Source organism: Ruegeria sp. HKCCD7303 (assembly GCF_013111185.1).
Classification (GTDB): Bacteria; Pseudomonadota; Alphaproteobacteria; order Rhodobacterales; family Rhodobacteraceae; genus Ruegeria.
The window spans coordinates 403,444-518,786 of the sequence record NZ_WVRE01000001.1; the positions used below are offsets into that span (position 1 = coordinate 403,444).

A 115,343-nucleotide genomic window follows, 5' to 3' on the forward strand; every position below is an offset into this window, starting at 1 on the left:
CGGTGGGTTCCGAGATTGTGATCACCGTCGTTCGCGAAGGTGAGCCGGATCCTTTCGACGTCACGATCATCCGGGACACGATCAAACTGACGGCTGTTCGTGCGCGCACCGAAGGCACCAGCGTTGTTCTGCGAGTTACCACGTTCAACGACCAGACCTTCCCGAACCTTAAAGAAGGTTTGCAGGAACAGATCGAGGAAGCCGGTGGCATCGATAAGGTCAATGGATTTGTCTTGGACCTGCGCAACAATCCGGGCGGCTTGCTGACGCAGGCGATCAAAGTCTCGGATGCGTTCCTGAACGAAGGCGAAATCGTTTCGACCCGCGGCCGTGATCCGGAAGAGGGAGAGCGCTTTAATGCTTCGCCCGGCGATCTGGCTGAAGGCAAACCAATCGTTGTTCTGATCAATGGTGGTTCGGCATCGGCGTCCGAAATTGTGGCCGGTGCATTGCAGGATCACCGCCGTGCGATTGTGGTCGGCACGAAAAGCTTCGGGAAGGGCTCCGTGCAAACGGTTATGCCTCTGCGAGGTGACGGGGCCATGCGTCTGACCACGTCACGCTATTACACACCGTCGGGTCGTTCTATTCAGGCCCTTGGTGTCAGCCCTGATATTATCGTGGAACAGCCAAGGCCGCAGCCCGAGACTGAAGAGGAAGAGGATAGCCGCTTTACCCGATCAGAGGCCGAGCTGCGTGGCAGCCTGGACAATGACAGCCTCAGCGAAGATGAAATTCGCCAGATTGAAGAAGACCGTGCCAAAGCCGAAGCCACGGCTGAACTGCGGGAAGAGGATTATCAGTTGGCATATGCCATCGACATCCTCAAAGGCCTTTCGGCGTTTAACCCCGACGGGCCGTCTCAATAACAAAACGGGGCCGCGGCGAACACGGCCCATTTTCTTTGTGCAAACGTCACTGATAGAATTCGGGTTCAGAGGTCGCTGGCGGGGCGCGTTTCAACTGTATGTGAAATCGGGCTAACCTTCGATCTTGTGTAGCTTTTTTTCATCCAGCAGAAGCGCCAGGACGATACCCACCGATACGGACACGGTCGAAAAGACAAACGCCATGCTCATACCGCTGTTGAAAGCAGCGGACAGGGCGAAATGAACCTTTTCCAGGTCAGCTTCGCTCAGATGGCCGATCACCGCCTGGGCCGAAGGTGTATCCAGTGTACCGCCATTGATCGCCTTCAGGTCCGACCCGTTCAACTTGATCCCTGCCGCGGTCAAACCTTCACGCAATTTGGATAGGCTTACGACATACATGATGGCGGTGGCGCAAGCGACGGAAATGGCACCATACACCAGATGCGTCATGAAACTCAGCCCACCGACAAGGCCAGCGCGTTCGGGTTTGACTGCGCAGACGGCGGCCGTTCCGGATGGCCCGACCGTCAGTGTCGCGCCCAGCCCGATCATTGCCATACCGGGCAAAATGCGAAAATACCCTAAATCGCTTGGCATTACGACAATTGTCGCGGCCCCGATTGTGGCGATAATATAACCCCAGAACAAAAGTCGCTTGGGTCCGAAATCATTATACAACGTGCCCGAGACAATCGATCCCACAGCCAGAAGCACCGTGAGCGGCGCCAGTCCCAGAGCGGACTCAAAGGCCGACCAGCCCAGAACCTTTTGCATGTATTGAGGGAAGTAGAGCAGCCCGACGAACGCGGCAGAGACGTTAAACATATTCAGGCCAAGCGTGATCCTGAATTGGCGGTTCTGCATCATTTGAGGCAAAAGCAGCGGTTCTGTGACACGTTTTTCTATCCTTGGGAACAAAATGAACAGCACCGCGCTGATGAAAAACAGCATTAACAGCGGAACTGATGTCCATCCCCAATCCGCACCAACATCCAGCGCGTAAAGCAAAAACAGAACGGCAAACGCCAAGAGACCCATGCCAGCGAGATCGAGATGTTCGTCCTTTTTGTGCTGCGTCTCGCGTTCCATCAGGATTAGGGCGGTGGCCATCGAAATACATGAGAAAACGACATTGGCTAGGAAGAAATATCTCCATTCTCCCAGATTTACGGCCAGTCCGCTGATCATAGGCCCAAACACATTGCCGGTGGTCACACCCGCCAGGATCAGGCCCATAACAAGGGCCCGGTGTTCTGGTCTGGACACTTTGGTCGCGCCAAAGGCCAGTGTACAGGGCCAAACACATCCTGCGCCAATTCCCTGCAGGGCACGGGCAAGAACCAGAAAATCAAGGCTAGGCGCGACAAAGCACATGATTGAAGCGAAGAGAAAAATGCACAGTCCGATGATCATCATCTTACGATGGCCATACATGTCACCCAGTCGCCCGCCCGCAACCATAGTCATGGCAAAAAACAGGGCGTAAATGTTCAGAACCCATTGAGTGCTGGTGATGTCTGCATCAAAACTGTTTTCGATTGCAGGCACCAGCATCAGAGCACCGGTAAAATCGATGCCGATCCCAAATCCTGTCACCATTAATGCGATGACTTTAACAATGCTGCTGCGGTCCATGTCGGGCGCGATCCACTTTGAATGCGACCATGATGCACGGAAAATAGCTGAAAAGATAGTTTGGGAGCCTTAACGCCTCAGTCGTCGTCGTGGTGCACCCGACGGAACGCTCTTTTCAGCATGTCCAGTTCCGCGCGAAGCAACGCAACCTCGGCGCGAAGGTCATCCGCAGCAGGGGTACCGGCGATAATAGTAAAGTCACCTAGTTTTTCAGTCGTTGCAGCATCCGAGATGACAAAGCTATGAACCCCTTCGGACAGGGCTGACCGGGGTACCTCGATACTGAGATCCCAGCCATTTTCCGCCGGCGAAAGACTGGCAGAGTTCAGCGGTTCACCAAGGTATTGAACCTCAATTGCCGGTTCCTGGTCGATCCCCATATGGGCTTGCCAAACCCCGTTTTCGAACCGGATGAAAGTCAGTTTTGATTGCGTCATGTCCGGTCGTCTCACAAATCGGCACGATGGAAGCGGCAGAACGTCAGGTCCCGCACAACCATCCGGTTCATTTTTGGGGTCTCAAAGATCAAATCAACCCAGATCTTTTCGATCCGACGCTCGTTCAGGGGCAGATGAGCCAGGTCGAAATCTACGGCTTTTTGGGACTCTGAAGGGCATAATTCCCGTAGCACCTGCTCAGAATTGGGGCCGTGCTGAATATTGAGGCGGGCGAACATGCCAGAGGGTTTTTCGCAATTGATCACACTCTCCATTCGTATCAGATGCTCGCGAGAAAGGTCCTGTATTGCGTCCTCTGGCAGATCGACGGACACCGAAAGGAACGAGCCTTCAAAACTGAAGACTTCAACAGCCAGACTAAACGGGGCTAAATCGCGTGCATCGCGATTTCGAATTTGCCGTACGGCAATCTCGGATAGAGGGCAGTCATGAAACAGGCTGACCTGCGCATCAAGGGATGATTTGCGTGGGGCTGAGGCTATGCCGGTTTGCGCCAAAGGGCCACGCCACAAATCCGGCCTGCAGCTCCAGTCGGTGCCGACAGGCTTTGGAAACTGCCTGGATCCGATCTTGGGACGGATCAGACGGGAATCGGCCACTTGAATCAACTGATCGAGTTGGCCGCGCAGTACACGCGCCTGATCACGTTGTATTTTCAAGTCTGCTTGACCGACATCCTGCGCGTTTTGCACCGCCCGCCGCCAACGGTCCAGTGCCTTGCGATGAAAATAACGATCCAGAATTCTGCCCATGGCCTCGTCGTCCGATACACAGCCTCTTTAGTCAAGATGGTGCAAGCAACAAACCGCAATAACGAAATCGCGATCTTCATGCCGTGTTTTTCAGTTGGGTCAGGCGCAAATTTGGGTTAGGCGCCAACGAATGGCGCGCGCCCGTCTTGCCTTGCAATGGGCATAGTCACGGCGTACCGTCAGGCCCTGCAACATGGGTCACCCAGTTTTAGCCACACATCCGTTTAGCTATCTATAAGGCCGTGAAATGGAGCCCACATTATTTTCTTTCATTTGGAAGTACTCGAAGAAGCAGCAGTTGGTCTTGCTGTTGCTGACAGTGCTGTCATTTCCCTTCCTTTACGCCTCGTTGGAACTGCCCAAGCAGATTATCAACGATGCCATCGGCGCTCCGGCTGATACGGTCACCATCTGGGGCATCACCGTAACGCAAGTTCATTACCTGTTGATATTGTGTGTTGCGTTTCTTGGGACTGTTATTGCCAGCGGCCTGATGAAAATGCGCATCAACACGATGAAGGGTGTCCTGGCAGAACGCATGCTGCGTCGGTTGCGGTTCACGCTGATTGAACGTTCGATGCGCTTTCCAAAGTCTTATTTTGCCACCACCAGTCAGGGCGAGCTGGTTTCGATGATTACATCCGAAGCAGAACCGATGGGTGGCCTTATGGGTGACGCGATCGCTCAGCCCGTGTTCCAGTTCGGTCAGATGATGACGATCGTAACATTCCTGTTCATGCAAAGCGTGTGGTTCGGACTGGCCAGCATTGCTTTGATCCCCTTGCAGGCATGGCTGATCCCCAAATTGCAGCGACAGATCAACCTGCTGAACAAAGACCGTATTCAGGAAGTCCGGCGCCTAAGCTCGGAAATCGGTGAAAGCGCTGCGGGGATCAGTGACCTGCGCACCAATGGCGGCTGGCGCTATCGTCTGGCCCAGTTCAGCGACAGATTAGGAAAATTGTTCGAGATCCGCTTTAAGATCTACAACAAGAAATTCTTCATGAAGTTCCTCAACAATCTGATCACTCAGATGACGCCCTTTCTGTTTTATTCCGTGGGTGGTTATCTGGCGATTACGGGTGAGGTGACGGTGGGCGCTCTGGTCGCTGCTTTGGGGGCTTACAAGGATCTGAGTGGCCCCTGGAAGGACTTGCTGACCTATTACAACCAGGTTCAGGACATGTCTTTGCGGTGGGAAATTGTGACCGAACGGTTCGCCCCTGACCACATGATCCCCAAAGAGCTGTTTTCCGGAGAACCCGAGTCAATCCCGCGCCTGGACGGCGCGATTGAGCTGCGCAATGTGACAGTCCGCGACAGCGACGGCAAAACCATTTTGGAAGATCTGGATCTAACCATCCCCCACGGCGCCCGCGTTGCGATCCAGTCAACTCACGCCTCGGAACGCAGTGCGCTAGGTCAGCTTTTAACCCGAGAAATCCTGCCTGTTCAGGGGGAAGTGATCGTTTCCGGCCACAACCTGAACGACTTGCACCAGGCTGTGATTGCAGCCCGGATTGGCTATGCGTATTCGCGCCCCTATCTGTTTGATGGAACTCTGGGTGATAACCTGATGATGCCGTTACGCACGCATCCCCAGCACGATGCCGAAGCGCAGAAAGCTCCGACTCGCAAGCAGATTGAAGCTGCCCGGTCCGGTAATCCGGTCGACTCTTTGAACGATGAATGGATCGACCCTGGTTTGGCGGGTTTGGACGATATCGAAGATATCCGCGATTGGTGGTTCCAATTGGTCGAAGCCATGGGGATTGACGAGTTCATGTTCCGTCGCACGCTGCGCACGCAGTTTGACCCCGGAATTCATCCCGTTTTGGCCCGCGAAGTGGTCAATCTGCGGGAAACAATTGCCGAGCGTCTGAAAGACAAAGGTCTGGACCGCTATGTCTATCGCTTTGATCCGGATCGGTTTAATCCGGCGGTTCCTTTGGGCGGCAACCTGCTGTTCGCGGCACCGTCGCGGGAAATCTCACCCGACTATCTGGTCGAGGATGCCCGTTTCCTGAAAATGCTCACTGTGCATGATCTGGCAGAAGAAGCCCTGAGCATTTCCAATGCGGTTCTGGACACACTCAGTAAAACCTTCGGGCGGGACGGCGCGGACCACCCCTTGTTCCTTCGGCTCGGAATGTCGAAAGACATGTTCCACAGGTTGCTCGACATCGAGGATCAGCGCAAAGCCAAAGGTGATATGGCACTCAGCCCGGAAGACCGTGCTTTGCTGTTGACGGTGCCTTTCCTTTTGACCGCCGAGCAGATCGGACCGGACTTCCCCGAGGAATATAAGGACAAAATCCTGACGATCCGAAAAAGCCACGCCGAGCGGTTACGGGGTGCAATGGACGGATTGTTCATGCCAGTCACGCCCGATCTCTACGTGCCCCGACTGACCGTGATGGAGAACGCGATCTATGGTCGGGTTTCTCTGATGGCGGGTGCACATGCGGACGAAATCGAGGATGTGGTCGCCGAAGCCCTTAACGAAGCGGGGCTTCGTCGCAGAGCCGCTGCGATCATCTATGATCTGCCATCCGGTCTGGGCGGTAACAATCTGCCAACCGTTTTTCAGGAACGCGCCGCGTTTTCGCGCGCTGGGATCAAACGCCCAGATGTCCTGATTCTGGACAAGGCATTGGCCAGTCACGATTCAGAAAGCCGGTTGCGCACACGTTTGAAACTGCGCGAGCTTTTGCCCGACTCGATTATGATATTCATGGAAGATCACTTTGCTCATCCCGAAGCCTATGATTTGTTTATTGAAATCAAGGAGGGCCGAATTGACGGCGTTTCCCGAAGCAAATCTGAACATACGGGCAGCACCTCGGATGATCTGAGCCGGAAGCTTGAAATCCTTTCGGCCACGGAGTTGTTTTCAAGTCTGGATGGGCGCAACCAGCGGCTCCTTGCATTTTCAGCCCAATGGTACGAGGTCAAAGCTGGACAAGTCATATTTTCGCGCGGGCAGGCCCCGGATGCCGCATATCTGTGCATTTCGGGCCAGGCTCGGTTGGATTGGTTCAACGATGATGGAACTAAGCGTCCGATTTCGATCATCGAGCCAGGGCGCCTCATCGGAGATTTGTCGATCATTACAGGTGAAGACCGCCAATTGGATCTGGTCGCCACAGAAGACTGTCTGTTCCTGCGCATCGGGGCCGAGGAGCTGCGTGCCGTGGTTGAAAGCGATGCAACCGTTGCTACGCAGTTGCTCAGAACCGTTGCCGGTTATCTGACAACGCTTTCCACGAGGATCTCGGCTGCCCAAAACGCCGAGGACGTGTTGCCCTCGGTGTCCCAAGACACAGAGCCAGAGAGTTCAAACAACCATGCCTGAGGCATACACCCCACACGCCTATCTGACGGAAACCGCGCGCAAGCGGCCCGAGGTTTGGCGTCTGCTTCTGGGCCTATTGTTGATCGGTATATTGGTCAGCCTCCTGAACATGGTGTTCTTTGCCGTGCTCGTAGAGATGGGCCCAGACGAATGGGCACAGGAACTTTTGGTGGGGAGCTCGCCGCTTGCATTAATTCTGCTGCTGATGAGTTTCGGGTTCATAACCTTAGCTGTGGCCATCGCCGCCCGTAAGATTCAACAAAGAACACTTTGGTCCATAATTGGAGACCGCAGCATTGCCATAGCGCAGTTTTTCAAAGTTCTAAAAGCCTTGATTATCCTCGGCGTGATCGGGTTTCTGCTGCCGCCTTACGGGATGGGTGGAGAGCTGACGCAAAAGCTGCCGCTGACAACATGGGCACTGTTGCTTCCGATTGCGGCCTGCGCCGTCCTGATTCAAATCAGTGCCGAAGAAATCCTGTTTCGCGGGTATATCCAGCAAACTCTTGCAGCGCGGTTCAGTTCACCGATCATTTGGATGGGCCTGCCATCCATTTTGTTTGCAGCAGGCCATTATTCACCAGACGCGGCGGGGGGCAATGCGCTCTTGATCGCGCTTTGGGCCTTTGTTTTTGGGCTGCTGGCGTCCGATCTGACGGCCAGAGCAGGCACTTTGGGACCTGCCATCGCCCTTCATTTTTTCAACAATTTCATCGCTTTGCTGTTCATTTCATTGCCCGACAGTCTCAGCGGGTTGGCACTTTTTGTGCTGCCCTTTGACACGTCTGACCCGGAACAGCTGCGCCCTTGGCTGTTGGTGGACTTGGCGGTTATGTTCGTTTGCTGGTTGGCCGCGCGGCTTGCGCTCAGGCGTTGATTGCATTTCCTTCCGTTGCGCCTTATTTGACGACAACACCGCAAAAGCCAAGGTTCCCACATGAACTGGATCACAAACTACGTCCGCCCCCGGATCAACTCGATCTTTTCGCGCCGCGAGGTTCCCGAAAACCTCTGGCATAAGTGCGACGAGTGCGGAACGATGCTGTTCCACCGCGAACTGGCCGAGAACCAGAATGTCTGCACCCAGTGCGGCCACCACATGGCAATTACCCCGCGTGACCGGTTCAAGCACCTGTTCGACGGCGGCGTTTTCACAGAAGTTGAGGTCCCGGCCCCCAAGGACGACCCACTACAATTCCGTGATCAGAAAAAATACCCGGACCGCATGAAAGCGGCGCAGAAAAAGACCGGTGAAAAAGAGGCTATGCTGGTGGCCGTGGGCGAAATTGGACGCACTCCGATTGTTGCTGCCGCGCAGGATTTCTCTTTCATGGGCGGCTCGATGGGCATGTATGTGGGCAACGCGATCATCGCTGCCGCCCAAGAGGCGGTAAAGCTCAAACGCCCGCTGATCCTGTTTTCGGCCGCCGGTGGAGCCCGGATGCAGGAAGGTATCCTAAGCCTGATGCAAATGCCGCGTACCACTGTTGCGGTTGAGATGCTGAAAGAAGCGAACCTGCCCTATATCGTCGTTCTGACCCATCCCACTACTGGGGGTGTAACTGCTTCTTACGCGATGCTGGGCGATGTGCATATCTCGGAACCCAACGCGTTGATCTGCTTTGCCGGCCCCCGTGTGATTGAACAAACGATTCGGGAAAAGCTGCCTGAAGGGTTCCAGCGCGCCGAATATCTGCTGGATCACGGTATGCTGGACCGAGTCACCAAGCGTACCGAAATGCGTGATGAGCTGATTACCATTACCCGGATGCTTACGAACCAGCCTCCGGCAATTGTTGGCGAACTGCCCGCACCAGAACCGGAAGAAGCAGCTGAGGCACCGGCCGAAGAGACCAGCCAGAAATGACCGCACAAACATCTGACGCAATTCTTGATCGGATGATGGCGCTACATCCCAAGATCATTGATCTGACCTTGGACCGCGTTTGGCGTTTGCTGGCTGCGCTGGATCATCCACAGCTCAAGCTGCCCCCGGTTGTCCATATTGCCGGAACCAATGGCAAAGGCTCGACCCAAGCCATGATCCGCGCGGGGCTTGAGGGGGCAGGGCACTCGGCACATGCCTATACCTCGCCCCATTTGGCGCGGTTTCACGAACGCATCCGGCTGGCTGGAGAATTGATCTCGGAATCCGATCTGACGGCGGTTTTGGACGAGTGCTATGCCGCCAACAAAGGTGAAGACATCACCTATTTCGAAATCACCACCTGCGCGGCTCTGTTGGCCTTTGCCCGTACAAAAGCAGACTATACTCTTCTTGAGGTTGGTCTGGGCGGACGACTGGACGCCACTAACGTAATCGATAATCCTGTAGTAACAGTGATTACGCCGGTATCGATCGATCATGAGCAGTTTTTGGGCAACACATTTGGCGAGATCGCAGCTGAAAAGGCCGGGATCATCAAACCCGGCGTGCCCTGCATCGTTGGGCCCCAACAGGACGAAGCCCTTGAGGTCATAGAATATACAGCCGCTCGACTGGGTGCTCCGTTGTTGGTTCATGGGCAACACTGGAATGTGCATGAAGAAAACGGACGCTTGATCTATCAGGACGAAACCGGTTTGCGGGATCTTCCACTGCCCAACCTGCTGGGTGCGCACCAAATTCAGAACGCGGGTGCGGCCGTGGCCGTTTTGCGCCATCTGGACATGGGCGATGACGCCTATGAGGCTGCCGTGACCAAAGCCGAATGGCCCGCCCGTATGCAGCGCCTGAAAACCGGCCCGTTGATCGAACAGGCACCACAGGCCGAGCTTTGGCTGGATGGCGGTCACAACGCGGCAGCAGGAATTGCTCTGGCTGATGTACTGGCCAAACTACCGCAGAAACCGACGCACATGATCTGCGGTATGCTCAACACAAAAGATGTAACCGGGTATCTCTCACCTTTGGCCGGGCAGGCCACAAGCCTAACCGCCGTTTCAATTCCGGGTGAAGCCGCGACACTCAGTGCAGAAGAAACTGCAGCTGCAGCGACCAAAGTCGACTTGCCTGCGTCTACGGCAAACAATGTATCGGAAGCGTTGGCGGCGATCACAGCCGACGACCCCCAAGCCCGTGTGTTGATCTGCGGCTCGCTTTACCTTGCGGGCAATATCCTGCGCGAAAACGGCTAGGCACGCCCCGCGCCCTTCACCTGGCTCGAAATACTTTGGGGAGGCGCGCGCAGCGCCCCCTAGGCACCCCAGTCTTTGTCCTGCATCTCCCTTAGGCGTGAGGCTGTGCGTTCAAACTCAAAGGTCCCTTCGCCTTCCACATAAAGCATTTCGGGCTCAGCTGCGGCGGAACAGATCAAGCGGACCCTGGCCTCATATAGGGAATCGATAAGGGTTACGAACCGCTTGGCTTCGTTAAAGTTGTTGCGCGACAAGCGTGGGATGTCTTCCAGCACCAGCACCTTCACAGCATCGGCAATTGCCAGGTAATCAGCAGGCCCCAACATCCGTCCACACAGGTCGTAGAATGATGCCCGCGCGACCCCGTTGCGAAAGGCAGGCAGCTCAACCGCGCGGCTATTGACTTGCAAAACAAGCGGTTCGGCGGGGCCGCCTGCAAGATCCTTCCAAACCTCTCGTATGTTCTGCCGGGCTTCTGGGCCGATTGGCGAAAAATAGACCGGCGCACCTTCCAGCCGGTTTTGGCGGTAGTCGGTGGGCGAAACCAGTTCCCAAACCCGTAGCTGTTCCTTGATATGCGCAATGAACGGCAGAAACAGCTGCCTGTTCAGCCCATCCTTGTACAGATCATCTGGATGCCGGTTCGAGGTCGTCACAACCACCACGCCACCCTCATTCAACAGATCGAACAGACGTCCAACAATCATCGCATCGGTGATGTCCGTGATCTGCATCTCATCAAAAGCCAGCAGCCGGACGGATTTGACCACGTCCTTCGCCACCGGAGCCAGTGCATCTTCGACGTTCTCTTTCCGAGCCTTATGCATCCCAGCGTGGATTTCCTGCATGAAAGCGTGAAAATGGACACGTCGCGCCGGTATGTCGCCGAGCGTTTCGACAAACATATCCATCAGCATCGATTTTCCTCGCCCGACTCCTCCCCAAAGATACAATCCTTTTGGGGGTGGAGGCACTTTGCGGAAAAAACCGCGTTTAACTGGCTCTGACAGCGCGGCACGGACACGTTCGAATTGCGGAAGAACGGCCTCTTGTGCGTCGTCGCGGGTCAGGGTTCCATCCGCGACGCGGGCCTCGTATAGCGATATTAGATCCGTCATAATTCCGAGCCTTACCCGCCCGACCGCCCGTTGAAAAGAAACCATTTTTTTTGGCACATCAAATTTGCTTATCCGTGACTGCAAATCTGCTGAATTGACGTCGCCCGCAAAAGCGATACGGTCCTTTGGACGAAACGCCCGAGATATCAATGCCACAATCCGCCCGCTTGCTGAATCCGATCCTGATCGTCGGATGTATTATCATCACGGTCAGTTTTGCCGTGCGTGCATCGTTCGGCGTGTTCCAGATTCCAATCGCGGATGAGTTCGGTTGGCTGCGCACTGACTTTTCAATGGCGATTGCAATTCAAAACCTGGCGTGGGGCATCGGACAGCCCATCTTTGGTGCAATTGCCGAGAAGATTGGCGACCGCAAGGCGATCATTCTGGGTGCTTTGACCTATGCTGCCGGTATGGTGCTTTCTGCATGGTCCGTCACTCCATTTGAGCATCAGATGTATGCGTGGTTGGTAGGCTTCGGCATCGCAGGTACTGGGTTTGGTGTGGTTCTTGCTGTGGTCGGTCGCGCGTCTTCAGACGAAAACCGCTCGATGTCGCTTGCTATCGTCACAGCCGCAGGAAGTTTCGGGCAGGTGCTGGGTGCCCCCACCGCCGAGTGGCTGCTGACCTTCCTGCCTTGGCAGCAGGTTTTTATCGTGTTTGCGGTCGCGATCCTGGCGCTTGTGCTTGCTCTGCCATTCATGCGCGCGCCGCAAAGTGCCAGCAAGACGGAACTGCAAGAAAGCATGAGCGAGATTTTGGGCAAGGCGTTCCGCGATCCTTCTTATGCTTTGATTTTTATGGGGTTCTTTAGCTGCGGGTATCAGTTGGGATTCATCACCGCCCATTTCCCGGCATTTGTGACCGAAATGTGTGGCCCGATTCAGCCCGGTGGTGTTTTGCATTCCGTCGGTATCACCTCGACGTCAGCGCTTGGGGCCGTGTCGATTTCGCTGATCGGTCTGGCCAATATCGGTGGTACATTGCTGGCGGGATGGGCAGGGAACCACTTCCCCAAGAAATACCTTTTGGCTGGGGTCTACACGGGGCGCACATTGGCAGCGGCTTTGTTTATCCTGTTCCCGATCACTCCTCTATCAGTCATCGTATTCTCGCTGGTGATGGGATCGCTTTGGTTGGCCACTGTGCCACTCACGTCGGGTCTTGTGGCGCATCTTTACGGCTTGCGGTACATGGGAACGCTTTATGGCATCATCTTCTTCAGCCACCAGCTTGGCAGCTTTCTGGGTGTGTGGTTGGGTGGTCGCTTGTATGATCAATTCGGCGATTACAGCATGGTTTGGTGGATCGGCGTCGCGATCGGAGCATTCAGCGCAATCGTGCATCTGCCCATCCGCGAAAATCGTTCTGCCCTTCCGGCCTAAAATCTTCCTAATCAACAAACCAAAAACGGCAAGCACCTGGTGCGACCCAATTTTTCAACGCGATGCCAGACCTATGTGCTAACCAGCCCTGTCTGGGAATAAGCCAGCCAATCCAGCGGCTGAGGCTTCGCAAACACCACGTTCGGTAATCAGCCCGGTGACAAGCCGGTTTGGGGTGACGTCAAAGGCCGGATTGCCCCCCTCCGTTCCAACTGGGGTCACGCGCACATCCGAAATCGCGGAGTGCTCATCAACACCGAGGACATGAGTCACTTCGCGTGTATCGCGTTCTTCGATTGGAATTTCAGCTACGCCATCGCGCACGGTCCAATCTATTGTCGGAGAAGGCAGGGCAACATAAAATGGAATATTGTTGTCATGCGCTGCCAACGCCTTGAGGTAGGTGCCTATCTTATTGCAGACGTCACCCTGTGCCGTGGTGCGGTCGGTGCCAGTGATAACCATGTCAACCAACCCATGCTGCATCAGGTGCCCTCCGGCATTGTCCACAATGTAGCGATGGGGGATGCCGTGCTCGCCCAGTTCCCATGAGGTCAGCGCACCTTGATTGCGGGGCCGGGTTTCATCCACCCAAACATGCAGGGGGATGCCCTCGTTATGCGCATGATACATCGGGCTCGTGGCCGTGCCCCAATCCACCGTCGCCAGCCACCCCGCGTTGCAATGGGTCAACAGCCGCACCGGTTCGCCCGCGGGTTTGCGTGCGGCAATCTCTTTGATCAACTCCAGCCCGTGGCGACCAATCGCGGCGTTGATTTCGACGTCTTCGTCAGCGATTTCCTGCGCCAAGACCCATGCGCGTTCGGCACGATCGGACGCAGCCAGCGGCATCAGGGCCTCTCGGCATCGGTCCAAAGCCCAACGCAGGTTGATTGCGGTGGGCCGCGTTGCGTGCAAAACATCATATGCCGCATCAAACGACGCTTCGGAGCTATCACGGGACATCTGTTCAGCTATGCCAAAAGCGGCTGTCGCGCCAATCAAAGGTGCGCCCCTGACCCACATATCCCGAATTGCAGCTGCAAACTCATCCAACGTTTTCAAGGTTACGACCCGGAAATCATGCGGCAACCAGCGTTGATCGATAATCCGAACCTCGCCCTGTGACTTGTCCCACCAAATCGATCTGTAGTGAGTGCCCTGTACTTGCATAATGCAGTCTCCGTGTTCGAATGGTCTGATCAGAATTCAAACACAGGGTGCGTTCTTGCGAGGGCCTTGTAAACGGTCGTTTCTGATTTCGTATCAGTATTTTGGATCGGCTTCTGTTATAGTCAGCCACGCGTAACTGCGCGTATTTCCCGTTCCAATGCATCCAGAAACCGCGACCGATCTGCTTTGCCGAAGGGTCGTCCACCACCACCCGCTCCAAGTGGGTTGGCGGCGCGCAGGTCCGCCATCAAGTCGCGCATCGCGAGTTGTTGACCAATATTGGCTGCGGTGAAGGTCTCGCCGTTGGGGCGCAAGACGCGTGCGCCTGCTTCAACGCATTTGGCAGCCAGAGGGATGTCGGACGTAACAACCACATCCCCTTTACCACACCGCTCGGCGATCCACTTGTCGGCCTCATCAGCGCCTTCTGAGACGATGACAACCTGCACAAGCGGATTGGCCGATGGGCGAAGCCCCCCATTGGACACCAGCGCCACGGGCACTTTGTGCCGTGTTGCCACCCGTTCAGCTTCGGCCTTCACAGGGCAGGCGTCGCCGTCAACAAAAAGCGTGGTCACGCCTTCTTAGCCTCTTTCTTGGCGGGTTCAGCTGGTTTTTTACGCACTTTGAATTCTTCAGGAATAGGCATCCGATTGAACGCATCCAGACCTGCAATCTTGTATGCTTCGGCCAGGGTTGGATAGTTGAACGTGTTCTGAACGAAATAATCCACGGTACCCTTAAGGTTCAACACGGCCTGAGCAATGTGAATCAGTTCGGTCGCGCCTTCGCCAACAATCTGCACACCCAAGACCCGGCGGGTTTTGAGCGAGAACAGCATTTTCAGCATCCCGTGCTCCAACCCCATGATATGCCCGCGCGATGTTTCGCGGAACCGGGCGACGCCGACCTCATAGGGTATACCGCGTTCCTGCAGTTCTTCTTCGGACATGCCGCAGGTTGAAATCTCGGGAACCGAGTAGATGCCGTAGGGATACCACGGGCTTTCCGGCAGTGTGGGTGTTTCAAGTGCGTGACAGGCGGCCACGCGCCCTTGTTGCAGAGACGTCGAGGCCAGAGATGGGTGCCCGATCACGTCGCCGGTCGCATAGATATGCGGCACTGCTGTCTGGTATGTCTTACGATCCACCTTGATCCGGTTGCGGTGATCTGTTTCCAGCCCAACGGCATCGAGATTGAGTTTTGATGTCGCGCCCATGCGTCCGGCAGCAAACAAAAGCATTTCTGCCCGAACATGGCGGCCGTTATCCAAAGTCACTTCCACATGTTCACCGGCATCTTCGATCTTTTCAACAGCCGAACCCAATCGCAGGTCAACGCCATTTTCTCGGATCTGATGCGTGAATTCATGGATCAAACGGCTGTCGATGAAATCCAGAAACGTGTCGCGCGGTTCGATCAATGTCACCCTTACGTCCAGGGCCGAAAACATCGTGGCGTATTCGACCCCAATGACGCCCGCACCAATGACGACCAAGGATCGTGGAATTTCCGCCATTTCCAGAAATTCGTCACCATCGACCACGGTCTTGCCGTTGAAAGGCACATATTCCGGGCGATAGGTTTTGGTGCCAGTTGCGATCAGGAACTTGGCAGCCGTCACCCGCGTAGTCTCGCCAGCGTCGGTCGCAACTTCGACCTCATGAGGTCCAACGAACTTGGCCAGGCCATCCAGCGTATCGACATGGTTGCGGTTGAACTGGTGTTCCAACACATCGACCTCATGATCGAGCGTCATATGCAGGCGGGCCTTAAGATCTTCGGCGCGAATCTGGTCTTTGACCCGATAGGAACGGCCGTAAAAGCTGCGTTCACGCCAGCCCGAGAGGTTCAGAACCGTTTCACGCAGGGTCTTGGACGGGATGGTGCCGGTATGAACCGAAACACCGCCGAAGCGATCCTTGCGGTCGATCACAAGAACGCGACGCTTCAGTTTACCGGCTTGAATGGCTGCTGACCGCCCCGAAGGGCCGGACCCGATGATAATCAGGTCATAGTCATATTCGCTCATGCCTCAGTCTCCGTACAGCGCTTCCGCATGGAATGTGATGTGGTCTTCCATAAATGTGGAAACGAAGAAGTACGAATGGTCATAACCGGGCTGGAAGCGATAGGTTGCCTGCTGACGGCGCTCGGCGATGGCTTGGGCCAGCGCTTCGGGGCGCAGCAGATCCATGAACTGGTCATTGGCACCGGTATCGATCAGGATCGGGCCGTCGAACCCTTTTTCCTTCATCAGTAAAGATGCATCATGCTTGGCCCACTGGGTTTCATCACTGCCCAGATAGGCGCTTAACTGTTTGCGGCCCCAATCTGCACCCGTAGGGTTCGAAATCGGTGCAAAGGCGGAAACCGAGCGGAACCGTCCGGGCAGATTCATCGCCAAAGTCAGGGCTCCGTGACCGCCCATGGAATGCCCGGTGATGGCCTGGCGTTCGCTGTCGATTGCAAAGTTCTCAACCAGCAAGGCGGGCAGTTCTTCGGCGATGTAATCCCACATCTGGAAATGTGGGGCCCAGGGATCTTGCGTCGCGTTTACATAAAACCCTGCGCCCTGTCCCAGATCATAGTCTTCATGATCAGCGACCCCCTCGCCACGCGGCGAGGTATCGGGGAATACAACGGCGATCCCTTGTTCTGCCGCCCAAGCCTGCGCACCGGCTTTGGTCATCGCGTTTTCATGCGTGCAGGTCAGCCCGGAAAGGTACCACAAGATCGGAACCGGTCCGTCCTTTGCCTCGGCGGGAAGAAAAAGGCCAAAGGTCATGTCGCATTGGCAAGCCGAAGAGGCATGGCGGTATACGCGCTGCACTCCGCCAAAACAGGCGTTTTCCGAGAGGGTTTCCATCAGGCATAGTCCTTACATTCGAGTCGCGACATGGCTAACGATCCAAAGACGCCGCGTAAAGTCCGACCACCTTCGGCAAGAGTATTTTTCGAAATGCTGAAGGTCAAAGACCGCTCAGCCAGGTGATGACCAGCGGCACGGTCAGGATGCTGGCAACCGTCGAAAGAAGAATGGCGGCCGAAGCCCTGTGTGGGGCTACCCCGTAATGTGCCGCCAACATGTAAACATTACCTGCTACCGGCAAAGCGGCGGCCGCGATTGCAACCGTGGCCGAAAAGGTATCAATCGGCACCAGCCAGATCAGTGCAACCGCAACACAGGCTGGGTGAATCACCAGTTTACAAAAGCTCAACCAAACGGCGATTTCGACACGTTCAGCAGATTTGTCGGCTAGTGACGCTCCGATGGCAAACAACGCACCCGGGGTAGCAGCACCGCCAAGAATGGTTAGAAAATCATACAAAGGTACAGGGACCGGGATTTCCATCGATGACCAGAGCAATCCCGCCGAGATGGACACAATCATCGGGTTTTTGAGTAACCCAAGCCCAATCAGTTTTAAGGTTGCGGGGGTCAACTTGCCATCGCGGCCTCCGTTAATCAGGATCACGATGAGGGACGAAAAAACAACCAGGTCCACTGTCAGGACCACCATTACCGGTCCGATCGCAGCCTCGCTGAACAAAAGCGCCAGCATGGGCAGCCCCAAAAAGCCAACATTGCCGATAGCTGCGCATTGTGCCTCGACGGCTGCCGTTGGAACATCCAGCCCGCGCATCCATGCGACACAGGTCGCCAGAGCATACACTGCTATTGTGCCGATCAAATACCCAACGACGAGGCGCGCATTGAAGATTTCGGCAAAAGGCAAAGTGGCCGCAAAGCGAAACAGCATAGCTGACAGAGCAAAGAAGAAGACGAATTTGGTCAGATAGGCGGTGGCCTCGGCAGTGAAAAACCGCGTGCGCCCCGCCCAGTATCCCAGGCCGATTATCGCAAAAAAGGGTAGGGTGCGCAGAAAGACATCGACCATGGATCGACTCCTAGCATGGTTTGTCTTCGCTGCAAGTCGGTGGCCTCGCAGAGCGAGCGGAAGGTTCGACTAAGACGGAGTCCGAAAATCGTTGTATCTGAACCGAGCGGTTTATAAACTGGTACAACGTTCAATCCCGGAGATGACATGACCCAGACCGCCACCATCCTGCGCACAGGCCGTAAGTTTGATCAGGTTTTGCGCGGGGCCCGAGAGGTTTTCATGGCGGACGGGTTTGAAGGCGCAAGTGTAGACGACATTGCCCGCGCTGCCGGTGTGTCGAAAGCAACTCTGTACAGCTATTTTCCGGACAAGCGCCTTTTGTTCATGGAAGTGGCGCAAAACGAATGTCGACTGATGTCTGAGCGCATTCTTTCAATGATTGATGAGACCAAACCTGCGCGTGAAGTCCTGCAGATCGCCGCCACGCAGCTTACGGCCTTTCTTGTATCCGAATTCGCACAGCAAGTGTTTCGGATTTGTGTTGCCGAGCGGGATCGGTTCCCCGAACTGGGCCGTGCCTTTTACGAGGCCGGACCGCAGAACGGTCAAAGACAAATGGCAGCGTACCTCGAAAAAGCGGTGTCCAAGGGAGAGCTGTGTATCGAGGATGTGCAGATTGCAGCGGAACAATTCTCGGAATTGTGCAAGGTGCGCATCTGGTCGCGCGCTGCATTTGGTATTCAAAACTGCTTTCGCCAAGACGAAATCGATGAAATTGCGACGCAGGCTGTGGACATGTTTATGGCTAACTACGGGTGCGGACCGTCGAAAAAGTGATGGCCAACGCCCTGAACAGGACGTCGACCATCGTTCACTCACCAAAACACTCGATACAGATAAGCTTAATTCCAAAAGCCTTTTGAAATCCTTTACTCGATAAATGTTCGCGCCAAGCGATCACTTATGGGCTGCGCCAAAAAGGCAATTACTGCGCGCTCACCAGTGGTTACAAAAAGGTCTGCAGGCATTCCGGGCACCAGGTCCAGTGCCGCAACCTCGTCAGATTGCTGATCGTCCAGTTTGACCCGCGCTTTGTAGTAGGCTTCGCCGGTCCGTTCATCTTCCAACGCGTCGGCCGAGATATCAAAAATGGCGCCCTGCGCTTCGGGAACGTCGGCCTGGGCGAAGGCAGACATACGAATACGCGTGGCTTGTCCGACCTTCAGCTTGTCGATATCGCCTGGTTTCACACGTGCTTCGACAATCAACTCTTGATCGGCGGGCACGATTTCCATGATGTGTTCACCGGGCCTTATCACCCCGCCCGTGGTTGACGCAGCAAGGTTTACAACCCGACCGCTGGTTGGTGCTAGGATCTCGATCCGCTTGCGGCGCTCCACAACACCGGCAAATTGCGGACGCAAGAGGTCAAGCTGTGCATCGACAACGGCCAACTCACCTGCAAGGACTTCATCCCTCAGCTTTTGCCGACTGATCATTGTCAATTTCAACTCGCTGACCTGGTTTTCCGCCTGGGCAATCTGTGTCCGAAGCGAAGCATCGGCGCCCGAAAGCCGTTCAACCTCGATCTGCCGCGCACTAACCCGTGTGACCGCAACCAAGCCCTTGTCCAAAAGGGTCCGCAAGCCTTCCAGCTCTGTCTGCGTGATGGCCATCTGGTTCTGCGTGCTGATCCGTTGCTCGTTGAGGCCATCGATTTGATCGCGAAGCGCCGAAATACGTTGCGCGTTGATTTCCGCCTCGGTCGCGCGAGCGCGGTATTCGGCATCAAACAGTTGCTTTTGCGTCAGAAAAGCAGAGGCCCAGTGCACGCGGCTCATACCTTGTTCAAAGCGCTGAAACGCTTGGGATTCGTCAAACCGTGTCTGCCCTTTCATCTGCGCGATCAGCCTGGCGCGGCGTACAGAAAGTTCGCCGATTTGGCTGCCCAGGACGTTCAGATCAACGTCGATTTCGGTGCTGTCCAAGCGGATCAGCGGTTGTCCCTGTTCAACAAACGCGCCATCGGTGACCAGAATGGACCGTATGATCCCACCATCCAGATGCTCGACGGTTTTGCGGTCTCCTTCAACGACGAAGGATGCAGGGGCCACAACAGCACCGTCAAGTTTGGATGCGAACGCCCAGTAGATGCTTCCGCCGACAAAGGCCACCAGCGTGAAGAGACCAACCAGAACATATAGTCGAATACCGGTTGTAGCTTCAGACATGTCAACAACTTGCGCATCATGAAGATCGGGCGCGGTGTTGTTCGAAGTATAGGGAACGATCCGGGTCATTGGGCGGCTCCTTTAATGCGGGTGTTTTCTGAAAGGCGAAGGGCGGGCTTGCCAGATGCAGCGCGTTGCGCGGACGATTTAAGTACGTTTTGAGTTTTGACCTTCAATACGTCGCCCTTGTCGCCGAATTGGGTTTGGGATCCGTTGCGAAGTACCATGACCTTGTTGGCGGCCTGCAAGGTGGCCGGGCGGTGGGTCATCACGATACTGATTGAGCCCCTGGCCTGAGCTGCAAGAATGGCGTCGCGCAACGCTTTTTCGCCATCGGCATCCAGATCCGAGTTCGGCTCATCCAGCACCAACACAAACGGTTCACCATAAAGCGCCCGGGCCAGAGCAAGACGCTGTCGCTGTCCGCCAGACAAGAAAAACCCTTTGCCAATGCGCGTTTCATACCCATCAGGCAAGCCGCTGATCAGCTCATGCAATCCGGCCTCGCGAGCAGCGCGCAGCACCTCAGCGTCGTCGATGAACATTGCAAAGCGACCGATGTTTTCGCGGATGGTGCCGTCAAACAGTTCTACGTCCTGCGGCAGATATCCGATCTGCTTGCCCAGATCTTCTTGGTTCCATTTCGACATTGGGCTGCTGTCAAGCAAAACCTCACCGCGCTGCGGGTGCCAAATCCCGGCCAACATCTTACCCAGCGTTGTTTTGCCGGATCCACTGGGGCCGATAATCGCCAACACATCACCCGCTGACAGGTTGAAATCAATGCCGCGAAGTGTGGCATTAACTGCACGTGGCGGGGCCGCCTGTGCGATTTTCACATCCAAAGATTTGAACGCACGGGGCAGGTGCAGATTGGCGGGTTTTTCTGCGAATTCTTCGGTCAGTTTGGTAATCTTTGTATATGAGCCGCGTGCCGCCAGAAAAGTGCGCCATTGCCCAATCAACTGATCGATTGGGGCCAGTGCACGGGCCAGTACGATCGTGGCCGCAATCATGACACCAGCCGTGGTTTCACCCGTGATGGCCAGTGCCGCGCCAAGGCCAAGCGCCGCAGATTGCAGCCCCATGCGCAGTGTCTTGGACATGACCGAAAAACTAGCAATCCGGTCAGCAACACGGGCCTTCTGGCGATGCGCATCAACCTGAAGGGCCGTCCAGCGCCGAACCAGATCGGACTTCATGCCCAGAGCATGGACCAGTTCGGCATTGTTGTCCCCGGTTCGAAACAACGCGTCCGAGCGCCCACGGGCCTCTGCGGCCTGCTGCATCGGTTGATGTGCACGGGCATTGTTAATCAGGGCCATCGCGGTCAGCGTCAGGGCTCCGGCCAATCCGAGCAGCCCGAGAAGGGGATGCAGAACATACAAAACCAACAGGTAAATCGGTATCCAAGGGGCATCGAAAAAGGCGGTCAGGGTTGTACCCGAGATGAACTCGCGAAACCCGTTCACGTCTTCAACGAGATTGTCGCCCGCAGCGGCTTCACCCTGTACCCGGCGTTTCATGGCGGCCCCAAGAACGGGGGCGCCAACATTCATTTCGAACCGGGCCGCAAGCCTGCCCAGAATACGCATCCGGATCAGATCAAGGCAGGCGATCACCGCGAAGACGCCCGCCAACAGCAACGACAGGGCGATCAACGTGTCAGCATTCTGGCTGGTCAGCACGCGGTCATAGACTTGGAGCATATAGATTGGTCCGGCCAGCATCAGCAGGTTCAGAAACAGGCTAAAGAAGGCGACCGCAACAAATCCTTTGCGCAGCGACCCCCAAGCGGCTTTGACGGGATTGGTTTTCTGCAACATCGTGTTGATCCTTTCCGGTTTGGAAAAACGGGGCGACCTCAAGCCGCCCCGCCTATTGCTTGCTTAAGCGACGAAATCGTCTTCGCTCAGGTCAGCTGAGTTGATGCCGGCCAGACGGACCGAACCTTCGTTTCCGAAGCTGATCACCGCATCGTCACCGTCTTGGGCCACGTTGACTTGGTTGCCAAAATCGGATCCGAAATCACCGAATTGCAGCTGATCCCGACCAATTTCAAAATCCTCGATGGTGTCATTTCCGAAGTTCGTGCCAAACTGGAACGTATCCGCGCCTTCACCACCGATCAGGACGTCGTCACCGCCTTCACCATTCAGCAGGTCATCACCGTCCGCACCGTTCAGCACATTGGTCTGATCGCTGCCGATGATCACGTCGCCATCATCGGACCCAATAACGTTTTCAATGGAGCGCAGGATGTCGGTTTCAATCTGGTTTTCGATGACGTCCTGCCCAATGACACCGGTGCCACCTTCAGCATTCACGTCCAGCGTGGCCCCTGCATCCACCAGCGTATCCTGCACGACCGGTCCGTTCTGACCAGCAGGTGCATTGTGCAGATGGATGGCCGACACGACGCCAGGGATCGGAGTGTTCAGGTCAGCTTCGTTCAGCCCCACAACGCTCAGTTCACTTGAATACGTGACTTCGCCGGTGGCCAGGTTCTGAGTGATCACAACAGTTGCGTCACCTGTGGCTTCGCTGTCCGAAGTTGGCCCAGGTTCCTGCGCTGCATCCAAACCACCACTGAGGGTCACTGTGCGAATACCGTGTTCCGTCAAGTCGCTGTCGACCAGCAATTGGCCACGGATTTCACCACCGGGGAAGTCCGCGGTATGGATGTTATAGTACAGGTTGCCCTGAGCCGCCTGTTCGACAAAAGCCGCACCATCGGTGATGTTTGATCCGAACTGATCCGGCGCAGCAACGACTGCATTCTCAATAGACACGTTGAACCCGGTGTCACGTGTGGCCGTGCCATTGCCGTTGGCGTCCAGACGAACTTCGACCGCAACATCCAGCTCCGACAAGTCCGCAGTGTCGTTGCCGTCGCCACCGTCGATGAAGTCATTGCCCAGACCACCGGTCAGAACGTTGTCTGCATCGCCGGCGATCAGAACATCATCGCCAGCGCCACCGTCGATGTTGCCATTGGTGGTGCCCAGATCGACAAAGATATCGTCGCCAGCGCTCAGCAGAACATTGCCGTTGATCACACCTGCGTCGTCGTTGACGATTGTAACAGTGCCTGCATCTGAAGCGTCGATGGCATTGACCGTGCCAAGGATCTCGCCCTCGTTTAGGATTGCACCCAGCAGGTTCAGACCGCCATCGACGCGGATACCAGCGGCAGCATCCGAGTCTTCGGACCCGGCAATCAGACCTTCGTTGACCACAACACCCGCAAAAGAGGCGTCATCCTGGCTGGTGAACAGGCGCAGACCGTCCCCGACCTGGTTGCCTTCAACCGCGTCGCCACGACCTTGCAGCGTACCTTCGTTCACAACAACCGCCGAGACAACGTTGCCCGACACGTCACCGGTTTGCAGAGATACGGCAGAACCATTGTTGCCTTCGCCCGCATCCACCAAGCCGGTGTTTGTGAACGCATAGTTATCGGCTGTGCCATCCGCATAAACAGTGCCATTGCGCTGGTTTCCGGTGCCAAGGATTTCGCCTTCGTTGAGCACCTCAAGCCCAACGCCATCGATGTTCAGCGCGCGACTGTCTGACGTGACAAGGCCACGGTTAACGAACGATCCGCCGGAATGGTCACCGGTTCCAAAGTAGACGCCGTTCTGACCGCCTGCGAACACACCAGTTTCTTCATTGATCAACTGGCCCTGGAAATTAACATTGTTCACAGCTCGGAATGCGCCAACAGTGCCATTTGCGCCTTCAGATGTGACGCTACCACTGTTGATGATGTTCCCTGTGAACGAGGCAGGCGCAAAGCCACCCTCCTGACGCACACCTTCCAGACGAATGCCGTCGCCCGCCGTACCCAGCGCCGCACCCGCGTTACCACGACCGGCGATGACGCCTGCGTTCTCGATTTCAATGTCACCATTGCCTTCTTCGGCCAGCGATAGCGAGATGCCCGCGCCGTTGTTGTGCTCCCCCGCGTCAATCGTGCCTGTTGCCAGATTGTTGATCGAATAATCACGCGCTGTGTCGTCGGCGTAGATCGTTCCGTTGCGCTGGTCACCGGTACCAAGAACATCACCGCCGTTGATCAGGTCGACGCCAGATCCGTCGATGTTAACCGCGCGACTGCCGGATTGGATGGTGCCAAAGTTCAGCACGTCCAGATCATGTTCACCATTGCCAATGTAAAGGCCGTTGCGAGGGCCTTCGATCACACCGGTTGAGGTGTTCAAGATCTCACCTTCGGCATTTGCGCCATCTGCGATGCGGATTCCGGCAGCTGTGCCCTGATTGCTTTCGGTCGAGATCAGGCCGCTGTTTATGATCTCAGTTTCCAGGATGGTGCCTTCAGCGCCGTCGTCGATCCGGACACCGTCGCCCGCCAGCGGGGTGTTGGCAGCCGCCTGACCGCGGCCCTGAATGGTCGCACCAAAGGCGTTGAACACGTCGGTTTCCACGCGGTCACCGGTTTCATCACCGATCTGCAGGGAAACACCTGCGCCCTGGTTGCCTTCGCCTGCATCAATCGTACCGCCGGTGAAGTTCGAGATCGAGACGTCCTCGGCCGTCGAGTTGGTGTAGATGGTACCATTGCGCTGGTCGCCAGTGCCGACGATGTCGCCAAAGTTGCGCACATCGATGCCCTGACCTTGAATGTCGACAGCACGGCTGTCGGAAGATATGACGCCGCCACGGAAGTTGTCCAGGCTGCCCGAGCTTTCGGCACCAGCAAACTGCACGCCGTTAAACTCACCCGCGATTTCGCCGAAATTGCGAACCGCAGCGCTTCCGGTGACTTGGACACCAGTGGCCAATGCGTCGGGACCATTGTTCGCTTCGATCCGGCCTGAGCGGAAGTTAAAGACATCCACGTCCTGCCCTTGAGCCTGAACGGCGGCAACAGCGTTGTTAGTGACGGTCTCACCAAAGTTCAGCAGGCGTGAAAAATCATTGGCCAGAACAAAGGCAGGTGTGTCGTCGACGACTGTGGATTGAAAGAAGTTGTTGATGAGGGTTTGGCCATCGCGGGATGTCTCTTGTGCCAGGGTCGACGTGGTCAAGAGACGGGCGCGCAGGCTATCTGCAAATTGGGACAACATGGATCACTCCGTCATTAAGTTGCGTTCGTGCTGGCGACCCATCTGCCGGGCCACCGACGCAACAAAGGACTAGGCCGCCCCGCGCGACATCTGAAATTCATGGTTCAAATCGGGTGTATAACCGTCGCGAATACTCACGGGTTTCGTGAGGTAGGCGCAGGCAGTTTCACAGCAAACAAAGGGATTGCGCCAAATCCAGCGCCAGCTGGAAGGCTATTCAATTTCGAATTCTGACAGATTTGTCATCGGATGTGAGCGCCAATCAGAACCGATAGGCCCCTGCAGCCTTCTGGAATCTGTCGCCAAATCGTATCTTGATAGCTGATTAAATCGCGAAATTTGCTTCAGGACGGGATACCCTTTGAACCTCAGAGATTTGGAATATGTCCTTGCCATCGCCAAACACGGCCAGTTCAGTCAGGCGGCGGCCGCGTGCAACGTGTCTCAGCCGGCAATGTCGAACCAGATCAAAAAGCTGGAACAGGAGCTGGGCGCTGACTTGTTCCTACGTCTGAACAACGAGGTGCGCCCAACGCTGTGCGGCGAACGCATTGTCGAGATTGCGCAGCGTATTCTGAAAGACGCCCAGAAAATCCGCGATACAGCGATCGAATTTCGCGACCCCGAGGCGGTTCCGCTGACAATAGGCATGACGCCGACGCTGGCACCATATCTGACGGGTTACTTTTCAGAGCTTTTCAGCACGCTGTTTCCAAGGATGCGCGTTACGCTGATCGAAGATCTGCCCCAGAACATGCTTCATATGGTCGAAGATCACACATTGGATATGGCGCTGGTCGCCAAGGTCAACAACAGCGCCAATTTAGACTTCACTTCAATCTGGTCCGAGCCATTGTTCTTGGCTTTGCGCCAAGGGCATCCGCTGTCAACGCTTACCTCCATTGCCCCCGATGAGGTACCGCCGCATGATTTTATCCGGCTGCCGCACAGTTTTGGCTACGATCTTGAAGATCATTTGCCAAAACAGGACGGGACAACCCGGATCAGCAAGCGTTTTGATCTGACAGCGTTGCGGTTTGAAACGATCTGTCGTCACATTTGCCATTCAGACGACTGCACAATTGTTTCGGCATTGGCGGCAGAACAGTTCAAGCGGGACAACTGGCCGTTGCACTTTATACCCTTTGAAGCACCGGGGCACCTGCGCGATCTTGGCGCCGCCACGCGCCCCAATTGCCCAAGAAAACAAATGCTCGCACGCATCGGAGCCTATATTCGGGAAAATCCACCTGTGGGTGTGATCCCGACTTATCAGTCGGATGGCCTAACTGAAGGTAAAACCAAGCCCTCCGTCACGGTGCCTGAGAAAGCCTGACGTTTTTAAAATGTACCGGGCTGCCCACTCAGCCTATTGACGTAAGCCAAAGTGCGGTTCTATCGGTTGGCGTGTCGAAAGCCACACATGTTTTAGTTGTGGCTCTTGGGGCAAGGGATCGGAGCATGACCAAATCTGAAATCCGCCACGACGGAATGCGCATCGGGGGGCAGGTCGTATTCACGGAAAACACTGTTCCGGTTCACTACCCTTATACGAATGCCGTGATTGGCACGGTTCCGGCTGGAACTGCCCAGCACGTGCGGCACGCTTTTGAAATCGCAGCGAACTACACCCCTAGTTTGACGAGGTACGAGCGCAGTCAAATCCTGCGGCGTGCCGGCGAGTTGATCGGAGAAAGGCGCGATTATCTGGCCAAGTGGCTGACGCTTGAGTTGGGGATTTGCCTTCAGCACTCGAACTATGAAACCAAACGCGCACAAGACGTGTTTCAGTTCGCCGCCGCCGAAGCTCTCAAAGATGATGGAGAGGTGTTTTCTTGCGATCTGACTCATAGTGGGAAGGCTCGTAAAATCTTTACGAAGCGTGAGCCCGTCAAGGCGATCAGCGCGATTACTCCGTTCAATCATCCGCTGAACATGGTCAGTCACAAAATCGCACCGTCAATTGCGACCAATAATTGTATGGTTTGCAAGCCGACCGAGCTGACGCCTCTGACAGCACTGACACTGGCCGACATTCTATACGAGGCGGGCCTGCCGCCCGAGATGTTCCAGGTCGTCACTGGTTGGCCACAGGATATTGGCGACGAAATGATCACCAATGAAAATATCGACATCATCACCTTTACCGGTGGCGTCCCTGTGGGCAAGCTGATCGCCTCAAAGGCAGGCTACAGGCGACAGGCGCTTGAGTTGGGCGGGAATGACCCGCTGATTGTGCTGAATGATCTGGGCGACGCTGATCTAGAGCGCGCAGCAACGATCGCAGTTGCGGGGGCCACGGGGAATTCAGGTCAGCGATGCACCGCCATTAAACGCATTCTGGTGCAACACAGTGTGGCGGATCGTTTTGTTCCTTTGGTCCTGGAAAAGGCCAAGGCCATCCGGTTTGGTGACCCTCAGAACCCCGAAACCGAGTTGGGTTGTGTCATTCATGCTGACGCGGCAGAGCTGTTTGAGAACCGTGTGATGAAAGCGGCAGAGCAAGGGGCAGAAATCCTTTACCATCCGGGTCGGCAGGGCGCGTTACTGCCGCCGATTGTCATCGACAGAGTCCCTCATGACAGTGAATTGGTCATGGAAGAGACCTTTGGCCCGGTCATTCCGATTGTCCGCGTGCCCGATGATGACGCTGCGGTTTTGCGGATATCAAACAGCACCGCTTTTGGCTTGTCGTCAGGTGTCTGCACCAATGATCTGAACCGGGCCATCGCATACATCAATGGTCTGGATGTGGGCACCTGCAACATTTGGGAGCAACCCGGCTATCGGATCGAAATGTCACCCTTCGGAGGGATCAAGGACAGCGGCAATGGAGTAAAAGAAGGCGTTATCGAAGCGATGAAGTTCTTCACCAACGTCAAAACCTATTCGCTGCCCTGGCCTCAGTAGGTTGTGCGCATCTGGTACCCCTGATGAAACGTCATACGTACGAAAGTCACAGGATCGTTGCGAAACCATGTTGTGCGCTCCAACTGAAACAAGGGTGTACCAGGAGGGACGGCAAGAAATTCCTGCAAGGGTGCCGTGGCGGGAACGGCGGAAAAGGCGATCTCGGCGTTCGAAAATGGCACTTCTGACAACAGCCACTCATTTGGTCCGGTGGTCAGAAAGTCTTCGTTCACGACCTGAGGTACAGCGCTGATGTTGATCCAGCGCTCTTCGAACTGAAATGGTCGATTGTCGGCGTGGTGCATACATTGCAGATGCACGACCTGTGCGCCTTCTGGAATGTTCAATTTTGCCTGAAGCCACGCGGGACAATCAACCATGGTTCGACTGACCAGGGCATAGCGGTACTTGGCGTTCATTTCTTCGATGGTTTGCCGTACCACAGTGATCGGCAGCTTGGCTTGTTTTACGGGCGTGGTTACGACGCGCGTGCCGCCCTTGCGCTTGCGGGTTACGATGCCCTGTTCCGCCAATTCGCGCAGCGCCCGGTTAACGGTTGCCCGCGCAACGCCAAATTCCGCCGCCAATTCCAACTCAGTCGGCAACAGGCTACCCTGTGGCCAGACGCGTGTTTGAATACGGTTGATGACCTCATCGCGAATGTCCTGAAAGCCGATGTTTTTTTGCTCAGTCACGCTGCGCATTTTCCATTAAGTATATTCATAATTCAACTATGAGATCATTTTCGTCTTCAGGTAAAGGTTCACGACAGAGGCTACAGCTTGGCAAGAAGATCCGTCATCGCCTGACGGTAGTTCGACACGATCTGATCCCGTGCGAAATGGCGACCCTCGCTCACCCGGTGGCGACCCGCCGACCAAACGTCAGTGACGACCTGATCTTTTGCCGCAAACACCAACCCATCAAGCAACTGCTCTGATGTCAAAGCGCAAAGCGCTGGGTTTTGGCTGTCGATGGCCACCAGATCGGCCAGCTTGCCAACGGCGACTTCGCCCGAGTCGCGGCCCAAAGCTTTCGCGCCACCCATGGCCGCGCCACAATAGAGTGTCTGCCCGACCGACCCTTCGCCGGCAACCATGACATTGCGCGACAGATCGCGCAGACGCTGGGAATACTCCAACGTGCGCAACTCTTCTGTCAGGGAAATCAACACATTTGAGTCTGATCCCACGCCAAACGTGCCACCCGCGCTCAGAAAAACAGCTCCATTGAACGGTCCGTCCCCCAGATTGGCTTCAGTCACAGGACACAGCCCCGCAACAGCCCCGGTTGCCGCCATATCAAGGGTTTCCTGGTCGATCATATGGGTGGCATGGATCAGGCACCAACTGTCATCGACCTGCACATTGTCCAGAAGCCACTCGACCGGGCGCGCGCCCAATCCGGCCTGGACTTCGGACACTTCCTTGGGCTGTTCGGCGATGTGAATGTGGCACGGACCGTCACGTCGCGCGGCCAAAACGCGAACCAGATCAGCCGGAGAGGTGGCGCGCAAAGAATGAGGCGCGATGCCGACGCGGCAGTCGTCGGGCAGACCGGCAAGTGCGTCCCGCGTCTGATCCACCAGTTTGCAAAAGCGATCCACATCATTGCCGAACCGGGTTTGACCCGGCTCCAACGGCTTTTCGCCAACCCCGGCGTAAGAATACAGCACAGGCAGATGCGTTAGGCCAATGCCGGTCTCGAATGCGGCCTCCATGATCCGGTCGGATAACTCGGTCAGTCGATCATAAGGTTTGCCGTCTGGTTGATGATGCAGATAGTGGAATTCACCGACTGAGGCATATCCAGCTTCCTGCATCTCCATATAAACCAAGGCGGCGATTGCCTGAACCTGATCCGGTGTCAGATGTTTAGTGAATCGATACATCAGATCGCGCCACGTCCAGAAACTGTCTCGACCCGCAAGGCGGTATTCGGTCATCCCAGCCATGGCGCGCTGAAATGCATGGCTGTGCAAATTGGCAAGTGCAGGCAACAAAGTGTCCACGCACACATCCCCTGGTCGGCCTGCTGTCGCCGGTTGAAGCGATACGATTCTACCGTCTTCAACCTCGACCCGCGTATTGCTTGCCCACCCCCCGCTCAACAGAGCACGTTTTGCAAAGATCGCCACGATTTTCACCTCATTTTATGGATAGACATATTGCATATAGAAATGTACGAGAAAAGAGAGAACTGCAAGGAGGCGCAGAGTCGGATGCACTCGCAAGATCGGGTTTTTTCAGATCTGAACGCGGCAACGATGGTTGCAGGACCTGCAGCTTATGGGCTGATCCACGACGCGGCGATTGCGGTCAAGGATGGCGGGATCGCATGGGTCGGGCCTGAAGCCAGCTTGCCGGAGCAGTTCAAAGGGTTTTCGCAAACTACTTTGGACGGCCGTCTTGTCACGCCTGCGCTGATCGATTGTCACACCCATGTGGTGCATGGCGGCCATCGTGCTGTCGAATTCGAGATGCGGCTGAACGGTGCCAGCTATGAGGAAGTCGCGCGCGCGGGCGGGGGCATCATCTCGACTGTGAAGGCCACGCGCGAGGCTACTGTCGAAGAACTGATCACGCAGGCGCTGCCGCGTTTGGATGCGATGCTGGCCGAAGGTGTTTCAGTGATTGAGGTCAAGTCCGGTTATGGCCTGGATCGTGACACCGAATTGAACATGCTGCGAGCCGCCCGCGCGCTGCCGGACCATCGCCCCATTCGCGTTGTAACCAGTTTTCTGGGCGCACATGCGGTGCCTGCTGAGTATAAAGACCGACCTGACGCTTATATCGCCGAGGTCTGTATCCCAACCCTACGAAAAGCCCATGACGAGGGCTTGGTGGATTCAGTGGATGCTTTCTGCGAAGGAATTGCTTTCCTCCCGGACCAGCTGGCGCCGTTGTTTGATGCGGCGAAAGACCTTGGCCTGCCGATCAAATGCCATGCCGAGCAACTGTCCAATCTCGGGGGCACAAAACTGGCCGCCTCATACGGCGCTCTGTCCGCGGACCACATCGAATATTTGGACGAAGAAGGCGTTCGGGCGATGGCCAATGCGGGAACAGTCGGAGTGATCCTGCCCGGCGCCTTCTATACCCTGCGGGAAACCCAAGCCCCTCCAATTGATTTGCTACGCAAGCACAACGTGCCGATGGCGTTGGCCACTGACTGCAACCCGGGGTCGGCCCCGATGACATCGCTGCTTTTGACCATGAATATGGGCTGCACCCTGTTTCGCATGACACCGGAAGAGGCTCTGACCGGGGTCACCACCAATGCGGCCCGCGCCCTGGGTCTGTCCGATTGCGGCCAGATCGCCCCCGGACAGCGCGCCGATCTTGCGGTGTGGAACGTCACCCACCCGGCAGAACTAGCCTATCGTGTGGGCTTCAACCCTCTTCATACTCGCATACTTGGAGGCGCAATTTGACGACCCTGACACTCACCCCCGGTGCAGTCACTTTAGCGCAACTGGAACAGGTCTATCGCGAGGAATGCGCCGTGCGGCTAGACCCTGTATGCCGCGCCGGTATCGAGGCTGCTCATGCGCGTATCGCCGAGGCTGCTGCGGGTGAGACTGCAGTCTACGGCGTCAATACCGGCTTTGGCAAACTGGCCAGCGTCAAGATTGCCGCCGAGGATACAGCGACGCTGCAACGCAATCTAATTCTGTCCCATTGCTGTGGTGTTGGCCCGGCCATTCCGCGCACGGTTGCGCGGCTGATGATGGTGCTGAAACTGCTCAGCCTCGGGCGCGGCGCGTCTGGCGTGCGGCTGGAACTGATCGACCTGTTGGAGGCCATGCTGGACAAAGGTGTGACCCCGCTGATCCCTGCGCAAGGCTCGGTTGGTGCGTCAGGCGATTTGGCGCCGCTGTCGCATATGGCCGCAGTTATGATGGGCGCGGGTGAGGCCGAATTCGGCGGGACTGTTATGCCCGGTGGTGAGGCGTTGGCGGCGGCGGGTTTAACACCCGTTGAGTTGGGCCCCAAAGAAGGTCTGGCGCTGATCAACGGCACGCAGTTCTCAACTGCGTTTGCTTTGGCGGGATTGTTCGGCGCGTGGCAAGCGGCGCAGAGCGCGTTGGTCACTTCGGCACTGACCACCGATGCAATCATGGGATCGACCGCGCCGTTGCAGCCCGAGATCCATACGTTGCGCGGCCATCGCGGCCAGATCGAAGCCGGGTCCACGATGCGGGCTATCCTAGCCGGTTCTGTAATCCGCGAAAGCCATCGCGAAGGCGATACACGGGTACAGGACCCCTATTGCATCCGCTGCCAACCGCAGGTTGTCGGTGCCGCGATGGATGTGCTGAGGCAGGCAGCCAAGACGTTGGAGATTGAGGCAAATGCCGCCACCGACAACCCGCTGGTTTTGCCCGAGGCCGGGCTGATCGTCTCGGGTGGCAATTTCCACGCGGAACCTGTGGGCTTTGCTGCCGACATGATCGCTCTGGCGCTTGCCGAGATCGGAGCCATTGCACAGCGTCGAATTGCGCTGATTGTCGATCCAGCGCTCAGCTTTGATCTGCCGCCTTTCCTGACGCCAAATCCCGGCCTGAACTCGGGCTATATGATTGCCGAAGTGACAACCGCCGCGTTGATGAGCGAGAACAAACATCTTGCAAACCCCTGCGTGACGGATTCAACACCTACGTCAGCCAACCAAGAAGATCACGTTTCGATGGCGGCCCATGGCGCGAGGAGATTGGGACAGATGGTCACCAATCTGGAACGTATTCTGGGGGTCGAACTGCTTTGCGCTACGCAAGGGGTCGAGTTCCGCGCGCCATTGCCTACCAGTGAGACCCTTCAAGCTGTAATGGCCAAGCTAAGAGCTGTGGTCCCTGTATTGGGTGATGATCGATACATGGCGCGCGAGATCGAAGCAGCATGGACCTTGATCGCCAGTGGCGAGATCGCACATGGCACAGGCATCGCGATGCCGGAGCTTGGCGCATGACTGGTTCGGTTCAAGTCATACGTGGTGACAGCCCTGTTGTTCTGGGCCTGCCGCACACCGGCACCGATGTGCCCGCAACGATCGAGGCCAAGCTGAACGCGCGGGGCAGGGCGTTGGCGGATACGGACTGGCATATCCACACGCTTTACGAGGGCCTCCTGCCTGGCGCGACAACTGTGCGGGCAACCTTTCATCGTTATGTGATTGACGCCAATCGCGACCCGTCAGGCGTGTCGCTTTATCCCGGTCAAAACACAACGACGCTGGTCCCGCTTACGGATTTTGACGGGCAAGACATCTGGGATATTCTGCCAACAGAGAAGGATATAGTTGAAAGGCGCGAGGCGTTTCACGCCCCCTATCATGCCGCGCTGCGGGCCGAGCTGGAGCGGGTCAAGGCGATCCATGGAATTGCGGTTTTGTATGATTGCCATTCAATCCGCGGCCACATCCCCTTTCTTTTCGACGGCATTCTGCCTGACCTGAACATTGGAACAAACAATGGCGTGACGTGCGCGCCCGCTATCGAAGCCATCTCACATGAGTTCGCGTCATCCTCACCGTACAGCACCATTTTGAACGGCCGATTCAAGGGCGGATGGACGACCCGGCATTATGGCAACCCTGCCGAGGGCATCCACGCCATACAGATGGAACTGGCGCAGTCCACCTACCTGAGCGCTGAAACTGCGCCTTGGACCTACGACACTGAAAAGGCCAACCGCCTGCGCCGCTGGCTAAAAGACATACTGGACGCCATCCAGGACACTGCATTGGAGATTGCCGCATGACCGATCCTCGCAAGAACACCCGTGATGTTTACCCGCCCACCGGGCCAGAGCTAAACGCCAAAAGCTGGATGACCGAGGCACCAATGCGGATGTTGATGAACAACCTGCACCCGGATGTCGCGGAAAACCCGCACGAGTTGGTTGTTTATGGCGGTATAGGGCGCGCGGCGCGGACGTGGAACGACTTCGACACGATCGTCGCCAGCCTCAAGGATCTGGAAGAGGATGAAACGCTGGTCGTCCAGTCCGGAAAGCCGGTGGCCATTGTGCGGACCCATTCGGATGCGCCCCGTGTACTGATCGCGAATTCGAATCTGGTACCCCATTGGGCCAATTGGGATCACTTCAACGAGCTCGATAAAAAGGGTCTGATGATGTACGGCCAGATGACCGCTGGCTCGTGGATTTATATCGGTACGCAGGGCATCGTTCAGGGTACCTATGAGACCTTTGCCGAAGCCGGACGTCAGCACTATGGCGGCGACCTGACCGGCAAGTGGATCCTGACCGGCGGATTGGGTGGAATGGGCGGCGCGCAGCCTCTGGCGGCTGTCTTTGCTGGGGCCTGTTGTTTGGCTGTCGAGTGCAACCCCGACAGTATCGATTTTCGCCTGCGCACCAAATATCTGGATGAAAAGGCCGAAACGCTGGACGAGGCGCTAGAGATGATCGACCGCTGGACCAAGGCGGGCGAAGCAAAATCAGTGGGCCTTTTGGGCAATGCCGCTGAAATCTTTCCCGAGATTTACCGACGGATGCAGGCCGGTGGCATGCGACCCGACATTGTCACCGACCAAACCTCGGCCCATGATCCGGTCAACGGGTATCTGCCGCTGGGCTGGAACATGGCACAGTGGCGGGACAAGCGCGAAAGCGATCCCAAAGCGGTCGAAAAAGCGGCGCGCGCATCGATGAAACAGCACGTGGCCGCCATGGTCGATTTTTGGAATGCGGGCGTTCCGACGCTGGATTACGGCAACAACATCCGTCAGGTGGCCCAGGATGAGGGACTGGAAAATGCCTTTGCCTTCCCCGGCTTCGTGCCCGCCTATATCCGCCCGCTCTTCTGCCGGGGTATCGGCCCGTTCCGTTGGTGCGCGCTTTCGGGCGACCCCGATGACATCTACAAGACAGACGCCAAGATGAAGGAGCTGTTCCCCGAGAACACCCATCTGCACAACTGGCTCGACATGGCGCAGGAGCGGATCGCGTTTCAGGGCCTGCCCGCACGCATTTGCTGGATCGGGTTGGGCGACCGGCATCGGGCCGGGTTGGCGTTCAACGAAATGGTCCGCAATGGCGAGCTGAAGGCACCCGTTGTCATTGGTCGAGATCATCTGGACAGTGGTTCGGTAGCCTCGCCAAACCGCGAGACCGAGGCGATGAAAGACGGTTCGGATGCAGTCAGCGATTGGCCACTGCTGAACGCGCTTGTGAATACGGCATCGGGTGCGACATGGGTCTCTCTGCATCACGGCGGGGGTGTTGGCATGGGGTTTAGCCAGCACGCAGGTGTCGTTATTTGCGCAGACGGCACGGACGAAGCGGCCAACCGGCTTGAGCGGGTTCTCTGGAATGATCCAGCCTCGGGCGTGTGGCGTCATGCAGATGCCGGATATGAGGAGGCCAAAGCATGTGCGCGTGAGCACGGGCTGCGTTTGCCGGGCATTTTGGGCTGACTTGTCCTTTCTGTCGTTGATTGTGCTGGTGGCCAGCGCCGATGGCTTTGGTTTTGAGCAGGGACTCTTTTGGTCAGGACCAGGCCGATCAGCAAATCGTAAGGTTAACGCCATTCCACCAAAGCAGCTTGTCCGTTGCGCGATGTAACACATGTGCGTTCAGGTCTTTCGGAAGGCTAGATGTCCGCCCAATGACCACGCTGGCCGAAGAGATGGAAGACACTACTGCCAGCATGGACCTCGCGGCATTTCCGCTTGATTTGGGTTCGTTTGCGCCAACACGGTTGCGCAATTCAGTTTTATCGATAATAAATCTGCGGCAACGCAAGCTGCAGGAAGTTTTATAGATAAAATGATCATCCCTCATTCCGGCTGGACCCGAAAGTCTGCGCAAGCTGTTCATGATCTTCCGTTGATGGATCTTCTGTTTCGGGCGCAAACCGTGCACCGCGAGAACTTTGATCCCAACAAGGTCCAGACGTCAAAACTCCTGTCGATCAAGACCGGTGGGTGCGCCGAGGACTGCGCCTATTGCTCGCAATCGGCCCGCAACGGATCAACCCTTCCGGCGTCCAAGCTGATCGAGGTTCAGCGCGTTCTGGCCGAAGCCAAGAAAGCCAAGGATGGTGGCGCAACTCGGTTCTGTATGGGTGCTGCGTGGCGCGAACCCAAACCGCGTGACATGCCTGCCCTAGTTGCGATGGTCGAAGGCGTGAAAGCGATGGGTATGGAAACCTGTATGACACTGGGCATGCTGGATGACACTCAGGTCGTCCAGCTACGCGACGCCGGGTTGGATTACTACAACCATAACATCGACACCTCTGAGCGCTATTACTCCGAAGTGATCACCACCCGCACTTTCTCGGACCGGATCGATACGATGAACCGGGTGCAGGAAGCCGGTATCAAGGTCTGCTCGGGCGGTATACTGGGTATGGGCGAACATACCGGCGACCGTATCGACATGTTGCTGACCCTGGCCAACATGACCCCTCCGCCGGATTCGGTTCCAATCAACATGTTGATGCCGCAGGCTGACACGCCGTTGGCCGATGCAGAGCCGATCGATCCCATCGACTTTGTGCGGATCATCGCAACCGCCCGTATTCTGATGCCCAAATCTTATGTTCGCCTGTCTGCCGGACGCAGCGATATGAGCGACGAGATGCAGGCGATGTGCTTCTTCGCCGGTGCCAACTCGATCTTTGTGGGCGAAACGCTCTTGACTGCGGAAAACCCCGAGGAAGACACCGACTCGATCCTGTTTGCGAAACTTGGCATTCAGGCTGAAACGGCGGAAGACCACAAGCGCACGGAAGCTGCCGAATGAAAGCAGTCGATCGACTGGAATCCATGCTTGATGCGCTTGAAGCCCGGCACCGCCGCCGGGCTTTGATCCCTGCGCAGGGTTTGGATTTTGCGTCGAACGATTATCTGGGTTTGGCGGGGTCAAAACTGTTGCAAGATGCCGCAAAGGCTGCCTTGGCGCGCGGTGTGCCGGTTGGCTCTGGTGGCTCGCGCCTGCTACGGGGTAATCACCCCGAACACGAGGCGCTTGAACAGGAAGCTGCCGCATTCTTTGGATCTGAAGCCGCGCTTTTCATGGGCGGAGGGTTTCAGGCCAATCAAGCAATCTTTTCCACCCTGCCAGCAGCCGGAGATCTGGTGCTTTATGACGCACTGGTCCATGCCAGTGCCCATGAAGGGATGCGTGCGAGCCGCGCGGATCTGCGTGCCTTTCGCCACAATGACGTAGAAGATGCACGCAAGGTTCTGGCCGAGTGGCAGTCGACGGGTGGATCGGGCCACATCTGGATCGCAGTGGAAAGCGTGTATTCCATGGAAGGCGATCTTGCACCGCTGGAGGATCTTGCCTCCTTGGCGCGCGAGGCCGATGCCGTACTGATCGTGGATGAAGCACACGCCACTGGCGTTTTTGGCCTGAACGGCAAAGGTCTGGCGCATGGTCTGAGCGCGGAGGTTCTGACACTCCATACCTGCGGCAAGGGTCTGGGCGTTTCGGGCGGTCTGATATGTGGTCCGCGTGTAATGATTGATACGCTGATCAATCGCGCGCGGCCCTTTATCTTTGCAACCGCGCCTTCGCCTTTGAACGCTGCCTTGGTACGGGCAACTTTGCGGGAATTGGCGACCAACGCTCAATTGGTCGCTGCTGCACATGACCGTCTGCGTCATGCCCATCACGTGGCCCGGCAAACAGGACTGCCGGATTCGGCCCTGACCAGCCAGATCATCCCGGTTATTTTGGGTGACGAGGCCAGAACGATGGCGACGGCCTCTGCCTTGCAGCAACAGGGCTTTGACATCCGGGGTATTCGCCCCCCCACCGTTCCCAAGGGAACGTCCAGACTGCGTGTGTCGATCACCGGAAATGTGACCCACGAGGATATCTCGGCGCTGTTTGCCACCATCGCCAGCCATCAATCGGAGGCCGCATGAGCGCGTTGATTGTCGTCGGAACCGACACGGGCGTCGGAAAAACCGTTTTTTCCGCTGGTCTGACCGCAGCGTTGAATGCAGGGTATTGGAAACCCGTTCAGTCGGGTTTGGAAGATGCGACGGACACAGAAACCGTCCGATTGTTGTCCGGTGCGGAAGTTTTGCCTGAGGCGTATCGCCTGAACCTGCCGGCCTCACCCCATCTGTCTGCCGAAGACATGGGTGTTGAGATTGATCTGTCGCGCCTTGCTGTGCCGCAGGTTGACGGGCCGCTGGTCGTTGAGGGGGCAGGGGGCCTGATGGTGCCGCTGAACCGCCAGTCCTATTACCTGGACCTGATTGCCCAGTGGCAGGCCCCGGTTGTGCTGGTCGCACGCACGGCGCTGGGAACGATCAACCACACCACATTGTCTCTGATGGCCTTGCGTGGCGCTGGATGTGAGGTTGTGGGTGTTGCCTTTGTCGGTGAGGCTGAGCCGGATGTTGAACAAACCATCGTAGAGATGAGCAATGTCCGTCACCTTGGGCGCCTTCCGGTTCTAAGCGAACTGACACAGCAAACCCTGAAAGATGCCTTCTCAGAAATTGACGTTGTCACCATTCGGAGGTTCTTGTGACCCCGCTTGAGTTTGACGCCCGCCACCTGTGGCACCCCTATACCAACGTCGCCAATCCCGGCGCGATGCACCTGATCGACCGGGCCGAGGGCGTTTATCTGTACCGGGAAGACGGCGTGAAGATGATCGACGCCATGTCCTCGTGGTGGTGTGCGATCCACGGTCACAAACACCCTGAGATCACATCTGCGATGCAGAACCAATTGGAGAAGATGCCCCATGTGATGTTCGGGGGGCTGACGCATCATCCAGCCATTGATCTGGGGCGCAGGATGATCGACATGCTGCCCGAAGGGCTGGATCGCATTTTCTACTGTGACAGCGGTTCGGTTTCGGTCGAAGTGTCGATGAAGATGGCTGTGCAGTACCAAATGGCACATGGCCGCAGCGGCAAGTTCGAGTTCGCTACTATTCGGGGCGGTTATCACGGCGACACCTGGAAGGCGATGAGCGTCTGCGACCCGGTCACCGGTATGCACGGGTTGTTCCGCGGAGCCTTGTCGATCCAGCACTTCCTGCCGCGCCCGCACGTGCGGTTGGGTGACGAATGGCCCGCAGATTCGGTACAGAACGGGCTGGAGCCGCTGGAGCGCTTGCTTGCCGAAAAAGGCGACCAACTGGCCGCCCTGATCCTTGAGCCTGTGGTTCAGGGCACCGGAGGTATGTATTTCTATAACCCACAATGGCTGCGCGCGGCACGTGCCTTGTGCGATGCCCACAATGTGCTGATCATCTTTGATGAGATTGCAACTGGCTTTGGCCGCACCGGTAAGCTGTTCGCCATCGATCACGCTGACGTCAAACCTGATATTTTGTGCTTGGGCAAAGCGCTGACCGGTGGACATATCTCATTCGCGGCAACGGTTACCAGCGAACAGGTGGCTTATGGCATCGGCAACAGTGAGGCAGGCGTGTTCATGCACGGCCCGACTTATATGGCCAACCCTCTGGCCTGTGTCGCGGGATCGACAAGCCTTCGTCTGCTGGCCGAGGGGAACTGGGAACGGCAGGTTTCTGATATTGAGGCCCAGATGCGTACCGAACTGGAGCCAGCTCGCGTTTTGCCTGGCGTAGCGGATGTCAGAGTCCTTGGTGCCATCGGCGTTATCGAAATGAAGGATACGGTTGATCCTTCTGTCGCCCACCGGCTGGCCCCAAAGACCGGAGTGTGGCTACGCCCCTTTGCGCGCAACATCTATTGCATGCCCCCTTACGTAATCTCTCCTGACGAGCTCAGCCAGGTCACGAGTGCAATGGTCGCGCTGGCCGGGGGGCAGGGATGAAACACAGGTGGCTGGAGCAATCAGGCGACGGCATTCTGATCCTTGTGTTCGGGGGTTGGGCGCTTGGTGCTGCACCGTTCCTGGGTCTATCCGGTGGCGCGTCTGTTCTGTTGGTTGATGACTACACCCAGCTTGATGACCCCTTGCCTGATTTGACAGGGTTTGACCGTGTCGACATGCTCGCGTTTTCCTTTGGCGTGGCATCTGCCGCGCATTGGCTGGCTAATACTCAGTTTCGCCCCGACCGGCTTGTTGCCGTCAGTGGCACCCTGCATCCGACCTGTCCGGACCGTGGGATTGCGCCCGAAATGATACGGGCGACGGCGGATCAGCTGACGACCTCCAGTTTTTCCAAGTTTTGCCGCCGCGCGGGGTTGTCTGTTGAGGCACCAGAGCTTGACCTCGCAGCAGCGCAACAAGAGCTTCACGCAGTGATCCGTCGCGGATCGGCCCTGAATCCCGGGTTTGACCTGGTGTGGATACCCGATCGGGACCGTATCATTCCAACGAAGGCGCAAGAGGCTGCCTGGGCGGAGACCTCAGCTTCGGTCAAACGTGTTGCAGGGTCACATGTACCCTTCGGGTCAGGCCAAAATTGGGCGGAGTGGCTGTCATGACGGCGCAACCGGCAGATAAGGTCCAACGCAGCTTTAGCAGAAGCTTTGACACCTATCACGACACAGCCAGCCAACAGGCGTGGGTTGCTGATAAACTGGTTTCTGAACTGCGCCGTGTGGGCGCACCGGGGCAATTTCGCACCGCATTCGAAATGGGGTGTGGCACCGGGCATCTCACCCGGACGTTGCGGCAAAATTTCGATCTGCCTGACCTTGTTCTGAACGACATCGCGCCGCAAGCCCAGGCAACGGCAGACGCCGAAGCGGCCGTATTTATCGCAGGCGACGTGCGTATGGTGCAATGGCCCGGCCAGATCGACCTGATCGCTTCAGCCTCGATGATCCAATGGATGGACGACCCGACCGGGCTGCTACAGCAGGCGGTCGATGCATTGGCCCCCGGTGGCTGGCTGGCCATTTCAGGATTTGGACCTCAGCAATACAAAGAACTGACAAGCATCGGATCAACAGCCCAGGCGCCTGGCCTTTGCGGGGCAGACGCCCTTGTCGCGGCCATTGAGGGGTCAATGCGGGTTTTGACCGCCGGGGAACGCATCCGGCCATCATATTTCGAAACTCCGCGTGACGTTTTGAAATACTTGCGCCGAACCGGGGTGAACGGTCGCGCGCAAGGGGCGTGGACCAAGTCCACTCTGGCCCGGTTTGAGAAAGACTATGTACGAAGCTTTGCGACGGATGACGGGGTGTCTTTGACATATCACCCGGTTTGGATCATTGCCCAAAAGCAGTAAGCGGCTATTCGGCGACCACCAAACCATTTCGTTTGCAAACAACATTTGGCAAATGCCCTTTGACGGGTGAGGGTCCGTAAAAAGCAGATTGATATGTCTGTCTGAATCCAGAGTGACCAGCGCGCACTTACCCGGCTTTTCCCGTCAGTTACCACGATCTGGACCTGCGCATTCCGAGCAGCAATACGCGCCAGATTGGTTTCTTGCAGTTCATGAAGCCTAAAGCTGGATTCGGCATTGACGGCACCGCCCGACAGAACTTCAAATCGCCGGGTGCGGCTGCAGCGCATGCTTACTGCAATTGATGAAACCCGTCTTTGAAATCTCACAGGTGCTTCCATCCTAAAGTATTGAAATGGTTGTCACACATACGCTTAAAGAACACTCCATTCAGATGGCGAATATTGGATCCACGAACGGGATGCGGTTCCTTCGTGGATCTCTGAGTGTTGAACTCAAGCTGGATGAACGCCCTGTGACGCAAGCCGACAAGCCGGTTGAAGCTGAGGTTCGGTCCTACTTGAAACGACATTTCCCCGAGCATGGAATCTTTGGTGAGGAACACGGGCAGGAGGCTGGAGACGGTCGGCATATGTGGTTCATTGATCCAGTTGGCGGCACCCGTTGTTTGGCTTCCTGTGTGCATATCCGGTTGAGGGACAGCCTAGGCTAGGGTTGGTTGGAAGGCCTGCCTTGGATGAGGTATTTGTGGGTGTCATGGGGGAGGGGGCCACAAAGAATGGCCAGCCCATTCAGACCCCGCAGCAAACGCGTTTGGATCAGTCGATCCTGTCTGTGAACAAAGATGACAAGATTCAGCGCGATCATCCGAACCTGTTCGACCGATTGATGCAGGCTTGGCAGAACCGTCGGTTTACCTCTGACTGTTAACCTTATGCGCTGTTGGCTGCGGGGCATGTGGATGCTGTGGTGGATTTTGATCTGCAACCCTAAGCATTTCTGGCAGTCACGCCATTTGTTGCGGCAGCCGGTGGTGTGAAGACCGATTGGCAGCGTAGGGCTTTGAAACTGAAGTCTGATGCACGGTCGCTTCTGCGGCGACGCCGGAATTACGTGCTAACCTACTGGCGTTGATACACGGATAGGGGCCCGGCAGAATGCGCCGGGCCTTGGCTTTATGGTCTTGGTCATTCGGCTGCTATGGCCTGTTCATAACCAGTCGTCTTGGCAATTGGGCTCCATTCCAGATCACCCGTGTAACGCCATGCCAGATCACCCTTTTCGTCCATCGCGATCAGGTGAAGCCAGCGGTTGTCAAAGAGCGCTTTGACATTGGCGTGGCGCTTGAGAATGGCGTTCATGGCCTCACGTGGGGCTTCGATCACCACAGACAGACGCAGAGGGTCGTGTTGGAACGCCTCGCCATCATGAACTGATTGCCAGGGCAGCCCCGGACGCAAAGCGCCGCCGTTCCCTTCAACAACACCAATCCCGCCGACTACGTTGTGGAGCAACTTGTTGCCCCCACCGAATAACCCCGGCGCGACAGTCGAACCATAGTATTGCAAGCTGATCCAGCTGGCCACGACAACCGGGGCGGTCATGATCAACTCTAGCACGCCAAACCCATCATCCGAGCGCCAGTCATAGCTGTGAAGGAAGGACTGCCCGGCCAAACCGGTCCCGTCAGTCCGGCTTCGCGGCGCTGCGATAAAGGCGCGGCACCCTGCCAAACCCCATTCGGGTCGAAGCTCTGCCCAATCCTTGGCGCGATGGGCGATATCGTCGCCCCCATGGGCCCGAGGCAGCCGGGCCGCACGCTCGGTACGTGAGAGGCGTCCGGCTTCTGCCAACCAGGTTTTCAGCTGAGCGATCTGCGGCGCCCACAATCCCGCGGGGTGATCCTGATCAAACAGAGTAACGCCATCTGTCGTGGTATTGTGCAGCGCTGGCAGAAACAGCGTGTCAGTGGGGATGTCGATCCCTTTGTCCCGCAGTCCGTCCCGTACTTGGTTGTCGTTCAGCAGGCTGGCAAGTAGCCGGGCGCTTACATCCCCCGCGTGACCGCCGCAGGCACCGCATTGCAACGCGCTTTCATGGGGGTTATTGGTGACGTCCGCCCCATGTCCCGCCAGCATCACGATGCGCGCGAAATTATCTGTCAGAGACATCGCGCCCAGAATGGCTTTGGCGGTATCGATGCGCGTGACCAGATCCATTAAAGGGTCCAGTTTAGGCGCAGGGTCAAACTTGCTCCCACTACCACTCGCAGCCAGCGAATCCCGCAACAATTTACCAGCGTATATCGGACCAGTCGCCTCGACAAAGGCAAAGGATGAAACAGCGGCCAGCTTGAACCGCCCCCACGCCCTTTTGGCACGGGCCGTATAGCGACGATCCAGGTCGGACAGTGTGTCTTCTGCTGCTTTGGACTTAACATTGGGGTTCAGCAGAACCGGACCCCGCAGTTCGGTCACGTCTGATCCCGCGCATTTATGTGCGCTGGCCAACCCGAAGAACCCGGCAAAGCCGATGGTTTCGATACCCGAGTCCTGTGCTTCCAACGCCCGGCGAAAAACTTCGGACCGGACATCGATACAGAACGCAGCCTGCACCAGTGGGCGGCCCTCGGTCGCCCGTGGCTGACGACTAGCCAAAACCTGACCCAGCTTGCGCTGTTGAGCCCGTTCCGCAGCATCCTGCAGAATGGCATCAATCACCATGTCACGGGACGGAGTGATCGGGGTCTCGTGCATTGCGACGGTTTCCAGCCAACGCGCCGAAATCTGATCACGGTATTGGTGGAACAGGGCCTCTTCAAATACCATCCGAATGGCCAGCAACTCCGCCGTTGTTGTGTCGGTCTGACCCTGAAGCTCGGCCTTCCACAACAAATAGCGCGCGTATTGCGCCCAACCGCCAAGCGTGACTAGCCAACGATGAAATGTTGTTCCAGCCGCGTCAGGCGTCACGCCCAGCGTTTCCGAGGCCCGCCCGATGGCGCGCCATTGCGAACGGTTGGTGGCCGCCACAAATGCGCCAAAGCCTTTCAACCCATTGATCTCAGGTGTCAGGTCGCGCGATGCGAACTCCCGCCATGCACTGAACGCACCGCCGGCACGGCTGGGCTGCCAAAGGGCCTGGCCTTCGTCAAAATGGCTGGCAGCCCAAGCTCCGATACGTTCTTCGATTAAACCGGGCCAGTCGATGCCAGACACATCTGCGGCCAATTCCGCCACCGTCGGAAACGGGGCAAGAGGTGCGGCATCATCCGTCAAAGCGGCTGTGACTTCTTCAAGCCCCTGAGGATCAAAGCGACTTTCTACATGCGAAATCGCCTCACGCAGATCCCCTTCGGTCATCTCACCCGAGTTCAACTTCTCGGCCATAATGCGCCTGTCAGGGGTGATGCGCACACCGGCAACACGGCCAAGACGTGCGGCCGTTACAGCGAGGGTATCCCCTGTCTGACCCAAAAAGGGGTTCACAGCGACATTCGCAGACAGCGGAAACAGAGGAGGGATCTGACGCACAGCGTCATTAGCAATCGCGACTAGTTCCAAAAGCGGAGCAGGATAGCTTTCGTGTTTCATATACATATCTGATCCCCTTTTCACACAGTCCGGCGCGTGGACCACCCGTCCAGCAGCCGATCAAAGATTGCGTTGGCATAAAGTCCATTGGACAAATGCACCCGCATTCCCGCCGCCGCCGGATGCGAGGCCCAGAGCGGGAAGGTCGATTGGGCCAGCGCCACGGCGCCAAAACTGATGAGCGCAAGAACGATCAAAGCCCATTCCAGCGGTCCTGCAGCAGGCGTAGGCGGCAGGGTGCCCGCCGTTAGATTCTGCGCAGCGATTTGCAGAACGAAGTAGCTGACCGATGTTGCACCCGCATAGATGACAGTGCGCCGGGTCAGCGCACCGGGCGCTGCATCCGCAAAGCCTTGCGCCAGCAGGTAGGCGACGCCAAAGATCAGGATCACACCCAAGGCAATGGCCTGAACAGATTTCCCGTCGATTCCAAACACCGAAGCCACCGCACCATAGATCAGAATGCCGGTTGCAAAGGCCAGCAATACATTGCGGGCACTTGGTACTGCCACCGGCCCCGGACGGCGAATGGCGGCCACGTTGCGCACAGCTTCACCCGCGCTCAGGAAGGCGTGGGCCTTGTAGAGCGAATGCGCCACAATGTGCAGCAGCGCCAGCGGGAACAGGGCAAGACCGCACTGCATGATCATGAACGCCATCTGGGCAATTGTTGACCACGCCAGGGATGTCTTGACCGCGGGCTGCGTCAGCATGACCAAGCCTCCGAACAGCGCGGTGAAACCGCCCAGCATGACCAACAAGGCCATAATTCCAGGAGCCACCAGCATCACATCCGCAAAGCGGATCAATAGAAACCCGCCCGCATTGATCACGCCCGCATGCAACAGGGCCGAGACCGGGGTTGGTGCTTCCATCACCTCGGTCAGCCACCCATGGACCGGGAACTGGGCCGAAGCCAGTACGGCCGCCAGTGCGATGAACAGGGCGGCGACAATTGTGGTTACTGTCGGCTGTGCTTCTGACAGGATCGTAGCGATGTCGGTGGTGCCGTAGCCGATGATCAGCAAGGCAACGGCCAGACCAAGCGCAACTTCGCTGATTCGCGCCACAACAGCCTTTTTGCGCGCTGCGCGTTGTGCCGTGGTACGTTCGGGGTAGAACAGCAGCAGTTGATGCAGTGCCAGGCTTGTTGCAATCCAGGCGACCAGCAGTTGGACGATGTTGCCGGACATCACCAACAAAAGAACGGCGGCCAGCGCGACAGACATCCAACCGCTAAAGGCACCCTGCCTTGGTTCTCCGTCCATGTATGTTGCAGAGTACCGCAATACGATCCAGCCAATGAAACTGACCAGAACCAACATTGTGGCGCTTATAGCATCCAACCGGACCGAAAGGCCCACTCCCCAAAAGCCGATCATCGTCGAGGTCCCGGACCCTTTTGCAATTAGCAGCATGACCGCCAAGGCAGACACGCCAAATGCCGCCAGGGCCGCCCATTCTGCGACTTTCGGCAAATTGCCCGGACGCATCCCCGGATGTCGGCTGCAGTAATATGCAGATCCCAACAAGATCATTGGACTTAGGAGGGGTAGAAGCAGGTAACTCATGCGTGTGTCCCTTGACGTTCGATACTGACTCGACTTGTTCCGTTCGACATATTTCGCAGTGCAACATAAGAAAAATACATTGTTTGATGTGTTTCGTTCATATAAATAGAACGATATGCCGCTCAACTATCATCACCTGCGCTACTTCTGGGCCGTCGCTCATGACGGGAACTTGACCCGCACGGCGCAGCGTTTGAATCTTTCTCAATCGGCCTTGTCGGTGCAGATAAAAGAACTGGAAGACCGGCTTGGTCATCCGCTGTTTGAACGCCGGGGCCGCAAGCTGCATCTCACCGAAGCCGGACATATCGCTCTGGACCACGCCGATGCGATTTTTGCGACAGGTCAGGAACTTGTGGCAACCTTGCAGGACGCGGGGAATACGCGGCAAGCTCTTAGGGTTGGGGCACAGTCCACCCTTTCTCGCAACTTTCAGATTCGTTTTTTGCGGCCCATTTTGGCGCGCGCAGACGTCGAGGTTATTTTAAGGTCCGGTAGCCCAAGCGAGTTGCTGGAGGGGCTCGAAACGCTGAATTTCGACCTGGTCTTGATGAACCACGAACCCGCAAGCGACAGTTTGACCAGCTTTGTCACTCATCATTTGGCCGAACAACCGGTGAGCATCGTCGGAACCCCCGATCGTCTGAAACCGACACGTTCAATACGGGATCTATTGGAAGAACAACCCTTCATCCTGCCCACAACGAACAACAGTGTCCGCACGGCTTTTGATGCCATGGCCAGCCGCATGTCGGTGCGCCCTCAGGTGGCAGCCGAGGTGGACGACATGGCGATGATGCGGCTGCTTGCACGGGAGGATATCGGGCTGGCTCTGGTGGCTCCGATCGTTGTTCAGGATGAGTTGATTTCGGGTCGTCTGGTCGAGGCGCAAGAGCACCCGAAAATCAAGGAAAACTTCCACGCGATCACGTTCAAACGCCGGTTCCCGAACCCTTTGGTGCAAGAGCTCTTGTCGCATGGATCGGACACGCAGGACGGTGTCTGAGGTCAGTCACCACGCGCGGATTTGAACAGGTACAGGAAAACAAAAAGAGACCCGATAGACGTTGTCACGATACCCACGGGCAGTTCCTGTGGGGCCAAGAGCAGGCGGGACAGAATATCCGACAGCGTCAGCAGAATCGCCCCTACGATGGCCGAGGTAATCAGCAGGTTTCGGTGCAGCGTACCAGCAATGCCGCGCGCAATATGAGGCACCATCAGCCCAACAAATCCGATGACACCAGCCACGGACACAAAACTGGCCGTAGCCAACGCAGCCACAAAGAACATTCGGAATCGAAGACCCTGGACGGGAATTCCCAGTGACGACGCAGTGAAATCTCCGGTCAAAAGGGCATCCAGCCAGCGACTGCGATAAAGCGCGTAGCTTAGGATCAGGGCAAGCCCGGTCAGGACCAGTGGAAAGGTCTGCCATCGGGCAAGACCCAATCCGCCCAGCATCCAGAAGATAACCGAATGCGCCGCACGACTGTCGCCGGAAAAAATCAAATAATTTGTAATCGCGGAAAACAGGAAAGACACAGCCAAACCGGCCAGGATCAGCTTTTCCGGCGCACTTGTGCGCAAACCCTGAACCAGAGCCAGAACAATGCCAGAGGCTATTAGCCCCCCGCAAAACGCCGCCAAAGGCAGGGTCCAGACCCCCAGCACATCGCCAGTGACCGTTATGACAAGAACGGCCCCAGCCGCCGCCCCCGAGGACAGGCCAAAAAGGAACGGATCGGCCAGATCGTTGCGCGTGGTTGTTTGCAAAACCACGCCAACTACGCCCAGCCCTGCGCCGATCACAGCGGCGAACAAGGCTCGGGGGAGGCGAAGGTCGAAAACGATCCGATGCACCGGGGACATTTCACCTTCTGTCAGGCCGGTCCCCAAGCCAATGGCGGTAAAGACCTCGGCCATTGGGATCGAGGTTGTGCCATAGATCGTAGACAGCAGCAAAAGGGCGGTCAGAATGACCGCCCCCAGCAAGATCGATCGGCCCAAATGGACCATGTCAGTTGGTCTCCGGATGCATCGCATTGGCCATCTTTTCAATGGCTTCAATATTTGCCGGTCCGGGTGTCAATTCCTCGTAACGCAGGCCGATCCAGCGCGCGTTCTTGACTGCATCGGTTTGTGACATGACAGGATGATCTTTCAGAAACTGGAAGGTATCTTCTGCACCATTTCCTGTTTGATAGTCCAGTAGCACCAGGAATTCCGGGTTTGCGGCTGCCACGGTTTCCCAAGAGGTGCGACCCCAGCTGGTATCCATGTCATGTGTGACGTTTACACCCCCCGCAGCGGCAATCATGGCGTCCGGGATGGCGAATTTACCTGCGGTAAAAGGCGCATCTGCCGGCCCGTCCAGCAGGAAAACACGAGGTTTATCCAGATCGGCGGTTTTTGCCTCAAGGGCATCCAACTGGACTTTCCAGCCCAAGACAAGGTCTTCCGCCTTAGCCTCGACACCCATCACCTGGCCCAAACGCAGGACGTCGTCAAACAGCAGATCCATGCTGGCTTCGGGGCGGTCTTTGTTCAGGTGCACGCAGCTTTCGGTCAAGACCATGGTCTTGATGCCAAAGGGTTCCAGCGTGTCTGGGGTCACTTCGCCACCTGGCTGCATTCCGTAATACCAACCAGCGAAAAACATATCGGGTTCGACAGAGACAAGGTTTTCAACTGTAGGATATTTCGGAGCCAACTCGGGGATGTCGCCGCGCTGTGCATCAAAATCCGGGCTGGTCTTGTACCAGCCTGTGATGCCGGTCAGGCCGACGATCTTGTCTTGCAGACCCAAAGCAAACGCCATGTCAGTCATGTTCATGTCGTGAACAACGAGCCGTTCTGGCGTTGTTTCAAAAACCAGTGGCTCGCCGCAATTGTCCACTGTAATGGCATCCGCGGCTGCGCCGCTTGCCAGGCCAGTGAACACAGCCACAGGCCAGAGTTTCTGCATCATTGTAAGCTCCTGTTATGATGACAGTTTACGTTTTCGAATATCCAGAGCAGGGATCATGCGGCCCTCATGCTGGAAACACAGATAATCCACTCCAAACGTGTCGCGGACACGATCCGTTGTCAGAACATCGTTGACAGGGCCAAACCCTGTCAGACGTGTTGATTTCATTAACGCCACATGAGTGGCAAATTCCGGGATCATGACCAGATCGTGGACGATCATGACAACCGTCACGCCCAATTCAGCGACCAAAGACAACATGTGCCCCTTGGCATCCGGGTCTAGGTGATTGGTCGGCTCGTCCAGAAACAACAGAGACGGGTTTTGAGCCAGCGCACGTGCGATATGCGCCCGTTGCCTCTCACCCCCCGATAGCTGACCCATAGGTTTGCGGGAAAGGTGCATTAAACCCGTTGTTTCCAAAACCCGGTCAAGATCTTCCCTGTGCTCAGACGCGGACTTGTCAGCCTTGATCGGAATTTGGCCAAGTGCAACATAGTCGTGCAATCGCAACCGACTATCCGGCATTTCCTGTTGGCCAACCACAGCGATCGTCCGCGCGCGTTCATGGGCCGACAAGGTGCGCAGGCTTTGACCTTTTATCTGCACATCACCCAGCGCAATACGTTCGATTCCGCAAAGCAGCTTGAGCAGCGTAGTCTTCCCAGCCCCATTCGGTCCCGCAATCGCCAGAATTGATCCTTCTTCCAAGCCAAAGGACACATCCTGAAGCAGCACATCACCGTTCAAGGCATAATATTCTAGGTTTTCGACAGCCAGGAAACTCATGACGGCCTCTGCGATGGCAAGGCAGGCATGCGCGACAAGGTTTTGGTGAACAGTGTTAGCGGGCGGTCAGTTGCGTTTGTCCAACCATCGGAACTGAGCTGATATTGCCCGGCGAATTCCACCACTGCATCCAGATCCTGTTCCGAAACGATGTCACCAAACAAATACTGCGCCTTGCCCGGTGCCTGAAAACCGACGGTGGTTGGCCGGTCGCAGCCCGCCATGCACGCGACCTCCCGGATTGCAAACCCTTCGGGCAGTTTTCGCGCCAATGCGCCACTCACTTGATCGGTGGACATCGCGCCTGTGCATGTCGTGCATACAAGTAGGAAATGATCTGCAGTTTTCGTCATTGTGCGCACCGGTTACCGCTGATCAAACTACAATACAATGTTATAACATTACTATTTTGAGAATCGCGATCTTTTCGCGAGGCCACAGCACAATAGGTATTGGGGTTGAGGATAAAGCTATCAGTCACCTGTTGCATTGTCCGCTCTGCTTGAAACCAAGCGCGGACAGAAGGTGCCAAAAATGGAAACACGCGAAAACCGTGCCATCAAAGCCTCCTTCCAGGACGCCCCGCCCCGGGTTGGTTAAACATCGGATGGCAGGTCTCCTGACTTGCGGGTCAAAGCTTGGCCCACCTTCCCAACCCTTTCGGGGTCAGTGGCGCAGTGGCGTCGCTCTCCGCTTACAGTTGCGGGGGCAGTCACGGACTTGGCGCAATACAGCGCCGCACCGTATTCCCATTTTCATCCCTTTCGGAACCATCCAACTCAGCTAGGCTGGCGGTGCTGGACTTGTCAAGAAGGAGAAGCAGTCGAGCCGATCCAAAACATCTGGGCGCGGCTCACATTCACGTTGGCCGGTTCTAGCCTGGTTGATATCAATAGTCGGAAACCAACAAGAAGTCCGGCGCAGCGTCTTCTTCGATCTGTGAAAACCGAGGGATGGAATCTTCGAAGACATTATCCGTACGGTCATCATTCACAGTCGAAACCTCTCCAATAAGGCAATCGCCGTGTTCTGCCCAGAATGCGTGCCAGACACCCGGCATAAGGGTCACGCTTTGCCCCGGTTTCAGCCGCAAATGCTCACCTGGTTGCAACGTAACAGGGCAGGCATCGCTGGGTACCGTCACTGGCGTGTTCCGGTCGATGCCCCCGTCAGGGTCAGATGCGTAAATCTCCAGCACCAGATCACCCCCGCCGCGATTGATGATGTCCTCGGCCTTTACGATGTGACGATGCATCGGAGACAGTTGTTTATCTTTCGAGATCAGCAATTTTTCCGCATACAACATCCCGCGACCTGATTTCAGATCATTCACCTCACCATTGCGCAGAGTGAAGAGGAACAGGCCGAGTTCGTCAAACCGACCCTGAGCGTAATCGGTGATGTCCCAGCCCAGCCCCCGACTGCGGATCGTTTCAGCTACAGGACTTCGCATCTGATCGGGCGACCAATCGGCAAAAGGTGGTAACACGGCTCCAAAGGATTGTATGAAAGCCTGCGCTTCGGACTTGATGCGGTTAATTTCGGATCGTTTCATTGGTTTTTCCAAGAATTAAAGCTCATGCGCCCAGGGCGGCTCGGCCCCGGCACGGGATACGGTTACAGCGGCGACTTCGGCTCCCAGTTCCATGGCCGCGCGCAACGCTTCTGGGGTCAGGTTTCGCACGCCTTGTTTGGTCAGTTTCTCAGCACGGCTGAGTGCGGTGAGCACACCAGCATTGAACGTATCGCCGGCACCGATCGTGTCTACGACCTGCACCTGTTTCACCGGCACCGAAACCTTTGATCCATCTGCCAGATACCCATGTGCGCCATCACCGCCCCGGGTCACTATCAGCGCCGTTGGCCCGGCCTGCAACAACAACGCGGCTTTCGCCGACTCGGGCTCGGTACCGGGAATGATCCAGTCCAGATCCTCGTCGGAAACTTTGACGATATCGGATTGCGCGATCATGTGGTTCAGGCGTGTTCGGAACCGGGCCTGATCCTCGATGAAGCCCGGACGGATGTTCGGATCCAGCATCACCGCACGTTCGCCACCATGACGCTTCAACAATGACGCGTAGGCATCCGCGCAGGGCTCACACGCCACACTAATACCCCCTAGATACAAAGCAGAGACTGCTGGAAGCTGATCTGGCATATCTTCCGGCGTCAACATACGCCCAGCCGTGTTTTCATCGACAAAGCTGTAGGTTGCGTGCCCATCTTGAAGTTGAACAAAGGCAAGTGTGCTGGGGCGATCCGAGACGATCACATGCGATGTATCAACGTGACTGGCGTTTAATGCGGTGATCAACTGCTGGCCGAACATGTCCGTTGAAATGCCCGTCAGCATCCCCACAGATACGCCTAGACGCCCCATGGCGACTGCTGTATTCAGGATCGCCCCACCGGTATGCGGAACAAAGCCGTGCGTACCGGAAACTGTCGGCTCGGCGATCATATCAATCAGGGCTTCCCCGCAGCACAAGATCATTCGACAGTCCTTTCCTGGAGTTCCTGAGGGGTACGTCGCTTAACGCTTGAGCGCGTTCTTGCAAAAGTTATTTGCACCTATGATGCCAAATTCGGCTTGTTCTGAGACGTATAGGTTCAATGACTTTCGCAACTCACTAAAACGTCCACCGCCGTTGAACGCGTCCTTGAAGTCCTGATCAAAGAGCCAGCGGTTTTTCTCGGCGACGCCGCCCACAAGAAATACCCCACCGGCAGGCATCAGAGTAACTGCCATGTCGCCCATAAGTGCGCCCAGATGCGTGGTGAACATCTGCGCTGTTTTGACTGCGATGGGGTCCGAGGCATCGCGGGCTTCGGCCAAAATCTCTTTGGCAGAGCGCAATGAAGGCTGTGCGTTTCCAGCCGCCAATCCAACGGCTTGATACAGGATGGGCAAGCCCGTTCCGCTGAGGAACATTTCCGCTTCCAGAGCCAGGCTGTTCCCGAAAAAGCATTCAGGTGCAATTCGGCGGGCTGCTTCAAAGATCTCTACCTCGTCGCGGTGACGCGGATACAGTCCCACGTGGCCGCCTTCGCCGGAAACCGTGTGATAATGCCCTTCAGAAAACAACAAAGCTCCGACACCAAGCCCAGTGCCGGGGCCAACCACCAAACGCGTGCCCACAGGCGGTTTCGCCTGACCTTGCAAAACCGAAACTTCGTTCTGTTTGACGTCAGCAACTGACCAAGCTGCCGCTGTGAAGTCATTAATAACAAAAGTATGCTCCGCCCCGGTCGCCTGCGCCAGTTCAACCTCGGACAAGTCCAGATTAGCGTTTGTAAGACGGATGACTCCGTTTCTTACAGGACCAGCCCCAGCAGCAACGACCGCCTGAGGATTTGTGCCAACCTCATCTCGCAGAGAGTGAAATGCGTTCAGCAGATCGTCCAATGTGCCCGTAGGGTGCTTGCGCAGGTCCGTTAGCTCGCCATTTGTCACAACGCCAAGACGGGTGTTTGTTCCGCCAATGTCTGCAACCAAATTCCAGTGTTCATGCACAGAACCAGATGGTTGCGCTAACGGAAGAGAGACGTTCTGCCCCTCTGAAAGGGCGGATTTCAGCGCCGCGAACGACGCTTTGGGCGTTCTTTCCAGAGTTTCAAAATCCACGTCCACCAGTCCAAACCTTTTCTCGTACCCGAAGGCCCATTCGTAATTGTCCAGCAGAGACCAGACAAAATAGCCTTTAACCGGAACACCTTGTGCCAAAGCGTCCAGCACGGCTGCAAGGTGTGTATCAAGATATTCGATACGGTCCTCATCCCGCACGCGCTCTGCGCTCGCCATTCCGTTTTCGGTGATATAGATTGGTAGCCCGCCCGTATAGTCCTTCTGTGCTCGAATAAGAAATCGGGTCAGGGCGGAAGGGTCAATTTCCCACCCCATCTGCGTTTTTGGCAGTGGTCCGGGAACATCGGTCAAACTGGGCCACGCGGTATCGCTCGGGGCAATCAACTTTCGGGTGTAGTAGTTCAACCCGCACCAATCGACCTGAGTCCCAATCGTTTCAAAATCGTCCTGCCAACCAGATGGCAAGTGTGGCTCAAGCCCATCCAACACCAGTTTGGGGTACTGTTTCTTGAAGACGCCACCAAGAAAGAACCGATTGTAAATCGCATCATACCGGTCCGCAGCAAGCCGCGCCTCGACGCTGTCATCGGCCGGGTCTGCCCATTCGAGGTTGAACACCGCGCCCAGATTGCTCATCCCAAGACTACGCATGGCCTGAATGGCGCGACCATGCGCCAGCAAAACGTGATGCATCGCGCGGGCCGTTGCGCGGATGTCGCGCAGGCCCGGGGCGTGATGACCTTCGAAATGGCTTAGCCAGCTGACACACCATGGCTCGTTGATCGGTGCGGCACTGTACATCCTGTCCCCGATGCGGCCCATGATGACCTCGGTGAAGTCTGCAAACCATCCTGCAATGTCGCGATTGCGCCACCCCCCCTGGTCCGCCAGGGCCGAGGGCAGCTCCCAATGATACAAGGTTACGCAGGGCCGTATTCCGCGTTCCAGCAACGCGTCGGCAAGTCGATCATAGTAATCCAAACCGGCCTGATTTACCTGCCCGCGACCTTCCGGCATCACCCGCGCCCAACTGGTTGAGAACCGATAGCAGTCAAACCCCGCCTCGCGCACCAGATCGAAATCCTGTTCGAACCGGTTCAAATGATCACAGGCGAGATCGCCATTTTCTCCACGAACCACGTTTCCAGGTGAGGCCGCAAACGTATCCCAGTGTGTTTGCCCGGCACCACCCTGTGCATGCCCTTCGATCTGATAAGCTGAGGTTGCGACCCCGAAAAGGAAGTCTTTTGGGAAGTCAGAGCGAGTGTATTTCATTCTTTGTTACGTCCTGTTGGGCACAGGGCCAGTTGAGCGTCCGACAACCAGTTCAGCCTCCAGCAATTTGGATTTGGCCGCATCATCGGGGAACTTGATCCGTTCAATTAACATCTCTGCCGCCATTTCCCCGGCGTGACGGACGGATGATCGGGTTGCAGTGAAAATAGGAACGTCTTGACCGTTCTTCAGATAAGACAAGTCGTCGTCATGCGCTATGACCGAAACATCGCGCCCCATCTTCAAGCCCGCTTCATCCAAGGCACGCCTTACTCCTATGGCGGAAATCATCGAGGACGCCAATATGGCGGTTGGCGGATTCTCAAGCTGCAACATACCTCGCGATTCGTGATGGCCATACACTTCCGTCATCTCTGCGCTGCGCATCAGTTCGGGATCGGCGGCAAGGCCAGCTTGCTTGAGCGCTTCCAGATACCCGGCGCGTCGGCGCTGTGCGAAATCCATATCTTCCAGGCCATTGATCAAGGCGATCCGGCGATGACCCAAATCAATCAAAAACCGCGTCGCCCGTAGAAACGAGCTTTTGTTGTTCACGTCGATCCAGTCGTAAGGCGTATCTACGCCAGTCGAACGCCCATGCACGATGAACGGCACGCCCATGCGTTTCAGAACAGCGATCCGAGGCTCATTTACTTTCGGCCCCTGCAGGACAACGCCATCGACCGCACCCCGCTGAAAAAGACTGCGATAGGCTTCTTCGATCGAAGTGTCGTCGGCGTTGGTAAACATCAAGTCGTAGCCATATTCCGCATATTTCCGCGCGGCACCGGCAACAAAGTCGCCAAAGATGGGGTTCACCATTTCATGCTGCGACGAACTGGGGATCACATGACCGATGACCATGGATCGCCCTGTCGCCAGCCCTTTCGCCCGGCTGTTGGGGCGATATCCATGTTTTTGCGCGGCGGCTTGCACACGTACACGCGTTCCTTCACTGACCTCCGGATATCCGTTCAGCGCGCGGCTCACCGTTGTTTGCGAAAGGCCCAGGATTTCCGAGAGCTGCTTCAGGTTCATTTTGCTATTCAAAGCGCCTTCAATTATCTGCAACATTTGTTGTGTGGCCAATTTGAGCGCCCGTCAACTTGTTTTACCGTTATAGCCAAATTTATTAATATTTTCAGCATAAGGCAGCAAATGATTGACAGAATGAAAGTGTTAGCGGATAACACGTTGCATCCAAAGCGCTTTGAAAGTGAGTCTTTAAGCGCGTGAAAATTCGGGAGGAGGATTAGATGAAACACTCGCTTTATGCAGGTGCGGCGATGTTCGCCCTGATGGCTGGGTCGGTTCAGGCGGAGGGTGAGTTGATCCACGCCGCAGGTGAAGGCAGCTTTGACTGGGACGGGTTCCAGGCCTTTGCCGATGCTAACGATCTGTCCGGGGAAAGCCTGACCATCTTTGGCCCCTGGCTAGCGGGTGAGGGCAAATCCTTTGAGAACCTTGTTGCGTATTTCGACGAAGCAACAGGCGCAAACTCCAGCTACGTAGGTTCAGATTCGCTTGAGCAACAAATCCTCATTGATGCAGCGGCGGGCTCGGCGCCGAACCTGACAGTGTTTCCACAGCCTGGTCTGGCGGCAAACCTTGCGAAGCAGGGGTACCTGACGCCACTTGCGGATGGGTCTGCTGACTGGATCAAAGATAACTTTGCTGCAGGTCAGTCCTGGGTCGATCTGGGCACGTTCGAGAATGATCAAGGCGCTGCCGAGTTCTATGGCTTTTTCTTCAACGTAAACGTCAAGTCTCTGGTTTGGTACATCCCCGAGAACTTTGAAGATTTTGGATACGAAGTACCGGAGACCATGGAAGAGTTCAAAGCTCTGATGGACCAGATGGTCGAAGATGGCGAAACCCCATTATGCGTTGGTCTGGCTTCAGGAGGCGCAACCGGTTGGCCTGCGACTGACTGGGTAGAAGACCTGATGCTGCGCACTCAGCCACCGGAAGTTTATGACCAGTGGGTGTCGAATGAGATGAAGTTTGACGATCCTCGGGTGATCGCCGCAATTGAGGAATATGGCAGCTTTACCCGCAACGACGACTATGTTGTCGGGGATGCAGACGACACTGCCGCGATTGACTTCCGCGACAGCCCCAAGGGTTTGTTCGACAGCCCCCCGGCCTGCATGATGCACCGCCAAGCGTCGTTTATTCCGGCGTACTTCCCTGAGGGCACCGAATTGGGCGTTGATGCTGATTTCTTCTATTTCCCGGCTTATGCCGAAAAGGATCTGGGTACTCCGGTACTTGGGGCGGGGACGCTGTTTACAGTCACCAACCCAAACCCTGCCGCCGAAGCGTTCATGGAGTTCCTAAAGACACCCTTTGCGCATGAGATCATGATGTCACAAGACGGCTTCCTGACACCGCATCTTGGTGCGAACCCCGAAAACTATTCCAACGACACCCAGCGCGGGCAGGGTGAAATCCTGACCAATGCCACCACCTTCCGCTTTGACGGGTCTGACCTGATGCCAGGTGCCGTTGGTGCCGGTACCTTCTGGACCGGGATGGTAGATTATTCATCGGGTGCAAAAGACGCAGCCACCGTGGCCGGCGAAATCCAGTCGTCCTGGGACGCAGCCAAGTGATCAACCGCTGGGGCGGTCTTAGGATCGCCCTGCTTGCCAAACGGATGAGCGCACCATGACACCGGCACTTCAAGGCCTGCTGACGATCGCCATCGGCGTGTCTGGTTGCGTGGGCTATTTCTACCTCTCCAACCAGTTTCTAGACAAAGTCCTGTTCCCGCCGCACGGGCCGAATGCGGGGCGCAACATCAACCGGGCCAACATGATCCGACCATGGCTGTTTCTGTTCCCTGCGCTTGCTGCGCTGGGGCTGTATCTGGCCTATCCGGTTGTTGAAACACTGCGCCTGTCACTCACGGAGCGTGTGCCCGGCGGCGGGTACAAATGGGTGGGTCTGGACAATTACTCACAGATGGCGGCTGAGCCCAAATTTTGGGAGGCCATGCGCAACAACATGTTTTGGCTGATCGTCGTACCAGCCATGTCCACAGCCTTTGGTCTGCTTGTTGCGCAACTGACTGACCGGATCCGCTGGGGCAACTTCGCCAAATCTCTGATCTTCATGCCGATGGCGATTTCTTTTGTGGGCGCGTCGGTGATCTGGAAACTGGTTTATGATGCGCGTCCTGCAGAACAAGACCAGATTGGCATCCTAAACGCGCTCTATATCTTTTTCGGTGGGGCCGAACCGCAAACCTGGCTGACGGTCCCGTTCTGGAACAGCTTTTTCCTGATGATCGTTTTGGTCTGGATTCAGACCGGTTTTGCCATGGTCATCCTGTCGGCTGCTCTGCGCGGTATCCCCGAAGAAACCATCGAAGCAGCCATTCTGGACGGCGCGAATCCGTTCCAGATTTTCTTCAAGATCAAGGTGCCCCAAATCAAAACAACAATCCTTGTTGTTTGGACGACAATCACAATCACCGTGCTCAAGGTCTTTGACATCGTTTTTGCCATGACCAACGGCCAGTGGGAGACACAGGTGCTGGCCAACTACATGTACGACAAGCTGTTTCGGGCAAATGACTGGGGCGTCGGATCAGCCTCGGCCATGGTGATTATGCTGCTGGTTGCTCCGATCCTGGTGTGGAATGTGCGCAACGCCCGCAAGGAGATGGAGTAAGCCATGAGCGATATTGCTGGAACCAAACCCGCGCTCAGATGGGTTGTGCACCTTTCGGTCATCTTTCTTGTGGTGTTGTGGGTCATTCCAACTTTGGGTCTGTTGGTCTCGTCCTTTCGGACAGCCGACCAAATCTCATCAAGCGGGTGGTGGCGATCGCTGTTTCCATCCGAGCAGAATCTGACCCTTCGCAGCGCCGCGCCTGAAACACAGGCGTTGGAAAACGGGTTGTATGTCATTGAGGGCGCGCTGTTCAGCGCGGATGAGCAAGCCACAATTTCGAGATGGGGTATCAGCTCGCGTGATGTGGATGCCTTTGAGCCCGGTCAAACGGTCGAGCTACGCCGAGGCGGCACCATCACCGTCGATGCCGTTGGAAACTATCGGATGGAAAACAGCGAAGAGTTCACCGGAAACCGCGGCGCGCGTATCTTTGTGACGGCCGAGTTGCCGCCTGAGTTCACCTTGGACAATTACCAGAAAGTTCTTCTGGATCAGAGTAGTACGGACAGTATGGCCAAGGCGTTCTTCAATACGCTGACCGTGACGATCCCGGCAACAATCATCCCGATTCTGGTTGCCGCCTTTGCGGCCTATGCGCTGGCCTGGATGGATTTTCCCGGTCGGGCGCTGTTGATCGCGGCGGTTGTTGGGCTGTTGGTTGTTCCGCTTCAATTGGCCCTGATACCCTTGCTGAAATTCCACCTGAATATCGGCATCGGCAAGGGTTATCTGGGCGTCTGGCTGGCACATACCGGGTTCGGGATGCCCCTGGCGATTTATCTGCTTCGCAACTACATGGCCGGATTACCGCGTGACCTGATCGAAAACGCACGCGTCGACGGCGCCACCGAGTTCCAGATCTTTACCAAGCTGATCCTGCCGCTCAGCTTCCCGGCGCTGGCGTCTTTCGCGATCTTCCAGTTCCTTTGGACATGGAACGACCTGCTGGTTGCGAAGGTCTTCCTGATCGATGCGACCGGCCAGACAACTGTGATGACCAACCGCATCGTCGAGCTTTTGGGGACGCGTGGCGGCAACTGGGAAATTCTTGCGACCGCCGCCTTTGTCTCAATCTTTGTGCCGCTGGTCGTTTTTTTCGCAATGCAAAAATACCTGGTCCGGGGCCTTCTGGCCGGATCTGTTAAATAGAGGCGTCTGATGAACGTGCAGAACAACCTTGAACACAGCAAAGCAACAAGACTGTCTTCGGATTGGTGGCGAGGAGGGGTGATCTATCAGATCTACCCGCGGAGTTTTCAGGACAGCAACGGCGATGGGGTCGGTGACTTGAAAGGCATCACCGCGCGACTGGACTATATCGCGTCGTTGGGTGTTGATGCGATCTGGATCTCACCGTTTTTCAAGTCACCAATGAAAGACTTTGGATACGATGTCAGCGATTATCGCGATGTCGATCCCATGTTCGGAACGCTGGAGGACTTCAAAGAGCTTCTGGATCAGGCGCATGCCAAAGGACTGAAAATCATGATCGATCTGGTTCTGTCGCACACGTCGGACCAGCACCCTTGGTTCAGCGAAAGCCGCAGCAGCCGTGAGAACCCGAAATCCGACTGGTATGTGTGGGCTGACCCCAAGCCGGATGGCACACCACCAAACAACTGGCTGTCGATCTTTGGCGGCTCGGCGTGGCAATGGGACTCTCGTCGCCTGCAGTACTATCTGCATAACTTCCTGACATCGCAACCGGATTTGAATTTCCATTGCCCGGATGTTCAGGATGCTTTGCTGGACGTCGCACGGTTCTGGCTGGATCTGGGCGTAGATGGCTTTCGGTTGGACACAATCAATTTTTACTTCCATGACAAGGAATTGCGCGACAATCCAGCTCTGCCAATGGATCAGCGCAACGCGACGATCGCACCAGCAGTCAACCCGTACAACCATCAGGACCACCTGTATTCGAAAAGCCAACCCGAGAATATTGCATTCCTTGAACGGCTGAGGGCGCTTACGGACGAATACGAAGGCCGTGCGTGTCTGGGCGAGGTCGGCGATGCGCAGCGTGGGCTCGAGATCATGGGTGAATACACCTCGGGCGATCAGCGGATGCACATGTGCTATGCGTTCGAGTTCCTCGAGAAACGCGCGCTTACAGCCAGTTACATCAAACATGTCTTTGGCCAATTGCAGGCCAAGGCAGGTGATGCATGGCCCTGTTGGGCGTTTTCAAACCATGACGTGCAACGCCATGCCTCTCGCTGGAACTTAGATGACGCCGCAGCCCGACAGCATGCGGTTCTCATGATGTGCCTACGCGGCTCGGCTTGCCTGTATCAAGGCGAAGAATTGGGCCTGCATGAAGCAGATGTGCCGTTTGAGAAGCTTCGAGACCCCTATGGCATCGAATTCTGGCCCGAATTCAAAGGCCGCGACGGTTGCCGTACGCCAATGGTTTGGCAAGCGCAGCATGAACAATCAGGCTTCAGCACCGCAGAACCCTGGCTACCGGTCAGCGTCCAACAGGCTGAACACGCGGTCGATCGGGCCGAAGTGGACCCGCAATCGATGCTGAACCACTATCGTCGCGCCATCGCGCTGCGTCATGCGCACCCGGCTCTGGCATCTGGACGTCTTTCTGAGATGAACGAAATAGGCTCAGTTTTGACTTTCATTCGTGAAGACAGCTCCGAGCAAATTTTCTGTGCGTTCAATCTCGGATCAGATCAAACCGAGATCAAAGTGCCTGACGGCAATTGGCAGACCATTGGTCAGGAGCTGGGTGGCATTGAAGGCGGAAATTCAATCACTCTGACGGCTTCGCAGTTCTGCCTGATGGCTCGGAAAAAGGGGTAAGGCATGTCTGAACTCAACCTTACAGGTGTCGCCAAGTCTTATGGCCCTGTTGACGTTCTGAAGAACATCAATCTCGACATAGAGCAGGGCGAACTGGTCGTTTTTGTTGGTCCTTCCGGATGTGGCAAATCCACCTTGCTGCGGATGATAGCCGGTTTGGAAAAGATCACAGGCGGGACGCTGGAAATCGAAGGGCAGGTCATGAACGATGTTCCGCCCGCACAACGCGGCATCGCGATGGTGTTTCAAAGCTACGCCCTGTACCCCCATATGACCGTGCGCGAAAACATGGCGTTTGCACTGAAAATTGCCAAGATGCCTGCGGGTGAAATAGATGCTGCGGTAGATCGAGCCGCCCAAATTCTGCAACTCGAACCCTTTCTTGACCGTTTACCCAAAGCTCTGTCCGGCGGTCAGCGCCAGCGGGTCGCCATCGGGCGCGCCATTGTGCGCGACCCAAAGGTGTATCTGTTTGATGAACCCTTGTCGAACCTTGACGCAGCCCTTCGGGTGGCAACACGGATCGAAATTGCGCGCCTGAAAGAGGCCATGCCCGACAGCACCATGATCTACGTGACCCACGACCAGGTCGAAGCGATGACATTGGCCAGCCGGATTGTGGTATTGGCCAACAAGGGTATTGCGCAGGTGGGCACGCCGCTTGAACTGTATGAGACGCCCGATAACGAGTTTGTGGCCCAATTCATTGGCTCGCCGTCAATGAACCTATTACCCGGAACGATCACCGGAACGGGGGCGACAACGACTGTGGAGCTTGCGTCTGGCGGCACCGCCGTTTCCGCGATCCCGACCGAGGACAGCGATCTGGGCAAGCAGGTCAATATCGGTGTACGACCCGAAGATTTTGTCATGACTGACGATACCGCGATCCTGACCGGAAAGGTGGATTTCACCGAGGCTTTGGGCGAGGTCACACTGTTGTACTTCGAAAAGACCACGGACGCTGAAGCGCCGATTGCCAAACTGCCAGGAGTTCAACGGAAGATGCGCGGACAGACCGTTTCCGTGACCGCAGCCCCTGAAAAAGTACACTTGTTCCACAACGGCGTATCGATGCGAAAGTGAGAACGGCGGCTAATCAACGCGAAGCTTGACAACTCAACTGCTCATATTCCACCATAATTGAAACGTTTCAATGGTGGGGGAATGAGAGTTTCAGCCCAGCTTTATACAGTGCGGCAATGCGGTGATCTGGCAGACCAGTTACGTCTGGTTGCAGCTTGCGGATTTGAGGATATCGAAACCACGGGGCTGCATGAACTGAACCCGCAGCAGATGGCGGGTACCATTCATCAATCCGGTCTTAACGTTCGGTCTGCACATTTTGACTGGGAAGAGTTCGACACGCGTTTCGATGACATTGTCGAGGTCATGGACCTTTTGGAATGCCAGGTGGCCGTCATGCCTTGGCTGGCGCCCCAGGCGCGGCCCGACACTGCCCGGGGATGGATGGCAGTGTCGGGCCAGTTGTCAGAATGGGCTGATCGACTAAGCGAGCACGGCATCCGTCTGGCCTATCACAATCACGACTTTGATCTGGTGGGGGCAAAGGGTGAAACGCCCCTGGATCAAGTCCTTTCGCAAGGGAATATCTACTGGCAGCCAGATATAGGTTGGTTGCAAGTTGCTGGCCTAGATGCTGCCGCAATGATCAAACGTCATGCGGACCGAATCCTGTCTATTCATGCAAAGGATGCGGATCCAGACTGTGGCACAGGTGACGAGCGTTGGCGCGATCTGGGGGAGGGCGTCGTGGATTGGGACGCTGTATTGAAGGCACTCGCAGACAGCAATTGTTCCGATTTGTTTGTCGAACATGACGAAACCTTAGATCACAGACGTACATTGAACACGGGACGGGGGTTCCTGACCGAACGTCTGATCGGGATTACCTGATGGCGCGGGCGACAATAAAATCAATTGCAAAGAAGACTGGCTATTCTGTCGGAACGGTTTCGAACGCCTTACGGGATGCGCCCTCGGTGAAACAAGAAACGCGGGATGAAATCCACAAGGCAGCGACCGCTCTGGGCTATCGGGTAAACCTTGATGGACTTAAGTTGCGGACCAATAAATCCTATCGGATTGCTGTTCTGGTCAGCGTTTCGGAAGATGCCGCTGAGGAATGGGAAGGCGTTGAATTCACACGAATTCTGGCCGGGATTTCCAAAGCGGTTCAGGGATCGCGCTATCAATTGAGTGTTTTCAGCACAAGCGGCGACGATACTGAACTGAAGACTCTGCGTTCGATCGTGCAAGAAGGGCTGGCCGATGGTGTGATTTTCTCGGGCACGCGAGTGAACGACCCGCGGATAGCGTATCTTCAGGCTGAGGCATTTCCCTTTGTCACCTACGGCATGAGTAGCAGCGACCTGCCACATGCATATGTTGATCTCGACAGTGAGACTGCGGCGTATGAAGCGACGGCCAGATTGATTGGCCTTGGCCATCGCCGGATCGCGTTGATTAACCCCCCGGATGACCTCGTCTATGCCCTGCAACGACGCCTGGGCTATGCCGATGCTCTGTCAAAGGGTGCGCTTGGCTTTGACCCTACGCTGATTGCGACCGGTCCAACAACAGCAGAGACCGGCCAAACGGCTTTCGCGGCACTTATGCAGTTGCCCAAACCGCCAAGCGCCATCATTTGCGCCAACGAGGCGATGACCCTTGGGGCCTTGTCGGCGGCAGCAAAACAAGGGGTGAGGGTGGGGCAGGATGTTGTGGTCATTTCAAACGATGATCTGAAACTCAGCCAGTATTTCGTACCCCCGCCCAGCACCTATTATCTGCCCATTGGCGAGACCAGCCGCCTCTTGGGCGAGTTTATGCTGCAAGCCTTGGCCGGAGCCGACCCATCCACGATTCAAAAAAAGATCAGGGCCCAATTGATCGAGCGGCAACCTGACACGCCACCGCCGGAACCGGCGATTTGACTTAGTCCAACAAAGGAGAAACCAAACATGTTCAAACATTTACTTGCAGCGGCGGCGCTTTCTGCGATGACCGCACCTGCCGCCTTTGCCGCCGACCTGGAAGGCCGTGTGCTCAAGATCGGGACGGACGCGACATATCCACCGATGGAAACCGTGGATGAAACAACTGGCGAGATTGTCGGTTTTGACGTCGACGTCATGAATGCCATTTGCGAGCGCGTGAATTGCGTTCCGAATTTCGTCAACACGGCTTGGGACGGGATCTTCGCGGCACTTCAGCAGGGTGAGTTCGATCTGGTGATCTCGGGCGTTTCGATCACACCGGAACGGGAAGAGACCATGGATTTCTCCGAACCTTACATCGTTGTCAGCCAGGCCATTCTTCTTCAGGTCGACAATGCGGATATGACGCTGGAAGATTTCAAGGCAGGAGGCCAGAAGCTTGCGGCACAGACCGGTACGACCAACGCGCAACTCGCGGAAGAGTTGGTGGGCCGCGAGAATGTGAGTCTGTATGACAATTTTTCGGCCGCCATTCTGGCGCTTCAAAACGCCGACGTACAGGGGGTCATCATCGACGGCACCTCGGCGTCGGCCTATGAGCAGGAGTTTGCAGGCGAGTTGACCGTTGGGATCACTGGCCTGCAATCCGACCCGCTGGGCATCGTCTTTCAGGAAGGCGACCCAACCGTTGATGCCATCAACACGGGACTGGCCGCGATTCAGGACGACGGCACCCTGGACAAGCTGAAAGCCAAATACTGGGGAACAAACTGAACTCTGAATACCTTACGGCCCCGGCGGAATTTTTCGCCGGGGTTTTGACCTAGCGGAGAACCCCATGTCGCGTCTCAGCTCGATCCGCCCGAGCAACCTTGTGTTGCTCGCAGCAGCGCCATTCATCATTTACCTGTTTGCTTCCTCGTCCAAATATTTGCGATCTCTGGTCGCGATCCTAGGGATCGGCAACAACGCGGGGCCGATTTTTGTTGGGTTCTTGCTGATCCTGACCGCGGCGATCCTGGGCTATCTCTGCGCCCGCCATTCCCGGTTCCATTCGCAAGCCCCGGCCTGGTTGCGCGTGGCGGCGTTGGCTGCATTTCCTGCGGCGGTTGGCCTGTCGATGCTTGCCTTTGTCGCACCTCAGATCCTGATGCCATTCGCCGAGTCGGTCTTCTTTCATGCGCTGAGTGAAAACACATCGGCACTTATCGACCGAACCAACCAGACCTGGGTGCTTTTCCCTGTGGTTGTGGCGCAAGTGCAGACTGGTTTGCAGGTCTTGCTGGCAATCTATGCGGTGATCATCGCGCTGTGCGTGTTATCCACCCGTCTGAACAACCCGTTGCGCGGCTATTCTCAACTTGGGTTTGAAATCCTGACCGGGGCCACCTTGTTCTATTTGATGTTCATGGCGCATTGGCAGTTTGCAACTGGCGTTGCCATTACATTCCGCGCGGCGATCTTTGCCTATATTTTTGCAGCGATCCTGGGGCTGATCTGGGTGGGGCTGCAATCGTTCAAACCCAAAGCGCGTACTACGATGGTTTACGGCGCAATCAGCTTGGCTCTGCTAGGAGTTTCCACGTTTTTCTTCATGCAACCACAAGTGAATTACGTCCTTGTCGGGAGCACCGAAGCCCGCATTGCGATTGTGCGCGGTACACCACAGGCACAGGCCGATATCATCCGGTTTGGTGAATTCGAAGGCGGTGGAGAGCAGCAATACCGCATCCGCAGTGCAACAGACGCCGCAGCGGCCCTGGAGCAAATCGAAACCGTTGAAAGTGTCTCTGGCGCGTTTGTCCCCGTTCAGGCACACACGCAGGGCTATCCGGTGCTTTGGCAAACCAGCTTTTTGCCCGACAAGTACCGCAACCCGGCGCTGGCTTTTGCTGTCTTTGGCTTTTTGTTATTGACGCTGACCATTGGTGGCGCACAGCACAAACTCCACCCGCTAGCCGTTGGCGCAGAGTTCTTTGTGGATACGATCCGGGGCATCCCGATGCTGGTGATCATCCTTTACATCGGCCTGCCTCTGGCGGGTGCAGTCAAGGATGCCACAGGCGGCGGCATCGACATGACCAATATGACCCGCGGCATCATCGCCATTTCGGTCGGCTATTCAGCCTATATGGCCGAGATCTTTCGATCCGGGATCGAGGCCATACCCAAAGGGCAGTTGGAGGCAGGCAGCTCCTTGGGCTTGTCTCGATGGCAGACTGCTCGGCTCATCGTCTTACCGCAGGCATTGCGGATCGTGACCCCACCCTTGGGCAACGAATTCATAGCAATGATCAAGGACACCTCGCTGCTGTCGATCCTGTCTGTTCGTGACATGACCCAAAGGATGCGAGAGTTTCAGGCGGCAAGTTTCCTGCCTTTCGCCCCCTTCAATACGGCAGCAATTCTTTACGTCGTGATCACATTGGGTTGCGCCAGCTTCCTGAAATGGATCGAACGTCGTACCGCAAAGGATAGCAGATGAGCAAGCTTGAGCTGGGGGTTTGCTACTACCCTGAACAATGGGATCGGTCGCAATGGCAAGAGGATGCCAAGCGTATGGTCGAGATGGGGTTGGATTGGGTGCGTATTGCCGAATTCACCTGGGGCCTGATCGAACCTGCACGCGGGCAATTTCGCTGGGGTTGGCTGGATGAGGTCATTGGAATTCTGGGTCAGGCCGGGCTGAAGGTCATGATGTCGACCCCAACGGCGGCCCCGCCAAAATGGCTGATCGACGCGCATCCTGAAATCCTACCCGTCGGACCGGACGGACGAGTCAGGGGATACGGATCGCGTCGGCATTATTGCTTTTCCTCCGAGATTTATCTGGCCGAGGCAAAACGGATCGCAACCGAATACGCCAGCAGATATGGAAAGAACCCTCATGTCCACGCCTGGCAGATCGACAACGAATACAACGACCACGACACGGTACTCAGCTATTCAATGGCTGCGCGCAGCGGGTTTCAACGCTGGCTTCAGAAGCGATACGAAACAATCGACGCCCTAAACCAAACATGGGGAACCGTGTTCTGGGGATCGCTCTATTCCGGATTTGACCAGATTGAGCTGCCCAACGGTCTGGTCGCAGCCCCGAATCCAACACATGCATTGGATTTCATGCGTTATTCTTCGGACAGGGTACGTCTGTTCAACAAAGCACAGGTCGACATTCTGCGGGAACATTCTCCGGGCCGAGACATCACCCACAACTTTATGGCAGGCAGTTTCGAGTTTGACCATCACGCCGTTGCGGCCGATTTGGATGTGGTTGGCTTTGACAGTTACCCGCTGGGCAACCTGATGGGTTCGACCCTCTCCGACGATGAAAAGCGTCGCTATCTGCGGACAGGTGCGCCGGATTATCAAGGCTTTCACTGCGATTTATACCGCAGTCAGGGACGTGGGCGTATGTGGGTTTTGGAACAACAGCCGGGTCCGGTGGACTGGGCGGCTAAAAACCCTTCTCCAGCGGAGGGCATGGTACGGCTTTGGACCTGGGCAGCTTATGCGCATGGTGCGCAAGCAGTTATGTTCTTTCGTTGGCGACAAGCAAAATTCGCGCAGGAACAATATCATACGGCGTTGCTGCGCTCGGATAACAGCCCAGATCAAGCGGCGGTTGAATTGGCACAGATCGTAAAGGATCGCGAAACTCTACCATCTGCGACGCGTTCAAAGGCCAATGTGGCGATACTTTTGGATTACAGCTCAATCTGGGCTGCGGATATCCTGCCGCATGATGACGAGTTCCCAAACAGTCACATTATCCGTGAATGGTATGCCAGCCTTCGTCAATTAGGGGCAGACGTCGATTTCCTAGGCCCTGAAGATGATCTGGACGGCTATGCACTGATCCTATTGCCGCAGAGCATGATCGTCAGCGCAGACCTTGCTGCCAAGCTTTCAGATTCGGACGCGAAACTCGTGATTGGAGCCAGGTCAGGCAGCAAAACACCCCAGATGCACACACCTGCGAACCTTGCCCCTGGCACATTAACAGAGTTGACCGGCGTTCATGTCACACGCGTCGAGTCACTTCCCCTCCTGGCACAAGAACATGTGCAACTGATCAACGGCCCTCGGCACGCTTTCGTAGGTTGGCGCGAGATCGTCGAGACCAACGAAAGTGTCTTAGCGCGCTTTGAAAGCGCCTATTGCGACGGAAGCCCTGCGGTCGTGCAGTCAAACCGGGCAATATATATGGCGATGCTTCCACGTGGTGCGCTTTTGCAATCCATTTTACATCAGGCTTTGGAGTGGGCTGGCCTGAGCACACTGAACTGTGATCCCGATATTCGCATTGCCCGGCGCGGTACGTTGCATTTCGCGTTTAACTTTGGTGACACTCCCAAACCCTTGCCAGCCGGTGATCATCGTAGATTGTTGATAGGAACCGACCCGGTGGATGTCCGGGACATGACCGTTTGGCTAGAAGATGTACCCCTTAAAAAATCAGTCTGAACGCGTTCCATCAGGAGGCTGGGCTAATGAATTTTCAAAACTGTCACTTTTTCACTGCCGAATTGACACAGAAAGTCCTATAAACAAAAAATAAAAACAAACAGTTCATCAATGGGAGAAAACACATGGCTGACAAATTGACTCTTTCCAGACGCAAGGTGCTAAAGGGCGCGGGTGCAGCTGCTTTGGCAGCGCCGCTTTACAGCAAAAGCGCGCTGGCGTCGTCGGGCGAGATTAATATTCTGATGTGGTCGGATTATCTTCCGCCCAGCTTCATCGAAGAGTTTGAAACTCTGACCGGCATCAAGGTGAACTACACCGGCATCGGTTCGAACGAAGAAATCATCAACAAGATGAAGGCCACCAAAGGTCAGGGCTTTGACATTGTCTCGCCCACCAACAACCGGTCGTTGCAATGGGAGCCGCTGGAGCTTCTTCAGCCCTTTGATATGAACAAGGTTCCGATTGACTTGGTGAACCCAGCCATGGCCAAGATCGGCACAGACGCTTGGAACTTTGGTGGATCAGGGGCGCATTGGCTGCCGCATATCTGGGGCACCGAAGGCATTGCCTACCGCACCGACCTGTGGCTGCCGGAAGGTGACGCACCGTCTTATGGCGACGTCTGGTCCGAAGAAAACGCCGGGAAAACTATGGGCCGCGCGCATTCGATGATGTTGGGCGCGGGTCTTTACATGGAGCGTTCGGGCGAGATGGAGCCGGGCTCGGTCTGGGCGGCGTATGGTGACGAAGAAACCATGCGCAAGGTTTGGGGCCAGATCACCGACTGGTGCGTTGCGCGCAAAGATCGCATCAAGCTGATCTGGAATGACGCTGACACACAGAAAAATGGTCTGTTGAACGAAGGCGTGATTGTCGGTCAAACTTGGGATGGCCCGCCGCTGGCGTTGAAGTCTGCAGGTGAACCAGTGCACTACCAAGCGCCGGTCGAAGGCGCGATGGCCTGGGTTGACGGCATGTCAATTCCAACAGGTGCCGCGAATATCGACCAGATCTATGCGTTCATTGATTTCGCCTATCAGGCCAAGCCTGCCGGTGTTGCCATCGACAGCCACGGTTACAACTCGCCGGTTCTTGGAGCTGATCAATATTCGGGCGACACTTACAAAAAGAACTTCGCCGAAGCCTATCCGGGCGACTCGTTGGCCAACCTTAACCCGTGGCCGGCCGAAGCACCTTGGTATGCAGAAACACGGACCGAGTTCGTCAACAAATTCAAGAGCGCTTAAACGCATTGAAAACATGCCCTCCGCCTTGCGCGGGGGGCTACACTCTGTGCGCCGTCCCGGCGTAACGGACAGTAATGTGGTGTGAAGACAATGTGCACCCCAGGGAGATACCAAAAATGAGTGCAGGGGTCGGCGTCGATCTTGAAAAGCTGTGGATCCGTTTCGGTGACTTCGTTGCCGTGCGGGACGCGAATGTGAACATCAACGGGGGCGATTTCTTTTCGTTCCTCGGGCCGTCTGGCTGTGGAAAAACAACGATCCTGCGCGCCGTTTCAGGTTTCCTGGAGCCAAGCGAGGGCAAGGTATTGATTGGCGGCAATGACATGCGCGGCATCGGACCAAACAAGCGGCCCACGGCGCTGATTTTCCAGAACCTGGCGTTGTTTCCGTTGATGAAAGTTTGGGAAAACATCACCTTCTCGATGGAGATTAAAGGGGCCAGCGCCGCTGAACGCCGCAAGCGTGCAGATGAGCTTCTGGACATGATCGCTTTGCCCGGGCAGGGCGACAAACTGCCCAGCGAACTGTCAGGCGGGCAACGTCAGCGTGTGGCCATCGCCCGCGCGCTTTGCGCAGAGCCGGATGTGTTGCTGTTGGACGAGCCTCTGTCAGCGCTGGATCTGAAACTGCGCCAACACATGCGCACAGAGCTGCGCGAAATCCAGCAGCGCGTGGGTATCACCTTTATCTACATCACTCACGATCAAGGTGAGGCGCTGACCATGTCCGACAACATCGCCGTTATGCGCGCGGGTGTGATTGATCAGATTGCCGACGGCAAGACCATCTACAACGATCCCAACACGGCGTTTGCGGCTTCATTCGTCGGCGAAAACAATGTGTTCCGGGGTAAAGTTAAACAAGTCATGGGCAATGAGGCTCTGATCGCGACTAACCGCTCAGGCGATCTGGTAGCGAGGATTTCGACGGCCAATCAAGGCAAGATGAAAGAAGGCGACGATGCCATGATGTTCGTGCGCCCCGAGGCATTTGCCATCGCCCCCGATGGCGCGTCGGGCGACCATTTCGTCACCGCGCGTGTCAACCACGAAGAGTTCGAGGGCAACGTCTTTAACATCTTCACCGAAGGCGAGGGCGGAAAAGAGATCAAAGTATCGATCCCCAACCACGGGCAATCCTTCGAAGATCACACCGGACAGAACATCACGTTGGAATATGAGACGCACAACGCCGTCGTCGTTCCTGCGGGTGAGCTGGCTGCGGAATAAGGGGAACAGTTCATGCCCCAGTTTCTAAAGGATTTCTTCAATCGCAATGGCACCGGCATGGGGTTGGCGATTTTGGGCCTGGTCCTGTTCTGGACCATCGGGCTGATTATCTTGCCGCAGTTGTCGATGCTGGACTTTTCATTCCGTCCGAACCTGCCGCCGCCAGAGATTGGCGGGCCCAAGGACGTCTATACGCTGGAGAACTACAAGTACTTGATATACGGCCCCGAGGGCGGCAGTCAGGATTACAACACGGTCGACCTGAGAGTGTTTTTCCGAACCCTTGTGGCGGCTGTCTGTGTGACGATCTTCAATCTGATCATCTGCTATCCAATCGCCTACTACCTGGGACAATCCGAAGGTAGCCATATCCGCATCTTTGCGATCATGCTTATCATTCCCTATTGGATCAACGAGATCCTACGCGCCTTCGCGCTGCGCATTATCTTCGGTGAAACCGGCGTTCTGAATACGTTGTTCATGGGCATGGGGATCTGGGATACACCGTTTGACTTCATCCGCAACGATATCGCGCTCTATGCGGGTTTGGGCTATGCCTATATCCTGCTGATGATCTTCCCGATGTATAACGTCATTGAAAGTCTGGATAAAAACCAGATCGAAGCCGCTCGGGACCTGGGTGCGCCATGGTGGCGGATTCACTGGCGCGTGGTTATTCCTTACGCCAAGCCGGGCATCAGTTCAGGCTGTACTATGGTGTTCATGTTAAGCGCTGGTGCGCTGGCCGCACCGCAGATTTTGGGCGGTCCGTCGAGCCTGTGGTTCACGCAGCTGATCTATCAGCAATTCAACGACAACAATGACTGGCCACAAGGAGCCGCTTACGCGATCGTGCTGTTGGTGACCTGTATCCTGTTCGTGTTGGCGGTGATGCGCCTGTTTAAGGTGAATATGGGGGATATCGGGAAATGAACAATTCCTTCCTCCGCATAAGCATCTGGGTCTATCTGGCGATCTTCTTCCTGTATCTGCTGGGACCGCTTGTGATCATGTCGATCACCGCGTTCAACTCGTCCGGTTTCCCCCGGATGAGCCCGTGGGAATGCCTGACCTTCCAGTGGTTTGGCGAACTGTTTCAGGATCAGCGCATCCTGAACGGTATCAAAAACTCGTTGATCATCGGGCTTGGAACGGTTGTTCTGTCCGTGGCGATGGGTCTGGCAGGTGCGCTGATGCTGACTCAGATCTGGCCCAAGTTGCGCGCGACCTATTACACGATCATCATCGCACCGATCCTGATCCCGGGCGTGGTTCTGGGTATCTCGACACTGGTGTTCTGGGATCGGATCAACCGTATGCTCGGACTGGGGGCAGACAGCTTCTTGTCAAATGGCATTTTTCTGACGGTGATCGGCCAGTCCACCTTTATCGCCAGCTATTGCATGCTGGTGCTGGTGGCGCGATTGCAGCGCTACGATATTGCCCTGACCGAAGCAGCATTGGACCTCGGGGCCAGCCACGCACAGGCGTTCCGCAAGATATTGCTGCCGTTCATGCGCCCGGCGATTGCCTCGGCGGCGGTGCTGGCGTTCCTCGCTTCGTTCGAGAACTACAACACCACCACCTTTACGTTTGGTGAATACCCGACGCTGACAATCGAGCTGGCCCAGAAGGTCCGCTATGGCATCACACCCGCGATTTCTGCGCTGGCATTTATCATCGTGGCCTTGACCGTGTTCTTTGCCTTGCTGAATGAAGCCAAGCTCAAGCGTCAGAAACTGGTGGCAGCGGCGCGCAAGAACGCAACGGTTGAGGAACTGGCAGGCAAGATCAAATTGCCCAGCTTCTTTGCCGGAAACGCAGCTGCGGTTCTGGTGGTTGTTTTTGCGATTGCAACAATCACGGTTGTCGGCACCGCAACGGCCTACGACCCCGGTCAGTGCATTGCTGACGTACGCGAGCAGAAACAGCTGGAAGCCGAACAGCGCATTCAGCAACTGCGCGAGCAACGCGAAGAGCGCCGCAAGCAGCGCGAAGCCGAAGAAGCAGAACAGGGCGGGGCACAGTCCACGCCGAAGCCGTCGAACAACAGTGGCTTTGGAAACGTATTTGCCCCCAACTCTCTGGGCGGAGACGAAAGCGAAAGCGACGATGGTTCGTCCGAGGCCGACCCGGCCCCATCGAACAACAGCGGGTTCGGCAACGTCTTCGACCCCAACAGCCTGCAAAACGACGACTAACTTTGCAGGTTGATAGCCAAGGCATCCGCCCGGATCAGGATCAACCCTGTCCGGGCGGATTGCGTTTCAGGATGGCGACATCGCAGCCTTGAACAGTTAGCCCATTCCAGATCACCGGGCTTGCGTTGTAGTTGATCAGGAACACATGATCAGCTGTCTCGCGCATCCTCAGGCCTTGAGGCATGGCCTGCACGCTCAACCCTGTGTGCTTTGCCGCCATCGCAATGACCCGATCCCAAAGCTGTGCATCAGGAAACCCCGCCAGATACCAAATCCCGTTTTCCCCTTTGAGCGCGGCTACCCCATCTTCGAAATTCAGCAAGTCCGTGGCGGAACCTGACAGTCGATCAACCCAGTGCAACGCCGCGCCACCGCCATTAACAGGTCGCTCAACCGTCGGAGGAAGCGTTTCGACCAGGTCGACGTCACAGTCCAATGCACTCAATCCGGGGCGGCCATTCTCGGGAATTTGGAAATCGCGCGTTATGGCACCACCTCGGGGGCCAAGGATGGCGAGTTTACATGCCGATTGCAGACGGCTCTCCAAATCCTGATCAAGCGTCGCCAGCCCCGGTGCAAGGATCAGATCGTACTGTCCTGAGAGGTCATGGGTAGATACAAAATCCACCGACAACCCTGCGCGTCGCAGCGCGCGATACGCCGCAAAGACCAGTCGGAAGTAATCAAACCCGGCCCCCTGCGGCTGAGTGGACCATGCCCAGTCCGACGCATATTCGAACAAAATAGCCACTTTGGCTTGCGACTGCCGGACGTCACCCAGTTCCGACAGTGTATCCGCGGTTTGACGCGCTTCAGTCAATGCAGGTGCAGGACGGTTGTTTGACGTCAACAAGCCTGCGTGCATCTGCTCTTGCGCGAAGGGGGCTTGTCGCCAACGAAAATAGCTCACCACTTCAGCGCCATGAGCAACGGCCTCCAGAGACCACAGCCGTACCATTCCGGGAAGGGGCGCTGGGTTATAAGGTGCCCAATTCACAGGACCGGGTTGCTGTTCCATCACCCACCAACGTCCGCGCCCGACGGCCCGGTACAGGTCGTGATGAAACGCCTGCATATCCGGGTCGCCTTGTTGCAGAAAGGCGATCTTTTGCGCATCGTCATCTTCCAGCCGATCCGACAAAAATCCAATTGGATAACTGTCCCAGGTGGCAATATCCAAATCTGCGCCGACCTCGAAGTGATCGAAATCTAGAACCCGGCCCATGTAATTGTGCAGCAGTGGCGCGTCGGTCAGCTGCCGCAAAACCTCAACCTGAGCTTTGTTGAAAGCCACAACCTGATCTGAGCTGAACCGTCGGAACGCCAACACATGAGCCGGGTTCGGTTCGGTTACGGTTTGATTGGGTAGGTCAATCTCGTCAAAACTGGCATATTCCATTGACCAGAACACATTGCCCCATGCTGTATTCAGCGCTTCGACGGTGCCATATTGAACTGCCAACCACTGTTGGAAGGCGCGGAGGGCAGGGGCACTGTAGCTGACCGTTGTGTCATGACACCCGTATTCGTTGTCGATCTGCCATGCTGCCACCTGCGGATTACGACCATACCGTTCGCCCATGATGCGGGCGATGCGTGAACATTCGTCGATATAGCCTTGGTGACTAAAGCAATAATGTCGCCGCGACCCAAACTTGCGCGGGGCCCCGAGTTCATCCACTGCAAGCATATCCGGGTGTTTGTCGATCATCCAGCGGGGCGGTGTCGCCGTTGGCGTACCCAGCACAACCTTCAACCCGGCGGACCCAAGTGTTTCGATCGCACGGTCCAGCCAATCGAGTTGCAGATTACCCGGCTGAGGTTCCATACGGCTCCATGCAAACTCACCGATCCGAACCCAGGTCAGACCGGTGGTGATCATGCGCGCTGCGTCCTCCGCCCACATCGCCTCGGGCCAGTGTTCGGGATAGTAGCAAACGCCAAGTTCCGGCTTCATAAAATGACCCTGTGTTCTGCCTGACCCCGCCCGACATTTAGCGCGGCAAAGGTCTTTCCGTTGTTTGGTTGCGCTTCGATTTCGTCGGCACTTAACCCCTGACGCGCTGTTGTGCAGAAAAGGGTGCTCAGATCACTGCCGCCAAAGGCCGGGCAGGATGTATGCGCCGCGTCGTAAGAAACGGCACGCAGGAATTGTCCCTCAGATGTATAACAGGCAACCCGGCTCGCACCCCATTGGGCAATCCAGATGTTTCCAGCTGCATCAACCACAGCGCCGTCGGGGTTCAACCCTTCCGCCCGAAGATCCAGAAAGACCGAATGATCCCCTTCAGGCCACCCGGTTTCCGCGTCCAGCTTCCAACGCCGAACCTGCCCTGTCACGGTATCGCAAAAATAGGCAACCGACCGATCCGGAGCAAAACAGATCGCGTTTGAGATTGTCACATCCGCAACCAGACGCCTCAACGCGCCTTTCCAGAACCGATAGATCGATCCGGCTGCTGGTTCCGCATGCTTTCCCATCGTTCCGATCCAGAAGCCACCCCAAGGGTCGGCCCGACCGTCGTTAGAGCGGGTGACTGAGTTATCTGCCTCCAACGGTGTGATCAGGCTGCAGTCCGCAGTGGTCAAGTCAAAACGCCAAAGCCCGGTTTCCGACGCCAGCAGCAGCGTATCGTGGTCCACCCATCCTGCAGCAGAGACATATTCTTCAAATGCCCAGCTCTGCGGCCCTTGTGCGCTACGGGTCATCAGGCGTTTGCCGATGATGTCGAACCAATACAACTGTTGCCGTTCGGGATGCCACAAAGGCCCTTCACCCAATTCACAGGGGCGATCATCGAAAACAGTGCTCATCCCACCGCCTTGTCATAGGCGGCAACGATCTGGCGGGCGCGGTCTGATATCTCGGTCACGTCCATGCCAGGTTTATATAGCGCCGATCCGATCCCGAACCCATCTGCCCCGGCCTTGATCCACTGATCAAAATTCTCAGGGCCCGCACCACCCACGGCAAACACCAGCGCACCGTCAGGCAAAACCGGGCGCAAAGCTGCCAGTCCGGCAGGTCCTGCCATCACACCGGGAAACAGCTTTAGCCCTGTGGCGCCGGCCTTTAGTGCCCCGAACGCTTCGGTTGGGGTATAAACACCCGGCCAGCTTTGCATCCCCAAAGCGACCGTGCGCCCAATGACCTCGGCATCATAGTTTGGCGATACGATCAGTTTACCCCCGGCATCCGAAACAGCATTGACCTGATCGATGGTTAAAACCGTGCCTGCTCCGATCAGTGCCTGATGCCCGAATACCCTGGCAAGAATAGCGATACTATTTAACGGGTCGGGTGAGTTGAGCGGCACTTCGATACGGTCGATTCCCGCGTCAAGTATCACGCGCCCAACGGCTTCGGCGTCGGACGGATTAAGCCCACGAAGAATGGCGATGATGGGACGGCTCATGAATTCACCTTGTCTTTTGCCAGAGCAAGCCCTGCCAGTGTCGCCGCAGTGGCATTTTCAGTTTCGACAAACGCACCTTGTTGCTTCAGCGCAGTTGCATAAATCTGCGAAACACCGTCGGCACCAATCACGGCCAACTGTTGTCCCAACCAATAGGGTCGGGTGGCGGCCAGCTCGGCACCGATCAGCAACCCCGAAAGCTGCGCCCGAGCGGTGCCTTTGTCCTGACCGTGTAGCAGATCTGCTGCGCGCAGACCGAATAGGCGTGCTGCCAGTTGTTCGGGCTTGGACAGGGTATCTGCAACGGCGTCCACAAATGCGTTATCATCCCAACCTTCGCAAACCGAGTGTCGCAGCACCGATTGCCCAGACAACAGATCGAACATCTCTCCCGTCATGAATGTCCGAAAGCTGACAACTTCGCCCGCGCTGACCTGAACCCACTTTGTATGCGTTCCGGGCAAACAGATCACCCCATCCCAATTCTGCCGCGCGGCAAGAAATCCTGCGATCTGCGTTTCTTCGCCACGCATAACGTCCGGCGGTGCCATCTGTTTCAGACCGGGCACGACAAAGGCACAGATGCGTGGATCGGTGTCGGGAACGCGGATTGGCGCGTCGGGCAGTGGTTGGCTTGGAACTGCGCCATAAGGTGCCTCGACCCAGCCCTGCCGCGCACCAACCATACCGCACGCGATTACGTCCACCGGGGTATCCGCCAGCCATGTTTCAACAAGCGCAAGCAACGCCGCCTGAAACCCATCCTTGCCAACTCGGGCCATTCCTGCGTCAGACCGTGCCTGATCCAGCACGGTGCGCCCCTGCATGGCCCACGCGCGCAGATGGGATGTACCCCAATCAACAGCGATCCATTCAGTATTCATCACGTCACCCCGTAACCACAACGCCACCGTCAACGACCACGCATTGGCCGGTCATCGCGCGGCTGGCCTTAGACGCCAGAAACAGGGTGGGCGCAATCATGTCTTCAGGTGTCAGATGCTCTTTCAGGCATTGCCGGTCCAGATGTGCAGCCAAATCTTCGGGCGTGGCCCACATGTCCAGCTGTTTCTGCGTCAGAACCCAGCCGGGCGCCAGGGCGTTGACCCGGATGTTCTGTGGCCCAAGCTCGCGCGCCAAAGAGCGTGTCATGCCCGTGATCCCGGCGTTTGACGTCGTGTAGATCGGATAGCCCGCGTTGCCCATCATATAGCTGATTGAACTGAAATTGATGATCGCACCCCCGTCTTTCATCTGCCGGGCGGCTTCCTGACAGGCGAAGTAATAGGCTTTCAAGTTGACCTCGATCATCCAGTCCCAGAACTCTGGCGTTGTTTCGTCCAAGGCGTGCCGCTGATCGTTGGCCGCGTTATTGACCAGTACATGCAAAGGCCCATGTACGTCGGCGGCCTTGCGCATGGTTGCGTGCAGCAATTCGGTATCGGTCATGTCACCCTGCATGAAAAGCGGCGCGCGGCCATGCTTGTCGCGCATCTCGTCAACAAACCCGCTGGCGTCCGAGCGACCGATGAACGTAACGTTGGCCCCCTGAGCCATAAAACCATCTGTCAGCGCCGCGCCGACGCCCGAGCCTCCGCCCGTGATATAGACAGACGCCCCTTTCAGGTCATGAAATGTTGCTAGTTGGGGCATCAGTGGCTCTCTCTGGTTACAAGGCGGGTGTCTTTGCCCACAAGGAAATCAAGATCAGCGCCCTGATCTGCCTGAAGCACGTGGTCGATGTAAAGTTTCGCGTAACCACGGGAGTAATACGGCTCATCCGGCTGCCACGCGGCGCGACGGGCGTCCAGTTCCGCTTCATCAACCAGTAATTCCATCTCACCCTTGCTGGCCGAGATACGAATGCGGTCACCGGTTTTCACCAGTGCCAGTGTACCACCGGCTTGCGCTTCGGGGCTGACATGCAGAATGACAGTGCCATAAGCGGTACCGGACATGCGCGCGTCTGAGATGCGGATCATGTCACGCACGCCCTCTTTCACCAGCTTGGCCGGGATCGGCATGTTGCCAACCTCGGGCATGCCGGGATATCCCTTGGGGCCGCAGCCTTTCAGGACCAGAATAGTATCAGGTGTGACCGGCAGATCATCTCGGTCGATATTGGCTTTCAGGTCTTCGATGTTTTCAAAAACGTAAGCCTCGGACTCGGTTTCCAGAAATTCATCCGTCGCCGCCGATGGTTTCACAATCGCCCCGTTGGGCGCCAAGTTGCCTCGCAAGACGCGCAGACCGGCGGCAGGTTTCACCGGATCGTTGAAAGGGCGGATGACGTCCGTATTGAAGCACTCGGCCCCTTCATAATGGGCTGAAATGTCCTTGTTCAACACGGTTTTTGCCTGGCGAAGGAAGGGTTTAAGCTCGTTCAGCACGACGGGAACCCCGCCTGCGTAGCAGAAGTCCTCCATCAGGTATTTGCCCGAAGGCATACAGTTAACCAGTAGAGGAATCTCAGACCCAATCTCAAAGTCCTTGAGCGTTAGATCAACTCCTACACGGCCTGCCAGAGCCAACAGGTGGACCACAGCATTGGTTGACCCACCCACAGCAGCATTCGCCAAAATGGCGTTCTCGAACGCTTCCTTGGTCAGGATGTCCGAGGGCTTCAGGTCTTCGCCCACCATCTCGACGATCCGTTTGCCGGTCAGATGTGCCAGCGCCATACGGCGGGCATCCACTGCGGGCAGGGCAGCATTGGTAGGCAGGGACATACCCATCGCCTCAACCAGCGAGGCCATGGTGCTGGCAGTCCCCATGGTCATACAAACCCCCGCGCTGCGAGACATGCCGGATTCGGCGTTCATGAAATCCTGCAGCGTCATTTCCCCAGCGCGGACAGCCTCGGAGAATTTCCAAACGTCGGTGCCCGAACCGATATCCTGCCCGCGATATTTGCCGTTCAGCATCGGGCCGGAGCTGACCACGATTGACGGCAAATCGACCGAGGCTGCGCCCATCAGCTGCCCGGGCGTTGTCTTGTCACACCCGCCCAGCAGGACAACGCCATCAATTCCGTATGCGCGGATGCTTTCTTCGACATCCATCGCCAGCAGATTGCGGAACAGCATGGCGGTCGGCTTCATCTGTGTTTCGCCCAGTGACATGACGGGGAATTCGACCGGAAAGCCACCTGCCTCCCACACACCGCGTTTGACGCCTTCGGCCAGATCGCGCAGGCCCGAGTTACAAGGCGTCAGTTCGGACCATGTGTTGCAGATGCCGATGATAGGGCGCCCATCAAAAGCGTGGTCAGGAAACCCTTGGTTCTTCATCCACGAACGATGGATGAACCCGTCCTTGTCGAGTTTTCCATACCAATGTGATGAGCGGCGCTTTTTTGTCATTTTTTGTTAGCCTTCTAGTCTCGCGGTCAGGCGGCTTTGGCGGGTTTGCACCAATCCGGCAACCAGTCTGCATGTGCGTCCAGTAGATCGCTCACCAGGCTGCGGATTTGACGAAGGTCCAATTCGGCAGCGGTGTGTGGATCCATCATCGCGGCGTGATAGATGTATTCGGGGTTCTGATCGACCAATGCGCGGACCGTCAGTTCCTGCACATTGATTTGGCTGCGCATCAACGCGATCAATTGGGGCGGGATGTCCGTGACAACCGAAGGCTGGACACCATTACTGTCAACCAGGCAAGGCGTTTCGACAGCGGCACCCAGTGGAAGTTGGGGAATTTGACCGGTGTTGGGCAAGTTGCCGTAGGCTGTATAGGGCGTATCCGTGACGATGGCGTTCATCAGGTCGGCCGCGAATTCGTGGCTTCGAATGACTTCAATGTCGCGGCCGTCGGTCAACGTCTTGGCCTGTTCTTTCCAGTTAGCGACCTGTTCGACACAACGGGTTGGGTACTCGTCCAGCGGGATCGAAAACTGTTCGATCAGATCCTGGCGTCCGTCCTTGATGAACCACGGGACGTATTCCGCCAGATGTTCCGAGCTTTCAGTGCAGAAATAGCCCAGGTGGTCCATTACTTCGTAACGCACTTTGTTGGGGCAGCGCGGCATCAGCAGGGGTGGTTTTGGGATTTGGCCATTGGCATACCCCTGCCTCAAAGCGGGGTAGAGATCGCTGTTTTGATGTTCAAGTTTCAGGAAGAAGGCCACATGATTGACGCCCGCAACCTTGTAGCGGATGTCCTCTTTGCGCAGGTCCAGATCATGAGCTAGTTCCTCGACCGTGTTCTGAACCGAATGGCACAAACCAACATGTTTTAGGCTGGGGAATTGCTCGGCCAAGGCCCAGGTGTTGATCGCCATCGGGTTTACGTATTGTAGCAGTGTTGCGTTGGGACAGAGCTGCATCATGTCCCGTGCTACGTCCCATAACACAGGAACCGTGCGCAGCCCGCGCATGATGCCACCGACGCCCAGCGTGTCGGCAATGGTCTGGCGCAGGCCATATTGCTTGGGGATTTCGAAATCGGTGACAGTGCAGGGCTCATACCCCCCGACCTGAAAGGCGGTAATGACAAAATCTGCGCCATCCAACGCAGCGCGGCGGTCAGTATGGGTTGTAACCGTCGCCCCTGTACCGACCGACTGGATCATAGCGCGAGCTACAGCTTCGCTTTCGGCAAGCCGCTCGGGGTCTATGTCCATCAGTGCAAATTGGCTGTTGGCCAATGCAGGGGTCAGCAGGGCGTCACCTACGATGTTCTGCATGAAGATCGTGGAACCAGCCCCGATAAAGGTGATCTTTGTCATCTTACAAACTCTTGGTTTGACGTTATTTTACGGCACCGAGGGTCAGGCCCGCGATAAAGTGTTTCTGCATCAGGAAGAACATGGCAACCGGCGGTAAAGCTGCAACGATCGAGCCTGCACTCATTAACTGATAGGCTGCCCTGAACTGCGCGTTAAAGCTGGTGATTCCTGCGGTGACAGGCTGGCTTTCAGCGCCTTGGGTCAGCACGACGGCCCAAAAATAGTCGTTCCAGATAAAGGTAAAAATCAGCACGCTAAGCGCTGCAATTGCCGGTTTCATCAATGGCAGCACGACGTACCAGAATATTCGCCATTCGCTAATGCCTTCCACCCGAGCAGCTTCGATCAACTCGAAGGGCAGGGCGCGAATGAAGTTCCGCATGAACAGGGTGCAGAACCCGGTCTGGAACGCGATGTGGAACAGGACAAGGCCGGTTTTTGTGTTGTAGAGACCAAGTTCAAGGGTGAGGTCGCGTACGGGTACCATCAGAATCTGGAAGGGTACGAAGTTGCCCGCGACAAACATGAAAAAGATCCAGAGGTTCGATTTGAACTTGTAGATCCCCAACGCGAACCCGGTCATGCAGCTAAGCGCGACGGCTCCGATCACAGTTGGGATGGTGATCATGAACGAGTTCAACAGATAGCGCGGCATGTCCGAGTTGAAGAATACCTGCCCATAGTTGAACGCACCTTCAAAGCTTGATGGCAATCCCCAGTAATTGGCGTTTGTGAAATCCGCGGCGGGCTTGACCGAAAACAGGGCAACCGCCAGCAGTGGACCCAGCCATAGCAACAAGGCCAGCGGCAGCATGGCCTGATAGGTGATCTGCGCCGCTCGGGGTTGTTTTTCGATGGGTTTGGGAAACATCTCAGTGCCCCTTTTCTTCGCGGTACATCGACCACAGGAAGTAGGCGATGAAGCAGAGCATGATGAGGAACAGGATCACTGCGATTGCAGCGCCATATCCCATGCGGAAGCCGTATTCGGACAGGGCAACCTCGAACATGTAGTAGGCCAGCACCCTAGATGATCCGAAGGGTCCGCCTTGGGTCATGATCGAGATCAGGTCGAAGCTGCGCAAAGCGCCGATGATTGTAACAACAAATGCGATGAAGGTGGCGGGGCGTAGTTGTGGCAGGATGATGTGCCACAGCATTCTCCACCCTTTTGCACCGTCCAATCGCCCGGCCTCAATCTGTTCCGGATCCACAGCGTTCAAGCCCGTCAGATACAGTATCATGCAATATGCGGTTTGCGGCCAAAGACCGGCGAAGATGATGCCATAGGTGACGAACCGTTCGTCGCCCAGCACATTCAGCGGGCCAAGGCCTAAGAAACCAAGGAATTCGTTCAAGAGCCCGAAGGTCGGGTCATAAAACCACGTAAATACAAGGCCCACGACCACCTGAGAGATTACGAACGGGAAGAAGAACAGGGATTTGTACAGGCGGATGCCCCAAACCGTCTGGTTCAGGAATAATGCGATGAACAGGCCCGCCGGAATCGCCAGAAGATAAAGGATCAGCCAGATCAGGTTGTTTTTCAACGAGATGAAAAAAGCATCCCGATCCACCCATTCCCAATACAGGTCTTCGTAATTCCGGAACCCGACATATTCGGCTGCGCCCAAACCGTCCCATTCGTAAAGGGACAGGTTGAAGGATTGGAATACCGGGATGATCACATAGACCATGAAGAACAGCAGACCCGGCGCCAGGAACAACCACGGCGCAATTCGCTGCTGGTTGCGGTGAAACCAGCTTTCTTGTTCTGGGATGTCGGCGGCAACGGTCATGACGGTGTTCCGGGTGATAAGGGGTGGCGGGCTGAAGTCCGTCCTACATTTCAGGGGATAGGTAGGCCGGGCAATTAGCCCGGCCCGATCCGCTTAGTTGTCGTAGATGCGCTGACGGGCGCGTTCCAGTTTCGCCAGAATACGATCAGCATTGTCCGGCTTGACCATAAATTCCTGGAAACCTTCCATCGAAACTTTGGCCATTTCAGCCGGAGCATCGCGGTCCCAGAATTGAGCGACACCGCCGGGGCTGTTTGATGACAGCATTTGGAAGCCCTGCTGCAGGAACTTGTCGTCATCCACCGAAGACTGCGCGTTCACAGGCAGCTGACCTAGGTTTGCACCATTGTTGATCTCGGTTTGCTCGTCTGCCGAAACCACAAAGCGCAGGAACTCACGCGCGGCTTCTTTGTTGGACGCATTGGCCGGGATGTGGAACGTGTCTGTCGGAGCGTCTTCGGCCAATTCGACGTCGGGATTGATCGAAACGAACTGGTAGAAGTCCAGCTGATCATCCGTCAGACCGGCATCACGCAACGGCGCAACGGCGAAGTTGCCCATCAGGTAAGCAGCGGCTTCGCCATTGACCATAAAGGGCAGGGCCTCTTGCCAGCTATAGGTCTGATGGTTGTCGATGAACGCACCCATGTCGATCAGCTGTTTCCAGTTGGCGAAGGTCTGTTTGACTCGATCATCTTCCCAGCTGATTTCGCCATTGGCGAGTTGGTTGTGGAAGTCAAACCCGTTGGTGCGCATGTTCAGGTAGTCGAACCAGCCACCGGCGGTCCACAGGAACTTGGTGCCGATGGTATAGCAGGCGCGACCTGAATCGACGATCTTCTGGCAGTTGGACAGTTCTTCTTCCCAAGTCGTCGGTTCGCTCAGGCCCAGCTCATCAAAGATGTCTTTGCGATAGTAAACGCCCCACTGATAGTAGGTGTACGGCACACCCCACTGCTTGCCATCGATGGTCATCGCGCCTTTGGTCGAAGCCAGGTTCTCGGCAATTTCAGGCTCGGCCCACAGGTCTGATACGTCTTCAAACAGGCCTGCCTCAACATATGGCTTCATGCGATTGGCTGCGTACCAAGTGGCCACGTCCGGAGTATCGGCCGTGAGGAAATTGCGAATCTGCGTTTTATAAGCTTCGCGGTCGATCACGGTGGTTTCGATTTCCAAACCTGGATGCTGTTCCGCAAACCGCTCGATCATCGCTTCCATCGTCGCACGCGGCGCCGGGTTTGACGTGTCCAGGAAAATGCGCAGCTCTCCGGTCAGTTCCGCAGCTGCTGGCGCCGCCATTGCGACGCCAAGCGCCAGCGCAGCCGTTGTGCGCTTGAAAGTGGAATACATGGTCTCCTCCCTGTTGCTCCCATGTGAGGTTCCAAATATTGAAACCAAGTTTTATATATTGAAAACTACACATCGACTCGGTTAGTCTTGTCAAGACCCATCGAGAGGAAGCGATGGAAAACGGAGGAGAATGCAAGCCCGTGTCAGGTGATGGAACCATAGGCAAAGCATGTGACGTGCTGGATCACGTCGCGGCATTTCAACGCCCTGTGCGGTTTTCTGAACTGCTGGACAGCAGTGCCTTTCCCAAGGCAACGCTCTACCGGTTCCTTCAATCCCTGACGAATCAGGGAATGTTGTCTTACGACCCGGACAGACAAACCTATGCGCCTGGTATGAGGTTGGTTCGCCTTGCCCATGCCGCGTGGACTCAAAGCTCTCTGGCCCCAATAGCACGCCCATTCCTTGACGCGTTGAGCCGGGAAACAGGTGAAACTGTACATTTGGCGCAGCTCGACTCAGGCCAGGTTCTGTACGTCGACAAACGCAACGCTGCGCAGCCCATTGAGATGTATTCGCAAGCCGGCAAAGTCGGGCCCGCCTACTGCACCGGGGTTGGCAAGGCGATGATGGCGTTTTTGGGGGAGGAGGCGCTGAACAGGGTCCTTTCCCAACAAAGCTATCACCGCTTCACTGACAAGACCCTCACCTCGGAACAGGCGCTGCGCGACGACCTCGAACGGATACGCAACCGCGGGTTCGCTGTTGATGATGAAGAACACGAACCCGGTATCATCTGTATCGCCTGCCCGGTTCTGACGTCCAACAGTCGAATGCTGGGCGCGATTTCCGTGACAGGCTCGACGGAACGGATGGATTTCAAACAACTCGAAGCCTGGGTGCCGCGTCTACGCCGCGTGGCCGAACAGATCGGGGCCGAGGCGCAGGCATGGCGCTTTCCCGAAACGGACCCAAACCACAGCAATGACAGGATGCAAGCGACATGACGGGAGTAACTCTGAACCAGGCGATCAAGCGGTATGGTCAGACACAGGTCATTCACGGGATCGACCTGCAGATCGACGACGGTGAATTCTGCGTCTTTGTTGGCCCTTCTGGATGCGGCAAGTCCACCTTGCTGCGCATGATCGCCGGGCTTGAAGAAACGTCAGAAGGTCAGATTCACATAGGTGCGCGGGACGTCACGCATATGGACCCTGCAAAACGTGGGGTCGCGATGGTGTTTCAAACCTACGCGCTTTATCCGCACATGACGGTCGCCGAAAACATGGGGTTCGGCCTGCGCATGAACGGTGTTGCAAAACCCGAGATTGAAAAGAAGGTTCAGGAAGCATCGAACATTCTGAAGCTGGATCAATACCTCAAGCGCAAACCCAAGGCTCTGTCAGGGGGCCAACGGCAGAGGGTTGCAATCGGTCGGGCCATTGTTCGCGGGCCCGAGGTTTTTCTGTTCGATGAACCTTTGTCGAATCTCGACGCCGAATTGCGGGTCGAGATGCGGGTCGAAATCGCGCGTCTGCATCAGGAAATCGGCGCGACCATGATCTATGTGACCCACGATCAGGTCGAAGCAATGACCATGGCCGACAAGATCGTTGTTCTGCGCGATGGTCGAATCGAGCAGGTGGGTGCCCCGATGGATCTGTACCGCGATCCCGACAACCGATTTGTGGCCGGTTTCATTGGCTCACCCGCGATGAACTTTTTAGACTGCGACTATGCCGATGGGCACGTCACACATCCCGCACTGGCGCAACCGCTGCCGATTTCGGCAACGATTCCGGCCGGACAGGTAAAAGTTACTTTGGGGATGCGCCCGGAACATATTCAGATTGATCGCGCGGCAGACACTTGCACCGTGGACCTGACCGAAGCGCTTGGGGGCGTTTCCTACTCGTATCTCCTCACCCCAAATGGCGACAAGCTGATTGTCGAGGAACGGGATGATCAACGCAGCAAAACAGGCGAACGGATTGGTATCTCGATCCAACCTGACCGCGCTATGGTGTTCGACCCCGAAACAGGGCAGAGGTTTCGGTAATCCGCTGGACCTGGACCGAGAGTTTGGTTGCGCATGCGCAAAGTACCGCTGAATAGTGTTGCGTGCTTCAAAGCAGAGCAACTAATGGCGAACGTTTGGAACGTTTTGCCGTACGAAACTCACGACACTCAAATCTGACCCGTGGCAAAACGCGCGCCTGTAGGCGATTGATTCCAAGCCAAACCTGATTTAAGGGAAGCCCTGTCAAAACAGAGTCACCCAGGGGCGGTATCGTGATCGCGCCCCTCCCGCGCCGCGCTTTTGCGGCCCTTAACTCTTAGATCGCACGCCCCGAAAGGCTTAAAAAAGGTAAAAGAATATGGCAGATAAATCGAACTTCGACATATTGTATACCATTGTAGACGAAGCGCCCGAGCTGGCCAGCGCCTCGTTCCTGCCCATCATCCGCAAGTTCGCATCTGCTGCGGGCGTCAGCGTTGGCACCAAGGACATTTCACTGGCTGGGCGCATTCTGGCAACTTTCCCTGAGAAGCTGACAGATGCGCAGCGCATTACCGATGATCTCGCCGCGTTGGGTGACCTGGTGAAAACACCGGATGCCAATGTCATCAAGCTGCCGAATATCTCGGCCTCGGTTCCGCAGCTGGTTGCCGCCATCGAAGAGCTTCAGTCGCAAGGCTATGACATTCCTGCCTATCCTGAAGAACCGGCCACAGAAGAAGAAAAAGCAATCCGCGCGCGGTATGACGCGATCAAGGGCTCGGCCGTGAACCCGGTTCTGCGAGAGGGCAACAGCGACCGTCGAGCGGCGCGTGCGGTTAAGAACTATGCCCAGAAGAACCCCCATTCGATGGGTGAATGGGCTTCGGACAGCAAAACCAAAGTGTCGTCCATGACCGGCAACGACTTTTATGCCAACGAAAAGTCCGCGACCATTTCCGCTGCTCAGGCCGGCAACGCAAATATCGAGTTTGTCGGCAAAGACGGCAGCATCACCGTTCTGAAAGACGCCTGGCCGCTGGAAGAAGGCACTGTGGCCGACGCGACCTTCATGTCGGTCAAGGCTTTGTCTTCTTTCCTTGCCGACGCTATCGAGGACACCAAGAAAGACGGCACCATGTTCTCGCTGCACATGAAGGCGACGATGATGAAGGTCAGCGACCCGATCATCTTCGGCTATGCCGTCAAAGCGTGGCTGGCCCCGGTGTTTGAGCAATTTGGTGCCGAATTGGACGCACTGGGTGTGAACCCGAATTCGGGCCTGGGCGACCTGTTGGATCGTGTGAAAGACAACGCCGATGTCATGGCCGCCATCGATGCGATCAAAGGTGATCGTCCGTCGATGTACATGGTCGACTCGGATCGTGGTATCACCAACCTGCACGTGCCCTCAGACGTGATCATCGACGCCTCTATGCCTGCCGTGATCCGTGCAGGCGGCAAGGGTTGGGATGAGACAGGCGCCAAGGGTGACACCAATTGTGTGATCCCTGACCGCTGCTACGCGCCGGTCTATGACGAAACCATCAAGTTCTTCAAAGCCAACGGCGCGTTAAACCCAGCGACCGCAGGTGCAGTCGCTAACGTCGGCCTGATGGCACAGAAGGCCGAAGAATATGGCTCGCACCCGACCACGTTCCAAGCCCCTGCCGATGGTACGATCCGCATCGTTCTTGCGAATGGTGAAACGTTGCATAGCCACGAGGTCGAGGCCGGTGATATCTGGCGGTCTTGCACCGTCAAGAAAGCACCGATCGAGAACTGGATCCAACTGGCGATGGACCGTCAGCGCCTGACCGGGTCCGAGGCGATTTTCTGGCTGGATGCAAACCGCGCCCATGATGCCGAACTGATCAAATACGTCAAACCGGCGCTCGAGGCCGCTGGCGTTGCCGACAAGTTCCTGATCATGGCCCCGCGCGAAGCCACCCGTCAATCGCTGGAAACCATCACGGCTGGCAACGACTCGATTGCCATCACCGGCAACGTGCTGCGGGACTATCTGACCGATCTGTTCCCGATCCTCGAACTGGGTACTTCGGCCAAGATGCTGTCGATTGTGAAACTGATGAATGGCGGCGGATTGTTTGAAACCGGGGCAGGAGGGTCCGCTCCGAAGCATGTGCAGCAGTTGGTTGAGGAAAACCACCTGCGCTGGGACTCGATGGGTGAGTTCTGTGCGCTTGGTGAATCTCTGAACTTCCTTGCTGACAGCAAAGGCAACGCCAAGGCAGGTGTTCTGGGTGCTGCTGCCGAAGCTGCAACGCAGGGCATTCTGGACAACAACCGCTCGCCCAGCCGCAAAGTAGGCCAGCCGGACAACCGTGACAGCCACTATTGGTTCGCGCGCTACTGGGCAGAAGCTCTGGCAGCGCAATCCGATGATGCTGATCTGGCGGCGGAGTTTGTGCCCCTGGCCAAAGACCTAGCCGATAAGGAAGAAAAAATCTTGTCGGAACTGGCTGCGGCTCAGGGTGTTGCTGCGGATCTGGGCGGATACTACCACACCGATCCCGCCAAAACGGCCGCTGTAATGCGTCCAAGTGCGACACTGAACGCGATCATCGGGTAATCGGTACCGACAGAGCAGATGCACGTGCATCTACTCTGTAAGCTAAGAAAAGGGGCCAGCAGAGAGTGCGGCCCCTTAATTATTGTGACAACAGGTCATCGATAAACGTGCCGATTTAAGCAGAGGATCAACGACTTCATCTACGGTGCTGGACCGAATACGAAACTGCATTACAGTACTCCTGTATGAGATTTTAAGTACATTATTTCAGATGGTTACAAGAATACCTCATCCACCTACGGGATTCCCCCAATAGAAACTGGAATGAGCCTAAGTTACACCTGTGACAACAAAGAATTTCACTGGTGAGGCCCCTTGGGCTCTATCACTCACTCAGAAGATGACCAGCATTTGGGGTGCTGGTCATTTTGCTTTTCAAAGCCCAAAATCTCGAGATTAACCCTGACCAAACCAATCCTGTCAGATTCGCGTCAGCTGCGGCTGTGCGCGGTCGGTTGAGCAAGGGAATGTTTTGGAGTGCGCTGTAATTCAGCCGAAACGGCGTGCCTGCGGCTGTACAAGGGAAGACTGCATCCTGTTCGCACCTGATGCGGCCACACCTTCATATTGCAAGTAGGACATACGCCGCGCCTCTCGCCGTGCAAGGGCAAGAGACTGCATGATAAGGGCGCAAACAATGAACAACATCGATGCGACAAATCCCGACACGGCAACAACCAGCGACGGTATCCGGTCAACAAGACCGGTATCCAGAAACTCGCGGAAAACCGAAATAAAGACCAACAGCGAGGGTAAAAATGCCAACAAGGCCAAAGACAGGAAAAACGAGATTGGTTTTTCGTCTTTGATCAGCAGGCCAATCATCTTGAGTATGCGCCACCCGTCCGAAAAAGTGGCCAGTTTGGAATTCGAGTCCGGCAACCGTGAGAAATAGTGTGTTTCAACTTCACCAACCGGCATCCGCATCTGCATCGCATGCACGGTAAGCTCGGTTTCAATCTCGAAGCCATTCGAAACTGCAGGAAAACTTTTCACAAACCGTCTGCTGAATACCCGGTAGCCGGACAGCAAATCGTTGATTTTGCTTTTGAAGAAAAACTTCACGAGCCCGCTGAACACGGCGTTTCCAAATTTGTGGCCCGGGCGGTATGCGTCCGTTTCGTCGTTCACCCGCGCGCCGTTAACCATGTCCAGGTTCTTTGACACCAAAAGGTTGATCAGTTCCGGTGCAGCCGAGCTGTCGTAAGTCGCATCGCCATCCGCCATGACATAGACATCGGCGTCAACATCAGCAAACATTCTGCGCACAACGTTGCCTTTGCCCTGATACGGTTCTGAAAAGACCAGTGCACCGGCTTCTTCTGCAATCCTGACAGAGTCGTCCGTAGAATTGTTGTCAAAGACATAGATAACTGCATCCGGTAGGGCTGCGCGAAACTGCTTGACGGTTTCGCCGATGGCAATCGCCTCGTTATAGCATGGCAAGATCACGGCAATTTCCAAGTCCGGTCTGTTCACCGGTGTCACCGATCTTTTCCTGAGATCCAAGGCACCTTGTATCATGCGTGACCCATGCTCTTGCTATCCCATCAAGGGATTGATGATTGCGCTTCAGCCTTAGACTGAAATGCTGATGAGGCGATTATGCAGCAGATAAACGGCCAAAATTTGTCCTACGACAAAATCATGTACGCTCAGGCAAGAAAAAAGGGCCGGTGCGTAGACCGGCCCATAGTTTCAGCTGAACCGAGGGATCAGTTCGAAGCTGCGTTCAGTTTTGCATTTTGTTCACGCAGCGAGTCCGAAATAATCGCGTACCATTCACCGGACTCACGCATTTCGTTTAGGCCTTTGTTCATCATCGCAATATACTCGCGCGCGAACGGGTTTGTACGATGCGCCAGGAAACTCATCGACGACAGTGTCGAAACATATGGGTTTTCAATGATATCAGACGAGGTCAAGCCCATATCGTTCATCGTGGATGCGAATAGATCAACCTCGAACGCGGCCACATCAGCCGTGCCGGTCAAAACCGCATCCAGGCATTCACGCGCGGAATTCGGCTGGACGACAGTTGTATTCTCACGGTTCAAACCGACTTCTTCCAGAACAACCATGCTCCAACCTGCCATCCGGCAGATGGTGGAACCTTCAAGATCGCTGAAATCCGTAGCGCTTGCATACTGGCTTTCCGGCAGAGTAAAGAAGCCGCCGACAACGTCGTAGACTGGCACCGACGCAACAAACTGGGTACAACGCGCGGTTGTTTCGGCTGACCATTCGTATGTACGGTTTGTGCAATCCGGGACAGTCCAAGCGATAGAGATGTCAAACGCACCAAGTGGCAACAGGGTATCAAGGTGCGAGCTCCAGTCATCAACAAAACTGACCGAATAATCGCGTTGGTTACCCGCGCGTTGGAGGCTAGTGGTAGCCAGACGAGTCATGATGCCGCCACCGCTAAGATTCTCAGTTGTAAACGGTTCCCAGCCGTTACCGGCAACCATCTTGATCGGCGGAGCGTAGACGTTCGAACGCTTGACGCTGGCCGCCCGCTGTTCTTCTGCTGCGATGATTTCCTGCGCGGATTGGCCGTTTGGCAGGCTGCCATCTTCACAAGGCAATGCCAAAACCAAACCGGGCTCAAGTGCGTTCGGGTTGTTGATGATGTTGCGGTTCGCGTTGAAGATCGGCTGATAGTTCGAGGTGCCATAGGCTGCAATTGCAATGGTCGCCATCGTGTCACCATCTGCAACGGTGTAATTTGTACAGGCTTCTTGCGCCGCTGCTGCACCCGCACTCAGAGCCGTGACGGCACTCGCCGACATCGCCACTTTCTTAAGGTTGAATTCAAACATGTCCACGTCCTCCAGACTTAGTTTTGCCAGGCCAGTTGGGGCCTTATCCGTTTTCCATTTGATGCCGCAGAGCGGTCGACACGATGTCGCGCCATTCTCCGGATTGCTGCATGATTGCCAGGCCCTGATTCAGCGTCTCAAGGATCGCTTCCCCGTCAGGATTATCTTTGTGGGTCATGACGTTAAGCGACTTGATCGCCGCCAGGTTGGGGTTTTCGATTATCCGGTGATCGTATCCCAGCCGCGAGATCGCCTCGACCGCCAGATGCGCTTCGATTGCGACGATGTCCGCGCGACCTTCAATAACTGCGTGAAAGCAATCATCGGGCGAAACAGGGCGCAAAAGCTTGATGATCGGTTCATATAGGCTGACAGAATCCATGTGGGATGTTGACCAGCCTTCCGGGCGGCAAATAGTTGTACCTGCAAAGTCCGCATAGCTGAACGCTTGCTCATAGCCCGATCCGTCAAGCGCAAAGAATGTGTCCACAACTTCATAAAACGGGTTCGAGAAATTGTAGGTTTCACACCGTGTGCGATCGCTTTCGGACAAGGCTTCTGCCTCTTCGCAGTTTGGGCGCGACCAGGGGAAAGTGCCGTCGAAAGCCAGCGTGGGCATCAACAGGTCCAAATGTGATGACCAGTCGTTCACAAACTGGATCTTGTAGGATTGTTCCGGTGCGGCACGCAGCATGGCTGTTTCCACCAGGCTGGTGTAAAGACCCCGGTTGGGCAGCGCTTCATCGGTGAACGGTGCATAGTTCCCGCCTGTGATCAGCAAAAGCTGCCGGTCTCGGATTTCCGGACGCTCGCCGGTGTCGGCATTCCGGATCAAAGCGGCGGCTTCAGAGCGGGCGGCCTCAATCTCTTCTTTGGCCGCGGCCCGTGCTGCAACAACTGCTTCTTCACTGGTTTTCTTTGCTTCCGCTTCAGCTGCTGCCACGCGGGCTTCTGCTTCGGCCACGGCTTTTTCGGCGCGCTCTTCGGCGGCCTTTACCAGTTCTGCAGCCATTTCCGCGGCTAGGCGTTCTGCCTCGGTATCGGCAAGGACAGGTGCACGACCTATATCCTCAAGACACGGTAGCTCAAGTACGTCGCCCACCCGGATGATGTTTGGATTCGAGCCAATGACATCCCGGTTCGCATCGAAAATGATCCGAAAATCTTCGGTCGAATAAACTTCAATGGCTAACTCGCGCAGGCTGTCCCCGCGTTGGATTTCATAGCTGGTACAAGCCTCTTGCGCCGACGCTGCGCCGGTGGCGGCAGCAAGAGCAAGGCTGGATATGATGAGGTGTTTTTTCATGAGTCCTGTTGCTTTGCCTGTTTATGTTCTTGTGAGTTTCGCGACTGCGATGGACAGATTGTCCTGATCCGGGTCACCCTTGGCCTGAACGGCCAATTGCAACGCCTCGGCGATTTCCTGCGCCAGCGATTGTTTGTGCTTGCTCAGAACCGATTGAATTTCGGCATCGCTGAGATATTGCAAACCGTCACTGCCAAGGATCAGGATATCGTCCGGTGTCACGAGAATGGGTTGCTCGGGGCAATCCACTTTGGGAATGGCGCCCCCCATTATGACCGAGGTCAGCTGGTTGCGATCCATATCCTGTGCCTCTGATTCAGTGATCTCTCCCGCAGCGAGTTTCGCGTCGATCACGGGCGCCATAGAGTGGTCTTCATTTACCTGAGACAAAGCGCCTTCGCGGAACAAATAAAGAGGGCTGTCCCCGATGGAGATCCGGAACACGCGATGCCCCAAAAGAAGAACACCCAACATGGTCGAACCCATGTTGAAGCCTTGTTCTTGCGCCTCGTTATGGTTAGCAATAGCAGCGTTTGCTTGCATGGCTGCCAAAGGAAGGGCATCAACTATGGATCCCTCATTCAGGGTTTCCGCTTCAAGTTCGGGGTCCAGGGCTTCACGCCAAGCCGAAATCACCAGCTCAGAAGCGACTTCGCCTGCATCGTGACCACCCATACCGTCTGCAATCACGACATAGCCCGCATCCGACGCGTCGAACATGCGCGCAGCAATGGCGTCTTCCTGCGTCTCTCGCTGACCCTGGTGCAGGATCAGCGCCACATCATATGCCGGAGTCGCCAGCATCTATCAGGAATCCCGCCAATCAAAACCTTCGTCGCAGAAGGCCGTAAACCGGATGGATGTTTCACTAATTCGGATCAGATCCCCGCTGGACAATGCCACGGTGCTGAGTACGGGCTTGCCGTTCAAGCGCACAAGGTTGGCCTTGCCGCCGTGACCCAAGTAGCACTTACGATCTTCCGGATCATAGGCAATAACCGCATGGTTTGAACGCGAGATGCCTGTGTCGCCGAAATCCAGCTGAATAGCCTGATCATCGTTACGACCGATCTGCATCAGGCCTTCTGTCAAAGTGATGCTGGCACCCCGACCTGGCCCCGCGGTGACAACCAGCCAGCCGACTGGGAATGTCTCTTGCGCTGCCTCAGTTTTGGCGACGGGTTCTGCGGTTTCGATCAACTCTTGCACATGGGTGTCTGCACGTTCGAAACCCAGGAAAGTTGTTTTGACACGCGAGCGGCGATCTTCCGCTGGTGCAGGGGCAGGTGCGGGCTCGGCAACCGGTTCAATCGCTGGTTCAACCTTTTCCGCTTCCTGAACCGGAGCCTCCGCAACCTCAACCAAGGCCTCTGAAACTTCGGCCGGGGCCTCCGCGACTTCGGCTGGATCATCTTGCGCAGCTTCGGCAACTGGCGATTCAACCGCTTCGGGTGCGACGTTTTCCGAAACCTCTTCCACCGGTGTCGGTGCTGGGTCCTCGGCAACATGCAAAGTGATGATGTGTTCGTCTTCGAGGGCTGCCTCTTCTTCCAAAGGCTCAGCCGTCAGCAACTCTTCCGGCGCGTCGTGTTCGATTGCGGTATCTTCGACGAAAATGGAGTCCTCGACAGTCTCTTCGGTCGCGACCTCGTCGAATTCAGGCATCTTCTCTTCGGGGATCAGCTCATCCGTTTCCTCGTAAGACTCGGATGTCATGTTGCCGCCAGCCAGCGCCGCACGCAGAGCATTGAAGTCTGCAATCGGCTCTTGCTTTTCTTCTTCGACCGCAGGGGTTTCAACCGCGTCTGAGTTTTCTGCAACGTCTTCTTCTTTGGATTTGCCGGCACCTTCTAGAAGCCGGCTCAGAGGGCTTTTGTATTTGAACATGGTGTCGACACCTTCGATTTGGCGGCACGAATATCTTGTGCCGTAAGCTGCTACTTATCCCGCGCGCAAAAGCGCAGAGACACTCATTGGATACTCAAGGAAACTGGTACATTCTGCGGCGGGCCGGTTCCCGCCGGGGTGACAAACTGGATGCCACCCTCAGCAAACACACGCTGGCAGATCACAAACGAACCGGTCAGATTACTCCTGTGCAAGCTGCATGGTTGCAGCGGCTTCAGCACCGTTACGCAGGACGGTCAATTTCGCTTCGGGTCGGCCCTCAGAGACGAGTTCTGCAAGCATGGCATCCAGGCTTTCCGACCCGCCCAAGGCAATCCCCGACTGGCTTTCGCTCAGAAGCACATCGCCACGCTGCAGACCGCCTGCGTCACTGAATGGGGTCGCGTCCACCTTGGTTTGCCAGCCCTCACTGCCAGAACTGCTGACAGTAAAGGTAAATCCGTTCTTAAGTCCGACAGAACGCTCAACAGGCAAGGCAAGCAGACCGTTTTGCGCCCGGGTCTGACCAATTGGACGATAGCGGGCCGCGACGCGGGTATAACCGTCGGGATCAACGCTCAGCTTGTCCAGAACCTGTGCTGCAAGAGAAGCATCCTCGCGTATCGGCTTTCCGTTCAAAGTAAAGATCACGGCACCGCGTTGCACCCATTCGCCGATCACACTCATGTCCTGATTGGGATCGAGACCAGTTATAGCGATGGTCGCACCGGTTGAGGCGCGGCGACGAGATGTCTGGAAGGGGATTTCCACATCCCAATGCGCAAAGGACACCTGTTGCTCTGCCGGAACGGCACTTGACGTGGCGACCTCGGGTTCAAATTCTGTAACCGCAGGGTCCTGCGCCTCAGCCTTGGCCACTTCAGGGGCTGTGGGCTCTGGGGTTGCAGTCGCAGTTTCTGCCACAGCAGTCTCTGCAGGCTCAGTTTGTACCTGCTCGACAGGCTCTTCTGCGACTGGTGTTGGATCAGGCGACGGCGCGGAGGCGACTTCGGTTTCCTGTTCTTCCGAAACAGAGCTTGGTGCTTCTACCGCTGTTGCCGGGACATCTGCCGTTTCCACCTCTGCCGCGGTTTGCCTAGCTGGTGCTTCAACCTGTTCTTCGGTTTTGTTGCCAGACATTGCAAAGTAACCGCCAGCCGCCAATGCGACTGCAACCACAGCCGCGCCGGCAATCAGCTTACCACTGCCGCCAGAACCGCTTTGAACCACAGTATCGACGGCGACAGGAGCTTCTTCCTTCGCGACGATCTTGGCCAGGTCTTCGTTCCTTTTGTCATCGTTTCCAACAACAATATCCGGGTTGCCCGCCAAAAGTGCGGTCACAACGGCCTCGGCGTTTTCGCTTTCGGCCTTGATCCGTGCCTTTTCTTCTTCTTTGTCCTTGCGGTCCATGCCCACAATCACCGAGACAGGGCGATAGGCAAATGTATCAAACATCACGCCCGGACCGCGGAACATGCGCAACCAATCCAGCGCAGTCTGCAAACGATCTGTGGTGTGAACTTCCATGGCCTTGTCAATCGCCTCGAGGAACCCTTCAGGATATCCTTCGAAGCGGCCCGCAAGCGGGGTGTACGGATCATCCTGCCCGTTGTTGAAGGCATTCAACCGGCTTTGGCCGTCGACCGGGCGTTCGCCACTAATGGCGTGGTACAACGTTGCCGCCAGAACATAGAGATCACTGCTTGGCCCCTGTTCCGCACCCCGGACATAAAACTCGTGTGGGGAATACCCGTCTTTGATGACACGCAGGGTCAGCAGAGCCGCAGATTTGTTGGCCGCCTGCTCACGCGCCGCACCAAAGTCGATCAGGACAGGGTCGTCGTTCTCGTCGATCAGGATGTTGTCCGGCGAAATGTCACGATGCAACATCCCGCTTTGGTGGATGAACGAAACCGCCGACAACATCTTTTCCGTGACTTGCACGATAAAGTCAGGGCCTGCATCGTTTTCAGGATTCTCAACATAATCCAGAAGATCGCAACCGCGGATCAAGTCCATCGCGATATAGGCGGTGTCGTTGTCTTCAAACACCTGATGAACATCGACGATATTCGGGTGCACCAGCCGCGCATGATTGCGGGCTTCCTGAATAAACAGATCAATGATGGCGCGCAGGTCTTCCTTGTAGGACGGATCGTTGGGTTCAACGAGATCGCCATTGCGACGACACAAGGCACCGGGGAAGCATTCCTTGATCACCACGTCGCGCTCCAGGCTGTCGCGCGCAAGATAGGTGATGCCGAATCCTCCGTTGCTCAGAAAGCGGAGGATCTCATACTGACCGCGCAGTAGTTTTGCGCCCGGTTGCAATCCTTCGATTTTTGGTTCGTCGTGCGTTGCACCGACAGCCTGGTTGTGGCTCATTTTAATCCGCCCGTTCTACTCGTTTTATGCGGCTAAATTTAACAGGGCCAACAGCCCACGAACTCACAACCAAAAACAACCGCAGGACACTTAAGAACGGTTAGACGTTTCAAATTTGACTTTATTGGGGCCGCCTGATGGCTTCACTATGGATCGTTCTCTTGATCATAGCACATGTAGTTTCCCACGCGCCCTTAACACTACATATTGATAAATTGGGTAGAGGTAATGAAAACGCACACCCCTAAAAACGCAGGTTGGTCTACGAATTCGAAACAATAAAGGGCCGATTCCTTGGCCCTTCGAATCGCTAAACTGCACTCAATCTTAACGAGAGATTATCAGGTCCCGGTTTTGGATTGAGCTGCGGCGACCGTGCTACCAGCCCATGCAAGGTTGTCACCCAGCTGCACCAATATGCTGATTGCGTCCTTCAGGGGCGCATCGCCACTTTCGAACTGCAACAGCAAAAGCAGGTCGGTGGCCTTTTCAAACTCTGCTGGAATCCAGTCTGCATCCGGGTCAATCTCGCCACCTTGCTCCAGTCTTTCTGCAAAGTCTTCGACGATTTCCTGGCAACTTTGCAGGAACGAAACTGGCTCTATATCCGAGGACTCGCGCAGATCCTCATAGATGCTTGCAATTGCCGCCAGCCAGTCTTCGAGAATGGGGTTGTTCAAAGGCGGTAGGGCAGAGCCCAGCGTGGATTGCATCGCTGCTGCATCGGGAGGTGTCGGTTCTGAGTCCGGTCCCTGGAGCGCTTCGAGGAATGGCAGAAATTCCTGTTGCAAGTCCTTTCGAGCCGCGTCCAGATCGCTGCGACGTCGGCTGGACGCTACGTTCAGAACTTGTTCGGCAAGGTTCTGACCACCGCACGTCTCCCACAAGGTAAAATCAGGCTCCGGCTCCTGAGCCATGGCCTTCACTGCCAAAGGAGTGCCGATCGGAACTACTTCGCAGAACATCCCGTCCTTTTCTTTGTTAAGCCGAGACAAAACGCGGTCCAATGATCCTTGCACGTGCGGCAGATCAGCGTGAGTCACAGCCAGCAGACTGTTGGCGCGCAATTCAGGTGGCACTTTGGACCACAAGTAGCGCTCTGTCTCACGCCATGCGTTTGTCCCGTTTGAACACCAGATTGCGCAGTCGACGAACTTCAGCAAGTCCAGGGTCTTTTTATAGGTATCGTCCAAAGCACCTGAGCCGGGAAGGTCAAACAGTGAGATTTCCTTCAGTGCAGGCGTGTTGATCCCCACCGAAATAAAATCCGGCTCATCCGCCGCGGCTTTTTCCAGTGCTATTCCAGAGTAGGTCTTGGGTTCTTTGTCCCACCAACCCACGGTCGTCTCGGGCGTTTCCGCGAAGGCCACAATGACAAGTGGCAGTTTCAGATGCTGAGGACCGGTGGGAAGAATATCTGCACCGGCCAGCATGTTAGCAAGGCTTGATTTACCTGCACCAAACTCCCCGGCAAACCCGATATTGACCGCATTGGACAACCGCTCGGCGTGGGCCAAAGCCCGCGCGCGCATGTCCTCCAACTTGTCATCAGACGACAGTTTTTCAGTCGCGGTCAGAAAACGCTCCAGTTGGCGCACTTCCTGTTCGGTTCCGGGAAATTCTATCATTCCGCTGCCTCTGCTTGTCGTTCGTCCGCATGGCCGGTTCCAAAGACACTTTCAAGGTCCGAAGCAATGCGGCGCGCTCGGTCGAATGCAACTTGTGCTTCGGCCTGAGCATTCAATTCACCCGCGCCCGAGCGGTGTTCGAAATGACCCGCCAACAGGGCCACATAATGATCCAAAACTGTATTTAACCGTTCCAGCAAGTTGTCACGCGTGGTGTCGATCAAATCGTCACCAATCAACTCGAACTCTTGCACAATCATCCGTTCCGCTCGTGTTACAACGCTGTTGCGCGAGATCAGACGCGACAACCAGTTTACACGCAATTCAACCGTAATTCCACGGGTGAGCGCAGTGGTGTCAGGTCGGAACCACCGAACAGCGCTGGTGTTCATGCGATTGTCGACCGGTTCTTGCCAGCCCGGCAAAGCGCGCAAAGCTGCGTTGCATTGCATGTCGACCGCATAAAGCTCACTCAGCATGCGCTGGCGCACTACTTGAGAAGCGCCTTGTACCAGTTCCCGCATGTGTTCGCGCAAAGGGGTAAAGTTCAACTCGGTCGCACCACCTTTGGCCAGCAGGGGTGATTGACCGTTGGGCCCACGCACTACGCCCGAGACGGATTCAGCAACTGTATCGTCCATCACGCCACGTAGATTGGAAAGGACATCATCCATGTCCCGAGTGATTTCCTGTGTCTTATCTGCTATCAGTTTGCGCAGCTCACCAAAGGATTTGTCACTGTCACCTGCGCTGCGCGCATCGGAACTATTTTCATCTTGCAGCGCCCGCAGATGAACCTGAGACCGCTCAAGCTCACCGCGTGCGAAACTGTCAAGATGCTGCCAGGCCATCCGAAGCTGTTCGTCAATGGGCCCGTTTGTCAAAGCCTTGGTAACATGCCTGCGTAGATCTGGCAGACCTGAAGCAATCATTGCGGCAAAACGCAAAACAGCCTCGCGACTGATGGGGCCAGGGCCTTGTTTGATTTCGGCCACGCCGTTCAGGTATTGCTTCATCTGTTCCGGATGCGCGCGCAGCCACGCCAAAACATCGTCATGGTTCACACCGGTTTCATCACCGGTCAGCGCATAATGCGCCCATTGAGCGCTGCCCATCAGAACGTCGATGTCCGCATTGCCGAGGGCCTTTTCCAACCCGTCCAGAACATCCAAACGCACTTTGGCCGCGTCCTCGGGGCCGCCGCCCAACTCATCAACGCGGTTGATGAAAACAACGATCTGACCAAGCTCAAGCGCTTGCATCAGCCGGAACAGTTTTAGATCCGCGCGCGACAATGCCTGATGTGCGGACAGAACCACCACGAAGAAATCTGATTCCTTCAGGTATTGGCGCGAAATCTCTTCGCGGATCAGCAGGGGGTCATTGACCCCAGGAGTGTCCGTAACGGTTAGAGGAAACGGGAAATGCCCGATGTCGAAATAAACTTCGGCCTTGCGGGTAATATCGCTGTACAGTCCACGATCACTGCCTGGATCTACGTTGCCATCTTCGCCAGGATCATCCCCTGCGCACACATAGCGCGCAAGATCGTCCGAGTTCAGTTCTTCAAGATCGTGATGTTGCCCCAACAGCTGCTCATAGCTGTCGCCCAAACGCAGGCGCGCCCGGGTCTTCATAGCTTCGACCTGCTCTTCGATCATCTCGCGCTTATAGCTGTCCTCGTCATCGGGGAACATATTGCGCAGCTCTTCACCTTCGGCGATCAGAGATTGCCACTGGTGATTGTCAAAGAAATGGAACTCGGCCCCCTCAGTCCGACCAGAGGGATGCCCGAAATGCATGTCGGTGATTACCGTGGTCCATGGGTTGACGTCCGACGGCAGGTATTCAGCCTGCCCGGTAAACCCGTTGATCAAACGGGATTTCCCAGCCTTGATCTGCCCCACAAAAGCGATTGACGGCTTCAGGCTTGCCAGATCTCCGATGATACGCGAAATGAAATGGCGCGTTTCATCATTGCTGGTTTCATGCATATCTTCTGCGATGCGTATAAGCTCGCGGCGATTTGTTTCACTCATTACTCACTACCTTGGTCACACAAAAAAGGATTGAATTAATCGAAAATTTGACTCCTACAGGGACAATCATTCCTTAGTCCCCTGTAAAGAAGTCCACAGATTAACAACTGCCCCCAGCTTACGCGCGTCGTGGGCGGCAACAGCTATTTGACCACTATCGCTCAGCACTGCCAGTCCAGCGCCTTTCCCGCCAGACGGCCGTATGACGATAAGTTGGGGACCGTCGAACTCGTCCTGGGTATCGTTATCCCAACCCGCAAGATCGGTTGCAAAACGGGCCAAAACGTCCGGACCGGGATGCATGCCTTGCGACGGCTGGCAAGACCCTTCGTAGGCCAGGCCGGTCTTGTCCGCGCTGTCGATCAACACGCGGCCAGATGCAAAGCGGCCCGCACCGTCAAAAAAGCGCTGCGCAAGCTCTGTTGAAGGATCAACATTCATTGCAAGTGCAGGGTCGTCGTCTGTCGACGGTTCTAAATCCGGCACAACGGACACAATCGGTTTTGTGGACAAGTCAATGGCAGCGCAAGCGCTCTCGATTTCACTATAAGTCAAACCCACATCATCCGCCTCGAGATCCGAGTCCGGTTTACCTGACTTCAGCTCAAGCGGGGTAGGGGCGGTTGCAATCTCTGACACCAACTGAGCCAGCTTTTCGACCAGTTCGCCGCGACTTTCCGTTTCGAAATCCGGCGTTGGTCCGCTCGGCACCTGGAAGATATCCGTGACCCGCGAACTATTCACCTCGATCGCCAGACACATCCCATTGGCGGCCGTGAAGTCCAGCCGACGGGGCAGAATAGTGCCGCGAATGCTGCGCAAGACTGCCGCGCGCCGTGCCGCAGCCGAGTCCGCTGCAATTGTCACAGCAGGTGACAACCGCGCAACCGAGGACCGCCCGATATCCTCAAGCATGTCCAGAATGTCTGTGTCCATCATACCGTGACCCCCTCTGGTCCCGTTCAAACTGCGGCCGCAACCGACCCCAGGCTGAGATGTGATTTTGTCAATGCCAAACCGACATTTGCGCTATTGCGGCAAATGTAGCAGACCACATGGTCCGGATATTCTTTCGTCCGCAAGAAAATGTTCAGACGATCTTTTGAAAACACGGCGATTTCCCCAAATCCTGTGTTCTGCGCCTCATCATCGCCACCAGCGTCACGCAACAACGCCTCAAACGCGGCAACCCCGCGTCCTTGAAAGAGATTAGCAACCGCAATCGACAAATTGTCCAAAGATTCCGTGCATTCCGGTTCCGAAACGCTGCTCCCCAGCAGCATCCCGGTTTCCATATCGATATACCCGGCTGCAATGCAGTCGGGTATTGTTTCGATCGCTGTGCTTAAGGCGTTTTGGATGGACATCTAAGTTATTGTTTTCAATTGAAGGTTGCCGGTCATATCGATTCTGGTGACACTACAACACGTGCCATTCTGCAGCGCTGTTTTCCTTTGCTTTCGGAATGGATTGCAATGTCTCCTTTGAGTGCTTTTCACTTTTTTCGATGGCGATTTGGTCAAACTCTGCCAAAAACGCCTTGAACACGTTCTTCAGGCCATCCGCATCGTCAGGCAGATCTTCGCTGTCCGCAATTTCACGCCACATATCCGATGCACTCAAGGGCGAGCCATCCGCATCCTCAGGCCGTTCTCCGAGTACTGAGATGTTAGCCTCGATGGCATCCACCTGATCGGTCAGAGCAGCTTCGATCAGCCCGCTGGTCTCGGGTTCTGGTTCATAATCGTCGGCACTGCCGTTGGGCTGCGCTGCCATCAACGCCGCAATGGAAGAAACCGAAACCTCAATTCCACGATCTTCGGAGTTATCAGACTCGTCGACCGCGTCTTCCGCAGGTTGCGTGTTAGACGGTGCGTCCCGCAGAGTCGTGTTAAGAGATGCAAGGACATCCTCGGAGGCCTCAATCTCAAGGGCTGCACCACCGGTCTCTTCAACTTCGATGCTGTTGTCGGCCAAATCCTCAAGCTCGTCATCAAGGTCGGTACCATCTGACAAGTCAAATTCATCAACGCTGCCGTCAAGTCCGGCGACATTGGTCAGCTCCAACGGATCGTTAGACGTGTCCTTGAAGAAAGCGCGCAGATCATCACTTGTGTCGGGTTCCGCTGATGTCGGTTCTGGGTCCGAGACCATTTCAGCGCGCAGACGCTCGGCCTCTTCCGCATTGATCCGCACCCGTTCAGCTTCATCCGAGCGCCGCTCTACACGGGCGGGGCGGACGGGAAAGCTGGTGACGACCGCGGCGCCATCGTGCTCGGGCCGCGCTTCTTCTTCCACAGGGTTGACCAACCTTAAAGGTGCGGCTTCGGCCTGAGTCTCGCTGTCGGATTTCCGAGCCGGGCGCACCGGCTGCACCTTGGATGCGTCCGAGGGGCTTTTGTCGATCTGATACCGGGCCAGCTGATCGGCACGTTTGTCCATAATCTGCTCAGTGATCTCCAGGAAGCTGTCGATCATCTTTCCGCCACCGCTGCGAGACCACATCTCAGCATCACCGGTTTTGTCGCGGGCAACAATCGCATCCCGAGCGGAAAACAGAATAGAACGATTGAACAGGTGACCTGCCTCACGATTCACGCGACGCAAAACCTTTTGACGGTCCTTGAGGTTCAGCGCGTCCGCGCGAGTGATCAAAAGCAGCGAGTTGTTTTGCAAACGTTCAGGCAGTGATACCCATGTCGCACGCTCAGTCTCGCGCCAGGCTTGGGTCGCGTGTGTACACCACAATACCCCATTGGCCTGACCGACGGCCCGTTGCCAGACATCCGTCGAGATTTTAGGATCCGAGATACCGGGCGTGTCAATCAGATCGACGGCCTCAAGAATATCGGCTTTCAGAAATACCCGAATGAATTGCGCGTCGTTGACGCCCACGGATTCCAGATCGTCCAGTTCGATAACCTCGACCGAGCCGTCATGGCGCTTGATATAGGGTGAGCGATCACCCCAGCTGAACCAGACTGGCGGCAGTTGGGTTGCGGTAACCTGCGTGGGCAAGGTCTGCGTTCGTAGCAGAAAATTCATCAACGTAGACTTACCGGCACTGAATTCGCCCATCAGGGCGAAAACAGGCTTACGGCGGGACCACTGCTCGATACGTTCCCATGTCTTCGGTGAAACAAAGCGTGATTGTGTATCTTTTGCCATTTTTCTACTTATGCCGCTTCGTTGCTTAGATCTTTTAGGATGTCACCCAGAATCTCATCTTTGGATTTCTGGGGCTGCAAACCCGCCATGGCCGCTGCAGTTTGACCTGCGTTTTTATCGGCCGTCGACGAAATGCTCAGCAGAGTTTCCTTCTGCTCGCGCATAAAGTCTGTCAGGGTTGCGCGGACGTTTTCCAGCACCGCGGCAATCTGGTTTTCCTCGATATCTTTAGTGATCGAGTTGGCCTCGGATGCAATCAGACGTGTGTAGTCCGCAGCGTAGGCTTCAAAGCCTTTGCGCCTTTGCCACCATCGCCGCCACCAGGTGCTTTGCAGATCCAGAGCAATGGTCCGGCCGATGCCAAGAGGCGGCGGGACGCGGGGCACAATGGGTGCTTCAATGCTGAACTCGCCCAGATGGTTGCCCAATATCTTTTGGTACAACGCCTCGACATCTGCCGCAGCGGTTCCATACAACGCTCCAGCATCCTTACGCATTGCACGAGCAAAGCTGAAATAAGCTGCCTTTTGCAGTGTGCGTAACCCAGCCGGGTCGTATTGCCATGTACCTTGTTCGCCGTTCTTCTCAAGATGGGCGATCAAAGAATCCGTTGCCCGTTTGACAAAGTTGGCTTCGGCTGCGCTTAGACGTTCCAACACCTTGTCACGCAGGGCATTTGTCAGCTCGGCCGCTTTCTTTTCATATTCCGCTGCCACGGTGTTGATTGCATCTTCAGGCGATACACCTTCCAAATCCCTCGAAATGCCTTCACCGTCGGACAAGTTCTTTGCAACTGCTGTGGCACGGATTTGGCTGGCGATGTTGCGCGCGCGATGACGCACACGATCCATCAACCGCGCTCCGGCCCCTTCAGCAATGCGCTCATTGATGGCCAAAAGCAGATCGGGCAGGCCGGACAAGGCCCAAATCTTATCCAGTGAAGGTGCCTGATCCCCGAACCCAGCGGCCAGGTAGAACGTGTTCAGTGCCTCACGCGACTCTTCGGTCAGAATGTCCGGGTTTCCGGTCAAGGCTGCTTCGGCCCACAAAGCACTGCCAAACACGACGCTGGTATTGGTGTCGATGTTGTTCTGCTTCAGCGTATCCTGAATGCGGTCGCGGATTTCAGGCACTTGATTAACTGGATCTGAAAGTTCATCGATGCGGTTGACGAACAGGACAATCTGGCGGTTCTCAAACTGCGCAATAATGCGCATCAAAGCCATGTCCATGGTGGTTAGCGCCTGACTTGCGGCCAGAACGACGACACAAACCTCAGACCCTCGCAGACTGCGCAGAGTGATTTGTTCGCGCACCATGAATGTGTCGTTCACACCGGGTGTGTCGCAGAGCTTGAGCGCGATCGGATATTGCGGGATGTCCATGTACAGCTCAGCTGACTTCGTGACATCAGCAAACCGTCCGGTTTTTGGATCGATATCCGGATCGTCTTCGTCGCCCAAGCAAACATAGCGTTGGATCAATTCCTCATCGAAATGATCATACTGATGGCTCTGACCAAGAATCAGGTCGAAATGCTTGCCCAAACGCTCTTCGGATTTGGCTTTCATGTCACCGATCTGGCGGCGGATGTCGTCCATCTCGTCATCCGCACCCGCTCGGTTCGCCAATTCGCCCAAACGACCGCCGCCGACCATCAGGTTGTCCCATTCTTCCTGCTCAAAGAATGTGAACTTGGCTTTGGTGTCGCCTGGCGGACGCGTGTTGATGTTCAAGGTCGTGACAACCGACGTCCAAGGGTTGACGTCTGAGGGTAACAGGGCAGGGCGCCCGGCCAGAATATTAACAATCGACGACTTGCCTGCCTTGACCTGGCCCACCATCGTGATGCTGGCGGTGAAATTTTCCATTCGCGTCTTGAGGGTGGCCAGCCGCGCCGAGGAGCGCGCATCTGCCACCTCAGTCAATTGATCGATCTGCGCCGTCAGCGACGACATAGCAGAGGTCATCGGAGCCAATGCCTCGTTGCCGACAGACAAAAGGTGATCGTTGCGCGCCATGCTTAACCTCCGGTTCCCGTAGCAGCAATCTGGGGTTCGTGCGACACGCGCCCCGTAGGTAGGCCTGTCAATGTGTCAATACGTGCGATCAAATCCAGCGCGTTGCCCAGAATCTCGGCTTCGGCACGTGGGGTAATTGTTTCGTAGGCTTTGGAATCCGCCAGCACTTCGATAGAGCTGAAGCGATCACCGTTCTCAAGTCGCGCCACGCGGCGCCCTGTCGGGAAACCCAGAGATTTCGCCGCCGGCAAAGGCATCCGGGCGTTTGCCAGCAGATAATGTTCACCTGAATGGGTGCGCAACGAAATACCAAAGCCCGTATTTGGATAGTCCCGGTTCAGAGTTTTGAGTTCGCCAAGAAAGCTCTCGCGAGCGAAAAAGACAGCGTCTTGCTCGGCGGCAACGGAGGAATTCAGATCGGTCACAGCAGAAAACCTTGTACTGGAGTTGAGCAGAAAACTCGTACCGGTGCCAAATTGGCGAAAAAGACTCATTAACTCCTTGCAACCAAGAAGAACCTTCAAGGCGGTCTTAATTTGACGCGAATAAGATTTTTTGGCGGTTGAAATGTGGCGGCAACATGGCAGAGCCAACCTAAGAATGCCTCAACCTTTGCGAGTATATTGCTTTCAACCAGTTGGTGCAGTCGCTTCTGCCGACCATTTTGCAGGGTTGGCTTGTCGACTGTGAACTGCCGTTCAGTAATTAATTGAAAATACTAATTTATTGGATGAGCATGTGGCCGAGCGCTCGATTTTTGCGGTGCCAGATACGCTAGTCATGGGTGTGTTTTATCCTACTTCGACATCCGAAAACCACAACGTACTTGCGGAAGACTGAGCGTCTTCTCAACGTAAGCGCGTTCGCATTGCGAATTGATTGGAGTGCCCCATTCACCGCAAACTTGTGGAAGCTTTGCTTTGAAAAATGCCGATGTCTGGTCGAGTCAACCGCACGCGATCAACCCTCATCAAGGTATATGTCTTCCGAACCAACGACGCGTTTCACGCAGGCCAGAACCGATAATCCCTATCAGTTCCATTCAAGTGAACAAACTTGCTGTTTCGTAAATTTTACCTCTCGCACTCGGCATCAAGCTTTGTTAAGAGCGCAGCAGTACGGCGCTGAAGCGCATGGTTGCGGGTGTGGCGAAATTGGTAGACGCACCAGATTTAGGTTCTGGCGCCGCAAGGCGTGGGGGTTCAAGTCCCTCCACCCGCACCAAATTTAACATAATCATGATTATACCACGTATATACATTCAAGGGTGGGTTCACACCCAAAGTGCAATCTTTCTATTAAAACAGCATGTTGCACGGAAGATGATAAGACAGGCAACGCGACCCTCGCCTGAGTTCAGAATAAAACTTTAGAACGGAAGGCTCACCACACCCAAGAGTTTTAGATTCGCGAGAGGATACTGCTTACACGCTTGCAACCCGTTTCCTCTGTGCATCCCGAATTAGGGCCGCAAGGCGATAGAACCCATGTGCCATCTTGGCAAAAGGCATGAGCAGAAAAAACGTCAGCACCGATCCGAGATGAACCGCCAGAAGTGCCGGCATCATCTGGGTTGACCCCATTGCGTACAGGACAAGCCCACTCAGACCGACAAAACCCAGCAACAGGATAAAGCCGATATCGCCTCCCCATGCCGAAGGATCACCAAGATCGCGGTCTGACTTTTGTTTGAGAAGCGCCATAGCACAGCAACCTATTGTCAGCAGAACGCCACCAGTGACCCCAAATAGTTTAGGCAAGGACCAAAAGCCGTATGGCGCGTGCATTCCGAAACCGTAGTGCATAACCGTCGCTAATGAAGTCGAGGCGAAGCACAGCAGAAATCCGTACATGATCGTGTGATGCACGTGACGACGAGCTTGGCTAAATCGGTCTTCGTCCTCAAAGTTGCAGCCTTCACCGTGCCCAGCAGCTAGATCCTGCATTTTGCCCGCACGTTTTAAGGCAACTTTTAGGTCTGCCCACTTTATCGGTTTACCCCCAACCGTACGCCAATAGCGATTCAGACCGACGACGACACCAATAAGAGGCAGTAGGAACGCCGGCGCAAAGATTGCGACCATCGCATTGTGTGACAATACGGCGTAGAACCCCTGCCCCCCGTCAGACCTGATCGCGCGAATAGCCAAGAACATGAAAGCAAACCCTATCACCAGTGCCAAAGCTATGGCACCTCCTTGGGTGTGAAACCGCTGGGCCAGAGGTTGCGGCCAAGCGAAGCTTTCCCAGCTGTCCCGGCGCACCTCTGCCAGAGCCTTGGGCAGGTTCAGGTCAAACTCGTGCGGTGCCGTATACTGACAGGCATAATAACAGCCCCGACAGTTATGGCACAGGTTGGCCAGTTGCGTGATATCGCCGTCCGAGAATGCGCGTTGAGCATGAAGCGATGGAAAGACCGAGCAGTAGCCTTCGCAATACCGGCAGGCGTTGCAAACCTCGGCCTGACGGCGGGCTTCTTGTATCAGATCAATTTGCATAAGCAGCGGCCTCACGTCCTGCGATGCGTCCAAAGACGGTTCCGATGGTCATGCCAAACCCAGCCAGGTACCCCTGCCCCAAAATCGATCCGGCCATGGTCTCGCCTGCTGCCCAGAGGTTTTTGATCTTGCCGTCCGGTGTCGAACACTGGGCCGTATCGTCAACCTTCAGCCCCAGATATGTGAAGGTCACACCGGTGCGCAGCGAGTAGCCATAAAAAGGCGGTTCGGTAATCGGGCGCGCCCAGTTGGTTTTAGGTGGTTTCAATCCCGAGGTCGCCACGCCATCCAATTCGGTAGGATGAAAGCCACTGGTGTCGCCACAGGCCGCGTTGAACGCGGCGACCGTTTCTGACAGCTTGTCTGCCGGAAGACCCATCATTCCGGCCAGTTCTTCCAATGTATCCGTCTTCAGAGGCGGGAAAACCGACGGCATGAACAGGTTCAGCGATTTTGCATCAATGATGACGTAACCAACCTGATCCTGCTGCGCCGCCACCAATCGGCCCCAGATTGCATAGCGCTTGGGCCATACGTCTTCGCCCTCGTCATAAAACCGCTCGGCTTTCTTGTTCACGACGATGGAAAAAGGCACACAGTCCAGCCGCGTGACAATGCCCCCATCGAATTTCGGCGCACGCCCGTCAATGGCCACGGCGTGGCACTGCGTAGGATCGCCGACGCTCTCGACGCCTTGATCCAGAAGGTCAGCCAGAACTACGCCCCGGTTATACGGAGTACCACGGATCAAAAAATTTTTCGCGGGTTCCCCCCATGCGCGGGTTAGCCAATCCGTGTCAGCCTGAAACCCGCCCGAGGCGACTATGACTGCTTTCGGTGCGATGCGGTGAGACTGGCCTTCGCAGGTGTAATCCACCCATTCGATCTGATCACCATTCAGCTCCAAATGCGTCACAGCGGCCTCATACAGCACATCGACGCCCGGACCCGCCGCTGTCCTGTAGTACGCATTCACCAGAGACTTTCCGCCGCCCATAAAGAATGCGTTTGTTCGCGCCAATGAAAGTGTCCCGGACAGAGACGGTTGAAAGCGAACCCCGCGCTGTTCCATCCATGGCAGACATTCCTCGGACGTGCGTATGGCCAAGCGGGCAAGATGCTCATCTGTTTTCCCGTCGGTGACCTTCATCAGGTCTGATAGGTATTCATCTTCGCCGTACGCATCGACCAAAGGGCCTAACGGCCCAGCATGCATACACCGAAAGTTCCGGGTATGGCGCGAGTTCCCTCCGCGATATGGTTTTGGAGCGGTCTCAAGGATCAATACGCGGGCACCCGCCTCGGCGGCCGTCATCGCGGCACACAAGGCGGCGTTTCCACCGCCAATGACAGCAATATCGTAAGCTTTCTTTTGGGTAGCCATATTCTGACTGCCTATTGAATTTCATCGGTTGTGCGGTCGCGTTCCTGTAACGCACGGATTCGCATCCGTTGCGCGGCCTGAATGTGTGCGCGCATTTCCGTTTCAGCCGCCGCGCCATCGCGGGCCTTCAGAGCGGCCATGATACGCCGATGCTCCGCCACTGCCGCGTCGGCACGGTCGCTGTCCAACAATTGCGAAGGGCCAAGGATCAGCAAAGCCTTTTGCAGTGACAGCATGGATTTGGCCAGAAACCGGTTTTTGGCGGCATCCAGAAGCGTGGCATGGAAAACCCTGTTGATCTGAGCCGCGTCAGGACCTGTGCCCGCCTCGGCAAGCCGGTCATTCAATATGCCTAATTCATCCAGTTCGATGTCCGACGCCGCGCGGGCCGCCAGCCGGGCGGCAGTGCCCTCCAGCACTGCGCGCATTTCGTAAAGCTCCATGACTTCGGCGTAGTCCAGACTGCGCACTGTCGCGCCCTGCCGCGGAACATGTGTGACCAGCCCGTCAGCCTCCAATTGCCGGATCGCCTCGCGCACCGGGGTGCGGCTGACACCAAGCCGTTCAGACAATTCAATCTCGCGCAGGCGATTGCCGGGCAAAAGAGTGCCCCCGCGAATCTCGTCCAGCAGGCGCTGGTACGCAGAATTGCCTTGTGGACCAGGCTGGAAGGAGGCGTCTTGAATCGTCATCACAGGCTCACTTGCTTACTTGCGTCCATGTGTATACATTTGGATACACACTGAGTCAACGACGCCGGAACCTCCATTGTGCCCACCCTCTTGAATTCACCCTCTTTGATGACCAAACGGGCACTGACGTTCGGCCTGGCGGTTCTGGGCACCAGTGTATTTTGGGCATTGAACTTGCCGCTGCCCTTCTTGTTTGGCCCTATGAGCGCGTGTCTGATTGCTGCTCTGGCTCATGCCCCCATGGAAGGGTTTGGGCAGGTCTCGGTTGCAGCGCGTACCATACTAGGCGTTGCGGTCGGGGCATCGATTACACCTGACTTGTTTGTGCAACTGCCCAAAATGGCCTCTTCGATTCTGTTGGTTCCATTCTTTATCCTGTTAATCGCGATGGTCGGTGTGCCGTTTTTCCGCAAAGTCTGGGGTTTTGACCCAAAAACCGCGTTTTACGCGGCAATGCCGGGTGGGCTTCAAGACATGATCATTTTCGGCACTGAAGCAGGGGCCAACCCGCGCACTTTGTCGCTGATACATGGAACGCGCGTTTTGATCATCGTCACCCTAGCCCCAGTATTCCTGACAGTTTTCTACGACGCGGACTTAACCAATCCCATAGGCCAGCCTGCGCGGGACCTCCCGATACACGAATTGGCACTTATGTTGGTCGCCGCTGTTATCGGTTGGAAGGGCGGCGAGCGCATCGGCCTGTTCGGGGCATCGATCTTGGGGCCAATGATCCTGACGGCAGCGCTGTCCCTTGGAGACTTCATCCACACCAGGCCGCCACGTGAGGCCATTTTAGCTGCGCAATTTTTTATTGGCTGTGCGATCGGTGTGAAATTTGTGGGGGTAACATGGACCGAACTTCGCCGTGTCGTGGCCGCGGGTTTCACGTATGTCATTGTGCTTGCCGTCCTTGCAGCGGTGTTCACCGCCTTAGTCACAACTTTAGGTCTTGGGCACCCTGTCGAAGCGTTTCTGGCATTCGCCCCCGGCGGGCAGGCCGAGATGACGGTTCTGGCTATTGTATCGGGCGCCGATCTGGGCTTTGTGATCACTCACCATCTGACAAGGATCGTTTTGGTCATCATCGGCGCACCAATCGCCGCCAATCTCATTTTGAAAGGGACACAGAACCGAGATTGATCGCGCGGAACAGCTTTGACCCGGGATTTGCGAGATAGGGGTCAATTCGTTCTGGACTCAAATCCCATCGCAGTGCTGGTCTACCTGGCGTAAATTTGAACCCATGGCTAAATGACGCTGTTCTTAACGTGTTGTTTGCGGTTTCTTGCTCAAAAAAACATGTGCAAACTTGGCAAGGCTGAACTATTTTTTTAATGCGGCGATGCTTCCTGGAATGATTAGGATCAAAAACAGTGAAATCTGAACACCGCCTATCTGCGCCTCAGCGCCACGAACTGCGCAATGTGCGGAACCAAGGCATCGCTTTTTTAGCGCTGGCGTTCCTGTTCAGCATCTTCGTTAATTTGCTGATGCTAACGGGTCCCCTGTTCATGTTGCAGGTATATGACCGGGTTTTGGGCTCGCGCGCGGTCGAGACTTTGACCGCTCTGTTTTTGCTCGTCGCCATGCTTTACGCGCTTATGGCGATGCTCGACTTTGCTCGTGGCCGTATCGTTGCGCGGTTTGGCGCACGGTTCCAATCCCAACTGGACGAGCGTGTGTTCGAAGCCACTATGCGTCGGTCCCTTGTTCCTCAGGTGCGCTCTGCCCCTGCAACCGCTTTGCGCGATCTGGAATCCATTCGAAACCTATGCTCGTCCCCGGTTCTTCTGGCAGTCATGGACCTTCCGTGGACGCCGGTCTTTTTAGGCGCGATTTTCCTGTTTCACCCACTGCTTGGATGGCTGGCCGTGGGCAGCGGTGTGGTGCTTGTGGCAATCGCCCTGCTCAATCAGGCGATGACCAGCAGGAAAGTTGCCGAGGCCCAGTCCGCAACTGCGCGGGCCAATGCCTTTTCCGAGCACGCCAGACAAGCGGCAGAAGTAGTACGTTCGCAAGGGATGCAGGCAGACGTCACAAAGCGGTGGCTGAAGCAGCGATCCGATGCCTTGACGCAGTCTGTCGCAGCAAGCGACTGGACTGGAAGTTTTACGTCACTTACCAAATCGTTACGGCTGTTTCTTCAATCAGCCATGCTGGCCTTGGGCGCATGGTTGGTGCTGCAAAACGAAATGACTCCCGGCGCGATGATTGCGGGATCGATCCTGCTTGGCCGCGCCCTGGCGCCTGTCGAACAAGCTGTAGGCCAGTGGAATGTTGTGGAACGCGCCCGAACGGCTTGGGTCTCATTGAACAGGTTTTTGGATCATACTCCGCCAGAAGAAAAGCGCATTCGTCTTCCCGTGCCGAAGGCGCAACTCGAAGCAAAATCCCTGACGGTGATACCTCCGGGGGCTTCAACTCCGACATTACGAAACGTAAACCTGAAGCTGGAACCCGGCAAAGCCTTGGGTGTCATCGGGAAAAGCGGATCAGGAAAGACAACACTGGCAAAGGCATTGCTGGGGCTTTGGCGACCTGCCGCCGGTGAAATCAGGTTGGGCGGTGCAACACTGGATCAATACGACCCAAACGATCTGGGCAGCCATATCGGTTACTTGCCGCAGCAGGTGACCCTGTTTAACGGAACGGTTGCTGAAAACATTGCCAGAATGTCCGAGAACCCGGATTCCGAGGCGGTTGTAGCAGCAGCCAAGAAAGCCAACGCGCATGAGTTGATTCTGTCTCTGGAAAAAGGTTACGGCACCTTTCTGGAAGGCAATGACAGCCAATTGTCCGGGGGACAGAAACAGCGGATCGCTCTGGCACGAGCGCTATATGGAAATCCCGTCCTTCTGATTTTGGATGAGCCGAACTCGGCACTGGACGCAGATGGAACCGATGCATTGAACACGGCGGTCCGCGGCCTGAAAGCCGCAGGCAAGTCAACAATCATCATGACGCACAGACCGCAGGCCATTTCAGAATGCGATGATCTGGCCGTTGTTGAAAAGGGCCAGGTAGTAAAGTTCGGCAGCCGAGACGAAGTCCTGAACGCGATGGTGCAGAACGCAGGCGCGATCAAGCGTAAGCTCAGCCCTGTAGGTGAATGATGGCGAAGAAACCAACGAAAAAACCAGAACAGGTCTGGAGCATGAAAATTCCTGCGCTGGTCGGATTTCTTGCGCTGTTCCTATTGGTGGGCGGATTGGGCTATTGGGCGGTCAAGACGCGCCTGGCCGGTGCTATTGTGTCCTCGGGGGTGATCGAAGTGCAAAGCAATCGGCAGGTCGTCGAACACCCTGACGGCGGCGTGGTCGGAGAAATTTTCGTACGCGACGGGGATGTGGTGTCTTCAGGCGACATGCTGCTGCGTCTGGACGATACCTTCCTTTCGTCCGAACAAACTATTGTCGAGGCGCAACTGTTCGAACTTTTAGTCCGGCGCGCCAGGTTAGAGGCAGAGCGGGATGGCCTGACACCTGCGGAACTGACAACCCAGCTCACCGAGGTTCAGAAAGAATACGGCATTGGGGCTGACCTGATTGCCGGGCAGCAGAACCTTTTCGAGGCCAGACTGGAAACGCTGTCCCGTCAGGATGAACAACTGCGCAAACAAGTTGTTCAAATCGAAAGCGAGATCGAAGGCACGCAGGCCCAACTGGTCTCTTTGCGGCGCCAGGTCGAATTGATCGAAGATGAACTGGAAGATCAGCAAAGCCTGTTGAACCGCGGACTGACACAAACCAGCCGTGTACTTGCGCTCCAACGGGAAGAAGCCAGCCTGAACGGTGAGATTGGCCGCCTGGAGGCCGCTGTCGCACGACTTCGAGGGCAGATCGCCTCGACCGAAATACAGATTGTCGAACTGACCGCAACCCGGCGGGAAGAGGCGATCACCACCTTGCGGGACGTCCAGGCACAGGTTGCCGAGCTGTCTGAACGCAGGCTGTCCTTGTCCGAGCGCCTGACCCGTCTGGACATTCGCGCCCCAGTTACCGGAAGAGTGTACGGAAGTCAGGTTTTTGCGTTGCAGTCGGTCGTGCAGCCGGGGGAACCGATGATGTATATTGTGCCTCAGGACACACCTTTGCTGGTGGCAGCCCGAGTGGACGCAATCCATGTTGATCAGTTGCATGTTGGTCAGCCAGTGGCTTTGCGGTTCCCCGCATTTAACCAGCGAGAAACACCT

Annotated in this window: 93 protein-coding genes, 1 tRNA gene, 1 pseudogene and 1 riboswitch (2 of these 96 only partly in view); of the genes and pseudogenes, 44 read left to right on the forward strand and 51 right to left on the reverse strand. The window is 56.0% G+C overall.

Annotated features, from left to right (window positions below):
* Nucleotides 1-869: the 3' portion of a S41 family peptidase gene (locus GS630_RS01705; protein ID WP_171176860.1), read on the forward strand. 472 nt of this gene lie to the left of the window's left edge; only the last 869 of its 1,341 coding nucleotides appear in the window; its start codon lies off the left edge, out of view; it ends in the stop codon at nt 867-869.
* Nucleotides 870-980: 111 nt separating this feature from the next.
* Here the strand turns inward: GS630_RS01705 and GS630_RS01710 are convergent, their stop codons facing one another.
* The 3 genes from GS630_RS01710 to GS630_RS01720 form a co-directional block, all read right to left on the reverse strand.
* Complete coding sequence (locus tag GS630_RS01710; RefSeq protein ID WP_171621019.1) at nt 981-2,507, reverse strand: MFS transporter; 1,527 nt, start codon at nt 2,505-2,507, stop codon at nt 981-983.
* 77 nt (nt 2,508-2,584) lie between these two features.
* On the reverse strand, nt 2,585-2,944 hold the full coding sequence (locus GS630_RS01715; RefSeq protein ID WP_171621020.1) for a hypothetical protein: 360 nt from the start codon (nt 2,942-2,944) through the stop codon (nt 2,585-2,587).
* Nucleotides 2,945-2,955: 11 nt separating this feature from the next.
* The gene (locus GS630_RS01720; RefSeq protein WP_171238318.1) at nt 2,956-3,717 is read right to left on the reverse strand and encodes a DUF6478 family protein; all 762 of its coding nucleotides are present in this window, start codon (nt 3,715-3,717) and stop codon (nt 2,956-2,958) included.
* Between the two features lie 247 nt (nt 3,718-3,964).
* Between GS630_RS01720 and GS630_RS01725 the strand changes: the two genes are divergently transcribed.
* The 4 genes from GS630_RS01725 to GS630_RS01740 are packed head-to-tail and all read left to right on the forward strand — an operon-like array spanning nt 3,965 to nt 10,210.
* Entirely contained in the window at nt 3,965-7,072 is a 3,108-nt protein-coding gene (locus GS630_RS01725) for an ABC transporter transmembrane domain-containing protein (RefSeq protein WP_171176869.1), read from the forward strand.
* Nucleotides 7,065-7,949, forward strand: coding sequence for a CPBP family intramembrane glutamic endopeptidase (locus GS630_RS01730; protein WP_171176871.1), 885 nt, complete (start codon nt 7,065-7,067; stop codon nt 7,947-7,949). The genes GS630_RS01725 and GS630_RS01730 overlap by 8 nt, the downstream gene beginning before the upstream one ends.
* A 60-nt stretch (nt 7,950-8,009) precedes the next feature.
* Complete coding sequence (accD, locus tag GS630_RS01735; RefSeq protein WP_171235192.1) at nt 8,010-8,939, forward strand: acetyl-CoA carboxylase, carboxyltransferase subunit beta; 930 nt, start codon at nt 8,010-8,012, stop codon at nt 8,937-8,939.
* Nucleotides 8,936-10,210: a folylpolyglutamate synthase/dihydrofolate synthase family protein gene (locus GS630_RS01740; protein ID WP_171711841.1), complete on the forward strand. Its 1,275-nt coding sequence runs from the start codon at nt 8,936-8,938 to the stop codon at nt 10,208-10,210. Before accD ends, GS630_RS01740 begins: the two co-directional genes overlap by 4 nt.
* Before the next feature lie 59 nt (nt 10,211-10,269).
* On the opposite strand, the gene zapE is transcribed toward GS630_RS01740, so the two are convergent.
* Nucleotides 10,270-11,328, reverse strand: coding sequence for a cell division protein ZapE (zapE, locus tag GS630_RS01745; protein ID WP_171711843.1), 1,059 nt, complete (start codon nt 11,326-11,328; stop codon nt 10,270-10,272).
* A gap of 149 nt (nt 11,329-11,477) precedes the next feature.
* On the opposite strand from zapE, the gene GS630_RS01750 reads away from it, so the two are divergent.
* Nucleotides 11,478-12,713 carry an MFS transporter gene (locus tag GS630_RS01750; RefSeq protein ID WP_171176880.1) on the forward strand — a complete coding sequence of 412 codons (1,236 nt, stop codon included), beginning with the start codon at nt 11,478-11,480 and terminating at the stop codon, nt 12,711-12,713.
* 78 nt (nt 12,714-12,791) lie between these two features.
* Here the strand turns inward: GS630_RS01750 and mtnA are convergent, their stop codons facing one another.
* The 5 genes from mtnA to GS630_RS01775 form a co-directional block, all read right to left on the reverse strand.
* On the reverse strand, nt 12,792-13,886 hold the full coding sequence (gene mtnA / locus GS630_RS01755) for an S-methyl-5-thioribose-1-phosphate isomerase (RefSeq protein WP_171621022.1): 1,095 nt from the start codon (nt 13,884-13,886) through the stop codon (nt 12,792-12,794).
* 122 nt (nt 13,887-14,008) lie between these two features.
* Nucleotides 14,009-14,464 (reverse strand): YaiI/YqxD family protein, encoded by a 456-nt coding sequence (locus tag GS630_RS01760; protein WP_171621023.1) that lies wholly within the window; start codon nt 14,462-14,464, stop codon nt 14,009-14,011.
* Nucleotides 14,461-15,918 carry a Si-specific NAD(P)(+) transhydrogenase gene (gene sthA, locus GS630_RS01765; protein WP_171621024.1) on the reverse strand — a complete coding sequence of 486 codons (1,458 nt, stop codon included), beginning with the start codon at nt 15,916-15,918 and terminating at the stop codon, nt 14,461-14,463. The genes GS630_RS01760 and sthA overlap by 4 nt, the downstream gene beginning before the upstream one ends.
* A gap of 3 nt (nt 15,919-15,921) precedes the next feature.
* Nucleotides 15,922-16,755: an S-formylglutathione hydrolase gene (gene fghA / locus GS630_RS01770; protein ID WP_171711845.1), complete on the reverse strand. Its 834-nt coding sequence runs from the start codon at nt 16,753-16,755 to the stop codon at nt 15,922-15,924.
* 103 nt (nt 16,756-16,858) lie between these two features.
* Nucleotides 16,859-17,788 carry an AEC family transporter gene (locus tag GS630_RS01775; RefSeq protein WP_171621026.1) on the reverse strand — a complete coding sequence of 310 codons (930 nt, stop codon included), beginning with the start codon at nt 17,786-17,788 and terminating at the stop codon, nt 16,859-16,861.
* Nucleotides 17,789-17,935: 147 nt separating this feature from the next.
* Between GS630_RS01775 and GS630_RS01780 the strand changes: the two genes are divergently transcribed.
* Nucleotides 17,936-18,568 carry a TetR/AcrR family transcriptional regulator gene (locus GS630_RS01780; protein WP_171176892.1) on the forward strand — a complete coding sequence of 211 codons (633 nt, stop codon included), beginning with the start codon at nt 17,936-17,938 and terminating at the stop codon, nt 18,566-18,568.
* A 92-nt stretch (nt 18,569-18,660) separates the two neighbouring features.
* Here GS630_RS01780 and GS630_RS01785 read toward each other — a convergent pair whose 3' ends face one another.
* The 3 genes from GS630_RS01785 to GS630_RS01795 all read right to left on the reverse strand — a co-directional run bounded on the left by GS630_RS01785 (nt 18,661) and on the right by GS630_RS01795 (nt 25,052).
* A complete protein-coding gene (locus GS630_RS01785) occupies nt 18,661-20,031 on the reverse strand; it encodes an HlyD family type I secretion periplasmic adaptor subunit (protein ID WP_171621027.1) in 1,371 nt (456 codons plus the stop codon).
* Complete coding sequence (locus GS630_RS01790; protein ID WP_171621028.1) at nt 20,028-21,788, reverse strand: type I secretion system permease/ATPase; 1,761 nt, start codon at nt 21,786-21,788, stop codon at nt 20,028-20,030. Before GS630_RS01790 ends, GS630_RS01785 begins: the two co-directional genes overlap by 4 nt.
* A gap of 63 nt (nt 21,789-21,851) precedes the next feature.
* Nucleotides 21,852-25,052 carry an S-layer family protein gene (locus GS630_RS01795; protein WP_171621029.1) on the reverse strand — a complete coding sequence of 1,067 codons (3,201 nt, stop codon included), beginning with the start codon at nt 25,050-25,052 and terminating at the stop codon, nt 21,852-21,854.
* Between the two features lie 361 nt (nt 25,053-25,413).
* On the opposite strand from GS630_RS01795, the gene GS630_RS01800 reads away from it, so the two are divergent.
* Nucleotides 25,414-26,388 (forward strand): LysR family transcriptional regulator, encoded by a 975-nt coding sequence (locus tag GS630_RS01800; protein WP_171621030.1) that lies wholly within the window; start codon nt 25,414-25,416, stop codon nt 26,386-26,388.
* 125 nt (nt 26,389-26,513) lie between these two features.
* Nucleotides 26,514-27,962 (forward strand): phosphonoacetaldehyde dehydrogenase, encoded by a 1,449-nt coding sequence (phnY, locus tag GS630_RS01805; protein ID WP_171621031.1) that lies wholly within the window; start codon nt 26,514-26,516, stop codon nt 27,960-27,962.
* On the opposite strand, the gene GS630_RS01810 is transcribed toward phnY, so the two are convergent.
* Nucleotides 27,956-28,666 carry a GntR family transcriptional regulator gene (locus GS630_RS01810; RefSeq protein WP_171621032.1) on the reverse strand — a complete coding sequence of 237 codons (711 nt, stop codon included), beginning with the start codon at nt 28,664-28,666 and terminating at the stop codon, nt 27,956-27,958. The genes phnY and GS630_RS01810 overlap by 7 nt on opposite strands.
* Nucleotides 28,667-28,737: 71 nt before the next feature.
* A complete protein-coding gene (locus tag GS630_RS01815; RefSeq protein WP_171621107.1) occupies nt 28,738-30,102 on the reverse strand; it encodes a formimidoylglutamate deiminase in 1,365 nt (454 codons plus the stop codon).
* Between the two features lie 81 nt (nt 30,103-30,183).
* Here GS630_RS01815 and hutI point away from each other — a divergent pair, with 81 nt between their 5' ends.
* The 13 genes from hutI (at nt 30,184) to GS630_RS22340 (ending at nt 42,023) form a co-directional block, all read left to right on the forward strand.
* Nucleotides 30,184-31,395, forward strand: coding sequence for an imidazolonepropionase (gene hutI, locus GS630_RS01820; protein WP_171177297.1), 1,212 nt, complete (start codon nt 30,184-30,186; stop codon nt 31,393-31,395).
* Complete coding sequence (hutH, locus tag GS630_RS01825; RefSeq protein WP_171238311.1) at nt 31,392-32,930, forward strand: histidine ammonia-lyase; 1,539 nt, start codon at nt 31,392-31,394, stop codon at nt 32,928-32,930. Before hutI ends, hutH begins: the two co-directional genes overlap by 4 nt.
* Nucleotides 32,927-33,721: an N-formylglutamate deformylase gene (hutG, locus tag GS630_RS01830; protein WP_171176910.1), complete on the forward strand. Its 795-nt coding sequence runs from the start codon at nt 32,927-32,929 to the stop codon at nt 33,719-33,721. Before hutH ends, hutG begins: the two co-directional genes overlap by 4 nt.
* The gene (gene hutU / locus GS630_RS01835; RefSeq protein ID WP_171621033.1) at nt 33,718-35,400 is read left to right on the forward strand and encodes a urocanate hydratase; all 1,683 of its coding nucleotides are present in this window, start codon (nt 33,718-33,720) and stop codon (nt 35,398-35,400) included. The genes hutG and hutU overlap by 4 nt, the downstream gene beginning before the upstream one ends.
* A gap of 191 nt (nt 35,401-35,591) precedes the next feature.
* Entirely contained in the window at nt 35,592-35,747 is a 156-nt protein-coding gene (locus GS630_RS01840) for a hypothetical protein (RefSeq protein ID WP_171176914.1), read from the forward strand.
* A gap of 5 nt (nt 35,748-35,752) precedes the next feature.
* Nucleotides 35,753-36,733, forward strand: coding sequence for a biotin synthase BioB (gene bioB / locus GS630_RS01845; protein ID WP_171176917.1), 981 nt, complete (start codon nt 35,753-35,755; stop codon nt 36,731-36,733).
* Nucleotides 36,730-37,863 carry an 8-amino-7-oxononanoate synthase gene (locus GS630_RS01850; protein WP_171176919.1) on the forward strand — a complete coding sequence of 378 codons (1,134 nt, stop codon included), beginning with the start codon at nt 36,730-36,732 and terminating at the stop codon, nt 37,861-37,863. The genes bioB and GS630_RS01850 overlap by 4 nt, the downstream gene beginning before the upstream one ends.
* Complete coding sequence (bioD, locus tag GS630_RS01855; protein ID WP_171176921.1) at nt 37,860-38,480, forward strand: dethiobiotin synthase; 621 nt, start codon at nt 37,860-37,862, stop codon at nt 38,478-38,480. The genes GS630_RS01850 and bioD overlap by 4 nt, the downstream gene beginning before the upstream one ends.
* A complete protein-coding gene (bioA, locus tag GS630_RS01860; RefSeq protein WP_171621034.1) occupies nt 38,477-39,763 on the forward strand; it encodes an adenosylmethionine--8-amino-7-oxononanoate transaminase in 1,287 nt (428 codons plus the stop codon). Before bioD ends, bioA begins: the two co-directional genes overlap by 4 nt.
* A complete protein-coding gene (locus tag GS630_RS01865) occupies nt 39,760-40,380 on the forward strand; it encodes a pimeloyl-ACP methyl esterase BioG family protein (protein ID WP_171176925.1) in 621 nt (206 codons plus the stop codon). The genes bioA and GS630_RS01865 overlap by 4 nt, the downstream gene beginning before the upstream one ends.
* A complete protein-coding gene (locus GS630_RS01870) occupies nt 40,377-41,132 on the forward strand; it encodes a methyltransferase domain-containing protein (RefSeq protein ID WP_171176927.1) in 756 nt (251 codons plus the stop codon). The genes GS630_RS01865 and GS630_RS01870 overlap by 4 nt, the downstream gene beginning before the upstream one ends.
* Before the next feature lie 355 nt (nt 41,133-41,487).
* Nucleotides 41,488-41,805 (forward strand): inositol monophosphatase family protein, encoded by a 318-nt coding sequence (locus tag GS630_RS22335; protein ID WP_253284441.1) that lies wholly within the window; start codon nt 41,488-41,490, stop codon nt 41,803-41,805.
* 2 nt (nt 41,806-41,807) lie between these two features.
* Nucleotides 41,808-42,023 carry a hypothetical protein gene (locus tag GS630_RS22340; RefSeq protein ID WP_371809162.1) on the forward strand — a complete coding sequence of 72 codons (216 nt, stop codon included), beginning with the start codon at nt 41,808-41,810 and terminating at the stop codon, nt 42,021-42,023.
* 257 nt (nt 42,024-42,280) lie between these two features.
* Here the strand turns inward: GS630_RS22340 and GS630_RS01880 are convergent, their stop codons facing one another.
* A complete protein-coding gene (locus GS630_RS01880) occupies nt 42,281-44,692 on the reverse strand; it encodes a YbcC family protein (protein ID WP_171621035.1) in 2,412 nt (803 codons plus the stop codon).
* Between the two features lie 14 nt (nt 44,693-44,706).
* Nucleotides 44,707-46,257: a proton-conducting transporter membrane subunit gene (locus tag GS630_RS01885; protein WP_171621036.1), complete on the reverse strand. Its 1,551-nt coding sequence runs from the start codon at nt 46,255-46,257 to the stop codon at nt 44,707-44,709.
* Between the two features lie 115 nt (nt 46,258-46,372).
* Between GS630_RS01885 and GS630_RS01890 the strand changes: the two genes are divergently transcribed.
* Nucleotides 46,373-47,263 carry a LysR family transcriptional regulator gene (locus tag GS630_RS01890; RefSeq protein WP_171176933.1) on the forward strand — a complete coding sequence of 297 codons (891 nt, stop codon included), beginning with the start codon at nt 46,373-46,375 and terminating at the stop codon, nt 47,261-47,263.
* A 2-nt stretch (nt 47,264-47,265) separates the two neighbouring features.
* Here GS630_RS01890 and GS630_RS01895 read toward each other — a convergent pair whose 3' ends face one another.
* The 9 genes and pseudogenes from GS630_RS01895 to GS630_RS01930 form a co-directional block, all read right to left on the reverse strand.
* Complete coding sequence (locus GS630_RS01895; RefSeq protein ID WP_171176935.1) at nt 47,266-48,276, reverse strand: iron ABC transporter permease; 1,011 nt, start codon at nt 48,274-48,276, stop codon at nt 47,266-47,268.
* Nucleotide 48,277: 1 nt separating this feature from the next.
* Nucleotides 48,278-49,228, reverse strand: coding sequence for an ABC transporter substrate-binding protein (locus GS630_RS01900; RefSeq protein WP_245223154.1), 951 nt, complete (start codon nt 49,226-49,228; stop codon nt 48,278-48,280).
* Nucleotides 49,229-49,240: 12 nt separating this feature from the next.
* Complete coding sequence (locus tag GS630_RS01905; protein WP_171176937.1) at nt 49,241-50,017, reverse strand: ABC transporter ATP-binding protein; 777 nt, start codon at nt 50,015-50,017, stop codon at nt 49,241-49,243.
* The gene (locus tag GS630_RS01910; protein WP_171176939.1) at nt 50,014-50,370 is read right to left on the reverse strand and encodes a DUF1636 domain-containing protein; all 357 of its coding nucleotides are present in this window, start codon (nt 50,368-50,370) and stop codon (nt 50,014-50,016) included. The genes GS630_RS01905 and GS630_RS01910 overlap by 4 nt, the downstream gene beginning before the upstream one ends.
* A gap of 238 nt (nt 50,371-50,608) precedes the next feature.
* Nucleotides 50,609-50,807, reverse strand: a riboswitch (cobalamin riboswitch).
* A gap of 99 nt (nt 50,808-50,906) precedes the next feature.
* Nucleotides 50,907-51,572, reverse strand: coding sequence for a D-lyxose/D-mannose family sugar isomerase (locus GS630_RS01915; RefSeq protein ID WP_171238308.1), 666 nt, complete (start codon nt 51,570-51,572; stop codon nt 50,907-50,909).
* A 15-nt stretch (nt 51,573-51,587) separates the two neighbouring features.
* Nucleotides 51,588-52,514 carry a carbohydrate kinase gene (locus GS630_RS01920; protein ID WP_171621037.1) on the reverse strand — a complete coding sequence of 309 codons (927 nt, stop codon included), beginning with the start codon at nt 52,512-52,514 and terminating at the stop codon, nt 51,588-51,590.
* Between the two features lie 39 nt (nt 52,515-52,553).
* Complete coding sequence (locus tag GS630_RS22345; RefSeq protein ID WP_348540082.1) at nt 52,554-53,534, reverse strand: ROK family protein; 981 nt, start codon at nt 53,532-53,534, stop codon at nt 52,554-52,556.
* Nucleotides 53,535-53,579: 45 nt separating this feature from the next.
* A pseudogene (locus tag GS630_RS22350) lies at nt 53,580-54,881 on the reverse strand (GH1 family beta-glucosidase); the annotation flags it as partial.
* A gap of 6 nt (nt 54,882-54,887) precedes the next feature.
* Nucleotides 54,888-55,919, reverse strand: coding sequence for a LacI family DNA-binding transcriptional regulator (locus tag GS630_RS01930; RefSeq protein WP_171176947.1), 1,032 nt, complete (start codon nt 55,917-55,919; stop codon nt 54,888-54,890).
* A gap of 218 nt (nt 55,920-56,137) precedes the next feature.
* Here GS630_RS01930 and GS630_RS01935 point away from each other — a divergent pair, with 218 nt between their 5' ends.
* The 14 genes from GS630_RS01935 to GS630_RS02000 all read left to right on the forward strand — a co-directional run bounded on the left by GS630_RS01935 (nt 56,138) and on the right by GS630_RS02000 (nt 73,483).
* Nucleotides 56,138-57,496 (forward strand): ABC transporter substrate-binding protein, encoded by a 1,359-nt coding sequence (locus GS630_RS01935; protein ID WP_171176949.1) that lies wholly within the window; start codon nt 56,138-56,140, stop codon nt 57,494-57,496.
* 55 nt (nt 57,497-57,551) lie between these two features.
* A complete protein-coding gene (locus GS630_RS01940) occupies nt 57,552-58,559 on the forward strand; it encodes a carbohydrate ABC transporter permease (RefSeq protein ID WP_171621039.1) in 1,008 nt (335 codons plus the stop codon).
* A gap of 3 nt (nt 58,560-58,562) precedes the next feature.
* Nucleotides 58,563-59,711: a carbohydrate ABC transporter permease gene (locus GS630_RS01945; RefSeq protein WP_171621040.1), complete on the forward strand. Its 1,149-nt coding sequence runs from the start codon at nt 58,563-58,565 to the stop codon at nt 59,709-59,711.
* Between the two features lie 9 nt (nt 59,712-59,720).
* A complete protein-coding gene (locus GS630_RS01950; RefSeq protein ID WP_171621041.1) occupies nt 59,721-61,376 on the forward strand; it encodes an alpha-glucosidase in 1,656 nt (551 codons plus the stop codon).
* A gap of 3 nt (nt 61,377-61,379) precedes the next feature.
* Nucleotides 61,380-62,462, forward strand: coding sequence for an ABC transporter ATP-binding protein (locus GS630_RS01955; protein ID WP_171621042.1), 1,083 nt, complete (start codon nt 61,380-61,382; stop codon nt 62,460-62,462).
* An 81-nt stretch (nt 62,463-62,543) separates the two neighbouring features.
* Nucleotides 62,544-63,293 carry a sugar phosphate isomerase/epimerase gene (locus GS630_RS01960; RefSeq protein ID WP_171621043.1) on the forward strand — a complete coding sequence of 250 codons (750 nt, stop codon included), beginning with the start codon at nt 62,544-62,546 and terminating at the stop codon, nt 63,291-63,293.
* Complete coding sequence (locus tag GS630_RS01965) at nt 63,293-64,333, forward strand: LacI family DNA-binding transcriptional regulator (RefSeq protein WP_171621044.1); 1,041 nt, start codon at nt 63,293-63,295, stop codon at nt 64,331-64,333. The genes GS630_RS01960 and GS630_RS01965 overlap by 1 nt, the downstream gene beginning before the upstream one ends.
* Before the next feature lie 27 nt (nt 64,334-64,360).
* Nucleotides 64,361-65,110: a basic amino acid ABC transporter substrate-binding protein gene (locus GS630_RS01970; RefSeq protein ID WP_171176963.1), complete on the forward strand. Its 750-nt coding sequence runs from the start codon at nt 64,361-64,363 to the stop codon at nt 65,108-65,110.
* A gap of 64 nt (nt 65,111-65,174) precedes the next feature.
* Nucleotides 65,175-66,821: an amino acid ABC transporter permease gene (locus GS630_RS01975; RefSeq protein ID WP_171621045.1), complete on the forward strand. Its 1,647-nt coding sequence runs from the start codon at nt 65,175-65,177 to the stop codon at nt 66,819-66,821.
* Nucleotides 66,818-68,803 carry a beta-galactosidase gene (locus GS630_RS01980; RefSeq protein WP_171621046.1) on the forward strand — a complete coding sequence of 662 codons (1,986 nt, stop codon included), beginning with the start codon at nt 66,818-66,820 and terminating at the stop codon, nt 68,801-68,803. Before GS630_RS01975 ends, GS630_RS01980 begins: the two co-directional genes overlap by 4 nt.
* Nucleotides 68,804-68,928: 125 nt before the next feature.
* Nucleotides 68,929-70,053, forward strand: a complete 1,125-nt coding sequence (locus GS630_RS01985; RefSeq protein WP_171176969.1) for an extracellular solute-binding protein — start codon at nt 68,929-68,931, stop codon at nt 70,051-70,053.
* 116 nt (nt 70,054-70,169) lie between these two features.
* Nucleotides 70,170-71,282 (forward strand): ABC transporter ATP-binding protein, encoded by a 1,113-nt coding sequence (locus GS630_RS01990; RefSeq protein WP_171176972.1) that lies wholly within the window; start codon nt 70,170-70,172, stop codon nt 71,280-71,282.
* Nucleotides 71,283-71,294: 12 nt separating this feature from the next.
* The gene (locus GS630_RS01995) at nt 71,295-72,215 is read left to right on the forward strand and encodes an ABC transporter permease (protein ID WP_171176974.1); all 921 of its coding nucleotides are present in this window, start codon (nt 71,295-71,297) and stop codon (nt 72,213-72,215) included.
* A complete protein-coding gene (locus GS630_RS02000) occupies nt 72,212-73,483 on the forward strand; it encodes an ABC transporter permease (protein WP_171621047.1) in 1,272 nt (423 codons plus the stop codon). Before GS630_RS01995 ends, GS630_RS02000 begins: the two co-directional genes overlap by 4 nt.
* A 40-nt stretch (nt 73,484-73,523) precedes the next feature.
* Here the strand turns inward: GS630_RS02000 and GS630_RS02005 are convergent, their stop codons facing one another.
* From GS630_RS02005 to GS630_RS02050, 10 genes are all read right to left on the reverse strand, one after another.
* Entirely contained in the window at nt 73,524-75,440 is a 1,917-nt protein-coding gene (locus GS630_RS02005; RefSeq protein WP_171621048.1) for a beta-galactosidase, read from the reverse strand.
* A complete protein-coding gene (locus tag GS630_RS02010) occupies nt 75,437-76,297 on the reverse strand; it encodes an SMP-30/gluconolactonase/LRE family protein (protein WP_171176980.1) in 861 nt (286 codons plus the stop codon). Before GS630_RS02010 ends, GS630_RS02005 begins: the two co-directional genes overlap by 4 nt.
* Entirely contained in the window at nt 76,294-76,899 is a 606-nt protein-coding gene (locus GS630_RS02015; RefSeq protein WP_171176982.1) for a 2-dehydro-3-deoxy-6-phosphogalactonate aldolase, read from the reverse strand. The genes GS630_RS02010 and GS630_RS02015 overlap by 4 nt, the downstream gene beginning before the upstream one ends.
* Entirely contained in the window at nt 76,896-77,783 is an 888-nt protein-coding gene (locus GS630_RS02020) for a 2-dehydro-3-deoxygalactonokinase (protein ID WP_171176984.1), read from the reverse strand. The genes GS630_RS02015 and GS630_RS02020 overlap by 4 nt, the downstream gene beginning before the upstream one ends.
* Before the next feature lie 4 nt (nt 77,784-77,787).
* On the reverse strand, nt 77,788-78,552 hold the full coding sequence (locus GS630_RS02025) for an SDR family NAD(P)-dependent oxidoreductase (protein ID WP_171621049.1): 765 nt from the start codon (nt 78,550-78,552) through the stop codon (nt 77,788-77,790).
* Nucleotides 78,552-80,261, reverse strand: a complete 1,710-nt coding sequence (locus tag GS630_RS02030) for an IlvD/Edd family dehydratase (RefSeq protein WP_171621050.1) — start codon at nt 80,259-80,261, stop codon at nt 78,552-78,554. Before GS630_RS02030 ends, GS630_RS02025 begins: the two co-directional genes overlap by 1 nt.
* A gap of 26 nt (nt 80,262-80,287) precedes the next feature.
* Nucleotides 80,288-81,628, reverse strand: a complete 1,341-nt coding sequence (locus tag GS630_RS02035) for an alpha-glucosidase/alpha-galactosidase (protein ID WP_171621051.1) — start codon at nt 81,626-81,628, stop codon at nt 80,288-80,290.
* Nucleotides 81,629-81,650: 22 nt separating this feature from the next.
* Nucleotides 81,651-82,499, reverse strand: coding sequence for a carbohydrate ABC transporter permease (locus tag GS630_RS02040; RefSeq protein ID WP_171176992.1), 849 nt, complete (start codon nt 82,497-82,499; stop codon nt 81,651-81,653).
* A 1-nt stretch (nt 82,500) separates the two neighbouring features.
* Nucleotides 82,501-83,427 (reverse strand): carbohydrate ABC transporter permease, encoded by a 927-nt coding sequence (locus GS630_RS02045; protein ID WP_171176994.1) that lies wholly within the window; start codon nt 83,425-83,427, stop codon nt 82,501-82,503.
* A gap of 93 nt (nt 83,428-83,520) precedes the next feature.
* The gene (locus tag GS630_RS02050) at nt 83,521-84,780 is read right to left on the reverse strand and encodes an ABC transporter substrate-binding protein (RefSeq protein ID WP_171176996.1); all 1,260 of its coding nucleotides are present in this window, start codon (nt 84,778-84,780) and stop codon (nt 83,521-83,523) included.
* Between the two features lie 140 nt (nt 84,781-84,920).
* Between GS630_RS02050 and GS630_RS02055 the strand changes: the two genes are divergently transcribed.
* From GS630_RS02055 to GS630_RS02065, 3 genes are all read left to right on the forward strand, one after another.
* Nucleotides 84,921-85,727, forward strand: a complete 807-nt coding sequence (locus tag GS630_RS02055; RefSeq protein ID WP_171177301.1) for an IclR family transcriptional regulator — start codon at nt 84,921-84,923, stop codon at nt 85,725-85,727.
* Nucleotides 85,724-86,782, forward strand: coding sequence for an ABC transporter ATP-binding protein (locus GS630_RS02060; RefSeq protein WP_171176998.1), 1,059 nt, complete (start codon nt 85,724-85,726; stop codon nt 86,780-86,782). Before GS630_RS02055 ends, GS630_RS02060 begins: the two co-directional genes overlap by 4 nt.
* A 319-nt stretch (nt 86,783-87,101) precedes the next feature.
* The gene (locus GS630_RS02065; RefSeq protein ID WP_171177000.1) at nt 87,102-89,315 is read left to right on the forward strand and encodes an NADP-dependent isocitrate dehydrogenase; all 2,214 of its coding nucleotides are present in this window, start codon (nt 87,102-87,104) and stop codon (nt 89,313-89,315) included.
* A gap of 489 nt (nt 89,316-89,804) precedes the next feature.
* Here GS630_RS02065 and GS630_RS02070 read toward each other — a convergent pair whose 3' ends face one another.
* The 13 genes from GS630_RS02070 to GS630_RS02130 form a co-directional block, all read right to left on the reverse strand.
* Nucleotides 89,805-90,794 carry a glycosyltransferase family 2 protein gene (locus tag GS630_RS02070; protein ID WP_348540078.1) on the reverse strand — a complete coding sequence of 330 codons (990 nt, stop codon included), beginning with the start codon at nt 90,792-90,794 and terminating at the stop codon, nt 89,805-89,807.
* 236 nt (nt 90,795-91,030) lie between these two features.
* The gene (locus GS630_RS02075; protein ID WP_171177005.1) at nt 91,031-92,137 is read right to left on the reverse strand and encodes a transporter substrate-binding domain-containing protein; all 1,107 of its coding nucleotides are present in this window, start codon (nt 92,135-92,137) and stop codon (nt 91,031-91,033) included.
* Between the two features lie 43 nt (nt 92,138-92,180).
* A complete protein-coding gene (locus GS630_RS02080) occupies nt 92,181-93,443 on the reverse strand; it encodes a transporter substrate-binding domain-containing protein (RefSeq protein WP_171621052.1) in 1,263 nt (420 codons plus the stop codon).
* 21 nt (nt 93,444-93,464) lie between these two features.
* On the reverse strand, nt 93,465-94,247 hold the full coding sequence (locus tag GS630_RS02085; protein WP_171711847.1) for a PP2C family serine/threonine-protein phosphatase: 783 nt from the start codon (nt 94,245-94,247) through the stop codon (nt 93,465-93,467).
* Between the two features lie 3 nt (nt 94,248-94,250).
* Nucleotides 94,251-95,330 (reverse strand): FHA domain-containing protein, encoded by a 1,080-nt coding sequence (locus tag GS630_RS02090; protein ID WP_171238303.1) that lies wholly within the window; start codon nt 95,328-95,330, stop codon nt 94,251-94,253.
* 201 nt (nt 95,331-95,531) lie between these two features.
* Nucleotides 95,532-97,718 (reverse strand): serine/threonine-protein kinase, encoded by a 2,187-nt coding sequence (locus tag GS630_RS02095; RefSeq protein ID WP_171621056.1) that lies wholly within the window; start codon nt 97,716-97,718, stop codon nt 95,532-95,534.
* Between the two features lie 341 nt (nt 97,719-98,059).
* Nucleotides 98,060-99,346 (reverse strand): dynamin family protein, encoded by a 1,287-nt coding sequence (locus tag GS630_RS02100; RefSeq protein ID WP_171177015.1) that lies wholly within the window; start codon nt 99,344-99,346, stop codon nt 98,060-98,062.
* A complete protein-coding gene (locus GS630_RS02105) occupies nt 99,343-101,385 on the reverse strand; it encodes a dynamin family protein (protein WP_171177017.1) in 2,043 nt (680 codons plus the stop codon). The genes GS630_RS02100 and GS630_RS02105 overlap by 4 nt, the downstream gene beginning before the upstream one ends.
* Before the next feature lie 66 nt (nt 101,386-101,451).
* Complete coding sequence (locus tag GS630_RS02110) at nt 101,452-102,324, reverse strand: hypothetical protein (protein WP_171711849.1); 873 nt, start codon at nt 102,322-102,324, stop codon at nt 101,452-101,454.
* Between the two features lie 23 nt (nt 102,325-102,347).
* Nucleotides 102,348-102,752, reverse strand: a complete 405-nt coding sequence (locus GS630_RS02115; protein ID WP_171177021.1) for a hypothetical protein — start codon at nt 102,750-102,752, stop codon at nt 102,348-102,350.
* Between the two features lie 52 nt (nt 102,753-102,804).
* A complete protein-coding gene (locus GS630_RS02120; RefSeq protein WP_171621058.1) occupies nt 102,805-104,553 on the reverse strand; it encodes a dynamin family protein in 1,749 nt (582 codons plus the stop codon).
* Between the two features lie 8 nt (nt 104,554-104,561).
* Nucleotides 104,562-106,574, reverse strand: a complete 2,013-nt coding sequence (locus GS630_RS02125) for a dynamin family protein (RefSeq protein WP_171235135.1) — start codon at nt 106,572-106,574, stop codon at nt 104,562-104,564.
* Between the two features lie 2 nt (nt 106,575-106,576).
* The gene (locus GS630_RS02130) at nt 106,577-106,999 is read right to left on the reverse strand and encodes a hypothetical protein (protein WP_171177033.1); all 423 of its coding nucleotides are present in this window, start codon (nt 106,997-106,999) and stop codon (nt 106,577-106,579) included.
* Between the two features lie 714 nt (nt 107,000-107,713).
* Here GS630_RS02130 and GS630_RS02135 point away from each other — a divergent pair.
* Nucleotides 107,714-107,798, forward strand: a tRNA-Leu gene (locus GS630_RS02135).
* Nucleotides 107,799-107,998: 200 nt separating this feature from the next.
* On the opposite strand, the gene tcuB is transcribed toward GS630_RS02135, so the two are convergent.
* Genes tcuB through GS630_RS02150 form a run of 3 tightly spaced genes read right to left on the reverse strand, consistent with a single transcriptional unit; the run spans nt 107,999 to nt 111,148 of the window.
* Nucleotides 107,999-109,072: a tricarballylate utilization 4Fe-4S protein TcuB gene (tcuB, locus tag GS630_RS02140; protein ID WP_171621059.1), complete on the reverse strand. Its 1,074-nt coding sequence runs from the start codon at nt 109,070-109,072 to the stop codon at nt 107,999-108,001.
* Nucleotides 109,062-110,456, reverse strand: a complete 1,395-nt coding sequence (gene tcuA / locus GS630_RS02145) for an FAD-dependent tricarballylate dehydrogenase TcuA (RefSeq protein WP_171621060.1) — start codon at nt 110,454-110,456, stop codon at nt 109,062-109,064. Before tcuA ends, tcuB begins: the two co-directional genes overlap by 11 nt.
* 11 nt (nt 110,457-110,467) lie before the next feature.
* Nucleotides 110,468-111,148, reverse strand: coding sequence for a GntR family transcriptional regulator (locus GS630_RS02150; protein WP_171177045.1), 681 nt, complete (start codon nt 111,146-111,148; stop codon nt 110,468-110,470).
* A gap of 108 nt (nt 111,149-111,256) precedes the next feature.
* Here GS630_RS02150 and GS630_RS02155 point away from each other — a divergent pair, with 108 nt between their 5' ends.
* From GS630_RS02155 to GS630_RS02165, 3 genes are all read left to right on the forward strand, one after another.
* Nucleotides 111,257-112,291 carry an AbrB family transcriptional regulator gene (locus GS630_RS02155; RefSeq protein ID WP_171238338.1) on the forward strand — a complete coding sequence of 345 codons (1,035 nt, stop codon included), beginning with the start codon at nt 111,257-111,259 and terminating at the stop codon, nt 112,289-112,291.
* A 233-nt stretch (nt 112,292-112,524) separates the two neighbouring features.
* The gene (locus GS630_RS02160; protein ID WP_171177050.1) at nt 112,525-114,264 is read left to right on the forward strand and encodes a type I secretion system permease/ATPase; all 1,740 of its coding nucleotides are present in this window, start codon (nt 112,525-112,527) and stop codon (nt 114,262-114,264) included.
* Between the two features lie 41 nt (nt 114,265-114,305).
* On the forward strand, nt 114,306-115,343 hold the 5' portion of the coding sequence (locus GS630_RS02165) for an HlyD family type I secretion periplasmic adaptor subunit (protein ID WP_253282821.1). The gene runs 237 nt beyond the window's last position; the window shows 1,038 of its 1,275 coding nt (coding positions 1-1,038); the start codon lies at nt 114,306-114,308; the stop codon falls past the right edge of the window.

Bases quoted from the DNA above. Each gene is read 5' to 3' on its own strand.
- GS630_RS01710 (WP_171621019.1), bottom strand. From the start codon at position 2,507: ATGGACCGCAGCAGCATTGTTAAAGTCATCGCATTAATGGTGACAGGA.
- GS630_RS01715 (WP_171621020.1), bottom strand. From the start codon at position 2,944: ATGACGCAATCAAAACTGACTTTCATCCGGTTCGAAAACGGGGTTTGG.
- GS630_RS01720 (WP_171238318.1), bottom strand. From the start codon at position 3,717: ATGGGCAGAATTCTGGATCGTTATTTTCATCGCAAGGCACTGGACCGT.
- GS630_RS01725 (WP_171176869.1), top strand. From the start codon at position 3,965: ATGGAGCCCACATTATTTTCTTTCATTTGGAAGTACTCGAAGAAGCAG.
- GS630_RS01730 (WP_171176871.1), top strand. From the start codon at position 7,065: ATGCCTGAGGCATACACCCCACACGCCTATCTGACGGAAACCGCGCGC.
- accD (WP_171235192.1), top strand. From the start codon at position 8,010: ATGAACTGGATCACAAACTACGTCCGCCCCCGGATCAACTCGATCTTT.
- GS630_RS01740 (WP_171711841.1), top strand. From the start codon at position 8,936: ATGACCGCACAAACATCTGACGCAATTCTTGATCGGATGATGGCGCTA.
- zapE (WP_171711843.1), bottom strand. From the start codon at position 11,328: ATGACGGATCTAATATCGCTATACGAGGCCCGCGTCGCGGATGGAACC.
- GS630_RS01750 (WP_171176880.1), top strand. From the start codon at position 11,478: ATGCCACAATCCGCCCGCTTGCTGAATCCGATCCTGATCGTCGGATGT.
- mtnA (WP_171621022.1), bottom strand. From the start codon at position 13,886: ATGCAAGTACAGGGCACTCACTACAGATCGATTTGGTGGGACAAGTCA.
- sthA (WP_171621024.1), bottom strand. From the start codon at position 15,918: ATGAGCGAATATGACTATGACCTGATTATCATCGGGTCCGGCCCTTCG.
- fghA (WP_171711845.1), bottom strand. From the start codon at position 16,755: ATGGAAACCCTCTCGGAAAACGCCTGTTTTGGCGGAGTGCAGCGCGTA.
- GS630_RS01775 (WP_171621026.1), bottom strand. From the start codon at position 17,788: ATGGTCGATGTCTTTCTGCGCACCCTACCCTTTTTTGCGATAATCGGC.
- GS630_RS01780 (WP_171176892.1), top strand. From the start codon at position 17,936: ATGACCCAGACCGCCACCATCCTGCGCACAGGCCGTAAGTTTGATCAG.
- GS630_RS01785 (WP_171621027.1), bottom strand. From the start codon at position 20,031: ATGACCCGGATCGTTCCCTATACTTCGAACAACACCGCGCCCGATCTT.
- GS630_RS01790 (WP_171621028.1), bottom strand. From the start codon at position 21,788: ATGTTGCAGAAAACCAATCCCGTCAAAGCCGCTTGGGGGTCGCTGCGC.
- GS630_RS01795 (WP_171621029.1), bottom strand. From the start codon at position 25,052: ATGTTGTCCCAATTTGCAGATAGCCTGCGCGCCCGTCTCTTGACCACG.
- phnY (WP_171621031.1), top strand. From the start codon at position 26,514: ATGACCAAATCTGAAATCCGCCACGACGGAATGCGCATCGGGGGGCAG.
- GS630_RS01810 (WP_171621032.1), bottom strand. From the start codon at position 28,666: ATGCGCAGCGTGACTGAGCAAAAAAACATCGGCTTTCAGGACATTCGC.
- hutI (WP_171177297.1), top strand. From the start codon at position 30,184: ATGCACTCGCAAGATCGGGTTTTTTCAGATCTGAACGCGGCAACGATG.
- hutG (WP_171176910.1), top strand. From the start codon at position 32,927: ATGACTGGTTCGGTTCAAGTCATACGTGGTGACAGCCCTGTTGTTCTG.
- hutU (WP_171621033.1), top strand. From the start codon at position 33,718: ATGACCGATCCTCGCAAGAACACCCGTGATGTTTACCCGCCCACCGGG.
- GS630_RS01840 (WP_171176914.1), top strand. From the start codon at position 35,592: ATGACCACGCTGGCCGAAGAGATGGAAGACACTACTGCCAGCATGGAC.
- bioB (WP_171176917.1), top strand. From the start codon at position 35,753: ATGATCATCCCTCATTCCGGCTGGACCCGAAAGTCTGCGCAAGCTGTT.
- GS630_RS01850 (WP_171176919.1), top strand. From the start codon at position 36,730: ATGAAAGCAGTCGATCGACTGGAATCCATGCTTGATGCGCTTGAAGCC.
- bioD (WP_171176921.1), top strand. From the start codon at position 37,860: ATGAGCGCGTTGATTGTCGTCGGAACCGACACGGGCGTCGGAAAAACC.
- GS630_RS01865 (WP_171176925.1), top strand. From the start codon at position 39,760: ATGAAACACAGGTGGCTGGAGCAATCAGGCGACGGCATTCTGATCCTT.
- GS630_RS01870 (WP_171176927.1), top strand. From the start codon at position 40,377: ATGACGGCGCAACCGGCAGATAAGGTCCAACGCAGCTTTAGCAGAAGC.
- GS630_RS22335 (WP_253284441.1), top strand. From the start codon at position 41,488: ATGGTTGTCACACATACGCTTAAAGAACACTCCATTCAGATGGCGAAT.
- GS630_RS01880 (WP_171621035.1), bottom strand. From the start codon at position 44,692: ATGTATATGAAACACGAAAGCTATCCTGCTCCGCTTTTGGAACTAGTC.
- GS630_RS01885 (WP_171621036.1), bottom strand. From the start codon at position 46,257: ATGAGTTACCTGCTTCTACCCCTCCTAAGTCCAATGATCTTGTTGGGA.
- GS630_RS01890 (WP_171176933.1), top strand. From the start codon at position 46,373: ATGCCGCTCAACTATCATCACCTGCGCTACTTCTGGGCCGTCGCTCAT.
- GS630_RS01895 (WP_171176935.1), bottom strand. From the start codon at position 48,276: ATGGTCCATTTGGGCCGATCGATCTTGCTGGGGGCGGTCATTCTGACC.
- GS630_RS01900 (WP_245223154.1), bottom strand. From the start codon at position 49,228: ATGATGCAGAAACTCTGGCCTGTGGCTGTGTTCACTGGCCTGGCAAGC.
- GS630_RS01905 (WP_171176937.1), bottom strand. From the start codon at position 50,017: ATGAGTTTCCTGGCTGTCGAAAACCTAGAATATTATGCCTTGAACGGT.
- GS630_RS01910 (WP_171176939.1), bottom strand. From the start codon at position 50,370: ATGACGAAAACTGCAGATCATTTCCTACTTGTATGCACGACATGCACA.
- GS630_RS01915 (WP_171238308.1), bottom strand. From the start codon at position 51,572: ATGAAACGATCCGAAATTAACCGCATCAAGTCCGAAGCGCAGGCTTTC.
- GS630_RS01920 (WP_171621037.1), bottom strand. From the start codon at position 52,514: ATGATCTTGTGCTGCGGGGAAGCCCTGATTGATATGATCGCCGAGCCG.
- GS630_RS01930 (WP_171176947.1), bottom strand. From the start codon at position 55,919: ATGAACCTGAAGCAGCTCTCGGAAATCCTGGGCCTTTCGCAAACAACG.
- GS630_RS01935 (WP_171176949.1), top strand. From the start codon at position 56,138: ATGAAACACTCGCTTTATGCAGGTGCGGCGATGTTCGCCCTGATGGCT.
- GS630_RS01940 (WP_171621039.1), top strand. From the start codon at position 57,552: ATGACACCGGCACTTCAAGGCCTGCTGACGATCGCCATCGGCGTGTCT.
- GS630_RS01945 (WP_171621040.1), top strand. From the start codon at position 58,563: ATGAGCGATATTGCTGGAACCAAACCCGCGCTCAGATGGGTTGTGCAC.
- GS630_RS01950 (WP_171621041.1), top strand. From the start codon at position 59,721: ATGAACGTGCAGAACAACCTTGAACACAGCAAAGCAACAAGACTGTCT.
- GS630_RS01955 (WP_171621042.1), top strand. From the start codon at position 61,380: ATGTCTGAACTCAACCTTACAGGTGTCGCCAAGTCTTATGGCCCTGTT.
- GS630_RS01960 (WP_171621043.1), top strand. From the start codon at position 62,544: ATGAGAGTTTCAGCCCAGCTTTATACAGTGCGGCAATGCGGTGATCTG.
- GS630_RS01965 (WP_171621044.1), top strand. From the start codon at position 63,293: ATGGCGCGGGCGACAATAAAATCAATTGCAAAGAAGACTGGCTATTCT.
- GS630_RS01970 (WP_171176963.1), top strand. From the start codon at position 64,361: ATGTTCAAACATTTACTTGCAGCGGCGGCGCTTTCTGCGATGACCGCA.
- GS630_RS01975 (WP_171621045.1), top strand. From the start codon at position 65,175: ATGTCGCGTCTCAGCTCGATCCGCCCGAGCAACCTTGTGTTGCTCGCA.
- GS630_RS01980 (WP_171621046.1), top strand. From the start codon at position 66,818: ATGAGCAAGCTTGAGCTGGGGGTTTGCTACTACCCTGAACAATGGGAT.
- GS630_RS01985 (WP_171176969.1), top strand. From the start codon at position 68,929: ATGGCTGACAAATTGACTCTTTCCAGACGCAAGGTGCTAAAGGGCGCG.
- GS630_RS01990 (WP_171176972.1), top strand. From the start codon at position 70,170: ATGAGTGCAGGGGTCGGCGTCGATCTTGAAAAGCTGTGGATCCGTTTC.
- GS630_RS01995 (WP_171176974.1), top strand. From the start codon at position 71,295: ATGCCCCAGTTTCTAAAGGATTTCTTCAATCGCAATGGCACCGGCATG.
- GS630_RS02000 (WP_171621047.1), top strand. From the start codon at position 72,212: ATGAACAATTCCTTCCTCCGCATAAGCATCTGGGTCTATCTGGCGATC.
- GS630_RS02005 (WP_171621048.1), bottom strand. From the start codon at position 75,440: ATGAAGCCGGAACTTGGCGTTTGCTACTATCCCGAACACTGGCCCGAG.
- GS630_RS02010 (WP_171176980.1), bottom strand. From the start codon at position 76,297: ATGAGCACTGTTTTCGATGATCGCCCCTGTGAATTGGGTGAAGGGCCT.
- GS630_RS02015 (WP_171176982.1), bottom strand. From the start codon at position 76,899: ATGAGCCGTCCCATCATCGCCATTCTTCGTGGGCTTAATCCGTCCGAC.
- GS630_RS02020 (WP_171176984.1), bottom strand. From the start codon at position 77,783: ATGAATACTGAATGGATCGCTGTTGATTGGGGTACATCCCATCTGCGC.
- GS630_RS02025 (WP_171621049.1), bottom strand. From the start codon at position 78,552: ATGCCCCAACTAGCAACATTTCATGACCTGAAAGGGGCGTCTGTCTAT.
- GS630_RS02030 (WP_171621050.1), bottom strand. From the start codon at position 80,261: ATGACAAAAAAGCGCCGCTCATCACATTGGTATGGAAAACTCGACAAG.
- GS630_RS02035 (WP_171621051.1), bottom strand. From the start codon at position 81,628: ATGACAAAGATCACCTTTATCGGGGCTGGTTCCACGATCTTCATGCAG.
- GS630_RS02040 (WP_171176992.1), bottom strand. From the start codon at position 82,499: ATGTTTCCCAAACCCATCGAAAAACAACCCCGAGCGGCGCAGATCACC.
- GS630_RS02045 (WP_171176994.1), bottom strand. From the start codon at position 83,427: ATGACCGTTGCCGCCGACATCCCAGAACAAGAAAGCTGGTTTCACCGC.
- GS630_RS02050 (WP_171176996.1), bottom strand. From the start codon at position 84,780: ATGTATTCCACTTTCAAGCGCACAACGGCTGCGCTGGCGCTTGGCGTC.
- GS630_RS02060 (WP_171176998.1), top strand. From the start codon at position 85,724: ATGACGGGAGTAACTCTGAACCAGGCGATCAAGCGGTATGGTCAGACA.
- GS630_RS02065 (WP_171177000.1), top strand. From the start codon at position 87,102: ATGGCAGATAAATCGAACTTCGACATATTGTATACCATTGTAGACGAA.
- GS630_RS02075 (WP_171177005.1), bottom strand. From the start codon at position 92,137: ATGTTTGAATTCAACCTTAAGAAAGTGGCGATGTCGGCGAGTGCCGTC.
- GS630_RS02080 (WP_171621052.1), bottom strand. From the start codon at position 93,443: ATGAAAAAACACCTCATCATATCCAGCCTTGCTCTTGCTGCCGCCACC.
- GS630_RS02085 (WP_171711847.1), bottom strand. From the start codon at position 94,247: ATGCTGGCGACTCCGGCATATGATGTGGCGCTGATCCTGCACCAGGGT.
- GS630_RS02090 (WP_171238303.1), bottom strand. From the start codon at position 95,330: ATGTTCAAATACAAAAGCCCTCTGAGCCGGCTTCTAGAAGGTGCCGGC.
- GS630_RS02095 (WP_171621056.1), bottom strand. From the start codon at position 97,718: ATGAGCCACAACCAGGCTGTCGGTGCAACGCACGACGAACCAAAAATC.
- GS630_RS02100 (WP_171177015.1), bottom strand. From the start codon at position 99,346: ATGATAGAATTTCCCGGAACCGAACAGGAAGTGCGCCAACTGGAGCGT.
- GS630_RS02105 (WP_171177017.1), bottom strand. From the start codon at position 101,385: ATGAGTGAAACAAATCGCCGCGAGCTTATACGCATCGCAGAAGATATG.
- GS630_RS02110 (WP_171711849.1), bottom strand. From the start codon at position 102,324: ATGATGGACACAGACATTCTGGACATGCTTGAGGATATCGGGCGGTCC.
- GS630_RS02115 (WP_171177021.1), bottom strand. From the start codon at position 102,752: ATGTCCATCCAAAACGCCTTAAGCACAGCGATCGAAACAATACCCGAC.
- GS630_RS02120 (WP_171621058.1), bottom strand. From the start codon at position 104,553: ATGGCAAAAGATACACAATCACGCTTTGTTTCACCGAAGACATGGGAA.
- GS630_RS02125 (WP_171235135.1), bottom strand. From the start codon at position 106,574: ATGGCGCGCAACGATCACCTTTTGTCTGTCGGCAACGAGGCATTGGCT.
- tcuB (WP_171621059.1), bottom strand. From the start codon at position 109,072: ATGCAAATTGATCTGATACAAGAAGCCCGCCGTCAGGCCGAGGTTTGC.
- tcuA (WP_171621060.1), bottom strand. From the start codon at position 110,456: ATGGCTACCCAAAAGAAAGCTTACGATATTGCTGTCATTGGCGGTGGA.
- GS630_RS02150 (WP_171177045.1), bottom strand. From the start codon at position 111,148: ATGACGATTCAAGACGCCTCCTTCCAGCCTGGTCCACAAGGCAATTCT.
- GS630_RS02155 (WP_171238338.1), top strand. From the start codon at position 111,257: ATGACCAAACGGGCACTGACGTTCGGCCTGGCGGTTCTGGGCACCAGT.